Source organism: Fibrobacter sp., assembly GCF_017545445.1.
Classification (GTDB): domain Bacteria; phylum Fibrobacterota; class Fibrobacteria; order Fibrobacterales; family Fibrobacteraceae; genus Fibrobacter.
Window position 1 is genome coordinate 1 of sequence record NZ_JAFWOM010000118.1, and the last position, 84,304, is coordinate 84,304.

Annotated in this window: 64 protein-coding genes, 1 tRNA gene and 1 pseudogene; 31 read left to right on the forward strand and 35 right to left on the reverse strand. The window is 47.0% G+C overall.

What is annotated here, in order from left to right:
- Window positions 1-285 precede the first annotated feature (285 nt).
- Window positions 286-459, reverse strand: a complete 174-nt coding sequence (locus tag IKG78_RS12915) for a hypothetical protein (RefSeq protein ID WP_290944125.1) — start codon at window positions 457-459, stop codon at window positions 286-288.
- 9 nt (window positions 460-468) lie between these two features.
- A complete protein-coding gene (locus tag IKG78_RS12920) occupies window positions 469-2,109 on the reverse strand; it encodes an acetolactate synthase large subunit (protein WP_290944127.1) in 1,641 nt (546 codons plus the stop codon).
- A 246-nt stretch (window positions 2,110-2,355) separates the two neighbouring features.
- On the opposite strand from IKG78_RS12920, the gene IKG78_RS12925 reads away from it, so the two are divergent.
- The 6 genes from IKG78_RS12925 to IKG78_RS12950 all read left to right on the forward strand — a co-directional run bounded on the left by IKG78_RS12925 (window position 2,356) and on the right by IKG78_RS12950 (window position 11,570).
- On the forward strand, window positions 2,356-4,758 hold the full coding sequence (locus IKG78_RS12925; RefSeq protein WP_290944129.1) for a circularly permuted type 2 ATP-grasp protein: 2,403 nt from the start codon (window positions 2,356-2,358) through the stop codon (window positions 4,756-4,758).
- 1 nt (window position 4,759) lies between these two features.
- Window positions 4,760-5,638: a transglutaminase family protein gene (locus tag IKG78_RS12930; RefSeq protein WP_290944131.1), complete on the forward strand. Its 879-nt coding sequence runs from the start codon at window positions 4,760-4,762 to the stop codon at window positions 5,636-5,638.
- Window positions 5,639-5,750: 112 nt separating this feature from the next.
- Window positions 5,751-7,244, forward strand: a complete 1,494-nt coding sequence (locus IKG78_RS12935) for a circularly permuted type 2 ATP-grasp protein (protein ID WP_290944133.1) — start codon at window positions 5,751-5,753, stop codon at window positions 7,242-7,244.
- Window positions 7,245-7,268: 24 nt separating this feature from the next.
- Window positions 7,269-8,198, forward strand: a complete 930-nt coding sequence (locus IKG78_RS12940) for an alpha-E domain-containing protein (RefSeq protein WP_290944135.1) — start codon at window positions 7,269-7,271, stop codon at window positions 8,196-8,198.
- A gap of 276 nt (window positions 8,199-8,474) precedes the next feature.
- Window positions 8,475-10,940, forward strand: a complete 2,466-nt coding sequence (locus IKG78_RS12945) for a CotH kinase family protein (RefSeq protein ID WP_290944137.1) — start codon at window positions 8,475-8,477, stop codon at window positions 10,938-10,940.
- A 126-nt stretch (window positions 10,941-11,066) separates the two neighbouring features.
- Window positions 11,067-11,570, forward strand: coding sequence for a hypothetical protein (locus IKG78_RS12950; protein WP_290944139.1), 504 nt, complete (start codon window positions 11,067-11,069; stop codon window positions 11,568-11,570).
- Window positions 11,571-11,656: 86 nt separating this feature from the next.
- Here the strand turns inward: IKG78_RS12950 and IKG78_RS12955 are convergent, their stop codons facing one another.
- Together IKG78_RS12955 and IKG78_RS12960 are read right to left on the reverse strand one after the other, a co-directional pair.
- A complete protein-coding gene (locus tag IKG78_RS12955) occupies window positions 11,657-12,049 on the reverse strand; it encodes a hypothetical protein (RefSeq protein WP_290944142.1) in 393 nt (130 codons plus the stop codon).
- Between the two features lie 54 nt (window positions 12,050-12,103).
- A tRNA-Pro gene (locus tag IKG78_RS12960) sits at window positions 12,104-12,177 on the reverse strand.
- 184 nt (window positions 12,178-12,361) lie between these two features.
- Here IKG78_RS12960 and lexA point away from each other — a divergent pair.
- Both lexA and IKG78_RS12970 read left to right on the forward strand, forming a co-directional pair.
- Complete coding sequence (gene lexA, locus IKG78_RS12965; RefSeq protein WP_290944144.1) at window positions 12,362-13,015, forward strand: transcriptional repressor LexA; 654 nt, start codon at window positions 12,362-12,364, stop codon at window positions 13,013-13,015.
- A gap of 150 nt (window positions 13,016-13,165) precedes the next feature.
- Window positions 13,166-16,639, forward strand: coding sequence for a DNA topoisomerase (locus tag IKG78_RS12970; protein ID WP_290944146.1), 3,474 nt, complete (start codon window positions 13,166-13,168; stop codon window positions 16,637-16,639).
- 62 nt (window positions 16,640-16,701) lie between these two features.
- Here IKG78_RS12970 and IKG78_RS12975 read toward each other — a convergent pair whose 3' ends face one another.
- The 3 genes from IKG78_RS12975 to IKG78_RS12985 form a co-directional block, all read right to left on the reverse strand.
- On the reverse strand, window positions 16,702-17,262 hold the full coding sequence (locus IKG78_RS12975; protein WP_290944148.1) for a GNAT family N-acetyltransferase: 561 nt from the start codon (window positions 17,260-17,262) through the stop codon (window positions 16,702-16,704).
- Window positions 17,244-17,462 (reverse strand): hypothetical protein, encoded by a 219-nt coding sequence (locus IKG78_RS12980; protein WP_290944150.1) that lies wholly within the window; start codon window positions 17,460-17,462, stop codon window positions 17,244-17,246. The genes IKG78_RS12975 and IKG78_RS12980 overlap by 19 nt, the downstream gene beginning before the upstream one ends.
- A gap of 229 nt (window positions 17,463-17,691) precedes the next feature.
- Window positions 17,692-18,462, reverse strand: a complete 771-nt coding sequence (locus tag IKG78_RS12985) for a fibrobacter succinogenes major paralogous domain-containing protein (protein WP_290944152.1) — start codon at window positions 18,460-18,462, stop codon at window positions 17,692-17,694.
- A 616-nt stretch (window positions 18,463-19,078) separates the two neighbouring features.
- Here IKG78_RS12985 and sufB point away from each other — a divergent pair.
- Window positions 19,079-20,494: a Fe-S cluster assembly protein SufB gene (gene sufB, locus IKG78_RS12990; RefSeq protein ID WP_290944154.1), complete on the forward strand. Its 1,416-nt coding sequence runs from the start codon at window positions 19,079-19,081 to the stop codon at window positions 20,492-20,494.
- 763 nt (window positions 20,495-21,257) lie between these two features.
- Here sufB and IKG78_RS12995 read toward each other — a convergent pair.
- Window positions 21,258-21,803, reverse strand: coding sequence for a DJ-1 family glyoxalase III (locus IKG78_RS12995; RefSeq protein ID WP_290944157.1), 546 nt, complete (start codon window positions 21,801-21,803; stop codon window positions 21,258-21,260).
- A gap of 107 nt (window positions 21,804-21,910) precedes the next feature.
- On the opposite strand from IKG78_RS12995, the gene IKG78_RS13000 reads away from it, so the two are divergent.
- From IKG78_RS13000 to IKG78_RS13020, 5 genes are all read left to right on the forward strand, one after another.
- On the forward strand, window positions 21,911-22,816 hold the full coding sequence (locus IKG78_RS13000) for an Hsp33 family molecular chaperone HslO (RefSeq protein ID WP_290944159.1): 906 nt from the start codon (window positions 21,911-21,913) through the stop codon (window positions 22,814-22,816).
- A 3-nt stretch (window positions 22,817-22,819) separates the two neighbouring features.
- The gene (locus tag IKG78_RS13005) at window positions 22,820-22,972 is read left to right on the forward strand and encodes a hypothetical protein (protein ID WP_290944161.1); all 153 of its coding nucleotides are present in this window, start codon (window positions 22,820-22,822) and stop codon (window positions 22,970-22,972) included.
- Between the two features lie 50 nt (window positions 22,973-23,022).
- A complete protein-coding gene (gene thrH, locus IKG78_RS13010) occupies window positions 23,023-23,640 on the forward strand; it encodes a bifunctional phosphoserine phosphatase/homoserine phosphotransferase ThrH (protein ID WP_014546980.1) in 618 nt (205 codons plus the stop codon).
- A gap of 306 nt (window positions 23,641-23,946) precedes the next feature.
- On the forward strand, window positions 23,947-26,556 hold the full coding sequence (locus IKG78_RS13015; RefSeq protein WP_290944164.1) for a hypothetical protein: 2,610 nt from the start codon (window positions 23,947-23,949) through the stop codon (window positions 26,554-26,556).
- Between the two features lie 15 nt (window positions 26,557-26,571).
- Window positions 26,572-27,267 carry an acyltransferase family protein gene (locus tag IKG78_RS13020; RefSeq protein ID WP_290944166.1) on the forward strand — a complete coding sequence of 232 codons (696 nt, stop codon included), beginning with the start codon at window positions 26,572-26,574 and terminating at the stop codon, window positions 27,265-27,267.
- Between the two features lie 330 nt (window positions 27,268-27,597).
- On the opposite strand, the gene IKG78_RS13025 is transcribed toward IKG78_RS13020, so the two are convergent.
- The 3 genes from IKG78_RS13025 to IKG78_RS13035 all read right to left on the reverse strand — a co-directional run bounded on the left by IKG78_RS13025 (window position 27,598) and on the right by IKG78_RS13035 (window position 32,039).
- Window positions 27,598-28,911, reverse strand: a complete 1,314-nt coding sequence (locus IKG78_RS13025; RefSeq protein ID WP_290944168.1) for a GDSL-type esterase/lipase family protein — start codon at window positions 28,909-28,911, stop codon at window positions 27,598-27,600.
- Between the two features lie 114 nt (window positions 28,912-29,025).
- Entirely contained in the window at window positions 29,026-29,658 is a 633-nt protein-coding gene (locus IKG78_RS13030) for a hypothetical protein (protein ID WP_290944171.1), read from the reverse strand.
- A gap of 62 nt (window positions 29,659-29,720) precedes the next feature.
- Complete coding sequence (locus tag IKG78_RS13035) at window positions 29,721-32,039, reverse strand: InlB B-repeat-containing protein (RefSeq protein ID WP_290944173.1); 2,319 nt, start codon at window positions 32,037-32,039, stop codon at window positions 29,721-29,723.
- Between the two features lie 268 nt (window positions 32,040-32,307).
- Here IKG78_RS13035 and hflX point away from each other — a divergent pair, with 268 nt between their 5' ends.
- The 3 genes from hflX (at window position 32,308) to IKG78_RS13050 (ending at window position 35,402) form a co-directional block, all read left to right on the forward strand.
- Window positions 32,308-33,312, forward strand: coding sequence for a GTPase HflX (gene hflX, locus IKG78_RS13040; RefSeq protein ID WP_290944175.1), 1,005 nt, complete (start codon window positions 32,308-32,310; stop codon window positions 33,310-33,312).
- Window positions 33,313-33,699: 387 nt separating this feature from the next.
- Window positions 33,700-34,317 carry a phosphatidylglycerophosphatase A gene (locus IKG78_RS13045; protein WP_290944177.1) on the forward strand — a complete coding sequence of 206 codons (618 nt, stop codon included), beginning with the start codon at window positions 33,700-33,702 and terminating at the stop codon, window positions 34,315-34,317.
- Between the two features lie 107 nt (window positions 34,318-34,424).
- A complete protein-coding gene (locus IKG78_RS13050; protein ID WP_290944179.1) occupies window positions 34,425-35,402 on the forward strand; it encodes a hypothetical protein in 978 nt (325 codons plus the stop codon).
- Window positions 35,403-35,463: 61 nt separating this feature from the next.
- Here IKG78_RS13050 and IKG78_RS13055 read toward each other — a convergent pair whose 3' ends face one another.
- From IKG78_RS13055 to fabF, 4 genes are all read right to left on the reverse strand, one after another.
- Window positions 35,464-36,201 carry a hypothetical protein gene (locus IKG78_RS13055; protein ID WP_290944181.1) on the reverse strand — a complete coding sequence of 246 codons (738 nt, stop codon included), beginning with the start codon at window positions 36,199-36,201 and terminating at the stop codon, window positions 35,464-35,466.
- Window positions 36,202-36,557: 356 nt separating this feature from the next.
- Window positions 36,558-37,964, reverse strand: coding sequence for a sodium-dependent transporter (locus tag IKG78_RS13060; protein ID WP_290944183.1), 1,407 nt, complete (start codon window positions 37,962-37,964; stop codon window positions 36,558-36,560).
- A gap of 19 nt (window positions 37,965-37,983) precedes the next feature.
- Window positions 37,984-38,967: a hypothetical protein gene (locus IKG78_RS13065; protein WP_290944185.1), complete on the reverse strand. Its 984-nt coding sequence runs from the start codon at window positions 38,965-38,967 to the stop codon at window positions 37,984-37,986.
- The gene (gene fabF, locus IKG78_RS13070) at window positions 38,967-40,211 is read right to left on the reverse strand and encodes a beta-ketoacyl-ACP synthase II (protein WP_290944188.1); all 1,245 of its coding nucleotides are present in this window, start codon (window positions 40,209-40,211) and stop codon (window positions 38,967-38,969) included. The genes IKG78_RS13065 and fabF overlap by 1 nt, the downstream gene beginning before the upstream one ends.
- A 510-nt stretch (window positions 40,212-40,721) precedes the next feature.
- On the opposite strand from fabF, the gene orn reads away from it, so the two are divergent.
- The 3 genes from orn to lgt are packed head-to-tail and all read left to right on the forward strand — an operon-like array spanning window position 40,722 to window position 43,518.
- Complete coding sequence (gene orn / locus IKG78_RS13075; protein ID WP_290944191.1) at window positions 40,722-41,261, forward strand: oligoribonuclease; 540 nt, start codon at window positions 40,722-40,724, stop codon at window positions 41,259-41,261.
- Window positions 41,262-41,265: 4 nt separating this feature from the next.
- A complete protein-coding gene (locus tag IKG78_RS13080; protein ID WP_290944193.1) occupies window positions 41,266-42,591 on the forward strand; it encodes a penicillin-binding transpeptidase domain-containing protein in 1,326 nt (441 codons plus the stop codon).
- A gap of 33 nt (window positions 42,592-42,624) precedes the next feature.
- Window positions 42,625-43,518 carry a prolipoprotein diacylglyceryl transferase gene (gene lgt / locus IKG78_RS13085; protein ID WP_290944195.1) on the forward strand — a complete coding sequence of 298 codons (894 nt, stop codon included), beginning with the start codon at window positions 42,625-42,627 and terminating at the stop codon, window positions 43,516-43,518.
- Between the two features lie 99 nt (window positions 43,519-43,617).
- Here lgt and IKG78_RS13090 read toward each other — a convergent pair whose 3' ends face one another.
- Window positions 43,618-45,321, reverse strand: a complete 1,704-nt coding sequence (locus IKG78_RS13090) for a hypothetical protein (RefSeq protein ID WP_290944197.1) — start codon at window positions 45,319-45,321, stop codon at window positions 43,618-43,620.
- 133 nt (window positions 45,322-45,454) lie between these two features.
- Between IKG78_RS13090 and IKG78_RS13095 the strand changes: the two genes are divergently transcribed.
- Together IKG78_RS13095 and IKG78_RS13100 are read left to right on the forward strand one after the other, a co-directional pair.
- Window positions 45,455-46,048: a TIGR01440 family protein gene (locus tag IKG78_RS13095; RefSeq protein ID WP_290944199.1), complete on the forward strand. Its 594-nt coding sequence runs from the start codon at window positions 45,455-45,457 to the stop codon at window positions 46,046-46,048.
- Between the two features lie 355 nt (window positions 46,049-46,403).
- Window positions 46,404-47,999, forward strand: coding sequence for a transporter substrate-binding domain-containing protein (locus IKG78_RS13100; RefSeq protein WP_290944201.1), 1,596 nt, complete (start codon window positions 46,404-46,406; stop codon window positions 47,997-47,999).
- A gap of 134 nt (window positions 48,000-48,133) precedes the next feature.
- Here IKG78_RS13100 and IKG78_RS13105 read toward each other — a convergent pair whose 3' ends face one another.
- Together IKG78_RS13105 and IKG78_RS13110 are read right to left on the reverse strand one after the other, a co-directional pair.
- Window positions 48,134-48,958 (reverse strand): hypothetical protein, encoded by an 825-nt coding sequence (locus IKG78_RS13105; protein WP_290944204.1) that lies wholly within the window; start codon window positions 48,956-48,958, stop codon window positions 48,134-48,136.
- A complete protein-coding gene (locus IKG78_RS13110) occupies window positions 48,955-49,710 on the reverse strand; it encodes a YkgJ family cysteine cluster protein (RefSeq protein ID WP_290944206.1) in 756 nt (251 codons plus the stop codon). Before IKG78_RS13110 ends, IKG78_RS13105 begins: the two co-directional genes overlap by 4 nt.
- Window positions 49,711-49,877: 167 nt before the next feature.
- Between IKG78_RS13110 and IKG78_RS13115 the strand changes: the two genes are divergently transcribed.
- The gene (locus IKG78_RS13115; protein WP_290944208.1) at window positions 49,878-51,290 is read left to right on the forward strand and encodes a hypothetical protein; all 1,413 of its coding nucleotides are present in this window, start codon (window positions 49,878-49,880) and stop codon (window positions 51,288-51,290) included.
- Complete coding sequence (locus tag IKG78_RS13120; protein WP_290944211.1) at window positions 51,287-52,540, forward strand: hypothetical protein; 1,254 nt, start codon at window positions 51,287-51,289, stop codon at window positions 52,538-52,540. The genes IKG78_RS13115 and IKG78_RS13120 overlap by 4 nt, the downstream gene beginning before the upstream one ends.
- 418 nt (window positions 52,541-52,958) lie before the next feature.
- Here the strand turns inward: IKG78_RS13120 and IKG78_RS13125 are convergent, their stop codons facing one another.
- The 9 genes from IKG78_RS13125 to IKG78_RS13165 form a co-directional block, all read right to left on the reverse strand.
- On the reverse strand, window positions 52,959-54,383 hold the full coding sequence (locus tag IKG78_RS13125) for a glycoside hydrolase family 5 protein (RefSeq protein WP_290944214.1): 1,425 nt from the start codon (window positions 54,381-54,383) through the stop codon (window positions 52,959-52,961).
- Window positions 54,384-54,566: 183 nt separating this feature from the next.
- A complete protein-coding gene (locus IKG78_RS13130) occupies window positions 54,567-55,850 on the reverse strand; it encodes a hypothetical protein (RefSeq protein ID WP_290944217.1) in 1,284 nt (427 codons plus the stop codon).
- The gene (locus IKG78_RS13135; RefSeq protein WP_290944267.1) at window positions 55,813-58,035 is read right to left on the reverse strand and encodes a DUF4419 domain-containing protein; all 2,223 of its coding nucleotides are present in this window, start codon (window positions 58,033-58,035) and stop codon (window positions 55,813-55,815) included. The genes IKG78_RS13130 and IKG78_RS13135 overlap by 38 nt, the downstream gene beginning before the upstream one ends.
- A gap of 133 nt (window positions 58,036-58,168) precedes the next feature.
- Window positions 58,169-60,598, reverse strand: a complete 2,430-nt coding sequence (locus IKG78_RS13140) for a DUF4419 domain-containing protein (protein WP_290944219.1) — start codon at window positions 60,596-60,598, stop codon at window positions 58,169-58,171.
- Between the two features lie 6 nt (window positions 60,599-60,604).
- Entirely contained in the window at window positions 60,605-63,022 is a 2,418-nt protein-coding gene (locus tag IKG78_RS13145; RefSeq protein ID WP_290944222.1) for a DUF4419 domain-containing protein, read from the reverse strand.
- A gap of 115 nt (window positions 63,023-63,137) precedes the next feature.
- Window positions 63,138-63,629 carry a hypothetical protein gene (locus tag IKG78_RS13150; protein ID WP_290944225.1) on the reverse strand — a complete coding sequence of 164 codons (492 nt, stop codon included), beginning with the start codon at window positions 63,627-63,629 and terminating at the stop codon, window positions 63,138-63,140.
- Complete coding sequence (locus IKG78_RS13155) at window positions 63,611-64,219, reverse strand: alpha/beta hydrolase (RefSeq protein WP_290944228.1); 609 nt, start codon at window positions 64,217-64,219, stop codon at window positions 63,611-63,613. The genes IKG78_RS13150 and IKG78_RS13155 overlap by 19 nt, the downstream gene beginning before the upstream one ends.
- A gap of 177 nt (window positions 64,220-64,396) precedes the next feature.
- Window positions 64,397-68,272, reverse strand: coding sequence for a phosphoribosylformylglycinamidine synthase (gene purL, locus IKG78_RS13160; RefSeq protein ID WP_290944231.1), 3,876 nt, complete (start codon window positions 68,270-68,272; stop codon window positions 64,397-64,399).
- 442 nt (window positions 68,273-68,714) lie between these two features.
- The gene (locus IKG78_RS13165; protein WP_290944233.1) at window positions 68,715-69,824 is read right to left on the reverse strand and encodes an RICIN domain-containing protein; all 1,110 of its coding nucleotides are present in this window, start codon (window positions 69,822-69,824) and stop codon (window positions 68,715-68,717) included.
- Between the two features lie 157 nt (window positions 69,825-69,981).
- Here IKG78_RS13165 and IKG78_RS13170 point away from each other — a divergent pair, with 157 nt between their 5' ends.
- Window positions 69,982-70,983 carry a class II fructose-bisphosphate aldolase gene (locus tag IKG78_RS13170; RefSeq protein ID WP_290944236.1) on the forward strand — a complete coding sequence of 334 codons (1,002 nt, stop codon included), beginning with the start codon at window positions 69,982-69,984 and terminating at the stop codon, window positions 70,981-70,983.
- 156 nt (window positions 70,984-71,139) lie between these two features.
- Entirely contained in the window at window positions 71,140-71,955 is an 816-nt protein-coding gene (locus tag IKG78_RS13175) for a hypothetical protein (protein WP_290944238.1), read from the forward strand.
- A gap of 4 nt (window positions 71,956-71,959) precedes the next feature.
- Here the strand turns inward: IKG78_RS13175 and IKG78_RS13180 are convergent, their stop codons facing one another.
- Together IKG78_RS13180 and IKG78_RS13185 are read right to left on the reverse strand one after the other, a co-directional pair.
- Window positions 71,960-72,517: a hypothetical protein gene (locus tag IKG78_RS13180; protein WP_290944241.1), complete on the reverse strand. Its 558-nt coding sequence runs from the start codon at window positions 72,515-72,517 to the stop codon at window positions 71,960-71,962.
- Entirely contained in the window at window positions 72,514-72,978 is a 465-nt protein-coding gene (locus tag IKG78_RS13185) for a hypothetical protein (protein WP_290944243.1), read from the reverse strand. The genes IKG78_RS13180 and IKG78_RS13185 overlap by 4 nt, the downstream gene beginning before the upstream one ends.
- Window positions 72,979-73,073: 95 nt before the next feature.
- On the opposite strand from IKG78_RS13185, the gene IKG78_RS13190 reads away from it, so the two are divergent.
- Window positions 73,074-73,967 carry a hypothetical protein gene (locus IKG78_RS13190; protein ID WP_290944246.1) on the forward strand — a complete coding sequence of 298 codons (894 nt, stop codon included), beginning with the start codon at window positions 73,074-73,076 and terminating at the stop codon, window positions 73,965-73,967.
- Window positions 73,968-74,000: 33 nt separating this feature from the next.
- Here the strand turns inward: IKG78_RS13190 and IKG78_RS20415 are convergent, their stop codons facing one another.
- Entirely contained in the window at window positions 74,001-74,636 is a 636-nt protein-coding gene (locus IKG78_RS20415; protein WP_366075441.1) for a carbohydrate-binding protein, read from the reverse strand.
- A 165-nt stretch (window positions 74,637-74,801) separates the two neighbouring features.
- A pseudogene (locus IKG78_RS20420) lies at window positions 74,802-76,100 on the reverse strand (family 43 glycosylhydrolase); the annotation flags it as partial.
- A gap of 266 nt (window positions 76,101-76,366) precedes the next feature.
- Here IKG78_RS20420 and IKG78_RS13200 point away from each other — a divergent pair.
- From IKG78_RS13200 to IKG78_RS13210, 3 genes are read left to right on the forward strand one after another with little or no spacing between them, the layout of a single operon-like run.
- Window positions 76,367-76,498, forward strand: coding sequence for a hypothetical protein (locus IKG78_RS13200; RefSeq protein ID WP_290944250.1), 132 nt, complete (start codon window positions 76,367-76,369; stop codon window positions 76,496-76,498).
- A 3-nt stretch (window positions 76,499-76,501) separates the two neighbouring features.
- Window positions 76,502-77,272 (forward strand): polysaccharide deacetylase family protein, encoded by a 771-nt coding sequence (locus tag IKG78_RS13205; protein ID WP_290944252.1) that lies wholly within the window; start codon window positions 76,502-76,504, stop codon window positions 77,270-77,272.
- Between the two features lie 37 nt (window positions 77,273-77,309).
- The gene (locus IKG78_RS13210; protein WP_290944254.1) at window positions 77,310-79,100 is read left to right on the forward strand and encodes an AMP-binding protein; all 1,791 of its coding nucleotides are present in this window, start codon (window positions 77,310-77,312) and stop codon (window positions 79,098-79,100) included.
- Window positions 79,101-79,194: 94 nt separating this feature from the next.
- On the opposite strand, the gene IKG78_RS13215 is transcribed toward IKG78_RS13210, so the two are convergent.
- The 4 genes from IKG78_RS13215 to IKG78_RS13230 form a co-directional block, all read right to left on the reverse strand.
- Window positions 79,195-79,494: a lipoprotein gene (locus IKG78_RS13215; RefSeq protein WP_290944256.1), complete on the reverse strand. Its 300-nt coding sequence runs from the start codon at window positions 79,492-79,494 to the stop codon at window positions 79,195-79,197.
- A 162-nt stretch (window positions 79,495-79,656) separates the two neighbouring features.
- Window positions 79,657-79,977 (reverse strand): hypothetical protein, encoded by a 321-nt coding sequence (locus IKG78_RS13220; RefSeq protein WP_290944258.1) that lies wholly within the window; start codon window positions 79,975-79,977, stop codon window positions 79,657-79,659.
- A gap of 157 nt (window positions 79,978-80,134) precedes the next feature.
- On the reverse strand, window positions 80,135-81,421 hold the full coding sequence (gene hemL, locus IKG78_RS13225; protein WP_290944260.1) for a glutamate-1-semialdehyde 2,1-aminomutase: 1,287 nt from the start codon (window positions 81,419-81,421) through the stop codon (window positions 80,135-80,137).
- A 234-nt stretch (window positions 81,422-81,655) separates the two neighbouring features.
- Window positions 81,656-82,465, reverse strand: coding sequence for a mechanosensitive ion channel family protein (locus IKG78_RS13230; RefSeq protein WP_290944262.1), 810 nt, complete (start codon window positions 82,463-82,465; stop codon window positions 81,656-81,658).
- Window positions 82,466-82,589: 124 nt separating this feature from the next.
- Between IKG78_RS13230 and IKG78_RS13235 the strand changes: the two genes are divergently transcribed.
- A complete protein-coding gene (locus tag IKG78_RS13235) occupies window positions 82,590-84,155 on the forward strand; it encodes an FISUMP domain-containing protein (protein ID WP_290944264.1) in 1,566 nt (521 codons plus the stop codon).
- Window positions 84,156-84,304: the final 149 nt, after the last annotated feature.

The window sequence follows — 84,304 nt, forward strand, 5'->3', positions numbered from 1 at the left end:
AATGCGAATGTCGGCCTCGGAACAAACGCAAGTGCGAGAAATAATGGACCCTATCGGCCTACGGCCTCCAGGGTGACATGTCATCTGGAGACTTGAAGAGGCGATAGAATCAAAAAGAAGAAATGCCCCGCGGAAAACAGCGGGGTTTCTTTTATCGATGCGAGGAGCAAGGCACTGGAAGATAAATGCAGGCCCCGGCACAAAGGCCGGGGTGACAGCATGAGTGATTCAAAAAGAAACCGTCGGTATTGCTACCGGCGGTTCTTTGGTTATGGAGTGGAGTGGTCAATAGTTTTGTTTCTGTAGTTTTTCGTTCTCGACCTTTCCATAGGTTTTCAAGTAGCGGTAAACCGCAGGATGGCCTGAAATGCTGTCGATGGAAAGGAATCGGGAGGATTCAGATACGGCATCGCCAGAAGCCTCTGACTGTCCCGTAAAAAGGGTGTTGATGTATCCCATATTTCTCTCCTATATATTGAGGTTTTTCAAGTAATTCGTGATTTCCATGTTCGCGGAATAATCCACCGGGCATTCGATAATGCTTGGAACTTTCTGACGGAACGCCTCCCTCAATGTGCTCGGCAAATCTTCGGTGCGTTCAATGCGGTAGCCTTTCAAGTGCATGGACTCTGCATACTTCACGAAATCCGGATTGGTGAACCGGACTGCGAAATCATCACCGTAGCGTTCTTCCTGTTTCCACTTGATGAGGCCGTAGCAGCCATCAGTAAAAATCAACGTCACAAACGGGATTCCTTCGCGGTAAGCCGTTTCGAGTTCCTGACTATTCATCATAAAGCCACCGTCGCCTGTGACCGCCAAGACTTTTTTCTTGGGGTTCAAAAGCTTTGCAGCAATCGCGCCGGGCACAGCAATTCCCATGGTCGCAAAGCCGTTAGAAATAATGCAAGTGTTCGGATGGTCGCAATTGTATTGCCGCGCAATCCACATTTTGTGAGCGCCCACGTCCGATATCAAGATGTCATCGTCATCCAAGACAAGCCGGATGTCGTGCAGCACTTTCTGCGGCGTTGGCGGAAATGTCGTATCGTGATCGTAGCGAGAATGGTCAGCAACCATCAATTCACGAATTTGCAAAGCCCATTCAGGTTCCCAAGTGTTGGGACAAACGCTGCCCAACGCATCCAGGGACGCAGAAATATCGCCAATGATTTCTTCTTCGGGCTGGTAAAATTTATTCACATGGTTCGGAGTTTCGTCGATGTGGATAATCATCTTATCGCCATTCGGGTTCCACTTGGCAGGCGCATATTCCACGACGTCATAGCCCACAGCAATTACAAGATCCGCCTGCTCCATGACGATGTTCGGATAATCCCTTTGCGGCATGCCGATACACCCCATGAAATATTTTTCACAAGAAGGAATCACGCCTTTCGCCATCATGGTGCAGACCACGGGTATTTTAGACGAAGATACGAACAACCTCAACGCCTCGGACGCATGATTTCGCACGGCAGAATGCCCCACGAGAACGACAGGACGCTTGGCCTTCGCAAAGACACTACCCGCCGCAAGAATCGCATCTGTACTTGCATACACAGTGTTTTCACGATGGTGCTTTAGCGGAGTCTGCGCCACCTCGCCCACCACTTCCATGGCGGCAATGTTGCACGGCAAGTCGATATGGCATGCACCGGGCTTTTCCATTTCGGCATACTTGAACGCGATACGCACAATCTCGTTCACCGTATCCGGACGGACAACCTGCTTACTGCGCTTGGTAATCGGCGTAAACATGTTCACCAAGTCCAAATATTGATGGCTCGTCAAATGCATACGTTCTGTGCCCACCTGTCCTGTAAGGGCTATGAGCGGAGCGCCGTCGGAGTTTGCATCAGCAACACCCGTGACAAGATTTGTAGCGCCAGGCCCAAGCGTCGAAAGGCACACACCCGCCTTCCCCGTCAAACGTCCATAGACATCGGCCATGAAAGCTGCCCCCTGTTCGTGACGCACAGTAATGAACTTGATGGACGACTTTTTAATCGCTTCCATCAGTTCCAAGGTTTCTTCACCGGGGATTCCAAAAATGTACTTGACCCCCTCACTTTCGAGGGATTTGATTAAAACTTCAGCAGTATTCATAATTTTAAAAGTCTCCGCGATGTTTTTTGCAAAAATCGTGCCAAAATATCTGAACGAAGAAAAACCACTCTTTTTTATGCATTTTACAGCATAGCAAGGCTGAAAAACCATATAAAACAATAAATAACAGCTCCTTATTACAATCAAAATTTGTAAAAAGAACAAAAATTGTAACAAAAGTGTTCTAAAAACACGTATAAACGCCAACACTCATTATTGGCACACTTATTGCTTTTTCAAAAATGTATGGAACATGTAGAGACAAAAGATTTTTTTATCAAGTCCATTTCGTCTATGTCGAATGTGGAATTTGAACACCGCTGTAGGCGTTTGCACAACGTCCTCGACGAGAATGACCTTTCGTCGAGCATGAGCTTTAGCCACAAAGGAACCGACCCGCTCCCGTTGGTGATTTCGACTGATGATTGGAAGATTATTGAAGCAGGGGTTGCCCAAAGGGCTAAACTTTTCAATGCGTTGGCAAGCGATATTTATGGCGAACAACGTCTTTGGAAAGAAGGCAAATTGCCCGCTGCACTCTTGTTTGCAAATCCAGATTTTTTGCAAGTGGTGTGGAAGGCTCGACCGGTCGGCGGCATTTTCGTAAACTTGGCTTCAACCGACGTGGCTAGGCTCGAAGACGGATCGTTCGTGGCGATTGCAGACCACTTTCAAGTTCCCGAAGGTTTAGGCCGTGCGCTCGAAAACCGCATTGGCGTAAGCCGTGCGTTCCCGGAACTTTTCCGCAGCATGCGCACGGAACGGCTGGCTGGATTTTTCAAAAAAATGCGAGACGGCCTTGACGCAATGCACAAAAAAATAGGAGGTGAAGGCGAGACTGGCAAAGTGGTACTTTTGGCATCGAGTCCAGACAACCCACGACGTGCCGAAGATGCCGTGATTGCGCGCTACTTGGGAATACCGCTTGTCGAAAACGACGACCTCGCAATCCGCAATATGCAAGTTTATATGAAAGCGCTCATGGGTCTCAAAAAAATCGGAACCATTTTCCGCAGAGTAGAAGACGGCATGTGCGATCCGTTGGAATTGCGTATCGACAGCGGCGAAGGGGCCGTGGGCTTGATCAGTGCAGTTCGTGCAGGCAACATCGCCATCGCAAACTTCTTGGGGACTGGAGTTTTGGAAACGCCGATGTTCAAGCCGTTCTTGCCGGAGATTTGCCGTGAGCTTTTGGGCGAAGAGCTGCTGTTGCGTGATATGGAAACGCTTTGGCTCGGGAATGCAACCGATGCAGAGCGCGTGTTTGCCGAACCTGAAAAATGGATTTTCAGAAAGGCATTTCGCGATGCAGAATGCTTTAAAGAAACTGAACCCAAAGCTTATGCGTCCATGACCACGACTGCACAACTCGCGCTGTTGCAAGCTGTAGAAGAATCGCCAGAACAATGGGTGGCCGAAAAAGCAATGAATCTCGCCACGGTTTATGCCTACCGCGGGGAATTCACTCCAGCGATTGCGCTGATGCGGTTCTTTGCGGTCAACACAGCAAAGGAAACATCGGTGATGCCGGGCGGACTTGGAATTTTGGACAATGGACTTGGAGAAAAAGATATTTGGGTACTTTCTGAAAAAACTGTAGCAAACTTTTCGCTTCTCGCACCAGCGGGGCAGTCTATCACGCCGTCGAGAGCTGGGGGCGACTTGCCGAGCCGTGCGGCTGAGAATCTGTTCCGTCTGGGGCGAGACTTGTCCGCGTCGAACATGATGGCACGTATTGCAAGAGGCATTGCAGTAAGGCTTTCGGACGAGTCTTGGATGGACATGCCGGAACTGCCGTGGATACTGAAAGCAGGACTTACAGACGAATCGCAGCCAAGACTTATGCAAGACCCCGAAAACGCACTCCGTTACTTTATCTTGCGCAAAGACAACAAGAACGGCATGCAATGTGTGCTGACAGAGATTCGTGAACTTGGCATGCAGTTGCGGGACCGAATTTCGGAGGATTTATGGCTTTACCTGAACGGCTTTGGAATTGCAGAAATACCGGCAGGTACTGGAGCTGCAGCGCTATTGCCTTACTTAAAGGAGGTGCTTTCGGATAACGCAGCAGTGGCCGGGCTTGCGGCAGACTCCATGACGCGAGGCCACGAATGGCGTTTTTTGGAACTCGGTCGCGAAATCGAGTGTGCGATTCGCACTTTGCAGCTGATCAAGGATTTGCTCTCGATTGCACCCGAAGACGAAATGACTCATTTGCGTTTGCTGCAAGCAGTGCTTGAAATCGGCGACGGACTCATGACGTACCACCGCCGCTACGGAGGCCGTCTGCAAATCGTGCCGATTATCGACTTGCTTTTGTCGGATGAATCCAACCCGCGCAGCGTCGCCTACCAAGTGGCAAAACTACGGAAAGCGACAAAGCACTTGCCCGGAAACGACTTGAGCGAAGCCACGTTTTCGCCATTGGACCGCGAACTGATGCGAACCCTCGCCGAGCTTCGCCTTGCAAATATTGAACAACTTGCAGAAACTACGAACAACAAAAGGGAGAACCTCATTAAACTGCTAGAAACACAGATAAATTCTATTGAACGGATTTCCGAGATCATAAGCAGACTCTACTTAAGCCACGCTCCACGTGCAGGCGTTTTTCACGCCACTACTACAGATGTGTCGGAGGTTTAAAATGCCTATTTACCAAATTAATCACGAGACCACCTATGATTACCGCCAACCCGTTCTTTACAGCCACCACCTCGCCCACATGCTTCCGCGAACGGTCTGCCGACAGAATTGGATTAGCCACAACATCGAAGTGGAACCGAATCCGACGATACAGCAAGAACGGCTCGACATTTACGGAAACAAAGTTTTGGCGTTCAGCATTGAGCAGGAGCACTCTCACTTTAGATTCAAAACGACAGGGATTGTAGAAGTACAGGCCGAAGAACCGCCCAACCCCAGCGATACCATGCCTTGGGAACAAGTAGCAGAGCTTTTGAAACGCCCAACAAGCGACGAAACGCTAGATGCAGCAATGTACGCCTACGCCTCTCCTTTCGCAAAGTTCGAAGAATCCATCCGCAACTACGCACTGGAAAGTTTCGAGCCGAACCGCCCGATTTTCGACGCCGCATACGAACTAATGACGAGAATTTATACGGACTGCAAATACACGCCGGGAGCAACGAGAATCGGAGCTCAGCCGCAAGAAATTTTGCGAGGCCGAAAAGGAGTTTGTCAGGATTTTGCACACTTGATGATTGGTTGTTTGCGATCGCTGCACCTCCCCTGCCGTTACGTGAGCGGATATCTGCGAACGCACCCACCTGAAGGTCAACCGAAACTCGTTGGAGCCGACGCGACACACGCTTGGGTCAGCACCTACGTGCCCGGCCATGGCTGGGTGGAACTAGACCCTACGAACAACGTACTAGGAGGGGGCGAGCATATCATACTTGCGTGGGGTCGAGATTTTGGAGATGTAAGTCCGTTAAAGGGTGTCATCACCGGAGGTGGCGAACATACCTTGAAAGTGTTCGTAAACGTGGATGTGAAGGAATAGGCGACCCCAGCAGGGAAAGGCGATCCCGGCATACTTCGACTGCGCTCAGCACAGGCTCCGGCCGGGATGACAGTAAGAGAACGTTTAACTTAAAAGCATAAGGAAACATAACATGAAATTTGGAAACTACGATACCGAAGGCTTTTACGATGAGCTTTGCTTACCGGATGGGACTCCCCGCCCGGCTGCAGAGCCGTTGTTTACAAAAATCAACGAACTCCCCGAAGGAGAACTGCAACGCCGCCAGAAAATTGCCGAAACCGCATTTTACGATAACGGCATCACATTTGCGGTCTATGGCAACAAGGACGGCAAGGACAAAATAATCCCCTTTGATGTAATTCCTCGCATTGTAAGCGCCGCCGACTGGAAGCACCTCGAAGCAGGCCTCAAACAGCGTACAGAAGCGCTGAACTGCTTTTTGACTGACATCTACAACGATCGCAAGATTTTGCGTGACAAGGTCGTTCCCGAAAGCCTCATCAACACCTGCACCGCTTACCGAGCGCAGATGGAAGGCTTTGTGCCACCCAAGGGAATCTGGGCGCACATCACCGGCACTGACCTTGTGCGCGATACCGATGGCACATTCTATGTGCTTGAAGACAACATGCGTTGCCCGAGTGGAGTCTCGTACGTGTTGCAGAACCGCCAGATTCTCAAGAGGACATTCCCGCAGGTTTTCTCCAACTGCTCCATTCGCCCTGTTGACGAATACTGCACACGCTTACGCCACGCATTGGAATACTTGGCTGATTCAACAGCATCGCCTAAGGTCGTGGTGTTGACTCCCGGCATCTACAATTCGGCGTACTACGAACATTCCTATTTGGCACAGCAGATGGGCGTGGACCTCGTGACCGGCGACGACCTCGTCGTGCAAGACAAGAAGGTCTATGCCCGCACGACGCGCGGCCTCAAGCAGGTTCACGTGATTTACCGTCGTGTCGATGACGAATTCCTGGATCCGAAGGTTTTCCGCCCGGATTCTTGCCTCGGCGTGCCTGGACTGATTGAAGCCTACAAGGCGGGGAACGTAGCGCTTGCGAAAGCGCCCGGTTGCGGCGTCGCTGACGACAAGGCAATTTACACCTATGTGCCGCAGATTATCAAGTACTATCTCGGCGAAGAGGCAATCATCCCGAATGTGCCGACATTCGTTTGCGAGAACCCAAAGCACATGCAGCATGTTTTGGACCACATTGAAAATATGGTCGTTAAAGCCGCCAGCGAATCCGGTGGCTACGGCATGCTCGTCGGTCCAAAATCGACAAAGGAGGAATGCGAAGCATTCAAGAGCAAGATTATCGCGAACCCACGTAACTACATTGCGCAGCCCATGATTTCGCTCAGCCGCGTGCCTTGCATTGTCGATGGCGGTTTTGAAGGTCGCCATGTGGACTTGCGCCCCTACATCGTGCAAGGGCGAGAGACCTACATTCTCCCCGGCGGTCTTACCCGCGTAGCGCTCCGCAAGGGTTCTATCGTGGTGAACAGTTCGCAGGGCGGCGGATGCAAGGACACTTGGGTCATCGCCGAAAACGAAAAGGCTCCGGAACTCGGACAAGCCAAACTCTGGATGGAACAACAACAGCAACAACAATAGGAATTTAAAAGTAGGAAGTAGATTATGTTAAGTAGAGTCGCAAATTCCATTTATTGGCTCGCCCGCTATATTGAACGCGCCGAAAACGTTGCGCGAAGCATCGATGTGAACCTTCAGCTGCAACTGGATTTGCCCGGCGAAGAACGCCCTTGGGAACCGGTAATTCAGATTGCAGGCAACGCCGATGACTTCTTCAAAAAATATGCGCACGTTTCCATCGAAAACGCGCTCATGTTCTTGACATTCGATAAAGATAATCCGAACAGCATCATTTCGTGCGTCGGGGCCGCCCGTGAAAACGCCCGCTGCGTCCGCGAAAGAATTTCTTCGGAACTGTGGATTGCCATCAACCAGTTTTACTTGAAACTAAACGATCCTGAAATGCCTAAAGAAGCATTGGCTGGTCCACACGCTTTTTACAATAGCGTCAAGGAATTCAGCCAGCTCACCGCAGGCATCATCCAGGGCACGATGAACCACGATGTCGCCTGGAACTTCACGCATCTCGGCACATTGCTCGAACGCGCCGACCAGACTTCGCGTATTCTGGATGTCAAGTACTACATCTTGCTTCCGGATGTGAGCATGGTGGGCATGGCGCTCGATACCGTGCAGTGGAACGCCGTTCTCAAGAGCGTCGGTGCATACGAAATGTTCCACCGTCGCAATTCGAATGTGACACCGCATAACGTCGCGGAATTTCTTCTGCTCTCCGAAGATTTTCCGCGTTCCTTGCGCTATTGCCTCGAAAAAGCGGAACAATGCCTAAAAAACATTGCCTACCCCATAAAAAGCAAGGCAGAATCCATCCGCCTCTTGGGAAAGTTGCGTTCTGACATTGCGTTTACCACCATCGAAGAAATCATCGACCAGGGGCTTCACGAGCAAATTGAAAAAGTCCAGCTCCGCCTAAGCGAACTCGGCAACCAGATCTGGAAAGATTTCTTCTGCTAAAAATTTCCATTACACTCAAATAACAATGGCGGGTTTCGGCCCGCCATTTTTCTTCTGCTAAAAGAATTGGTCTTTTTTTCGTATTTTGGGGTAAAAAGTTACAACGTTCTCAATAATATTCTCATTTTTCACAACAAAAAACTGTAAAAAAATCAAAAAATAATCTCTTATATTCGAAAAACCAGCATATATTATGAATGGTGTGAGGATGTACCTTAAATATAAGGGAGTTTTATGCAGAGAAAAACTCTACATTTAGCTTTGGCATTATTTGGAATGATTTTTTACGGTTGCACCGATGACAACGGGACCGATATTGATTTTTTTGCAGAAAACGAAGAAATATCCAGCGACAGCGCTATAACTCCTGATTCCGACAGTTCCGGAGATACTAATAGTCCGTCCCAACTCGGCACACAATCTTCTAATTCAAAATCTTCTACATCCCGCAAAAAATCCAGTTCGTCGAGCGTTTCAAGCTCAGCCGACACGACAAGCGAAAAGGTATTGAGCAGTTCAAGCAAAGTCGCGCCAAAAGATTCGACGGATGTCGAAGCAAACAGTTCAAGTGCAACGGTTCCAAGCGATTCGACAGTCAGTGCAAGCTGTTCCAGCGCCATTAGCACCGCAAGTTCAGGTGCAGTAGCAGGTTCATCCGCGGCCCTTCCCCTCTCTAGCTCTACAATTCCGGCCAGCAGTTCCGCCAAAGCCCCTTCAAGTTCTGTCGCAGCCCCTTCGAGTTCCGCCACGGTACTTTCGAGTTCCGCGAAGGTCAATTCTAGTGCGGCAACACCGGCTAGCAGTGCAGCAGCACCTGTTAGCAGCGCAACAGTTCTCCCTTCATCCAACGCGTCCGTTCCTTCAAGCTCCTCTTTGCAAGAATCTTCATCGAGCGGCCTCAAGGAATACAACGACAACCACAAGCCCAAGGCAAGTGCACTCCCTGCCGCAGGGTTCTATTCTAGCCTCACCATTGAACCACTAGCCCCGCAAAAAGGCGGCGAAATCCGCTGCACCTTCGACGGTTCCTTCCCCACTGTCAAATCAGAACAAATTGCAGAGGATTTGCACATTACCGAAAACACGGTTGTACGCTGTTCGGAATTCGTGAACGGAGAGGCGATGGATACCACGACGCAGACGTACTTCATCAACGAAAGCGTTTCGATGCCGGTCGTCGCCATTACGGTAAATCACCACGACATGTTCGATTCCACTGACGGACTTTACGCCACAGGAAACATCAGCAAAGCAGGCGGCGGATTCGGAGGCGGATTTGGAGGCGGCATGTGGGGCGGCATGGGTGGAGGCAATAACGTGTCCGACGACAACAACCCCAAATGCACCGAACCCTGCAAAGAGGCGAACTTCTGGAGCGACAAGGAACTCCCGGCCCACGTTGAATTTTTCGAAAACGGCAGCTCGTCCAAGACCAAGAACTGGGAAATCGATGCGGGCATTTCCATCATCGGAAACTGGAGCCGCTACAAGCCCAAAAAGAGCGTCGCCATCAAGATGGACAATGACCTCTACGGCGACAAGATTCTGAAATATTCTTTGTTCAAAACGCGTCCCGAAGCGAAGAAAATCAAGGCATTCAACTTGCGCAACAACGGAAACCGCTTTTGGACGGACTACATCGGCGACGCCATGATGACATCCCTTTTGGAAGGCACAGACGTGGATTACCAGCGCAGCCGCCAAGTGGTGGTGTTCTACAACGGCGAATACTTCGGCATTCACGACATGCGCGAACGCTTGAACAGGCACTTTGTCGAAACGAATTACGGCATAGACGCCAAGTCCATCAACATGATCAACATCAAGGGCACGGAACTCGAAGCCAGCGGCACGAATGGTTCCTCGGTCACAGAATACCAGCAGCTTTACAGCGAAATCACCAGCACAAAATACGCAGGCGAGAACAACGAAAACTACGAAAAGTTAAAATCAAAACTCAATGTCAACAGCTTCGCCCAGTACATGTTCGCTGAAATGTATTTCCACAACGGCGACTGGCCTACAAACAACGTACGCGCCTGGGGCGGCGGTGGATACCCGTTCAAGTTCGTTGCATTCGATACGGACCACGGTTTCGGTTTCTCGCCGGGCATTAGCGGCTTTGACGTCGATAATCAAAACATGTTCACTTGGGTGCTCGGAAGCAGCGGCTCTGGCGGCATGTGGGGCGGCATGGGCGGCGGAGCAACGGCAGGTCCTGGCACAATGCTCAAAAAACTCCTCGACAATCCTGATTTCAAACGGATGTTCATCAACAACGCATGCATTTTGCTCAACAGCTACTTGACTTACGAAAAGGTGCAAAAGACGGTGCAATCCATGATGGCGACCATCCCCTCTTCGGAACAATCACGCGACGAGCAGAGATGGCCGAGAACGCAGGCAAACTTCAAGTGGAATCCGAGCGGAAACGACTTAATCGCCTATGCTAAGGACCGCAGCGAAACCATCAAGAAAGAAATGGCGGACTATTTCGATCTCGAAGATGAAGTCTCCGTGACCATCGCGGCAAGCGGGAGCGGTTCAGTACAAGTTGACGGAATGAAGCTTCCGAGCAAGAATTATCAAAGCAAGTTCTTCAGCAATAACAAAATACTCTTGACTGCAATTACTGAAAGCGGTGCCGTCTTTACGGGCTGGTCCGATGGCAACACAGAAAATCCACGAATAGTGGATCTAGCATCTGAATCGGAGAACAAATTTACAGCCGTATTCAAGTAAAGCGATTCCAATATAAAATCACTTTAAGTTTATCCACAATATTTTTTGTCCGCCTCCGAGCGGACTTTTTTTGGCAACACTAGTAACGTAGGCTTTCAACTTTGCGTTATTTGTTATATTGTCTGCATGCCGTTCACTCAAGAATATCTCAAAGATTACGAAGAAAAGATTCGTAAACTCCCATTGGAGGAATTGTACGATATTCTTAGCCTCATCCGAGATGATCCATTCAAAGCGGACGACTCGCCAGAACGGGTGAAAATTGTTGAAAATAGAATTCGAGAACTCGACTTGATTCCAACCGAAGAATTAAACAATAAATTAGAAGAAGAATTTCAAAAGAAGCCACACCCAAAATCATCGGCCCTTGCTGCAATTGGATTAATCCTAGCCTTGTTTGGATTTATTTTATTAGCTTCAAGAACGGAAAAGGGACTACAGTGCGCCATGCTTTTTTGGAGTCTAGCTTTTTTCTGTTATGCAGGCTCCAGTTTAATGGATAAGCGTGTTACGCTGCAATATGGTAGTTTCGCCCACAAAAGGGCTCATCCCGTATTATTTTGGGTTGTTGTAATATCGGAAATCGCAATCGGAATTTGGGGAATTATAGACACAATCGTCAAATTATGAAAACTATTGTGGAATAGAAGAAAATACAATCAATACAGTTATATCATTTAGTGAAGAAAAAGTTCATTTTCAAAAATAATGAATAACTATATTAGAAGCATATCCCCCAAACAACAAAAATCTACGTAGCTGTTGGCTGCGTAGATTTTTTTATATGCATTGGAAATGCTTGGGGTAGCCAGATTGGCTGCGCCGGCTTCGGTTTCGCTTCGCTCACTTCCCGGCTTGCCCTTCGGGCAGCACGCAAGCGTGCAGCTCAAAATCCACCATTCATTTTCTCTCCGTTCAAACATTGGTGAATTTTTGAGCCCTGCGCTGGCTTCGGTTGAATATCGGGGTAGCCAGATTGCCAAAACACTCATTTCATTTCGTGTTTTGCCCTTCGGGCTTGCTTGAGCTTCGCTCAAGTCAAGGCTTAAAACCGGCTTGTTCGCTTCGCTCTCGCCGGTTTTAATCGAACTGACTTCGTCAGTTCTCACTTGGCTACATACATATACACAAAGAGCCTCCCCTACGGGGCGGCTCTTTGTGTATCGGGGTAGCCAGATTCGAACTGACGACATTCTGCTCCCAAAGCAGACGCTCTACCAGGCTGAGCTACACCCCGAAGTGCATGCAAATATAGCAAAGATTATCCAAAAATTGAGCTTTTGAATAAAAAAATTCACTACCTTAAATAAATTTTTCAAAAAAAACTCACTTTTGTGCAGTGAAAATATTGACATTTGCCCAATTGTGCATTATATTTTATACAGCATAATTCCGGAATCCTTTATGACGAGAGGCTCAAAATGGAAAAATTCAATGAAACCCGCAAAGACATGACGGCCAGACAAGAAGAAATTTACGAATACATCAAGAAGTATTCCAAAGAAAACCATATGCCACCAACAGTCCGCGAAATCGGCAACCACTTCGAAATATCTTCAACAAACGGAGTCCGTTCCATTCTCGCCGCTCTTATCAAAAAAGGCTATATCAATCGCTCTCCTCGACTCAGCCGTGGTATCGAAATCGTTGACCATTCCAAAAATTCTAGCAAAGATACACCAAGCAACACCATCGAGATTCCTATCGTCGGTCGCGTTGCCGCCGGTACGCCGATTCTCGCCGTCCAGAACCTCGAAGGTACAGTCACCATCGACAGAGACTTCCTCGCCTGCCGTAGCGACGTCTTTGCACTGCGCGTCAAGGGAGATTCCATGATCAATGCCGGCATTTTTGACGGAGACTTGATTTTTGCACGTCAGCAAAAAACTGCCGACCGTGGAGAAATCGTCGTTGCACAAATCGATAACGAAGCAACCGTCAAGTACTATCATCCAACGTCCGACCATGTTGAACTTCGTCCGGCAAACCCAAAGTACAAGCCGATTATCGTGAATGACAAAAAAGATTTTTCGATTGCAGGCCGCGTCATCGGTGTGATGAGAAGAGTTAATTAGCCATTCATAAAGTCAGTCTCCAACAGAGCAAAATCCCCAAAAATTCTGCATATGGGCTTTTTGGGGGTATGATTCCTTAGAACTGCATGTTTTCTCACACATCCAGTTTTTATTTATTGTTTCGAAAAATTTTTTATCTTTTCGGCAATTATGATTTTACTCGTCGCCGAAAAACCTTCCGTTGCCAATCAGCATTACAAACCTATGCTGGAACGCATTGAAGGTGAAAAGTTTACACAAGGCGACGGGTGCCTAATCGGCAAGAACCATTGCATTACATGGTGCGTGGGTCACTTGATTACCCTTGCGCCACTGGACGCCTACCCTGGTTTCGAGGGCGGTTGGCGACTTTCGAACTTGCCGCTTTTGCCCGAAAAATTCAAGTTGATGGAAATCGAGAGCACGCGAAAGCAGCTCGCGGTTGTGCGCGATATGATGGCAAGGGCGGATGTTCTTGTGAACGGCGCGGATGCTGGCCGTGAAGGTAATTTGATTTTCGACTTGATTCTCGACTACACGCCAGACTTTCGCAAAAAGCAAATCAAGCGTTTGTGGGTGAACAGCTATGTGGCGAAGGATTTGGACAAGGCGTGGAAAAATCTGGAAGATGCGACCGAGCGTTTGAATTTGAGCTATGCGGCAAGGCTCCGCCAGCGTGCCGACTGGATGGTCGGGCTGAATGCGACTCGTGCTTACACGCTCACTGCCGGGCGCGGAAAGATGATTTCCGTGGGTCGCGTACAGACGCCGACACTGAACCTAGTCGTGGAACGCGATGCGATCGTCGAGCAGTTCAAGGAACTGTTTTATTACAGCGTTGTGGGAACGTGGAAAGGATTCCAGGCGCAATTATTAGACGAAAGACGTGGTTCGGCAGGCTCACCAACCTTGACGAAAGACGAAAGAAGTGATAAAGGAAAAGGTAAAGAAGAAAAGCAATCCTCCCAAGACGTCATTCTGAGCGAAGCGAAGAATCCAGAAAATTCATCGAATAATGCAAACGATAAAGCCGATGCAGGAACAGAGTCCGGCATAACAGCAACGGCGAAGGTCGCGACAGAACAATTACGTTCTAGCATGACAGAGCAAGAGATAGCTTCGGAGGACTCGCCCCTTCGCAATGACAAATCTGCTCCATTGGACAAAGCAAAACAAAATGTCATTGCGAGTGAGCAAAGCGAGCGAAGCAATCTCAAAGTTGCGATTTTCGAGAAAGAAGAACCGGCTCAGGCTGTTATAGACAAATGTTCGCCGCCGGAAGAAGCGACGATTGCAAAAATCGACATCCAGCAGAAAAAGCAGTTCCCGCAAAAACCGTTTGACTTGACGGAACTGCAAAAAGAGGGCAACAAGCGTTTTAAATACAGCGCCCAACAAGTTCTCGACTGCGCACAAAACTTGTACGAAAAGAAGTTGCTTACCTACCCGCGCACAGACTCGCAATACTTGCCGGACACGATGCAGCAAGAGGCATACGCACTTGCACAAAGGCTAGCCACACCGCAAGAAAAATCCGTCATGCGTGGCGGCAACGAAAACTTTGTCTTCATCAACTCCAGCAAAGTCACAGACCACTTTGCCATCATCCCCACGGGAGAAGAACCGCAGAATCTCCCTGAGATGGAAGAAAACATCTACAAGCTCGCGAAAGAACGCTTTGTGCAGGCTTGGCTCAAGCCGTATGTCTGGAGCGAAATGGAAGTTCTGCTAGAGGTTGGCAAAAATAGCGATGCCGGCCCTTCGGCAAGCTCAGGGACCTGGACGGGCGCAGGGACCTCGGAGCTGTTCCGGTTGAAGCTCAAGCGGAATGAAGATTTAGGTTTCCGTGCACTTGTCAAGGAAGAGAAGAAGAAATCGTCGAAGAAGAAAAAGGGCGATACCGGAACAGAGTCCGGCATGACAAGCGATGCGAAAGGCGCAGATGCCGAAGGCAAGGGCGATGGCGACGATATTACGAACATCGTCGAGACATTCCCGAAATGGAATGTCGGCGACCATGCGCCTTTCGACAGCCTGGAACTGCAAAAGAAAAAGAAAAGCAAACCTAAGTACTTCACCGAAGCGACGCTCCTTGCCGCGATGAAAACGGCAGGCAAGCAAATCGAAAACGAAGAACTTGCCGAAGCCATGAAAGAACGCGGTCTCGGCACGCCAGCCACGCAGGCAGGCATCATCGAAACGCTCAAAAAACGCGGATTCATCGAAGCGCAAAAAAATTATCTTGTCAGCACCCAGCGCGGACGCGAAGTCATCGCGCTCATGGACGAGAAAGTCAAATCGCCCGAAATGACCGGCGAATGGGAATTCAAGCTTTCTCAAGTCGAGAAAGGCAAACTCACGCCAATAGAATTCCGCGATGGCATCGTGAATTACGTCAAGGAACTCTTCGAACACCTGCGTCAAAAATACGGCAGCCAGTTCGAACGCGAAACCGTCACCGACGCCATCCCTTGCCCGAAATGTTCCAGCCCGCTCGAAATTGCGCCGTGGGGTTACGTCTGCAAGAATGCGGAATGCGGATTCAAAGCGGGTCACACCATTGCTGGCCGCACACTGAGCCACGCCGAAATGGCGACACTCCTCAAAACAGGCAAATCCGATTTGCTCAGCGGATTCAAGAGCAAAAAAGGAACGACATTCAGCGCCACGCTCACATTAGGCGATGACGGCAACATCGGCTTTGAATTCTCCGACGACGCACGCGCCAAAACGCCGACCAATTACAAGTGCCCGAAATGCGGCAAAACGCTGCTCGATTCCGGCAACCGCCTGATTTGCGAAGGGAGCGACGTCACGACTTCGAATAACGAAAACGGCGACCCGACGCTCACGCCAGATACCGCCCCGACTTGCGATTTCGTCTTTTACAAGACCATCGCAGGGCATGTCATGAGCGACGAAGAAATCGCGGAACTTTTCAACAACGGCACGACAGAAATCATCAGCGGATTCTTGACCAAGAAAGGCACGACCTTCAACGCCAAAGTCGTCTGGGACAAGGATTTCAAGACGACATTCGCATTCGAGAACGACGGTCATTTCCACGGCACCGAAACCAAGTTCAACTGCCCGCTCTGCAAAAAGAAACTCGAAGAAAACAAGAACGCCATTTTCTGCCCCGCCTGCAACTTTACCTTGTTCAAATCTGTTGCAGGCAAAAAGCTCCGCGTGGCAGACATCAAGGCGCTCCTTACCGACGGTAAGACCGAACTTTTGACCGGCTTCAAGAGCAAGAAGGGAACTGAATTCGATGCCTATGTGAAACTCGGCACAGACGGTCGCACAAGCTTTGAATTCGTACACCGCGACCTCCCCTGCCCTTGTTGCGGCGACCAGCTCCGCTTTAGAAGCGGCATCACCACGCAAGGCGCCAATGGCGAAACCACCAAGACGCTCGCCGCCTATGTTTGCATGAACCCCGCCTGCAATTACGGCATTCCCAAGACATTCTTCCAGCGCGACTTTACCGACGAAGAGGTCGAAACGCTCCTCAAGAACAAATCCACGCCGATCCTTGAACCGTTCAAGAAAAACGACACGACGTTCAGGGCAGCGTTAGAACTGCGCGAAGGCGGCAAAATTGCGTTCAACAAGCTCACCGTAGAAGTGATTAAGAAGGGGTAACCGCAGCAGCTTTTGGGCAATCCATGTCTGAGATCCTATGGTGACTGTTTTGTACGACAGAACTACGCACTCAAATCCATCAGGTCATAATACATGAGTCGTGTATGCGGATCATTATCCTCTGCGTTCATAAATTGAAATTCATTTTTCACGTAAAAGGGAACCGCCTCCAAATACGCATCAACCGTCAAAAAGCGACAACCCGCTTTATTATCTAAAGCAAACATCGACTTGACATAATCGATAATTGCAGTCCCGATTTGCTTTTTTCTGAAGGAAATATCAACCCCCAGCCTACACAGCTTTACCGCCGGGTAGCTTTTCAGACGTTTTGCATTCGGGAATCCACGTTCTCGACGAAAACGGTTAAACTCCGTTTTATCCTTGAAATCACCCATGGCTACTTTATCGTAAGCAAGACTGCAATAGGCGTAAACCTTGCTTGCGTCTTCAACATCAACACAAGCGTAATTTACAGCAATTTTATGCTTTTGAAATGCAGCAGATTGATTAAGAATAAAATCATTCAAATCCTTATCACCACAATCAAAGTTTTTGACGGAATCTATTGGATTTAAGCGTATAAATTTAATATATGGTTTTTCTATACTTTTTTGAAGCACGGATCGATACCTCCATTAGCAGCTTCTCGGGCACGTTTTTCACGCATACCCTCTTCGTAAGCCCTTTTCATAAGTTCGTAGTTTCGCAAGCGGCGGGCACGAACTTCTAGAGATTCCGGATGACGTTCTTGCATTCTAGCTAAAAAACGACGAGCATCTTCGCCAAAGAGTATCGGGGTTTCTCTGATGGGTCTGGCCATAACACGTCCTTTGTTTATTTTATATATGATGATTTAGCAAACGATATATTAAAACTTGGGGCAGGCAAAGCCATTTTTTGAACCCGGCAACACACCATCGAGGGTGGTAATTCTTAATATAGTATGTCCGAAAAAGAAAAACAAGGGGGCGCTTTGCTGGCCGTTCATTTAGCAAACAAAAGGCGACAAATAGGAAAAAGTTAAGCTTATTTCCGCGACTTCCGGTTTGCTAGTCTTTTACGCAACGAACAGAAAACCCGTAGTCCTTGTTGATGTTGTCCCGGTACGCACCGTCGTCGTTGTAGTCCAAGTACATGATGTACGCGAGGTAGCTATTGTTCTTTTTCAAGATTCCCCAATTTTCGAAGTTACACATGATGTACTCGAGGTAGCTATCGTACTCTGTAGAACTCCAGAAGTACGCGTAGTCGCCCTCGCCGTGGTAATCCCCATTGCCGTACCCGCCGCCGGCAGGCAACGCCGAGAACGAGTAATTATCAGTGCCGCTTACGCTGTTGTCGCTACTGTTCCAGCCACTTGTCGATTTGAGTTTTGTCCCCGCTGTACTGGAACCACCAACTGCGGTAAACAACGTCCACCATTCCGTTTGCGTAGGCAGGTGCCAACCTGTTGGGCAAACACCACGCACCGGGTACGTCGGAGAGCATGTCTTATTGTAGCCGCAGCCCTTGCCATTTGAGCTCCATGTGCCAGCACCGTCCATCGCGGCAGCCCATGTGTAAAGACGACCATATTGGGTGCATTTGCCCACATTGTCGCTGTAACAGTAGCTATTCGCCGTTTCGTAGTTCAGGTTCTGTGCCATCCACGTTTGCGTACCGATTGTTACTGTCTTGTAGGTCCGGCCATCGCGAGAATCTGTTAAAGAACCAGCAATCACCGTTGACGGGTCAACTGCATTTTGTTCTATTAATCCGTCACCGCAAGCGATAATAAAACATAACGCACATAAAAATCCACAAAAAGTAAATTTATTCATATTACAAAATATAATAAACGATATGCAAATAAAAAACTCCTGCAAAAACGCAAGAGTTTTCCAAAAAATAGGGAGATTCCCGGTCGGAGCCGGGAATGACAAACAAGACGAATGCCGCATCAGACAGCTCGCTGACTGACATAGCTGAGTCGCCGAGTCATGCACGAAGTGCAATGACAAGAAGGCGACCCCGGAACAGTGTCCGGGGTGACAAGCACTCAAAAAACAAAGCACTGGATTCTTCTTCGTGGCTATTCGCCACTCAGAATGACGTGCAAGGAAATCAAGCGAGAGGCCACTCGTGGACTCGCATTTGAGTTCCGCAGTAGTCATGCTCGAAGAGCAATGACAAGAAGGTGATCCCAGAACAGTGTCCGGGATGACAAAGGCAATAAGTTCTGTCACTGGATCCTTCACGCTTCGCGTTCAGGATGACGCGCAAGGATGGCGACCCCGGAACAAGTCCGGGGTGAGAAGTGGCGGGCATGACAGACCAAGGTAACAAGGACAAATCTCAAACCTACCACATCTATAGGTTAAACCAGAATTGGGGACATTTCCTTTGGAATCGCTCCCACATTTTACTATCTTTACACCCGATTTTAACGGGTATAAGATGAGCGAAAATTACAAATACGGATTTGTCACTGATATTGAAAACGAAGCCTTCGAAAAAGGTCTTAACGAGGATATCATCCGCAGGGCGTCAGCGCTCCGTGGCGAACCGCAGTTCATGCTCGATTTTCGCTTGAGAGCTTACGAAAAGCTCAAGACGATGGAACAGCCCAACTGGGGCGAGCTCCATTTCAATCCTGTCGATTTGCAGGACATCGTCTATTATTCCGCATCGAAGACCAAGAAGAGCCACGAAAAAATCGAAGATGTCGATCCGGAACTCTTGGCGACATTTGAAAAGCTCGGCATCCCGCTCGACGAACAGAAGCGACTCGCGAACGTCGCCGTCGATGCCATATTCGACTCCGTCAGCATTTACACGAGCCACAAGAAGAAACTCATGGAAATGGGCATCATCTTCTGCTCCATCAGCGACGCCATCAAGGAATACCCGGAACTCATTGAAGAGTATCTCGGGAGCGTGGTCCCCGCTGGCGACAACTACTTTGCGGCCCTCAACAGCGCCGTCTTTGGCGACGGAAGCTTCGTCTATATTCCCCCTGGAGTCAAGTGCCCCATGGACCTTTCCACCTATTTCCGCATCAACAACAAGGAAGCAGGCCAGTTCGAACGCACGCTGATTATCGCCGATGACGACGCGAGCGTGAGCTACCTCGAAGGCTGCACCGCGCCTGAGTTTAGCAGCAAGCAGCTCCACAGCGCCATCGTGGAACTCGTGGCCAAAGAAAACGCCAAAATCAAATATTCTACCGTGCAGAACTGGTACGCGGGCGACCGCGAGACGGGAGCCGGCGGTGTCTATAACTTTGTTACAAAGCGCGGCAAGTGTGCCGGCAAAAACAGCCGCATCAGCTGGACCCAAGTCGAAACGGGGTCTGCCATCACGTGGAAGTACCCGAGCTGCATCTTGCAGGGCGACAATTCTGTGGGCGAATTTTACAGCGTAGCCCTCACGAACGGCCACATGCAGGCCGACACCGGCACGAAGATGATCCACATTGGCAAGAACACCAAGAGCACAATCATTTCGAAGGGCATCAGCGCTGACTGCTCCAGCAACGCCTACCGTGGCGAGGTGAGCATCCGCAAATCCGCTACAGGCGCCCGCAACTACACCCAGTGCGATAGCATGCTCGTCGGCACCAAGAGTGCTGCTCACACATTCCCCTACATCACCGTCGCAAACGCAAGCGCCCAGACCGAGCACGAAGCAACCACCAGTCGCATTAGCGAAGACCAGCTGTTCTACTTCGAAAGTCGTGGCATCAAACGCGAAGATGCCATACAAGCGATGGTCGGCGGTTTCTGCAAAGACGTGTTCAAAGAACTGCCCGGCGAGTTCGCCACCGAAGCCCGCCAACTGTTGACTTTAAAACTCGAACACAGCGTAGGATAGCGCAGGACTCAGTAGGAATTAGGCGGTAGGAAGTAGGAAGTAAAAAAGCAGTTAGAACTGTATGGATCCCCTCCCAATTGCATTACAAGAAATAATGGTTCCCCTACGCTTCACTTCGAGGATGACAAGGCCGAGGATGACAGCTTCAAGAATAATCTAGTTGGTGAGCCTGTCGAACCATGGGCTATGGGCAAAAGCAACAAAAAACGTATCTGCAAAGAGATCCGCATAAGAAGATCCCGGAACACTTCGACAGGCTCACTTCGATTGAACTCAGTGCAGGCAGTGCATCGCTAGTCCGGGACAACAACGCCCACGCCCCTTAAATTTCTAACCTCTTAGCAATTGCTTACCGGATCTATGACTGAATCCTTCGAAGACACCCTAAGGATGACGTTCCTCCCCCCCCCTAAAACCTATACCCCCCTAACTAACTGTGGACATTTAATTCTAAAACGGAAAGGGCCGGAAATTTTAGTTTCCGACCCTTATTGGTGTATATGGAGTACCTTATATATAGCATTTTTCAGCCTTCAAAGCGTAATAAAAATGCTTTTTTTCAAAAAAAATGTTCCTCACAAACTTACATTGTTCTCACATACAAGTATTCCCAAAATTAATAAACAAATTAAGAACAATCTATAAAAAAAGGAGTATTGAAAAGTAATGAAAAAACGCCCAGTAATGTAAAAAAATATTTTCTCTAATTAAAAAATAACCCCGGCAAAACCGAGGTAATAAAAACAATTTAAAAAACAATCGTTTAGCGAGCGACAATTTGATTTTTTATTTTATTTGCAAGTTCCACACCGCCAATAGTAGCAATGCACTTCAATGCAAATTCTTCAGCAGTACCCGGTCCACGGCTAGTGATGACATTTCCATCGACAACGACTCGATCTTCGGAAAATTCGCGGCATACAAGTTCGACTTCACATCCTGGGTAGCAAGTAGCCTTTCTATCGACGAGAACATGAGCTTTGCTGAGTACCGTCGGGGCGGCACAAATGGCAAGCACCCACTTGTTATCGTCATTGAGGCAACAAACCGTATTTTCGACTGCAGCGCTCGCCTTGAGGTTCTGCACGCCAACACCGCCACCCGGCAAGAATACGCCATCGAAATCGGTGGGTTCGAGTTTGTTCAAGGCGACATCGGCTTGCACTTTAAGCCCATGAAGGCCCTCCACAATATCTTCCCCCGAAACAGAAGCGATAGTCACCTTAAATCCGGCTCGGCGCCACAAATCTACAGGAACGACGAATTCAGTTTCTTCAAAACCATCAGCAAGCAAAACAAGAATCTGCATAAAGCCTCCAAATCTAGACCTAACTGTTTGCATAGTTATTATAGCTTTTTTCACATCAAAATACCATTTTTTTATTGAAAATATTCCTTAAATTCTATATTTACACTATGAACTTCAAAGACAGGATAATCCGTGCGACAGGCCAAAAAACGCCTTTCCGCCTTATCGTGGTCGATTTGACCGCAACCATGAACGAAATTGGACGGCACCACAACGCCAAGGGCTTTGCTCTCAAGTTGCTGGCCGAAAATTCCATCGCAAGCATTTTTTTGAGCGCAGGCCTCAAATTTGCAGGAACCGTTTCTTACACCACGACGTATGGTGGCGAAATCACAAAAATCCAGACCGACTCCACGCCGATGGGCCTCGTCCGCGCGATGATTCCGCAAGACGAACTCCAGGCCATTGGAGCAAACGAACCCGCTCTTGTCCCTCAACATGTGCGAGTCGTCAAGCTGAACGAACTCGGCAAGCGCGTTCACGAAAGCATCATTGAATCGCCATCCGTTTCGATGGGCCAGAACCTTGCCACATACCTCTTGCAGTCCGAACAAATCCGTTCTGCCGTGGGTATCGAAGCAAGCTTCAACGCACAAGACCCGAGCGTACTCGACTACGCCGCCGGATTCTACATCGAAGCGTTTCCAGACCTTGAAGACAAAGATATTAACCTCATCGAAGTGATTGTACAGAACCTTCCGAAGTTCTGCGACATGTACAAAGCAGGCAAGGGATTCGACCTCGACGAGCTTTTAGACCAGCTCCGCGGCCCCTACGATATCGAAATTGTGCGCGAAATCGACCCGAAGCCGTTCTGTCCATGCAGCAAAGACCGCATGCTAGCCACGCTTGCCACGCTCCCGCTCAAAGACTTGCAGGAGCTGAGTAGCGAGAACAAGGACTTAAATGTTGTCTGTGACTTCTGCCGTACAAATTATACGATTACACCGGCGGATTTGCAGGAGATTATAAACGAAAGACGAAAGACGAAAGACGAGAGAAATGGGCATTGAGCTATGGGGACGCTTGCTACGCAAGCTTTGAGCTATGGGCAAAAGCAAAAAGAAACGTATCTGCAAAGAGATCCGCGTAAGAAGATCCCGGAACAAGTCCGGGATGACAACGTAAGCACCCATTCCCCAAAGCGAAGCGTGCTCACAGCGCTTTAGCGCGACCCCAAACCTCATACCTTATCACTAACCACAAACCACTAATCACTATGTTTACTAAGCAATGTGTTGTCACTCTTGACCTGGAAGGCGTTCTTGCGCCAGAAATCTGGATTGCCGTCGCCGAAAAGACAGGCATCAAAGACCTCCGCCTCACCACCCGCGACATTCCCGACTACGACGTCCTCATGAAGGGACGCATCAAGATTCTCGAACGCGAAAACATCAAACTCTCGGATATCCAGAACGTCATTGCGAACCTCGGACTCCTCGATGGCGCTCGCGACTTTATGGACACGCTCCGCGACGAAGCCCAAGTAATTATTCTCTCGGACACGTTCCAAGAATTTGCCTACCCCATTATGAAGAACCTCGGCTTCCCGACGATTTTCTGTCACAACCTCGTAGTCGAAAACGACATGATCAAGGGCTATCACTTGCGCATGAGCGACCAAAAGACGAAAGTCGTAAAGCACCTGCAGGAACTAAACTTCAAGGTATTCGCTTCGGGCGATTCTTTCAACGATACAGGTATGCTCAAGCAGGCAGACAAGGGCTGCTTCTTCTGCGCCCCGGATTCTATTGTTGCCCAGTTCCCGCAACTCGAAGCGACAAAAACTTACGCAGAGCTTTTAGACAAGTTCCACAAGTTCCAAGATAGCTTGTAAGGTCAAACGGGGGGAATACGACTATCAGCCTCCAACCGATATTTTTCTATTTCCCTATTGACCTTTTTCAAAAAAACAAATATCTTTACAGAAAAGAATCAAGGAGAACCTTATGAAAACGATTAAATACATTGTATTCGCCGCCATCTGCATCATCTCTGCATTCGGCATTTACAGTCTCATCAAGACCGCAAAGACCGACGAAAACACGCTCGAATAAATCTATTCGACAACAAATTCGTTTAAGGGCGAACAATTTAACAAACCGCAGTGGGTACCTGTTGCGGTATTTTTATATTTCCTTATATGAACTTTTTAAATAAGAAGCCTGCTTTTTTTGTGGCCATGTCCGCAATTTTCTTCGCGATTTTGCTGATTGTCTTCCGCAATTTCGCATTCGATTCCAGCCAACTCATGCTCAACAGCGACCAGCTGAACGGCATCGGCAGCCGCATTTTGCGCACCTTTAACGTGATTCTCACGGAATGGGACGACAGCCGCCTGGGAGGAATCCCGACCATCGACGCGCTATTCGCCGACGCTTACCATCCGCTCGTGTGGACACAGTTCATCATGGATCCGGCACGTGCCGTCGGTTTCAAGTTCATCTTGACCGTGTGGGTCGCCTTCATGAGCGCGATGCTCCTCGCTTGGAACTTGACCGGCAACAAGTGGTGGGGTTCACTTCTTGGATTCCTCTACGCGTTCTCGCCGGAATACTTCACCTACATTTACGGCGGCCACGACGGAAAGATGATGGTTTTCGCCATCGCACCTTTGGCACTTCTCGCCATCCGTAAGATTGTCCGCGACGGGAGCCTCCCCTACTTCATCGTCTTCGCATTAAGCATCGTTTGGATGATTCTCGGAAGCCACTTGCAACTCACGTACCTGTTCTTGTGGGGCGCAGGTTTTTACACTCTTTACGAAGCCGCGTTCCATTGCGATACGCTTGTCACACGCGGTAAGCGCATCGGGCTTGCAGCCGCCGCACTCGCCTTCGGGCTTGCCATCAGTTGCTTCCAGATTATTCCGCCGTACCTCTACACTACGACGCAGTCCGTCCGTGGCGAAGGCGACCACACCAACTACGGTCACGCGGTCAGCTGGTCGTTCCATCAAGAAGAAATGGCCCAGATGCTCATTCCGGGATTCATCGGTGTCGATGTCTATGAACAGGACGAAAAGACGAACTCCTTCAAGGGCAGTTCCTTTGTCGATGTGACAATGGACGAATACCGCAAGATGGCCGAAGCCGGCAGCCAAGGCAGCCCGTTCTACTGGGGCCACAACAGCTTCAAGCTCGACCACAACAACGCAGGTGCACTCCTCACGTTCCTCGGATTCCTCTGTTTGTTCCTCCCCGGCAAACGTCGCTGGGCATGCTTCTGGGGACTAGGGGCCGTGGTTGCACTCAGCTACGGCATGGGCGACCATTCTCCGCTGTTCAAGCTTTGGTACAACATTCTCCCCGGCGTCAAGAATTTCCGCGCCCCGGGCATGGCTCTCTTCTGGCTTCCACTCTTGCTCGTGATGATGGCCGGCCCCGTGCTTCGTGCTGTCAGCGACCCGAACGAAGATTCCGTCAAGAACCGCCGCGCGTTGTTACACGGAACTGTTATGTTTGTGGTTTTACTTTTGCTCGTCGTCATCGCACGCTTCAACTGGACGCTCTTTATCAGCCCGTTCGGCTTTATCGTCTGCCTCGCTTACGCAGCTGCATGCCTCGGCGTGATGAGCCTCGACGACCAGGGCAAAGAAATCAACGTCAAGAATTTTGTCGATGCGTTCAAAGCAAAGCTTCCGGGAACATCGAGAGGCGTGCAAGCCGCAGTCGTGATCGGTTTTGCCATCATCGGCATGTTCCTCATGAGTGGTCAAAAACTCTTGAACGATCCTATCACCGCCCCGTACTTCAAGCCGCTGAACGAAGTCGTGATGAGCATGACGGCCTCCAAAATCATCCCGAGTTTCATTTTGATTCTCGTTGTTATCGCCGCCACCCTCGCCGTGTTCAAGTGGAAAGGGAGCACGCCCGCTAAAGTCGGTATCCTCGCACTTGTCGCAGGCATCGAACTCATGACCATCAATGGTGCGTTTATCCAGAACGTCGCCGCCAACGAATATTTGCAACCGAAAAATGGAGTAGTCGCAGCCATCAAGGCACCATTCCAAGCAGATTCCATCAACACGCCACGCGTGCTTTCGCTCTCTCGTAGCAAAGCACTCAGCGGAAACATTTTCCCGCAATACCATTTGCGTAACGCCGACGGTTTCCACGACAACGAACTTGCAAGCTACCGCGAATTCCGCGGCGGACAAGGCAACGCGAACTACCTCTTGAACATCAACAACCCAGAAGCCGCACACCCGTTCCTCGACTTGATGAACATCGGCGCAATCATATTCGACACGCAACGCGGCACCACCTACATGCCTATTTCGACCGCCATGGGCGAAGCCTACATCTACGGCGAATCGACCACGATGGATGACGCAAAAGCCATTGACGCCCTCAAGAACGGCTTTGCCTACCGCGAAAAAGTCATCCTCTCCGAAGAACCGCAGAACAAGGGAGAAGGCGGCGTGGCTCAAGGCAAGGCAAAGCTTGTCGCAAGCCCCAAGATGGATACGCAGGTATTCCAAGTCGAAAGCGACCGCGCAGGCTTCATGGTCGTCGCAGGCAACTACCATCCCTACTGGAAAGCGACCGTCAACGGCAACGAAGCCAAAGTCTATAAGGCATTCGGAGACCTCCGTGCTGTCGAAATTCCAAAGGGCAAATCCGAAGTCCGCATGGAATACCGCTCTAAGCCGTTCCACGCCTGCATCAAGGTGAGCATTCTCGCTTTCTTGCTGCTAATCGCTTTCGGTGCGTTTTTATTCGTGCGAACAAAGAAAGCTCAAGTAAAATAACGACACAAGGGTAACATGCAAAATGACGTAGCCACACCCGATAGATTTTTGTCCATCAACGACTCTATCGCGATGAAAGCTATCGCCATTTTGTTCATGCTCATACATCACCTTTGGACGTTTCCCGACCGCATTGCAGGCGGTCCGCTCGAAAGCATTCTCCATTTTTCGAACCTTCCCCTGTCAGTTCATATCGGTGTTTTTGGGAAGATTTGCGTTTCCATATTTTTCTTTTTAGGCGGTTACGGCTTATACAAGAAATATTTCGGAAAGCGATACAACCTTTTTGAACGGCTGAAAAAACTGTATTTCGCATATTGGAAAGTTTTTCTCATTTTCGTACCCATCGGATTCATCTTTTTCTCGAACCAAGCCGCATACTGCCAAGATGCCGAAGTCTATTCCGCATTTTCGCAATTTTCGATAAAAGAATTCCTTTTAAACTTTACGGGAATTGAATCGACGTACAACAGGGAATGGTGGTTCTTGATAAACTATGCAGCACTTCTAGTTTTATTCCCGCTTATTAGATTTTTCGTTCATCGACTTTCTGCACTCGACAATATTTTCATCATCATCGTTTTAAACATCGCATTAACAAAATTCCACTACGCAATTCCCCACGCCACATGTTTCTGGATGGGAGCAGTCGTTGCCAGGAACGGTCTATTTGACAAATTAAACGATTTTTTGAATCGAAAAAAATTTTGAATCCTATTTTCGACGCATTCATTTGGGTTGCGGTTATCTTTCTCCGGCGATACAGCAACGGAATTTATTTTGACATTTTCTTCGTTCCGTTTTTAACGCTCGTAAGCATCGACATCGTAGGCAGATTGAGCTTTTTCAAAAGATGCTTGTCCGCCCTCGGAAAGCAAAGCACGAACATGTGGCTCACCCATACCTTTTTCTGCTATTATTTCGGCGTGACCGCAAAAATCGTCGCCGCCCCAAGATACGCAATCCCGGCGTTTTTTATACTCCTTGCAATGAGCTACGCCGCATCCGTTCTTGTCGATAAAATTTGGAAAAAAGCAAGTTTTACTTCTTAACGTAAACTTTGTTCACAAAACGGCCCTGTAGTTTTTGGCGAACAATATAACGACCACGTGCGAGAACTTTTGCGTTCATCCCCATATAGACACCGTTCATGTCAAAAAATCTCATTGAAGCAGCATCCGCACGCAGACGCATCGAACGCACGAGACGCTTGGAAACACGAGCCGTAACATTCCCCGAAGAATCCTTCTTAGCCGTATCACCTACAGCATACAACGGAGCCAAAGCCTCAGCCCACAAGTGATGCATTGCTTGTCCACCGCCCTCTGCATTTGGATGGATGCCATCGCTCCCTAGCAATTCGGGATGTTCTAAAAAGTAATTATAGAAGTCAGGCCCCTTAGGCAATTTGTTATCTTCAACAAGTTTATCTACAGCATCCAAAAACGCCTGATTGATTTGCCACCCTGATTTTTCGGGATTCGTCGCGATGATGCGAGCGATAATCGGCGTTATGTTATGCGCTTTTGCAGAATCAATAATTGTCTGCATGTTCTTGACATAAGCATCGAGATCCCAGTCGCCGCCGCCCCAAGCATCGTTCGTGCCCATTTCAATCGCCCAATACTTGACATTACCAGCGTATTTCAAATATTCATCCAAATGGGCGACAACTTCGGTACTGTTGATGCAACCGATTCCGCCACGAAGCATCGCTGGCGTGTAATCAGGGAATCGAGCATGAATCAATTGCGCCGTCGTAGAATCGGTATCTTGCTGTTTCAGCCCCATCTGACTGATGCTCGTGCCCATAAAAAACCACGTATCGGTTCCGTTTTCAGTCATGTCGAAAGCTTCGATTTCAAGAAGCTTGCCCACATCGCCTTCGCTCACGAACTTGAACCACGATTTTCCATCAAAGTCGATTTCCACGCCGCGTGCCATCACCGGATTATTCGCAACGCTTGCGGCCTCAGTCCATTCGCCGTCCGTACCGTCAGTTGAATTCGCTGACGTGAGAATCTTGAAGTTCGAAAGCGCGACACCGCTATGTCCGCAATTCGATGTAAAATTGGTAGCCCAGGCACAATCGCCGTAAGATTCCCAAGTGATTAAAAGTTTCTTGGGGCCTGCACCAACATTCAAAGCAATTTCTTTTTCGCTGCTACTTTTCCAGTTCGTCAAATAACCATCCGTCAAATAGTCGGTCGTCGTCGAACCTGTATAAGCCTTGAGCCCACCCGTAATCAACTTATTGGGGGTTATCGCAAACGCAGGGATTCCTGCAAACATCACCATGCTAAACGCTACAGATAATAAAGCCGCAGCACGCTTCACCCTTTTGGGGGTTTCCATAAATTCTCCACACACACTTTCTGACAATCGCGTTTAAATATACATTCTAAACAATACCACCAAACATATTTTTTTCGCATTTTTGGCAATTTAGAATTACAGTCTTTGATTACGTTACCAAGCGTCTTTCATTTCAACTTTTAAATCATATAAGGTCTTTAAGAGACGATTCACCATGTAATTATCATATTTACCGACTTCAATACCAATAAAATTTATACAGAACATATCTGCATATTCCACGATAAAAGCATCACCGTCAAATCGAAAATCAAAAAAATTTTCAAAAAATATTTTCGCATGATTCACTTTTCGAACACTGGGAATCGCACAAATTTCAGAAGAACGCTCTTTTAAATAGCTGTCTAGAATTTTATTAGGGCCTTTCCGCGTAACGCAATGAGGAACATAGCCATCCAACGGATCTCTTGCACATAAAGTCATTTCGCTATTTAATGAATCCTGCAAATCTTGACGGTACGAATAAAGATTTACCCGTTCTACAGTCCCGTCTATAAAACGAATGAATCGTTCTTTTTGTACTTGCTCGTTCTCCCATTCTTCATCGGTCGCTGTTGAATCGAGCCATTTGAAATTCCGTACGCGATGTAAAGAAGGCAATCCATACGAAGTGCCAAGTTCTACGGAATGCGGAGATTTGACATAATAAAAATCAAATTCATTAAAATGGTACAGCAACAATGCTATACTCAAAATAAAGCCGCAAAGAAAAATCTTGTTATGCACAAAATCAATATAAAAAAAGACCCCGCTTGTGCAGGGTCTTCCCTATAAAGTTAATGCAAAATTTATCGTATATTCACAACTTTCTGCTGCGTACCGATGCGGAGCACAAATGTTCCGCTTCGAACCAAGTTCATCGTAAAGTTTGCGGCATCGGCTTTACCGCTATACACCACACGGCCTTGCAAATCCAGCAAATTCACTTGAGAACCGACCTTTGCGCCAGAAACCTGAAGTTGACGGCCATTCACAACAGCAGAGAACTTCGCTGCGCGAGCAATCATCGGCAAACCATTCGGGTCAAATTTTGTCCACTTTTTATCCTTGCAGATGAAAAGTTTCTTGAGATCCGAAACGTAATATGTTACGCCTTCACGCTTTTCGGTGCAGTTTGGCAAATCTTCTTCAGTTTTGACAGATTCAACAACCGATTCGACAGAACTAGAAGACTTAGCCTTAGAGCTAGACGAAGCTTCGCTCTTACCGCTCGAAGACTTGGCCTTTGCACTGCTAGAAGCTGGCTTAGCGGCAGAACTCGATTCAGCCTTCACGCTACTAGAAGCAGGCTTGGCAGCGGAACTAGACTCGACCTTCGTGCTGCTGGAAGCAGGCTTTGCAGAAGAGCTGGATTCCACCTTCGCACTGCTAGAAGTGGGTTTGGAAGCAGAACTGGATTCCACAGTCGAGCTGCTGGAGGCAACATCAAGTTCATACGTGACTTTTACATAGACTTGATGGTCCGGCATCAAGAAGCGCATTCCAAGTTTTCCGGTCGTACGTTCTTTTTGCTCTTCGGGCGTATCGCCATATTCATCATAAAGTGTAAAGCTCTTGTATTTTTTACCTTCAGGAACAATCGGAGATATTTCCGGCCAATCCCCCTGCTTTGCTTCCGTTACAGCAGAACCATTCAAAACCAGAGTGAATGACTGGTTTTCTTCGCTACCGACTTTAGTTATCTTGTAGTATTTAGTTTGCGTGGCAGAAGAAGAACTAGATTCAGTCTTCGAGCTGCTGGAGACAGGCTTTTCGGAAGAGCTGGAAGTCGTTTCGCTGCTTGAAGCAGGAATCTCACTGGAGCTAGATTTTTCCTTTGCACTGCTAGAGGCAGGTGTTTCGCTAGAACTGGAGGCCACATCAGAACTGCTAGAAGCCTGCTTTTCAGAGGAACTGGACTGCGTTGCACTGGACGATTCAACAACAACTTCGCTAGAGCTAGACTCTACGACAGAGCTGCTTGAAGAAGCTTTTTCGCTTGAGCTCGACGCGATACTAGAACTCGATGTTACACTTGAACTCGATGCTACGCTGCTAGAGCTTGGCAAAATGCTCGTATCCGAAATCCACACAACCCCGTTGCAGACGGAATCCTGATTTGCCTTGTTGCTGTGAATCAAGGCGCACCTTATATTCGACGAGCAAACCGGCGATTTCGCGTCGCCTTCGATGGCAATTGCAGTCTGTTCCATGCAAGTACCCGCTGCGGTCCAGATAGCATAAAGCGTCGTATCGGAGCAAAGCGTTCCATCGAGACGATCCAAAGCATAATAAGTATTGGAAAGTTTGTTTTCAAACGACCATCCAACAAAATCAAAGCCCTCTTTCGTCGGAGTCGGGAGCTTTGCGATTTCGGAACAAGCAAAAGATTTTGCCGCATCTTTCGGAAGCTTACCACCGTCCAATTTATACGTTAACTTAAATTTAGAGTCCTTCAAATCCACTATAGGCAAATCAACGCTATCCGCAACAAATTTCGCCGTGATATCGACATCGAAATAGGGCATTTCAAAGACACAGCTGCCATCACTTGCGCCAGGAGTCGCCCCCGGCCCAGCCGGCGCAGCTTCAGTTTTTGCGCAAGTCACCGTCGTCGCAGCATCAAGGTATCTGCTGACCTTGATAGATGCCAGCTTATAGCCTTCATCGGCCCTCGGAGTCACCGTCACCTTGAAAGTAGGCTTGGTGCGATCCCTAATGTCCATTCGGTCGCTAAATGAATACGAAACACTCCCGTGCTCAGTCTTGATGGCGTTAATATAATAGCGCAAGGATTCGTACGATGCCTTTACATAAACCTCATGGTCTGGCATAAGGAATTGCAATTCTTTCTTTTCTGTCGTTGATACAACTTGATCTTCGGATTTGTCACCATATTTGTCATAGAGCGTATAGCCCTTGAACATTTTTCCGTCGGGAACGATTGGGGAAACATACAGCCAATCCCCTTTTTTCGCTTCAGTTACAGTCTCGTTATTCAGAAGAATGTTGAAAGACTGATGTTCTTCACTACCGACCTTGGTTACCTTGTAGTATGTATCTTGAGCATGAGCCACTGCCGCAAAAGCGAGTGCCATTCCTAAACCACAACAGATATTTTTTTTCATACTCATCCTTTAGAGGCGTTGCAAATTATAATCCGACACAAATATATCCAACATTAAATTTGCGCCCAAAACCTTTTCGAAAAAGGCCATAGCATCCACATTTTAAATGTAAATCAATTCATTACAAAATGCAAGTCGCACCGGAGTAAATAACCCTAAAATAAGCAACTTAGAACATTAATTTTTTGATATATTTTTAACGCTCCGTTACATAAGGAACGTCCATTCAAAGTAATGGAACATTTAATGCCGTTTATTTTTTAGGAATATGGAAGAACGAAAAAAAGGTATCAAGCCAGTCGAAAACAAGAAAGATCGGGAACGTTGCATTCTAGTAGGCATTGCGACTCCTAAAGTCCGTCCATGGCTTGCTGGCGAACAACTCGCCGAACTGGGGCGACTCGCCGAGACCGCAGGGGCGCTTGTCACGCGTAGTTTTTTGCAGCGGGTGCAAAATTTTAGCCCGGCAACGCTCATTGGCGAAGGCAAGGTGAACGAAGTCAAGCGCGCCCTAGAAGAAGACAACGCGAAGATGGTCGTCTTTGACGATGACCTTTCCGGTTCGCAGGTGCGCAACCTCGAAGAACGCATGCCCGGAATCAAGGTTCTCGACCGCACAGGGCTTATCCTCGACATTTTCGCAAAGCATGCGGTTACCGCCGAAAGCCGCCTAATGGTCGAAGTCGCACAGTTGCAGTACATGATGCCGCGCCTCACCGGTGCGTGGACGCACCTTTGCCGCCAGCACAATGGCGGCATCGGCACCAAGGGGCCGGGCGAGACGCAGCTCGAAACGGACCGCCGCATGATCCGCAAGCGCATCCAGGAACTCAAGAAAAAGCTGGAGAAAATCGAAGACGCCCGCGAGCAACAGGCCGACAAGCGAAACGACATTTTCCAAGTCGGCATCGTCGGCTACACGAACGCCGGAAAATCGACACTCACGAATCGCTTGACAGGCGCTGACGTTTACGTTGAAGACAAACTCTTTGCAACGCTCGATAGCACCACGCGAAAGCTTTACCTCGACGGCGAGAACATCATCTTGAGCGATACCGTCGGATTCATCCGCAAGCTCCCCCACAACTTGATTGAAACGTTCAAGAGCACGCTCGGCGTGGCAGCCCACGCGGACTGCATCCTAGAAGTCGTTGACGGATCTGCTCCCGACTACCGCGACCATCTGGAAGTCACGCACAAGACGCTCGAAAGCATCATCGACAAAGACACGCCGCGCCTCCGCGTGTTCAACAAGGTCGAAGTTGCCGATTAAGCACGCCGCACGGAACTTTTACAGAACTATCCCGACGCCATCCAGATTAGCGCCAAGGAGAACATCGGCATGGAACGATTACGCGCGGCCTTCAAGGAACAGCTCGAACGCTGGCACGAGAAACGCACAGCCGCCGAAGAAAAAGAAAAGGAACTCGCCGAAGCACCGTGGCCGGAGGTAGGGGTATGAGGTGTGAGGTCGGCACGTTGTGCCTCTGGGGTATGGGCAATTGTAATAAGAAGAGCTCAATGCCTTGCAAAGCAAGGCAGCCTCAAAGCGAAGCGACCTCATAGGAGCTTTAGCTCCGTGCCCATAGCCCACGAGCCCATAGCCCATACCCCATAGTCTAACTCCTAATCCCTAAAACCTAACACCTAATACCTAACAATGAATCGAGAAGAACTTAAAGAAAAATATGGCAAGAAGCGCGTTCCGCACGAATGGCGTGGCACGGACAAGCTGACAGCACTCATCGTAACATTTTTCGGTTCGGGAATGAGCCCGAAAGCACCCGGCACCATGGGAAGCCTTGCCGCAGCAATTGTCGCCTACCCCATGGCAGTTCTAGCAGACCATATATTCAACGGAAAGGAAAGTCTATCTCTACCTCTGCATATAGGCCAAACGCAAGGTGAACTACCAATTAATTTATTCTTTATTGCAGCCGCCCTATTCGTATTTTTTGCAGCCATTCCCTTCGTGAAAAAAGCGATGAAAGATACCGGCACCGAAGATCCCGGCTGGATTGTCATTGACGAAGTGTGCGGGATTTTCATGGCACTCGCATTCTTTCCGACAAATTTAATAGTCCTTCATCCATGGTTCCTAGCAATTGCATTCGGGCTGTTTCGCTTCTTCGACATCCTGAAACCACTCGGCATTCATCGATTTGAAAAATTTCCGGGAGCCTGGGGCGTGATGGCGGACGACTTGCTCGGTGGAATCTACGCCGGAATCCTGCTCTGGCTCAGTGCTGTCGGAATCTACGCTTTTATATTTTCGTGATACATAATTAAAACGGATTAAACGTCACGCCAACCTTGACCGATTTTCTTATATCCATTTTTGTATTTTGTGGCTGAGGATCAACACTTTATTCGCTGAGTATTGGAATGAAAATAAAATTGTTGTTTTCCGGGCTAGTTTGCATTGCATTCTTGTTTTCGTGCGCAAGCAACAAAGTCAATGCACCGGACATTGAAAAAAACAACATCATCAGCCAAACTAACGTTACTGACACAACGAATGAGAATTCGACTATTCAAACCGACAGTTCGGCAAGTGCACTCGAACTCATAAACAGTTCTCTAAATAATACATTCCTCGAGCAAACAATACACAAACCTTTAACACTATATCGAGCTCTTAATTATAACAAAGATACGACAGTTTGGGATACGTCAGACTGTAAGATTGGTAAATCGACTTTTTCCTGCAATCATGTTGACCGGTATGACTACTCATATGGTGTATGGGATGGTTTTTATGATGATGATGAAATGGTTTGGGATTCCAGTCGCAAAAAAATCATTTACGATACAACTTATATAGATATAAATTTTGGAAAAAATGCGCTAGTCCACTACACTCCTGTTACTGAAATCCCTAAACTCGATAGAGAAGCCGTTGCAAAAGCACTTTCCAAGCTCTCTGGTGAAGCTTGTGCTCAAATATTTAAATTTAGATCCAATTACAATCTTGAGGTTATTGGTCTTCCAGGTTTTTCATGGGAAGATCAAGATGCAATGATGTTTGGGTATGATGCATACATTGATAGGGATGATTCCGGTCAAAAGAAGTGCTCTGTTCAAGGAGCTCGTGTTGAGTACACCGAGAATTCCCATTATTCTATTGTCTATAGTAGATCTCTTCCCGAACAACTTGACGACAAGAGACTCCAATTTTTCAATGGCACTCTTAAATCATTCCAAGATACGACTATTTCTTGGAAGTTAGTGTACACAGACCAATACCACCGTGCGGATACTTTGAACATAACCACTAAATTTGAATACGATGACTCCGATTCTTTATCTAGTTTTCGCAATAGAGCCTGCTATGATGCCATCGATCCATCTAATTGTAAATAACATTTACACACAAGACATACTCAAACCGCTCCGCCACTGATTTAAAAATCTTGTGATATAATTAAAACGGATTAAACGTCACGCCAGCCTTGATAGCAGCCGAAGACCAATGGGCCAAACCATCTGCAAAGCGTTCGTTATACTTGTGATAGAACTTTGCGTCCCAAAGCAGGTCTAAATAGATTCGTTCATTGACGCGGAAGCCCACGCCCAAAAGCATACTAAATTCCATGGACGAGTCCAGTTCCTTATCGCGTGCACCATCTAACTCCAGCTTATCAAAAAGCGGTATGGAAATCTGAGGGCCAAACTCGAACGATACAAAACTAGAGCGAGGCTTCACAGCAAAAAGAATCGGGAACGCAATCCGCCCCTGCGACAAGCCTCCATCAGTAACACGCTTGTATCCCCCATCACCGTCTTCAATGTATAACGGCTTCGATAAAAATAGCGGTGCGTATTCAAACAGTACGCCAAGCCTTACCGCCAAATGATATTGCAGCAGAGGCCATTGAACAGACGCTCCCACCTGAAAAAAAGCTCCTTCAAAAAAGACGACCCGTTCCACCTTTTCGTAACGGCTCAGCTGCTTTTCGTTATTTATAACTTTAAAGCCCACATTCAACGTCATCCCGACCAAGAAATCGAAAGGGACCGAATTTTTCTGAATCATTTCCGCATTCCTGACGCTATCGCGGTGCGCCTTCGCTTGCATCCAGCGGTCATAATCACTAACGCTTTCGTCTTGAGCGAAAACAAAAACAGCAAGCAACAGAACAAATCCAAAAACGCGAAACATTTTACAGTCCTAGAAAAAAGCAATTCAACAACGAATCGTCTTTAATCTATACAAAACTTTGTATAAAACACGAAATAATTATAAACATCCCGACAAAAAGCAATAAGACCGGATAGGCGGTAAAAGCGATGCAAGAGGAGTCGTGTATGCAAATTCGGTCACTACCAAATGCCGTTAGGCATTTTAAATCCGTGTGGCAAAAAAAATAAAAGATTATATCTAAGGTTAGAAGAAAGCGAAGAGGAAACGTAGCCGCGAAGAGTTCCGTGTAAGCAGGCCCCGGAACACTTCGACGTTGCCCAGTGCATCGCGAAGTCCGGGGTGACAAATGAGTACAGTATGAATCCTTGCAATCTTTATTCAAAAATCTTGTTGTACAAACTCGGAGCGAACTTTTGCAAGTAACCCAACACGAAAATCACGGAAATGATAATCGGCAGGACCCATTTGAAATAGAGGCGAAGCACCGCGTATTTCGGAAACTTCAAGCCCTTGCCTGCATCCGCTTCGGCAAAGAAATTATCCTGCCCCCAACCGTAACGGGAATTGCAGAACAGCACGAACACAAGCGAACCGAGCGGCAAAAGCGTATTCGAAACGAGAAAGTCCTCAAGGTCAAGTACGCAGCTGCCAGGACCAAACGGTTCAAAGCCGGAGAGCACGTTAAAGCCGAGTGCACACGGGAGCGACAGCAACGCAATCGCAACAAAGTTCCACTTCACCGCCTTCTTGCGTTCCACATTGCGAGCATCCATCCAATAAGCGACAATGTTTTCGAACACGGCCACAAGCGTCGAAAGAGCCGCAAAAGACATGAAGAGGAAGAACGCGGCACCGCAAATCCGGCCTGCCGGCATCTGCGCAAAAACGTTCGGCAGCGTTGCAAAAATAAGGCCTGGACCAGCATTCGGTTCAAGTCCAAACGCAAAGCAAGCAGGAATGATGATCAGCCCTGCAATCAAGGCAACGCCTGTGTCGAGCACGCAAATGTGGGCAGCTTCCGTCAAAAGCGAATGTTTCTTGTCGATATAGCTACCGAAAATGCTCATGGAGCCAATGCCGATGCTCAGCGTAAAGAACGACTGGCCAAGCGCCGCAAACACGACTTCGCCGATTCCCGCTTCCTTAAGTTTTGCGAAATCCGGTAACAAATAGAACTTGAGGCCTTCGCCCGCCCCCGGGAGCGTGAGCACGCGAATCATCAAAATGAACATGATAATCAAGAGCGCAGACATCATCATTTTCGTCACACGTTCCACGCCGCGTTGCAGCCCGAGCGCCACAATAGAAAGCCCCGCAAAAGTCGCCACCACCATCCAGAACAAAAGAAGCGGACCGTTTCCGAGCATCTTGCCGAACTCCTCCCCGACTTCTGCAGGCGACAAATTCATAAGGTCGCCCATTGTCACCATGCGGTAGAAGTAATAGAGCATCCACCCCGTCACCGTCGTGTAGAACATCATGAGGAGGTAATTGCCAGCAATCATCGGGATGCCCGCCACATGCCACTTGTACCCCGGCTTTTCGAGAGCATTGAACGAACAACCGACACCACGTCTAGATGCTCGCCCCACAGCAAATTCCATCACGAGAATTGGGAAACCAAAAATCAAGAGGAAAAAGAGGTAAATCAGCACAAATGCCGCACCGCCATACTGTCCCGTGATAAACGGGAAACGCCACACGTTGCCAAGCCCGATAGCGCAGCCAGCCGCAATCAGGATAAAGCCTAAACGGGATTTAAAGTTTTCTCTTTCTGCCATAACTTACCTCAAGTTCAAATTAGAATTTGATAGGATAGAGCAAATACCAATGGAATTCCGGATACACTTGAATCGTCGGAGCCGGGAGCTTGAAATAATTCAAAGCTTTGACAATCGTACGAGCCAAGCGGCTCTGCGGACGGAACGCTTCCAAGTCGTAATCGAGAGCCAAATAAACTTCGCGATGCGGATTTTTAGCCCCCGTAAACACCCCGTCGTCAATGCTGAGTCCCACTGCGATGGCAAGCCAGCTCGGATAATACTTGCGAGCCGCTTCCGGCAACAATCTGTAGGGCTTCACCGAAAGCCAATACGTGTGGTTCACGTAATCATCCGTAAATATGCCGTCTGACGCTTGATGATTTTGGTTGTAATAGGCGTTGGAATTAATCCAGTAACTCCATTTGAGGTCGATGTACTTGAACAAAGGCACGTAGCGTTCCGCCATCGGCAAAAATCCGCCGAGACCGCCCGACAGCACGTCAAAAATGCTAAAACCCCATGACGGGGCAAAGCCATCCTTGATATCTATCGCGATATGCGTTGAAAGCGCGGTGAGTCCAGCAAACAAGTACGATTGGAATTCACTTGCGCCAGCCCAGCGGTAACCTTCGTAAAAAATTTCGCCAATGGCGACACCGGCGGCAAAATGCCCAAGTTTGTCAAGGTTCAAAGCGTAATCAAAATCGGTTTCGAAATGGAAATCACTCCCCTTGTCTCCCCACCAGCCCTTTTTCAAGACAAACCCGTAAGCAGCACCGTAGGCGACCAGCGTAAACGAGGCCACACCGGCAAGCCGCCAAGGCTTGATTTCAGGCTGAATATCGACAGAATCTTCACTGCGGTAATCCCAGGTGGAATCGCGCCACGTGAGCGGATCCCCCGGAGACGACAAAGCTGCCGCCGGGAATACCAGCGACAGCATAAGCAAAAACGCACAAATTTTAGCGTCTAATTTACGAGAAGCGAAAAAGCCAATAGCAGAACTGTTGGCCTTACGCATTAATTCCTCGCAAAAATGATAACTCCATTTTGGCCTCCAAAGCCAAAGCCGTTGCTCATAGCGTAGTCAATCTTCTGGTTCACTGCACCATTTGCGCAAACGTCAAGGTGAATAGCCGGATCCTGCTCGAACACGTTGAGAGTCCCATGAACCTTCTGTTCCATCACAGACATGATCGTCACAACGGATTCAAGCGCACCTGCGGCACCCAAGCAGTGTCCAATCATCGACTTGGACGAATTGACCTTAAGGTTTTCGAGAGCCGATGCAGAGTTCTGCTTGAAGAGCGTTTCGATGGCAGAGCATTCAGCAATGTCACCGAGCGGTGTCGAAGTTCCGTGCGTATTAATATAGCTAATATCCTTGGGTTCAATACCGGCTTCCTTCATGGCGTTGGTCATCGCAAGCATCACGCCCTTGCCGTCCGGACGCGGAGCGGAAATGTGGTAAGCGTCGGAGCTTGCACCGACACCGGCGATACGGGCGAGAATCTTTGCACCGCGGGCCTTGGCATGAGATTCGCTTTCGAGAACGAGAACAGCGGCACCTTCACCGATTACGAAACCGTCGCGGTCCTTGTCGAACGGACGGGAAGCGGTTTCCGGGGAATCGTTGCGCTTGCTCACAGCCTTCATGCTGGTAAAGCCAGCGAGGCTGAGCGGGTTCACCGTTTCGTCGGCACCACCGGCGAGCATCACGTCGCAGCGGCCAAGACGGATCAAGTCGTAAGCGTTCGCGATGGAATGGTTCGAAGTTGCACAAGCGGAAGTCACCGTGTAAGACGGACCCATCCACCCGATGCGGTTGCAAACTTCGCCCGCCGGCATATTCACGATAGCCATCGGAATATAGAACGGAGAAACGCGGGACGGGCCACGAGTGCTGAGAGCCACAGCAGCTTCATAGCAGTGCAGAAGACCACCGATACTGCTACCGATGATAGCGCCACAACGTTCGGGATTTTCGTTTTCCGGAGCAATGCCTGCCTGACGCAATGCCTGCAAAGACGAATAGACTGCATACTGGATGCAGCGCGAGAACCTGGACTGGTCTCTCGGGCTGTAAATACCCGTAGCGTCGAACTCGCGAATTTCACTTGCAATGCGAGATGTGTAGGCCGAAGCGTCGAAACGCTGGATGGTAGCGATGCCAGACTTGCCCTGGAGCAAGTTCTGCCACAATAATTCGGGGGAGTTTCCTAAAGAGGAAACGCAGCCCATACCTGTAATAACAACATTTTCCATAGTGCGGCAAATATAGCAAAAAAAGTTGTAACATTTTCGTAAGAGACGAAAGAAAAAGACAATTTGTAATAAAAATATGTTATTTAAGAAATATTTATGTAATAAAACAGATTCGGAAGCATATATATAGACGAAAGACGAGAGGTTAGTGGTTAGTGGTTAGTGGTTAGTGGTTAGTAGACAGTAGGCGGTAAGAAGTGACGCGAACGCGTCATCCTCGACCGTCAGGGAGGGGATCCAGTGACTGTTTATGGTTTGTAGGAAGTAGGAGGTAGAAAGTAGGAAGTGGAACGTCAGTAGCGTCATCCTGACGACCGAAGGGAGGAAGGATCCAGTCAATTTTTCAATTTTGCATTACAAGAATTCACAGGTTCCTTCACAGTCGTTCAGAATGACGTTCCTACCCCCTAACCCCTATAACCTAAAACCTAATCCCTACCACCAAAAATCAACCAACAACAGACATCTAATGACCATAGACTCCCTACTAAAAAACTATCTTTCGCCCGTATGCCAAAAAGTTCACGAAATTTAGTCTGGATGGACCTGGAAATGTCCGGTCTCGATCCCGAAAAAGATGTCATTCTCGAAATAGCGACCATTGTTACCGACCTCAACTTGAATATTCTCGCCGAAGGTCCAGTCATCGCCATCCACCAGCCCGAAAACGTTTTCGAAAGCATGGACGAATGGAACACAAAACACCACAACCAAAGCGGTCTCGTGGATAGGTGCCGCCGTTCGCAGTATTCCCTCAAGGACGCCGAACTTGAAACGCTCCGGTTCATCAAGCCTTTTACAGAAAAAGGCAAGAACGTCCTTTGCGGAAACTCCATCACGCAAGACCGTCGTTTTTTATACAAGTACATGCCCGTTATTTCCGAATGGCTTTGTTACCGAAACGTTGACGTGAGTTCCATCAAGGAATTGACATTCCGCTGGTATCCACAATTCGAAGAGTTCCAGAAAGAAAAAAGACACGAGGCCTTGAACGATATTCGCGAAAGCATCGCCGAACTCGCCTATTACAGAAAGACATTCTTCAAGTAATTCTATGCAAAGACTCCCCTACGCTCAAAGAATGCGTAACCGCTGCATCGCGATTACCGTTCTTGTCACTCTAATCGTTGCTATCGTCCACTGTTCCACAACAGAAGATATCCAAGATTCCGCCGAAGCGCTTATCCAAACGCAAATTCAGGATTCCACGACAATAGAGGATTCAACATCGATTGCAAGCAGCGATACATCCATTTTCGATGACACCACCGTCATTGCAAATCCAAACGGGCTTGCCCGACTTACAGGAATCGAAGACGAAAATTTCGCATCAGACAGCTCGTACAAAGATACCGATGTGAAAGGACGCGACACCACGCATATCAAGTCGCAAAAAAATGCCTATCTCGCCGACAAAATCGACATACTCCTCCGCCGCTACCATCCTGACTTAGGCATCATCCTCGTCGTCGATACCAAGACAAACGAAATTATAGCTTGGGGAGAACGCCGCGATGGAAAAGTTCAAAACAAGCCTGACTGGATTGGGCGCGCCACCTTCCCCGCAGCATCGCTCGCAAAGTTCGTGACGATTTCAGCCGCCATGGAAAGCAACCGCTATTCGCTCAACACACCCATACCGATGATTGGCCGCCACCACACGCTTTATTTGCGACAGCTGAAAGTCCCTGAAAAGTACAACGGCCCCACGATGGAACTTTCCGAAGCGTTCGCCCGCTCCGCAAATCCGCCCATGGCCATTGTCGGAAAAAGTCTCGGTGCTAAACGCCTCTCCACGGCAGCCGCAAAACTGGGCTACAACAGACGATTCCCGGGGAACGTTCCCAACACCTCCAACTACACGGCCCCCGACACAGGATACGGCCTTGCCGAAGTTTCTTGCGGATTCACGACTTCGACAACGCTTACGCCGCTCCTCGCCGCAGCACAGGTTCGAGCCATCCTCGCCAAAAAGCCGCTCGAAATTCCCTGGGCACGCGACATGGTTCCATTTGCACCGCAAAAACGAGTCGCTCTAGACATCGGAAAATTCAGCGAAAATACGTACTACGGACTGCGAGAAGCGATGCTCCGCTCCGTGACGCAAGGCACCGCCAGCAAGCACATGTCCATGAAGAATATGGCCCGCAAGAACTTCGAAGCACTCCGCCTTGGCGGCAAGACAGGTTCGCTCGACGGCAACGACCCCGCCGGACGCTACGACTGGTTCATGGGATTTGCAGAAGCAAAGAACGATCCAAGCAAGTCCATTGTCGTCATCGTGATGCAGATGCACAAAGAATTTCGTTCGCAACCGGCAACGCAGGTCGCAGCAATGGTCATCAATTATTGGGCGCACCAGAACCTCGAAAAAAAATAATTTAGATTTGAACACAAAAGAAGAAGGCATTTTATGGAATTATCTTGGTGGAACTTAATACCGACTTATTTTGACGGAACAGCATTCAATTTGGGCAGTTTTCCTGTACGCTGGTACGGCATCATGTACATTTTTGCATTCGTGACCGCATACCTCACCATGTGGAAAATCAGCCAAAAAGAAAAGTTAGGCTACACCAAGGAACAGCTAGACAACCTCTTTACTTGGATTATCGCAGGAATCTTGATCGGGGCACGTCTCGGCTACGTATTCTTCTACAAAGCCAGTTACTACCTCTCGAATCCGATGGAAATCATCTTCCCGATGGCACACGACGATTTGGGCTACCACTTTGTCGGTATTTCGGGAATGTCTTACCACGGCGGTCTCATTCTTTCCATTGTTTTCTGCTACATCGGCGCTAAAAGAAACAAGCTCGATGTATGGAAAACGTTCAACCTCGCCATGCTTGCAGCCCCGCTTGCCTATACCTGGGGGCGCTGGGGCAACTTCATCAACGGTGAACTCTTTGGCGAAGTGACGACAAGTTCTATCGGCATGTTCTTCCCGCTCGCTCACGACAGTACGCTTGCCAATCCAGTGCTCCACCACCCGAGCCAGTTGTACGAAATGTTATTCGAAGGAATTATCTTGTTCATCGTTCTTTACAACCTCCGTAAAATTCCAAAGCTCCACGACAAGATGCCTTGTCTCTACTTGATGGGCTACGGTCTGTTCCGCTTTTTCATCGAATTTTTCCGCAAGCCGGATGCACACCTCGGACGAGTCGATCTTTTCGGCATGAGCCGCGGACAAACGCTCTGCACGCTGATGTTCGTTGCAGGCCTTGCCTGGATGGTGTATTTATTTTATAAAGAAAAAAAAAGAAATAAAGCAAGAGATTTAAGGTTAGAACCGTCATCCTGAACGATAGTGAAGGATCCAGTAAAAATTAAACAGAGATTAGGTTTTATAAGGCGGTTACGCCGCAACTATCCCCCTAACCTACAACCTAACACCTATTTCCTAATACCCTTTGAACAAGTTTTCCCAAAGATTCTTTTCTTCTTCGAATTTTTGAGCAAACTGCTTGCTCACGTGCTTATAAACGGTCTTGATATTTTCTGCAAGTTCGTCTGTCACATATTTTTCGACATGATGCGTCTCGGTGTCCGTGCCTTCGTTCATGAGCTTGGACCATTGGCTTTCCTGGTTTTTGCTACCAAGCGTCGATGAAAGCGTTGAATCTTCGTAGCATTTGTTGTTCACGTAAATTCGCCAAACCGATTGCGGAACTTTTTCGAGAATGTTTTTCAAGAACGGCTCTGCGTTTGTCGAATATCCGTAAGAGTTTCCGATCAAGCAAATAAGCGGCACGTTGATAATGCGCTCCACATTCACGCGGCTCCACGATTCTTCGGTCATGTCAAATGTGGCGTTGTACAAATCTTCCGCAGGCTTCGGCTCGTTGTAGAAGTTGTCAATGCCGAGATGGGCATCCCACAGACGGTCAAGAGCATCCGCCAAAATGGAGGTCGCATCACTGAGAACAACATTTTCTGTAGCCGCAGTTTCTGGAATTGCGGCAAACGAAGACGTTTTTCTACTAGACGGTTCGTTATTAGAATTATCCGCCTTGCCAATAGAATCCCCAACATCATCGTCCTTGTCCATAACCGTTGAATCAAACGACGAAGAAACACGGAACTTGTAGTAAAAACGGATATTCCCTTCCTGAGACTGGAAGTAAAGAGCCTTATAGAGTTCGTTGTCTTTGAACAAATTCGCAAGAGCTCTATACGCACGATGTCTAGCACCGCCAGACGTAAACTTACCACGGTGAATGGCGACAAAACAATGGAACGCACGCACACATCCGTTGGTATCAATCACGGTAATGCCATCGTAATTGAGCATCGACATAAACATCTTGCGGATAAAGTTTTGTTCGTACAAATCGCGGTACGACTGCACATCGAGCATGGAATCAGGCTTTATCTGCATTTCCTTGAAATCGTCAAAGACAATCTTTCCGCCGTCAAAGTTTTCATCCGCATTGCCATCCCATGCAGGATCGACAAAAAGGCAAATCGTGCCATGAACTTCCCTCTTGATTTGCGAGAAAAGCCCCGCCCAAAATCCCTTCGGGTACGACTCCAAATTGTTATCCGTCAGGTCATCTGCAAATTCGTTTTCGTCAAGGTCAAAACGAATAAGCAAATGGTCGCTCACTCCGGCAGGCGTATGCGAGTTGATACAAATTTTGGAACGGTTCACGCATTCAATCAGCAAAAAACCTTTTTCCAAAAGAGCACGTTCAGTCTCCCCCGCATTGCCAATATCCGACTGGAACACCCCCACCAGAATGCAAGGTTCCGATTTTTCACGGGCAGGCATCTGCTGGATAATCAAATCACAACCGCTTTTGCAGAAATGAATAACGTCTTTTAAGCACGCCTTGACGCGTTCCTTGAACAAGTTTTCCAGAGCATCCCCCGAGAACTTGTAGATGCGGCGGTTCCAGCCCATCGGTGTGTTCCCGGAACCCATAATAATTCTAAACGTAAAGTGATCATTTTCTTCTTGATAGTGCGGAACGCTAGGCAGCATTTCTATAATGGCATCAATGACAGCCTCCTTCATTTCAGGAAGCTTCCGTAAAAAGAAATCCTTAATTTTCTTTCTATCAAGCCCAATCACATTGGGTTCATTTTGCAAATTATCACTCATGAAATATCCACTCACTTAATAATCAATAACTTATCAACCATCAATATACATATTTTTTTCTTAATTTCTACAGCACGTTTTCTAAGAGACAAAAAAATTTATCTTTTACGCAAACTTTAACAGGAGCATACCTATGGCAGGCATTACTTACGAAGTTGACGACAAGAACGTTGTCGAAAAAATCAAGTCAGACGCCGCCAACGCTGCAGCAGAACTCGTCGATGCGGCTCACCTCAAGAAAGGCGACATTGTCGTCATCGGTTGCAGCACCAGCGAAACATTGGGCAACCAAGTCGGCAGCCACTCCGTTCCCGAAGTCGGGAAAGCGATTTACGAAGGCCTCCAAAGCATTTTCGGAGCAAAAGGCATCTACATCGCAGCACAATGCTGTGAACATTTGAACAGGGCTATCATCATCGAGCACGAAGCCGTCCCGAATGCAGAAATCGTGAACGTCGTGCCGCAGCCCAAAGCAGGCGGATCTTTTGCGACGGCCTGTTACGCCGCCTTTAAAGCCCCCGTCGCCCTCGAGCACATCAAGGCAAACGCAGGCATTGATATCGGAGGCACGCTCATCGGCATGCACCTCCGCGAAGTCGCCGTCCCCGTTCGCCTGAAGCAAAACCGCATTGGCATGGCCATCGTCATTGCGGCACGTACCCGTCCCAAGTTCATCGGAGGCGAACGCGCCCACTACGACGAATCGCTGAAAGAAGGGTATGTCTGAGACAAAAGAACGGCCCTGCGGGCCTACAGACGAAAGACGAGAGATGGGGTGTGGGGTCGGAGCTTACGCCCCTTTGGAGGATGAGGCTTGGGCGTAATGCAATAAGAAATGCTAGTGGTTGGTGGTTAGTGATTGGAAGTGGGAAAGAAGCGTCATCCTGGAGGGAGCTTCGCGACCGATAGGATCCAGTTACAATTCATCTTTGACCTTAGATTTCTAACCTCTACATTTAATTGTAAAACTCTAAATGTGGACATTTTTTCAATTGAAAAAAAATCTATTGCATAATTTTTCGATTTATTTTTCTTACATTTGTAAAAGTATGTCAAAATGTTCCTTTTTATCGCTTGTTTTTATGGGTATCCTGGTCGCCTGTTTTTGCGGCTGCAAAGAACAATCCAAGGAACCATTGACTTCCGTTTTTCAGGCAAACTCGCCCCGATACACTATTGGCGTTGAAGATTTTTCCACTGTAGGGAAATCCGTAGCTAGGGTTCTTCCCAAAGCACAAATCAAGAAATATCCCGATCTAGTCGCAGCCTATTTTGCACTTCAAATGGGCGATATCGACGCCATTGCCTACAACGAAAACATCCTTTCGCATACGTTTGACAGTACAAGCGGGCTTCAAGTTATACATGAAGATGCAGGAATCTCCGAAGAACTAGTCATCGGCATGAACCGTCATAGCCCGATTCCCAACCTCAAGGGCATTATCAATGCTATTATCGACAGTTTGAATGCTGCAGGAACATTACTAGAACTCCATCAGCATTGGAGCGAAAAAAAGAACCCGCTCATCGAAGATAATGAGATTGAATCGGCGAACATATTGAGAATAGCCACATCTGCCGACGTACCTCCATTTTCGTTTATAGAAAACAATAAAATTATCGGACTTGACATTGACTTGGTCAGACTTCTGAAAAAACGGCTGAACATTAAAACGGAAATCGTTCGGACAGAACGAGACAAGCTAATCGAGGCCCTCAAGAGCAACAAAGCCGATCTCATTATTTCGGCGTTTGGCAAAACAGACTGCATCGAAAACGATATAGATTTTTCAAAACCTTACCACATCGGGAAAATAGCATTCGCCGTACGCCAGAACAACTCTAGTGCAAACCATAAAAAAAACATTTCCCAAACAAACAAATTTGAACAACAAAAACAGCAAGACATATATTCATTGAACGATTTGTCCGGGAAATACATTGGCGTTCAAACAGGAACCACGCTTGACGAACAAGTGCATCAAATCATTAAACTTCCACGAGTTCAGTATTTTTCGAACATCGTCGAAATGACCAAATCTTTGGAACAAAGAAAAATTGACGCCGCAGCCATGGACTTGACCGTAGCAGAAACAATTCTTATGCACCACTCCGATTTCAGCATTTTGGAAGAACGACTGAACAAGGACGAATTCGGCATCGCCATGAGAAAGAGAAGTCCGCTCAAACCCATCATTGATTCTTGTATCACTATTTTACAGATAAACGGCGAAATTCAAAAAATTAAGGAAAAATGGTTAAAAAGCAAAGTCGTCGTCAAAGCGATACCGCAGGATTGGGAAGCGACCGACACACTCATCGTTGGCACTGAAGCACTTTACGCACCCTACGAATTTTATCAAGGCGGTGAATTGGCGGGCATTGACGTCGATATCATGCTTTCTATAGCCAAGATGCTGAACAAGCACATCAAATTCGCTGACATGAACTTCGATGTTCTGATTCCGTCCCTCGTGAACGAAAAGACCGACCTCTGCATTGCGGCAATGAGCATTACTGAAGAACGCAACAACTTGATTGATTTTTCCACGCCCTACGATAGAAACGAATCGGTCGTCGTTGTTCGAACTCCGAAAAGTCCAACACCTGGGAAAATCAAGGACACCATCAATTTTTTCTCTAAACTTTTCCAGAACATCCGCAATTGGTTTAATTGAGATTAGTGGTTGGTGGTTAGTGGTTAGTGGTTAGTAATTAGGGTTGTCATCCTGAGGCAAAGCCGAAGGATCTAGTTACAGTTCTAGTAAACAGAAGTCAGAGATTAATGGCTAGAGGTTAGTTTTCCTAACACCTAAATGTCCTTATGATGCCGCATGGCGCGGATATTTCGCGGCAACACTTCTTTATGCCACTTGATCCATTCATCGTAGTAGATGTAGCGTCTTTCACGCTGGCGGAACTCTCGACCATGAACGACTCGACGTCCGTCGTGAACTTCAACCGGAATCACGATATGCAGGCATTCATGATAAACAACCCCGGCAACAGCATACAAAGGACAATTTGCTGCATCGTAGCCGCGACTAATGCTAATCAAGTGAAAATTTTCGCCCGTTACCGGATCTTTGCGGATTGAATGGAAACTGAGGCCTCCTACGCGATTGCTCCACGTAATTCGGCAAGTGAGAGTCCCGCCAAAATACGTATCATTGATAGCCGCGAGCACATCCGTTAAGTTATGATGCACACCTCGAGGCCGGATCGGAGGCAAGCGCCCCTTGCTTGCGAGCGGAGTTTCACCTTTGTCTGTAAAAATTTGGTCAACGGTCTGCCAAAAACGGTTCACCAAGTCCTTTACTATAGCCTTGTTCTTTTGAGTTTTGCGACGGATCGCATGTTCAGCCCATTCCGCAGCAAGCTCTCGGGCGTTAGCAAATTCAGGAGCTTTCATGTACGCAGGCAACAGCACTTCCGGATGCCCGAACAAGACGCCCCCTTTGCAGCGGATGCTCTTTTTCATCAATGGGCTGTACTTGAAATGAACAAGACCGTTGGCAGAACAATCCGGCGAGGGCATTTTAACTTCAGGAACATTCTCTTTCTGTATAAAACCGAACAAGTCCATCTGCCCATCGGGTGGTATCGGTTGAACCTCGTTTACATCAAACAGATTCATTCCCCAAGCACTCCTTCATAGCCGTTCAAGGCCAACAGACCGCCAAAAAAGCTTTCAGGCAAATCAAGTGCGGAATAATGCTCCGAAATTCCATAAACCGCATCTTCAACAACATCTGGCATATAAACGATATAGCTATCGTTCATTTCAGTCTGTAGCATCTCCGGAGTGCAGAATTTCGGATCAGTCTCGCTAAAGTACATGCGGCACGATACCGTCCGCAACGGATAGATTGTACAATCGCCTACGGCATTCGAGAACGGGCACGAATGCCACCACGAGAAGTAATCGTGAAGAGCCCCGTCTTCGGCTTCATCCTCGGATAGTCCAACAGCTTTACGTGCTTCAAAAAATGATTCAAACTTGTCCGAACGCATCTGGCATGCTTCCATCAAGGACAAGAGGTCGTCCCTTTTGCGAAGTTCGCTATACATGGAAATCAGTTCGAACGGCTCGACAGACATCGGGTAATGGTGACAGCAATTTCCGCAGGCAGGTCTGCACTGGATGGGGTGCGGTTGTTGCACAAGCACCGCTTTTAAGTACTGATCGTACGCCGCATGATAAGACTTCGTAAACGCGAGTATTTGGGGCAATTGTTCCCGCAGATTGTCCGATGCAATGGCAAAATCTCGACCTAAATCAGCTGCAATTCGGTCAAGACGATCCCTTTCGTTCCTGAGCAAAGAAGAAAGGCGCATCTCTGCTATGCGGTAAGATTTAGTCGGAAAATACTCTTTATACGCTTCCATTGAGCGCAAATATATTTTTTTAACAGAAAAACGTAAAAAAAGACACCAAAAAAAGATAAAATATGCATTTTAAAGGTAAAATATGCAATTTTAAAGGATAAAAGTGCACTATTTGTAATAATGATATTATTTTTTTATACTGAGTATTCGTTTTCAGGACTAGTAAAATGAGTAAAAAAACATATCGCAAATGGATGTGGTCTCTCGCAATGGCATTGTCCTTAAGCATTGCCGGTTGCAACCTGTTCCACCCGACAGACAGCCGCGACGCCGAAAGCGATGACCCAGACGCTCTCACGCTCGATGGTTATCTTGAAATTCAAAATTCGAATTTCGATTCTGCACGCCGCTTTTTCAACAGGGCTCTTGAAGCTGACTCGGGACATTCCGAAGCATGGATCGGGCTTGCCAAATGCGTTCTGAGTACACGTGAAGGGCTGAATGCGTTTGAGCTCGTTTCCTACACCCAGACCAAAGAAGACGAAAACGGCAAAAACACGAACGAACTCCTCAGTATGTCAGACGAGAAAGCGGCAATCATTTCTGATGGAATCGATTCGGTCATGCATTACTTGGATATGTTCATTGTCCGAGATACAACGGACAGAACAGACAAAAAAATCCGCTTTAACGACATCGCCGACAGCTACACCATTTTACAGCTTACCAAAGCCGCCCTCCGCATCCGATCCGTACAGACCCAACTGGCTTCTGTTGTTTCTACGGACAATTCCGGCATGATGATGAACCTCACTACGTTGACCGATCTCGGTGATAGCCTCAAACCATTCCTAAAGGAATTGGCATCTGCAGCCGAAGCAATCAAGGCATCGCCGGAAGCCACATCAGAAATCATCAAGGCAGTACTGCCAGACTCCACACGTCAGTATATCAATGAAGATGACTACGCTAATGTCACAGTCGGACTGGCAAACACGGTCATCCAGCTGAACGATAGAGCTCAAACAACTTCTAATGACCGCTATGACGTATTCTTCAAATTCGCAAACATCATGGACGATGATGGAGACGGATGTGTCGATGAAGAAATTCTCGATAACTACGATAATGACGGCGATGGAGAAATAGATGAAGACGTGCGTGACAACCGCGTTATCGTTCTTGTAAAGAATACCCCAGTGATTAAGGATGACGAAAACAAGAGCGTCAAATTCAACGAAAGCGATAACAAAATATACGATCTTTCTAAATCGCAAGTGGATTCGCTCAATATCATCGAAAAATACGAAAACATCGATATAGACTTGAACGGCAAGTCCGGGAGCGAAGATCCCGATGAATGGCAATATGTCATTCGTGACCCTGATGATCGTGACAGCGAGGACAACCACCGGCTCAAGTTCGCTCAAGAAATCAAATTCAAATACGCCGTTGATTTTAAATACAACGGAAATGACCTCAATAAATTAATTGAAGCCAAGGAAAAAATCCGCAAAGATACCGATATCAACAACATCAAGTACAATCTGAAAAAACGCCAAGAAATGGTTGGCGGCTGCTGGAACAATTACACCGAAGAAGATTTCAAGCAATGGTTTCAATGGAGGAATGCAGAATGAATAAATTAACTCTACTCACAGTTCTTGCATTATCCGTAGGCTTTGTTTTTGCAAAATCCCCACGCCACGTTTCGCTCCGTGCGGAATCCATGGGTGGTGCACATGTCGCCGTCGTCGATGACAAAGAAGCTTTACATTTCAACTACGCCGGTTTAAGCCAAATCAACAGGCTCGGTAATTACGATTACCGCCCAGAACAGGGCTACTATCCTCGAAACTGGATAGGCGATATGCGCCTTACGATTGGTGGAGCCGGAGAATTCAGCAAATTTCTTTCGGCATACAGCGACGTGAACGACGTGCAGGACATGTTCAAGAAAGCGCAAGAAGATGCAGATATCGCACAAACTAGCAGAACAAGCGCTATACTTGATTCACTTGTCAAGAATCCTAAATACATCAAGATTCTCAATTCGCATGACCACAAGACTTTGGAGATGAGATTGAAAATCGATGCAGAAATGGCGTTCCACAATTTTGGAGCAGCGTTCTGGATGAACGGAAGTGTAGCCCCTTATATAGATGGAGGCTTGATCCTCCCCTATTTCGTTGTCGATACGTTCTACATTGATGCAATGGCTCAAATCGGTGGCGCATACGAAATCATGCAAAACAAGCTCTCCGTAGGCCTTGGTGCAAAAATCGTAAAGCGTCACAAAACCGAAATGATTACGCTTGGTATTGCAAATTACAAGACGATTGTCGATTCTTTGGAACAGCAAGTCGATAACGCAACGGACGATTTCTTTGATTCCAAGACATTCTCATTCGGCTTGGATTTGGGCGTTCTTTACCAGTACAACCGCGAAATTCGTTTCGGCGCATCGCTTCGGGATATTTACTTCAAATCACTTGCAGGCGAAACACTTATTCCGAACTTTACAATTGGTGCAAACTATAGTCCGAAATTCATGAACAGCAACACGGGATTTGGGCGCAAATTCAACGTAGCTGTAGATTTTGCGGACATGTTCAATGCGGATAGGAACTACAAGTTCATGAGCCATCTCAACTTTGGTTTCGAAATTGAACAGACGCTTTTTGCTATTCCTGGACTCAACAACGAAATCCGCTTTATTTCACTACGACTTGCAGGTGGTTTCAGAGGCGGCTACCCCTCCGCAGGTATCGGCGTTGAAGTGCTTCGTTTCTTCTCGTTCGAAGCTGCTACGTGGGGTGAAGAACGCGGCTACTACACCGGCCAAGACGAGAACAGAATCTACATGGTGCAAGCCAGCATAGGATTCTAGTGGTCGCGGCAAAGCCGCAGTAGGCAGTAGGACAAATGCGTAAGCCGAGCGTCGCGGCCAAGCTTGCTTGGACATGACCGAGGCTAGCATTTAACGCCTTTGGCGTTCGTGGCTGCGGTTATGCCATATCTGAATACAAATATTCAGCTGCGTCATAACCTTGCACACTTTTGGCACATGAACGAAGTGAAAGTGCAAGTAGGAAGGAAGTCCGTCATCCTGAGGGGTTTCCCCGAAGGATCCAATTACGGTTCTAAAGATTAGAGGCTAGAGGATAATAATAGAAGCTGTTTCAGCGAGGTGTAATGCCCTCAAGACACTCATCCTGGAGGGAGCGAAAGCGACTGACGGGATCCAGTAATTTTTTAAAAGTCCCGACTTCTGTCGGGACATTTTACTTTTTCTTATAACATAAAACCTATTTTTTCACTTTCACAACATGCGCTTGCGGGTTCTGCTTGCCAAGCAAATCGTACGTGCGAGAGGTACGCAAGTTGCGGGACTGCGCCGGGCGATCGTGCTTGAAAATGGAAATCGTACCATCGTCGGTCTTGAAATTGTCAACATGCGTAATGCCGTTGTTCACGTAATCGTCAAGGCCGTACGCATGACGCATGATGTTCAGGACGTCCTTGTCAAACACGGAACCGTCAGGTTCTGTCTGGCGACGGATAATAGTCATGTTGTTTTCGCCTTCGTGACCCGTATCCCAAGCGATAGGCACCACCTTGTTTTGTTTTGCAAGTTTCATCACGGCATCGTAATAAGCGAGGCGGCCCTTGCGGTGTTTCGCATAATTGTCGCCGGTCAACACCCCCACGCGGTCATTCGCACCGAACTCGCCGATAATCACAGGCACACCCTTATCGACAAAGTTCGTTTTCATCTTGCCGAACTGGTCCTGAATCTGGGAACTCGTGCACTTGTCGCCCATGGCACCTGCCCAAGCGTTGTAGCCGCAGTTATGCACGATATCCGCACCTGTCGCAAGGTCGTCGCCCCAGTAGTACTGCGGGTAAACCTGCGCTCCCCAATCGACCACATCGTTCAAGAGTGTGTATGTATAAGGGTCATAGAAATGTACTTCGACCATCAAGCGATTCGCAATTACGTCCTTCGGGAGCTTGCTTACCGGCATCACTTCGGAGCTGCGGTCAATGCTTGTCGATGGCCCCTGAATCACGAGCGTACGGCTTGCGTTATTGCCACCCGTCGCACGCACGGCATCCACGAACGTCTGGTGATACGTCATCAGGATTTCAGTTTCGTGCTTGTAATTTGCGTCAGTTGTGGCAGGCTCGTTAGCGCTTGCGAAAAGCAAATTTTCATTATAGTCCTTAAAATGCGTCGCGATTTGCGTCCAGAAATCCTTCTGGCGGGCGTTCACCTTGTCCTTTTCCTGGTCGTTCAGGTTGCCTTCGAGCCAACCGTTATCCCAATGGATGTTCAGAATCGTTACAAGCCCTGCACGCATGCAGTAATCCACGACCGTCTGCACCGAATCCATCCAGCTTGAAGCAATCTCGTTCGGGCCACCGCCCGGAACAATATCCGCCCTGCTAGAATCACGCGACAAAGCGTTTGAATGGCTGTACCACGCGCACGGAATGCGGATCGTGCTAAAGCCCGCCGCCTTGACCGAATCAATGTACGCTTCGGTCGGGAACTTGTTGCCCCACCACGTCGGATTCTGGGGAACTTCCATCGTGTTCCCGATATTTATGCCAAAGCCCATCTTGGCAAACATTTCGTTCGCCGTCGGCAAATCTGCCGCGAAGGAATTTGACGCCAATGCAAAAGAGAACGCGCTGCAAAGAGCAGCAACGCGAATGTGCTGTTTCATAGTTAATCCTTTGGTTCTAAGCCATTCGCGTTTATTCCCCAAACAACGAAAGCCCATAACACCGAATTTAAATATATATCAATACACGGCAATCGCAAAAATCACGCCAATAAAAACGTTGACGAATTGTCAAACGAAGTATGGGCTATGGGGTCGCAACCTTCGGTTGCTTTGGGGCTTGAGCTATGGGGCAAAGCAAGGCGGGACTTTGAGGGTTACGACTTGACTTAAAGAAAGGTCTTCTTTGACGTACATGGCATGATATCTGTCAAACAGTACAACAGATTTTGCAGGTTTTACCGGCTTTTTAGGGAACTGAGGATCACTTTTTGTCACCCCTTTTACGCATCGCAAATAATTAATTCCACCCGTAGCCAAGTCTTTCGTAAAATGAATCTTATCGCAATGTTCTTTGATGACGTCAGAATAGCCGACAATCTCAATGGAATCTTTTTCACTTTCCTCGCCATTACATTCTTGGAAATATTCTCTAGAAAACGAAAGATGGACCTTTTCTGACTTGACAATTTCTTGTGCTGCGATCTTGCCAAAAATACGCCGAGAACGCAATTCAGGAGGAAGGTATTCGGTAAATATAGGATGCGTTTGACGAACAACAAGCTGCGTTCGCACTTCTGGCGGCATCCATGCATAATATAGAATGGATTTGACTTCTTCCAAGAAATCTTTATACTCAGGATGATCAGTATCCATTGAAACATTCGTAACACGGCCACTATCGCCAAATGTAATCGTAGCATCAACAGAAAGATTAAAGCCCTCTTTATAATATCGTTTGAAAGTTCTGTCAAGAAGCCAACGACAAGGCCTTTTCACACTATTAACAAGTCCCGTTTCAAATTCGCGTGGTGGCATCGTATCACTAAGAAATTTTCCTTCTTTTAATTCAAATGTATCAACATATATATTCACTTTCAATGCTGGTAGATTCGGACGTGTTTTGAATTCCGCAGTTTTACCCTCTGTAGAAATTTTTCGTTCCTTGAAAAACGCATAAATAGGATCCATTTTTTTCATTCTGCCGTAGCCTTGCAACGAATATACAATTCCTTCAAATAAAGTATCCCAAGAAGAACGATTTTCATAGAAGAACAAATAATCAATCAGCGTTCCTTTTTGGAATAAGCTAACAGACAAATTCACTTTATCTAAGAAATCATCTTTAAGAATTCTTTCAAATTCAACAGTTTCTTCATCAAGCACCGCGGCCTTGGCAAATTTTTTGATTTCCTTCAAGCTATTCGTTGTGTAGGCCAAGCCCTGTGCATTATATACGACCATAGAATCTGCAAGCGCTAAAGATTCTTGCATAGGTCGCGGTTTTCCAAGAATAAAATCTACAGAAACATTATCACGTTCCTGTTCGCAAGAGAGCAAAACGCATGCGGCGAGGAGGAGGAGAAGGAATTTAGAAACGGAAATCTTCATTGTAATTTTCTTCTTCATTGATTTTTTCTTCTACAAAGCACGGCGGAATTTTGAGAGTCACGACATCCGAAATCGAGATACGGCCATCATGCACTTCGTCAGATCGAACGAAAATATCATTTCTGAAAACAGGAATGATTTCATTTCGCCCAAGTTCATTAAGAATGATTTCGATTTCATTTTGCTCAAGTTTCTTGTTGAACTCATTACATTCATAATGATTTACACTTCCTGTAACAAGGTCTTTCGTAAAGATTATTTCACTGCAAAGAGACTTTTTTGCATCTAGATCGACCACAATTTCAACCGTATCTTTCGCGGGTTGCCCATTCTGCTTACAGACCATACGGTACTTTCTCGAAAAAGATAAATGCAACTTCGCTGACTTTATAATAAAATCATTGACTTCATCATCTATTTTTGGAGCATCCCAGGCATAATAAAGAGCATCTTTAACATCTTCTAAAAACGCTTTGTACTTAGGGTGTTCTGTATTCATAATAACATTTGCAACTTGCCCATCTTCGCCATACTCAAGTTTAGCGTCAACAGATAATTTAAAATCATTTTTATAATGTTTATAGAAAGCCTTTTTTAATCGCCAAGCGAAAAACTCTTTAAAATTTTCCTTTTTATAATTGTAGAAAAAAACGTCTTCAAAATCTTTGCCTTCTTTAGGTTCAAGAGAATCAACAAAAACATCTACGTCTAATTCTGGGATACTTTTATCATTTGTAAATCCATTAAACTCACCATCAAAAGAAATATGGCGTTCCTTGAAAAAAGCCTCTAATGAAAGAGGATCGTTAAGAGTCCCAATCTCTTGCGTAAGAACAACATATTTTTTCCAGATCTGTTTATAAAGGCTTAAATGTTCTATAACTTTTCCACCTTTATATAAGTTAACTACACAGAACGGTTCAACATTAGAAATTTTTTCATCAATTTCATAAGGATAAGATTCATGATGATATTCATCGGTTTCATTTTTGAGCGATGATGCTGCGGCAAAGTTTTCAATTTCCTTCGGATCACTTGTTGCATAAGCAATACCCTGTGCATTATAGATTTCAATCGAATCCGAAATGGCCAAAGATTCCTGCAAGCGGAGAGGCTTTCCTGGAATATACTTAAGCTTATTTGCAATAGAATCCATATCGCACCAGCCGCAATAAGACATGAGCGCATATCCGCGAGATGCTTTCAGCATATTTCTAGTCGTATCGGCCTGAAATCCGACAAAGCCCGTATAAATTTTCAGAGGAATTTTCTTGCCGTCATAAATCCAATTGACGTCAACGTCCGTCAATCCCTTCGGAATATCATTTACATCACCAATTGCAACATTCCAATTCTTTCGACGTTCTGGTTTATCACGGCCTATATAAGGATAAAATTTGGTTATCCATCCATCAACCGGATGCTTCCCACATTCACTTCCAGGATCTTTAAAGATGCTTCTCCAATGATTTAAATCGATTTTTCCATCAAAAATATTGACAAATTCATCAAGAATGGGATTTAACTCTTTCGCCCACCATTCCAAATCCAATCGTGACGCAAGCTTGTTAAAAGAATCCTTAAGCAAGCTCCAGTCCAATTTCGTTCCGTTCACCTTGATTTTGGGGATTCCACAAGCTGCAATCAATGTATAAGTATAATATTCTGAGGCGACCGCCATCACCATGGAACGAGATATGTTGTAATCAATCGGGCTTGTCGTCGAGAATTTAACATTCAACGGTTCTCCAGTTTCTACAGGCATTTTCTCTTGCAGAGAATCGAATAAATCCGCGAGAACACTATGCCATTTTTCATACGTTGTATTCCACGAAAGCGAATCATTCCGAATTTCGATGGTTGTATTAGCCCCCTGAGACACAAAGCGGTCTTTCAGTGAATCACGATTGTTTTTCACATGGAGCCGAATGCCGTCCAAAATTGTAAGCCATATATCGTCTGGATTTATTTCTATGGAATTATGACAAGCATACGCGTGCTCCACCAGATTTATAAAGGACATTCTCGGAGAAGACGATTCTCTAATAAAAGGACTTATGGAATCAGAATACGCATAAAATATCTTTTTCGCATTCGTTCCTTCTTGCGATTTGCCTTTAAAATATTCCGTAAAGCCACCTTGATTTACAGGAATCAATTCGCCATTGATGGCACTGTCGTGAACGGCTGTATCTACAACCATCACGTACGCACTCGTATCACGGACAAAGCCGTAAATCTTGTGCGAAGAATCCGGTGAAACGTCAATGGGATTATTCACTTGCTTGCGCTCGCAAGAGAGCAGAACGCATGCGGCAAGGAGGAAGAAAAGGTATTTAGAAACGGAAATCTTCATTGTATTTTTCATCCTCTTCTTTATTGAGTTTTTCTTCGACAAAGCAAGGTGGAATTTTGAGTTTTACGACTTGCGAAATCGTGAGGCCGCCATCATACACAGCGTCATGTTTGTTAAAGCGGACATTCGTATATCTTGGTTCAATTTCTTCAGGACGTTCCCCGAACTTCACTTTTTTATTGTATTCTACACATTTATAACGGACAACGCCGCCAGTCGCAAGGTCTTTCGAGAACGTAATCTCGTTACAAAGATCTTTCTTTGCATCCGGTGCTCCGAAGATATCGACAGAATCTTTCGCATCTCGCCCATTCTCCTTGCAAACCATGCGATAATCTCTTGTAAAAGCGAGATGCATCTTCACGAAATCGACAACTTCCTGAGCTATTTCATCATTACCAATATCCGTATGAACATTCAGCGGCATATAGCCGTAATACAAAATATCTTTCAATTCCATTTTGAATTTTCTGTTGGTGTCTGGATACAAGGACAAAGAAAGATAATCATCTACACGGCCATTTTCTTTATAGCCCATCGCCGTAACTGCGGATAAATTAAAATCTTCTTTATAATAGCGATACAACAATCTCTTAAGTCGCCACCCTATAGAATTATTCATCGCCCGGGTTATCCCGGTCTTAAAAGACCCCATTCCTAGACCATCTCGAAGAGATTTTCCTTCTTTAAGGACAACCGTATCCACAAAAATTTCTACATTCAATTTCGGAAGAAAATTTTCAATTACAAATTCATTGACAGACCCGTTTATAGGAATATTGCGTTCCTTGAAAAATTTCTTGATTGCAGCGGGCTTTTTCCATCGTCCAACGCCCTGCAACGAGAGCATTGTTCCATCGTAATCCGAAGTTAAAAAATCGAGCACACGTTCCGTGAATGTTTCCATTCGAGGTTTCGCATAATAAAGCAAATGATCCACCAGTTTGCCTTTTCGGTACAAATTGATTGACAGGTTAGGTTTACCAACCCCGACCATTTCTCTACGCCACGATTCCGCTTCAGGATATTCTTCATCAAAGGCAGACACATCCGCAAATTTTTCTATTTCGTCTGCATTATTGGTCGCATAGACCAAGCCGTTTTTCCCATAAACATTCATGGAATCGGAAAAGGCCAAAGATTCTACCAAGTGATACGCTTTTCCAGGAATATACGTTGTATTCCGAGCAACATTTTTTAACTTTTGCATACCATAAGAGACAAGAGCGTAACCTCTAGATGCTTTCAACATATTATTCGTGGCATCTACCTGCATACCGATAAAACCGGTGTAGAGTTTCAGCGGAATCACCTCTTCTATGAATTTCCATTGTATATCTATAAAAGTAATTCCTCTGGGAACTTGTTCAAAATCCAGTTTTTCATTCCAATCTGTGCGTTTGATAAATTTTTCAGTTTCTGAACTTGGCACTTTTGTATAGGGAAGAAATCTTGAAATCCAGCCATTAAAATAATCGTTACCGCACATTTCTGGACTGTAATACTTGTAAATATTTTTCCAGTGTTTTAAATTTATTTTGCCATCAAAAATATTGATAAACTCGTCAAGAATAGGATTAAGACCTATAGCCCACCATTTCATATCCAACTGTGAAGCCAGTCTGTTAAAGGAATCTTTGAGTAAAATCCAGTCCTCTTTTGTACCATTCACTTTGATTTTCGGAATTCCGCAAAGCGAATAAACTTCATACGAATAATATTCCGAAGCTACAGCCATGGTCATCGTGCGAGAAACATTTTGATCCACGGGGCTTGTCGTCGAGAACTTGATTCTCAAGGGTTCGCCTGTTTCTGGAGGCAACTTCGCCTGCAAAGAATCAAACAATTCCGAGAGCGTCCAGAACCATTCCTTGTGCGTAGATTCTAGAGTCAACGAATTATCCATAACGGAAACAACAGTATCAGCACCCGGTGCAACAAACCGGTCCTTGAGGGCTTCGCGATTGCTCTTGACGTGTAGCCGGACGCCGTCCAAAATCAAAAGCCAGATATCGTCTGGATTAATTTCCATAGCATAATGCTTGGCGTATGCAAGTGCAACAAAATCAATGAATGTAGGCCTTTCGGAAGAACCTTTAACAAACGGACTCACGGAATCGGAATACGCATAGAAAATTTTTTGTCCGTTCGTCCCCTCATCCTCAGCTTGTTTTGCAAAATATTCTACGAAGCCGCCTCTTTTTACATGAACGATTTTTTCATTGAACGCACTATCGTGAACAGTCGTATCGACAACCAGCGCATAAGCACTTGTATCGCGAGCAAAGCCTTCAAAACTCTCGGTCGGTTTCGAAGAAATTTCAATCACCGGCTCATCACGTTTCTGTTCGCAAGAAGAGAGAACACATGCGGCAAGGAAGAGGAAAAGGAATTTGTAAAGGCTATGCATAATCTATCATTCTTCCACGAAACAAGCTGGAATTTTAAGCTTTACGACTTGCGATATCGGGAGGTTATAACGAGTATCATATACGTCGTTACGCTTGTTAAAATACGCATTTGTATAAGTGGAACGAATTCTTTCACGAGGTTCCCCATACAAAGCGTTGAACCTAGCCATAAGAGAGTCTGCAAGTGTAGAATCTTTAGAGTTCAACATCTTTTCTCGTTTCTTAGGCACTATTATTTTATTGTGTTCTATACATTCATAGCGGACAACGCCGCCTGTTGCAAGGTCTTTAGAGAACTTAATTTCACTGCAAAGGCTCTTTTTTGTAGCCGGTGCTCCAATGATATCGACAGAATCTTTGGCATCTTGCCCATTCTGCTTGCAAACCATATGGTATTCCCTTGTAAAAGCAAGATGAATTTTAACGAAATCAACAATTTCTTGTGCGATTTCATCATTGCCAACATCCGTATGAACTTCTGGAGGCATATAACCGTAATGTAACACCTCCCTCAATTCCTCTTTGAATTCTTTATTGGAATCAGGCTCCAAGGATAAGGATACATGCTCATCTACACGGCCTTTTTCTTTATAGCCCATCGCTGCTACTGCGGATAAATTAAAATCATCATTATAATAGCGATACAACAATCTCTTGAGGCGCCAGCCCATTGAGTTTTTAAAGGCTTGGATTATCCCTGTTTTAAATTCACCCATTTCAAGATTTTCTCTAAGAGATTTTCCCTCTTTTAAGACAACCGTATCCACAAGAATATCGATATTCAATTTCGGGAGGGTTTTCTCATTTTCAAATTCCTTAACCACGCCATCAATAGCGACATTTCGTTCCTTAAAGAAGGATTCAATACGTTCCTTGTCATTTATTGCAACCACGCCCTGAAGGGTAAGAATCCCGCCAGCACTCTCTTCAGGCACAACGAAATATTGCAAGTGATCTAAGAGTTTTCCATCTTTGAACAGGTTGACCGACAAAATCGATTTATACTTTTTTTCTATTCTAGAGCGTATAGATGGTTCCATATATTCGTCTTTGTAGTTCGAAGCCTTTATAAAATTCTCAATTTCTTTGCGGTCGTGTGTCGCAAAAGAGAGGCCGTTTTTGTCATAGATATTCATTGAATCCGAGATGGCTAACATCTCTAGCATACGATGCGGTTTCCCAGGAATATAAGTCAATGTATCCGCAACATTCTTTATATCGCACCAGCCACATTGCGAACGCAAAGCGTACCCTCTTGCCGCTTTCAACATTTTCGAAGTCGCATCCACCTGAACTCCGATAAATCCTGTATAAAGTTTCAAAGGAATTTCTTGACCCAAATAGTTCCATTTAACATCAACAGACGTAAGAGCATTCGGCAGGGTTTCGAAATCGACATCATGTTCCCAATCTGTACGTTTTACAAACTCCATTTTATCAGAATATCCCATCAAGTACGGATAGAACTTGGAGAACCAGCCATTGAATTTAGGATTTCCACATCCTTTGGGGTTGTATAGCTTATATATATTTTTCCAAAAAGCGATAGAACTATTTCCATCGAAAGCTTTAACAAATTCATCAAGAATCGGATTTAACTGTTGTGACCACCATTCCATATCAAGGCGAGTTGCAAGCTTATTAAAAGAATCCTTCAACAAGCTCCAATCCTCTTTTGTGCCATTAATCCTTATTTGGGGAATACCGCATAAAGTATAGGTAAAATATGTATAATATTCAGACGCTATGGCCATAACCATGGAACGTGAAATATTGTAATCGACCGGGCTTGTGGTCGAAAATTTCGTCCGCAACGGAGCACCCGTTTCTGGCGGCAACTTTTCTTGAAGATTATCGAAAAAATCTGCAATGACGCCAAACCATTCTTCGTGCGTAGATTCCATAGTCAGGTGATTCGCAAAGACCTTAATGTCCGTATCGACATCCGGGCCAACAAAACGGTCTTTCAAAGAATCACTATTGCTCTTTACATGTAATCGAAATCCATCTAAAATCAACAGCCAAATATCGTCTGGACTTATTTCCATGGCATAGTGTCTAGCATAAGCCAAAGCGACCAAATCTATAAAAGCCGATTTTTGGGAACGCCCCTTTACAAACGGACTTATAGAATCCGAATAGGCATAGAAGATTTTGGTTTCAGGGGAACCCTTTTGGTGAGAACTTGAAAAATACTCCGCAAAGCCCCCTTTCTCTACAGGGACAGTTTCTTCGCGGAAAGCGCTATCGTGAACGGACGTATCGACGACCATCGCGTAAGCACTCGTATCACGGACAAAGCCGTAAATCTTGTGTGAAGAATCCGGCGAAACATCAATAGGCTTATTCACTTGCTTGCGTTCGCAAGAGAGCAGAACGCTTGTAGCAAGGAGGAGGTAAAAGAATTTGTAAAAGCTATGCATACTAACAATATAAAAACATAGCTTTGCAGAAATTTTATAATAAAAAGTAAAATAATGTATATACGAGAAATTATGGATCCTTCGCGTTGCTCAGGATGACGGGACTGCAACGGGATTACTTACCGCTCATAATGGTGGCGAGGTCGGCACCACTCAAATTCGTTTTTTCGCTTAAGGCGGCGACGATTGCGGTGAGCGACTTTTGGCAAGCCATCATGAGGTTATAAACTTGTTCGACAACGTTTGTTTCGGCAAGTTGGTAATAATAGCAGGCCGCCTGGAAGCTCTGGTAATCCGGATCGCTCCTGTAAAGTTCCATCGGGAGTTCTTTCATGACAGTGTCGAGGTCGCAAGCGAAATTTTTGCGGATTAAAAAGTCCGACATGTGGCCCGCAATAGCGATGTGAGCGGCACCATCGAGCGAGCTTCCAGGCATACGCGTAGCACTTGGCTTTTCCTTGGAATTGTTGATTCTGACGTAATCAATCTGGCGCTTGAACAGGAATGCGATTAAAGCGTGGCCCGCCTCGTGGCGGCAGAGTTTTTCATATTCTTGTTCGCCGAAGAATTCAATTAAGGTTTCGCGAGTTAATGTTTGTTCTGACATTTTTCAATCCACCTGTCTAAAAAATCCATCTGTTCGTCAGTATGGAACCAATGTTCACCGCCTTGCATAATCGAGAGCGATGCACCCACTTTTTGAGCAAAGTCTTGCATCGTTTCGAGGTCGGTCAAATTGTCATTGGAGCCGTACAAAATATGCGTCGGGATATTCCATTTGATGGGATTTTCTCGCACGTAGCAAAGGTATTTCCAAGAAAGCGTCTCGCCAAAGTTCGTCGCAATTTCACCTTTTTCGCGGAGTTCATCTTCGGAGACGTTCGCCCACAGCATCATATTGCAAATGAGCTTTTCCAAGTTCACCATCGGCGAAATGAAGAGCGCCTGCTTGATGCGTTTTTCGCCCAAAGCGTTCATCGAGAAGAACGCGCCAATGCTATTTGCGATAAGCACGACTTCGTTGTAGTTTGCGGCAACCGAGTCAAAATAAGCTGAGAATTCCTGTTTGGCCTCCCACGGAGTTTCTGCCTTGTAATCAAAACCGATGACATCAAAATCCGGGAAAAGGGACTTGTAATGATTGGCCTCGTCGGCGTTACCACCTTTCCCGTGAATGTAAATAACGAGCTTTTTCATTTTTTTCGCTTTTTTCGCATAGAAAATACAAAAATCTACACCAATCGGCTAGAGATAGGGACTTACAAAAAATCCGCCCCTGCGGTGAAGCTGGAAGCGGATTTTTCAAGCGTATATGGCGATCCCGGCACAAGGCCGGGATGACACTCAGCAGGCCCTTCGGCAGGCTCAGGGACCTTACCCTACGAAGATACGGCCGTTGCGGAACAGCTGCATCCACGGGCCATCTTCACCCCATTCTGCCGGGTGCCAAGAGTATTGGCAGGTGCGGAACACGCGTTCCGGGTGCGGCATCATCACGAGTGCACGACCATCTTCAGAGCAGAGGCCGTTGATGCCAAACGGAGAACCGTTCGGGTTGAGCGGGTAGCGTTCGGTGTATTCGTGCTTGCCATCCACGTAGCGGAGAGCCACGAGACCTGTCTTGAGGCAGGCTTCGGCAGCTTCGCGGCTAGCGAATTCGGCACGACCTTCACCGTGAGCAACAGCGATCGGGAGCACAGAACCAGCCATTCCCTTGAGGAGCACAGCCGGAGTATCCTCGACCTTCAAAGAGCAGAAGCGGGCTTCGAAGCGTTCGGAGATGTTCTGCACAAAGCGCGGCCAGTGCTTGGCACCTGGGATCAAATCCTTGAGGTTAGAGACCATCTGGCAGCCATTGCAGACGCCGAGCGTGAAGGTATCCTTGCGGTTGAAGTAAGCTTCGAATTCGGCGCGGGCCTTCGGGTTGAAGAGAATGCTCTTGGCCCAACCTTCACCGGCACCGAGAACGTCACCGTAGCTGAAGCCACCGCAAGCGACGAGACCGTTGAAGTCCTTGAGGCTTACGCGACCGGAGAGGATGTCCGTCATGTGAACGTCGATAGATTCGAAGCCAGCCTTTGCAAATGCAGCAGCCATTTCGAGTTCGCCGTTGACGCCCTGTTCACGGAGGATTGCCATCTTCGGGCGGCTTGCGTAATCCTTGATGACCTTGGCGCTAGCAGCGAGATCGAACGTGACCTTCGGCGTGATACCCGGATCGTCCTGTTCGAGCTTGAGCTTGTATTCGCTTTCGGCACATTCCGGATTGTCACGGAGAGCGGCAATGCGGCGAGTCGTATCACTCCAGATGGCGCGGAGGTCAGAGAGGCCTTCGGCATAGTCGCCAATCACAATGTTGTACGTATCGTTGAGCTTACCGATTTCAGAAACGGTATCGCCGAGACCGACAGCTTCAAATGCGGCCTTCACAGCAGCGAGGTCTGCGTTTGCGACCTGGAGAACGGCACCGAGTTCTTCGTTGAAAAGGGCGTCGATGAGGTTACCCTTGAGGGCGGCAGCATCGAGCGTCACGCCCACGTGGCCAGCAAATGCCATTTCGACAACCGTCGTGAAGAGGCCGCCATCGCTCTTGTCGTGGTAAGCGAGAATCTTTCCGTCGGCGTTGAGCTTCTGAATGGTTTCGAAGAAGGCGCGGAGTTCCTTTGCAGAATCGACATCCGGAGCCTTGTCGCCGAGGAGGTTGTAAACCTGGGCAGCAATAGAGGCGCCCATGCGGTTCTTGCCACGAGCGAGGTCCACGAGCACGAGCGTCGTGTCCTTCTTCTGCAAAAGCTGCGGAGTGAGCGTCTTGCGAACGTCAGCGCACGGAGCAAAGGCACTAATCACAAGAGAAATCGGAGCGGTCACGCGGTGGCTACCCTTTTCGTCCTGCCACACGGTGCTCATGCTCATGGAGTCCTTACCGACCGGAATCGTAATGCCAAGTTCCGGGCAGAGTTCCATACCGATAGACTTCACGGCTTCGTACAAGTCAGCGCCATCGCCTTCGTAGTTCGGCGTCGCCATCCAGTTAGCAGACAAGTTTACGCGGCCCATATCCGGGACGCAAGCGGCAGCCATGTTCGTGAGAGATTCAGCGACCGTCATGCGGGCAGCGGCAGCCGGAGAAATAAGAGCGATTGGAGCGCGTTCGCCCATGCTCATGACTTCACCTTCGTACGTGTCGAGCGTTGCACTCGTCACGGCGCAGTCAGCCACCGGAACCTGCCACGGGCCAACCATTTGGTCACGGCAAATCATACCCGTCACGGAACGGTCACCGATAGAAATGAGGAACGTCTTATCTGCAACGGTCGGGTTTGCGAGCACGCGGTGTGCCACATCCTTGATCGTCACACCAGCCGGCACCACCTGAGAAGAGAGCGGGCGCTTCTGAGACTTTTCATTGCGGATCATGCGCGGCGGCTTACCGAGGAGCACGCCGAGCGGCATGTCAATCGGAGTCGTACCGAAGTGCTTGTCCGTAAGGGTCAAGTGCTTTTCAGGGATAGCCTCGCCCACAACGGCGTACGGGCAGCGTTCACGCTTACAGATAGCGTCGAACACATCGAGCTTGTCACCAGCAATGGCGATAACATAACGTTCCTGGGATTCGTTACTCCAGATTTCGAACGGGCTCATGCCCGGTTCGTCGTTCGGCACATTGCGGAGTTCAAACTTACCGCCGAGACCGCCATCGTTCACGAGTTCCGGGAAGGCGTTAGAAAGTCCACCTGCACCCACGTCATGAATAAACGTAATCGGGTTTTCTTCGTTCATCGCCCAGCAGCGGTCGATGACTTCCTGGCAGCGGCGTTCCATTTCGGGGTTCTCGCGCTGCACAGACGCAAAGTCCAAAGACTCATTACCGGCACCGTTAGCCACAGAGCTTGCGGCACCGCCACCGAGACCGATGAGCATCGCCGGACCACCGAGAACGATCAAGTGGTCACCCGGATCGATGTGGCCCTTTTCGATGTGCTGGTGCTTGATGTTGCCGAGACCGCCAGCCAGCATAATCGGCTTGTGGTAACCGCGGACTTCCTTGCCGTTCTGGGCATCGACTTCCTGTTCGAAAGTACGGAAGTAACCCAGGATGTTCGGACGGCCATATTCGTTGTTGAACGCGGCACCGCCGAGTGGGCCTTCAATCATAATGTCAAGAGCAGATGCAATGCGGGACGGGCTACCAAAGTCCTTTTCCCACGGCTGAACTGCACCCGGAAGCTTGAGGTTCGAAACGCTGAAGCCCGTAAGGCCAGCCTTCGGCTTGGAACCCTTACCCGTTGCACCTTCGTCACGGATTTCACCACCACTACCCGTAGCGGCACCCGGGAACGGAGAAATTGCCGTCGGATGGTTGTGGGTTTCAACCTTCATCAAGATGTCGACTTCTTCGTTGTGGAAGTCGTACTTGTTCGTGCGCGGGTCGGCATAGAAGCGGCCAGCAACGGCACCCTTCATCACGGCAGCGTTATCCTTGTAAGCGCTGAAAATGTTGGAGTTGTGGAGCTGGTAGGTGTTCTTGATCATCTGGAAAAGCGACTTGTCCTGCTTTTCGCCATCGATGGTCCATTCAGCACCGAACACCTTGTGACGGCAATGTTCCGAGTTGGCCTGAGCGAACATGTAAAGTTCAACGTCGGTCGGGTTGCGCTTGAGTTCAGTGAAGTTCTTGACGAGATAATCGATTTCGTCGGCGGAGAGGGCAAGACCCATTTCCTTGTCTGCCTTCACGAGAGCGTCGCGACCTTCGGTAAGCACCGGAATCACGTTGAGCGGACGCGGTTCTTCCTTGCTGAAGAGCACTTCGAGAGATGCAGTATCGGCAAACACGGCCTGAGTCATGCGGTCGTGGATCTTGGCAGAAATCTTTTCGCGAGCGCCAGCAGGAGCAGCACCTTCAAACTTCACGTAGTAAGCAATGGCGCGTTCGATACGCTTGATTGCCGGGAGGCCGCAAATGTGAGCGATATCGGTTGCCTTCGAGCTCCACGGGCTAATCGTACCCGGACGCGGGCAGACCACAAAGAGTTCACCTTCGAGAGCCTTGACTTCGCGCATCGGGCCGTAATGAAGGACCTTTTCGAGCGTTTCCTTTTCGGAAGCGGTCAGGTCGGCGGACAGATCCACCACATGGAGGAATTCGGCATACACAGATTCAACCGGAATCCCAGCGGCCTTAAAATCAGATGAAAGCTTTTGCAGACGGAAATCCGACAGAGCCGGAGTACCACGAAGAATGAGCATTTTGACCTCTTTTAGCCTAAATATTTTACGCCGCAAATATAGCAATTTAGAGGAGAGATTAAAGAGCGGTTCGTTGGCAGTAGAAAGAAGGATGACGAGAAAACGCAGCAAAGAGCTACGAGCCATAGAACATGTTTTGAACCGTCGAAAAGTCGTTTTTCGCGATTTTTTGATACCAAATCAATCATTTTCGGCATTTTGGTATCACTTTTTTTACTTTATTCAACAAAAAACGAGCCAATCGTGCAAAACGAATGTTACCAAACATGGCATTTTTTGTATTTTGGTATCATTTTTCAGAAAAAAAAGCCCAAACTCGTGCAAAAACGCTTAATTTATATAAAGAAAATGATACCAAACTGGAGATTTAGTCTCATTTGGTATCATTTTTTCGCATTTTCGGCCCATTCAGCGAGCGAAAATGCAGCGAAAACGGTGTCGTTTACTGTTTCGGAAACAGCCCTCGGCGAATAGTCTCGACTTTACGCCCCAGCAAATCGAAGAAACGGTCCGAGACAGACGTGTTCGCCTTGTTCACCACTTTGCGTGAAGGCTTCAACAGCGTCTTATCCGACTTGCCTGTGTCGGCAACAGCTTCCTCTCGCAACTGCCAAATGAAATCGTCTGAATTTTTTTTCGGATTCTGCACCACCGTAGTGCCTACCGCTTGCAAGTAATGGCCACTCTTGAAATTCTTGAGGTATAACGCATTCGGCGTATTCACCGGAGCCCCTTCGAACACGTACCGCTGATGAGCTCCACCGTTGTAGCCGTAAGTCGCTGCACGCACACCCGCCGCCGTCGATTCGTTCGGAATATCGATGACTCGCGTTCCAAGCTCAATGCGGTAAGTAACCGGATTGTCGCCCACCGAGAAAATCCTCACAAAAGTTGCAGAATCGGCGCAATCCATCAGTTCCAGAGCATTGTCCGCAGTTATCCCCATGCACTTGGAATTGCCAAGAGACTTGATTCGCCCCTGCTTGTAAAATGCTTCCTTGAAAATGTCCTGGTACATGGCCTCGACAATCCGTGCATGGTTAATGAGGTCCTGCTCGGACTTGACTTCGCTTGCGTAATTTAGACCGTACGGCCAAAAATGCTGGCTGTCGCCGTGGAGTTCGGCGTTCGGGCCGTCAATTTCCTTGAGGAGAGCCTGAGCCTTTTTCCCCTTGAACACGCCCCCATCTATCATCGCCTTGTATTCAGAAGTCGTGCCCATGCCCATCGTATGCGCCATTTCGTGCATGGCAGTCCCTACGAACATGTAGCTGCGTTCTTTGCCAAAACGCAAATCGCCGTTGCTGCTCGCCTCAGCGGTTGGAACACCTGGAGAATAATAAACATTGATGTACTTGGAGAGATTCGTGTATTTATTATAAATATAGACAGCGGAATCCATGACCGTCGTGATTCGCTTGTAAGCATCCAGTTCGTCATCGGTCGGGTTCGCGGACTTGTGGAGCGTATAAGAAACACGGCCCTCGGCAAAGCTATAGGCCAATGGCATCAAGACCAGAATCGACATCAAAAACAGGCTGTGAAAATTCATAAGACCCCCATAAATCCAACACCCGCTCCTAAAAATATTCTCTAAGAGCCAAATATGCAAGTAAAAATTTTGCCGTAGCACTCAACTTTTACTAAATTTAGGCCCGTAACTTTTAACCGGCGGCGCAAGTCGCCAATCAAATCAAGAGGTAAAACAAATGGCAGTTTCTTACAAGGAACTCGGCCTGGTGAACACCAGGGAAATGTTTGCAAAGGCTGTTAAGGGTGGCTACGCTATCCCGGCTTTCAACTTCAACACCATGGAACAGATGCAGGCTATCGTGCAGGCTGCTGTCAAGCAGAAGTCTCCGGTGATCATGCAGGTCTCTAAGGGTGCCCGTAACTACGCCAACGGCACCATCCTCCGCTACATGGCTCAGGGTGCTGTTGAATACGCCAAGGAACTCGGCTGCGCCAATCCGCAGATCGTGCTCCACCTCGATCACGGTGACTCTTTCGAACTCTGCAAGGACTGCATCGACAACGGTTTCTCTTCCGTGATGATCGACGGTTCTGCTCTTCCGTACGAAGACAACATTGCCCTCACCAAGAAGGTTGTTGAATATGCCCACGCTCACGACGTGACCGTCGAAGCAGAACTCGGCGTGCTCGCCGGTGTGGAAGACGAAGTCCAGGCTGAAGAATCCCACTACACCAAGCCGGAAGAAGTGATCGACTTCGCTACCCGTACGGGCTGCGACTCCCTCGCTATCTCCATCGGTACCAGCCACGGTGCTTACAAGTTCAAGCCGGAACAGTGCACTCGCGACCCGAAGACTGGCAAGCTCGTTCCGCCTCCCCTGGCATTCGACGTGCTCCACGCCATCGAAAAGAAGCTCCCGGGCTTCCCGATCGTGCTCCACGGTTCTTCTTCTGTTCCGCAGGACGAAGTCGATACCATCAACGCCCACGGTGGCAAGCTCCCGGATGCCGTCGGTATTCCGGAAGAACAGCTCCGCGAAGCTTCCAAGTCTGCTGTTTGCAAGATCAACATCGACTCTGACAGCCGTCTCGCCATGACTGCCGCTATCCGTAAGTATTTCGACGAACATCCGGAACACTTCGACCCGCGCCAGTACCTCAAGCCGGCTCGCGAAAACATGCAGAAGATGTACGAACACAAGATCGTTGACGTTCTTGGTTCTAACAACAAGCTGTAATTTTTACGGCCCTTCGGCAAGCTCACTTCGGCCACGCTCAGTGCAGGCAGGGACCTTCAAGGTCGGTGAGCCTGTCGAACCGAAAAGCTTTGAAAGACACCTCGGAACATTCCGGGGTGTTTTTATATATTTAAAGTAACTTAATGGAAAAAAATTATGGAATTACTTGGAAAAAGCAAAACGTTTTTCTTGACCATCATAACAATTCTTGCCTTGAGTGCTTTTGCTATTGCAAATACATGCACAGAAGCATATTTCAATACTCAAGCACACGCAATTTTTGATCAAGAAAGCAATTTACGCTTAGACTCCATTTTTTACAGCCAATCACCAGCCGGATGGAAAGGGAAAAAATATTTTTATAACGAATCGCTAATTGAAAAGGTGATGGTTGACTTTAAGCAAAACCCGACGCATCGCGCTTATTGGTTCTTTTATAGAGATACAAATGAAACCGTTATAAACCAAAAAGACTTTTACGAATATATTGACTCCACCTACAAAAAACAGGATACATTGTTTCACCATCTAAAAGAATACTATAGAACAAAATACACATGTACGTTGATTATTAAGATAACTACAGATTATTACAGCCACAAATATACTTTAGATGAAGAAACAGATTTATCAGAATTAATTTTTAAGCAGGACACGATTATAGAAACAAATCATTCCAACTATAATACAGATTCTTCTTCAGTAGAAAAAACATTTTACGTCGCAGACATCAATGATGACAATAAATGCTATGGATACGACGAGCAACAAAATCTCTTACACACATTTACATACAGCCCCACTGAGAACGGATTTTCCTTAAAACAAGATGATGGCGAGAATTACATCGAAATATTCGTCATCAACGAACACAAAAATACATCCTCCCTCCGCAAAACAGTAAAGCCCGCCAAAATCGCACCCAAAGCCCGATATTTCGACTTGCTCGGTCGCTACAAGTTCACAAAATAATCCCTCATTCCGTCTCATAACATTTGGGATTATCTTTAAACACAGTAAACCATTCTTCTTCTGGCATGCGGGTATCAGGCATGTGTATATGAATACGTCTGGCAATACCACCATAGAAACTATTCAAGCACAATTCCTGCTCACCATTCCAAAACGCTCTAATTGAAACGATATCCATATCCTTTTCGGTATATTCGATACTCAAAGTTTGATAAGGAACGCCTTTATTGTACCATACAATCTCATTCGCAGGAAATTTTTCATCAATATAAACAGAATAAGATAAAATGGGATTATCCAAATCAAGCTCAATTCCCCTTTTTTTCCACTTATATTTTTCAAAAAAATTGGATTCATAAGGAACGACTTTTCTGACTGGAGTTGTTTGATATGCAACAACTTGGAAATCCTCGAAAGACAGTCCTTCCGGAAGACTCCCATGAATAGAAAAAAAAGGTTCAATGTCTATTCTTGGAGGAACATTGTCTGAATATTTTTCAACAACAAACAAGCCACCACAAGAGGTAACGAACAACAACAATAACAAAAGAAGGTATTTCATTTTACTTCAACCACCCATCCATCCTGTGTTTTAAGAACAGGAATTTCTTTATCTTTATTTATTCCATCATAAAGAAGAACGACTTTAAAATCCTGCGACTTGTCATCACAATAACCCTTTATGGCTCGGTATGGTTCGCCAGCATTATACCAAAGCACATAGTAAACGTTATGGGGTGATTTCCAAAATATTCCTTCAGGATTACAAGTAGCCCTTGGCCCCAACCGATGAAATTCTATTTGACGAATGTCCTCATTAACAGTTACGCCCCAATCATTCATTTTGACGTTCTTATCATTTAAAGAGCAATCTCCTTGAGGACAATGTTGATAATAAACTACGACAGATTCTTTTTCAATGGACGCATTCTTGGGCAGAGATTCATTAATACGAATCACATGAGTGGGAGGCACACAGGCTGACAAAAGCAAAACAACAAAAAGAAAATACGCGAACTTCATGTTTAACAATATAAGTAAATTAGTTGTTGGTTGTTAGTTATTAGTGAAAATTATTTTACGGATGTGGAGCATTTACTTTTTGTAGATTCATTCACATGACTAAACTTCAAAAATACAACCGAATCGCTTTCGCCGTCATTTCCGTCCCGGTATTCCTCTTAGCATGCCTCGCCGTATTCTTCATGATATGCGAGCTGCGCCCCAGAAGTTATCCGGAATACGACCAAAACAAGGGTGTCATATCAAAAGCCGAAGCATCAAAGAATGCAGAGAAACAAGAGTACTCCCAGTACATTTCGTACAACAGCATGTTCGTGCTCAACCCCGAACAGCAAGAATTCGTTGTACCCGTCATCGCAAGGACTATGGAAAAGCCAGAGCACTGGACGGAACGATTTAGATTTTCGGAACAAACTGTTAATGAAGTCGTTTTTGACGAAGCCGAATCGGCAACATTATCCACATCAATAAGCAGCGATGGCTCTAGCCAAAACAAACCCGTCAAGCCGATTAGACCAAAAAAAATGCCGGATACGACAACGCTCAAACGTCTTTTCACCGAACAATTCGTGAACCTCGTTTACGAAAACGGAGCCAACAAAATTCACAGGAGCGTTATAGACGAACGCTTTACGGGATGGGACTTGAACTACATCCGCAACGGGAAAAAACGTTATTTGGCATTTTTGGGAACCAAGGTCGATAGCAACAACGACGGCTACTTGAACAACGACGACCAAGGCGATTTCTACCTGTACGACATCGATTCGAAAACAACTCAAATCGTCAAGATTCCCGATATGGAAATTGAAGATTACTTCTTGATGAAAAACAATCCCATATTAATTTTCGAAGTCAAGAATAAAAACCGTCCCAAGTCGCACAGAAACGAATCCTTCATATACCGCTACAACATCAACACCGGCAAGCTAGAAGACATCATCCCCGAAGAAGAAAAGCAACAGCACTTAAAACTTATAATACAATAGAAAAGCCTCCCAAAGCAAGTCTATTTCATTTTATTATCTACCAAGGCTGATTCTAAAGGCATGCCCATCTGCGTTTCGGGTCACATAGGCTCCAGCGCGGAAACCGGCGTTTTTGAGTCCATTTTTAAGGTCCTTGACTGTCGCACCGCCGTTCAGAGGGAACGTTCCGAGCATATTTCCCATCAAGTCAAACACTTTGATTTCTCCAGCGGTTTTCGTAACCACACCAGCCATTGCAAATTTTGACTTTATGCCCATATTCGGGCAACGCGCTTCTGTTGCGCCTTTTTCGCTTGCGCCAAAAGCAATCCAATCAAGGTTGACGTAATCGCTTGTAATTAAGACTTTGAACACGTGCTCGCCTTTGGAAAGTTCCTTTGTTTTTCCCTTGAAGGTCGTGTAAGAGTCAAAATCTCCGGTGCCGTCCAAAGTCAATGTGTCGGTGATGGGTTCGTTGTCCATGAAGAATCGCACGCCTGAACTTTCTGAGCCCGTAGCGTAAGAGAGCGTAAAAGGAAGAGCTCCGCTTGCCAGCACGTTCACAGTGTATTCTAGCCATTCGCCTTTTTGGGTGTAGCCTACGGCATAGCCATCACCGCATTTGTCTTTCAAGGCGACGATGTCCACGCGGTCTTCACGGTATTCTTTGCCTTGGTTTTCTGTGTCCATGTCATAGTAGGCCTTGCCAGCACCGCCCACATCGTAATTTTCAAAGTCGATGAAGTTTGCAGGACCTTCGATGGTTGCGCCCACGACAGGCGTTTCGCATTTCGCATCAGCGTCGGTGAGTTTAGCCTTGCAGAAGGGGCTTTGCGGAATGGCGGTCTTGCTATCTTCAAATTCCCAGTAGTCGGCTTCAAAGTCGCCCGTGAACACGAAGAACACGTCGTGCTTGCCGACAGCACCTGTGAGCGGCACGGTCACGAGACCTTCTGCGGTGAATTCAGCCTTGCCGATGACTTCACCATTGACTTTATCGAGACGGAGCGTGATGCTGGAGGCTTTTTTGACGCTTAGCACAGCTGCAGAGAAGGATTCCGCGCCTGCATCACCGAATTCTACGCCGCTAATTTTAGTGTAGTCGCCATCATTGATTTTGGTGAGAATCATGTTGCCGGTCTCTTTGCCCTTGCGGGTCTTGAGGCCCTCGCTCCACGACATGGTTTCGGCTTCGACACGCTTGTACGGGTCGAAATCCTCGACCTGTGCTACGCCATTTTCGGGCCAGAAGTCAATTTTCTGGATAGTTCCGTCGGCGTTGTAGTGCATTTCAGCAACAGAAACGGAGCGGCGTTCCGCGTGCTTGTAAGCTTGCCCGATTTTAGCTTGGTATTCCGCCCAAAGCAGGTAATTGAGGCCAAAAACGTATGATTTTCCCTTGTAATCGATGATTCCCGGATGGTTGCCGCGGCTTTTCGGGGAGTGCGGCATGATGTCGCCCTTGTAAGTCCAGGGGCCTGTCGGCGAATCGCTCATGGCATATCCAATACCTTCGGAGCAACAAGTGGAGGCAAACGCCATATAATAATACTTGCCATGTTTGTAGAACCAAGGGCCTTCCTGATAATCCTTGATTTTGGGATAAGTCACAATCGAGCCTTCCGTATGGATCATGTCTTTTTTCAGCTTGATCATGTAGAGTTCCGGGTTGCCCCAGTACATGTAAGCTTGACCGTCGTCGTCAATCCAAACGGTCGGATCGATATCGTTCCAATGTTGACGCTGCCAGACGAGCTGGCCGTTGAGCGGATCCGTGAAAGGTCCGTAGGGATTGTCCGCGACAAGAACGGAAATTCCGTGTCCGTGAATCGGGCAGTACATGAACCACTTGCCATCGCGCTCGATGACCTGTTCCGCCCAAGCGCCGTTGTCGGAATTGTACCACTTGAAATCGCCAAGCGAAGCCACCGCACCATGGTCCGTCCAATTCACCATGTCGGTAGAAGTATAAAGGAGCCAGTCGTACATCATGAACCCATCGGCATTGTCGTTGTCGTGGGTGGTGTAGAGATACACTGTGTCTCCGTGCACGTAGGGAGCCGGGTCGGCTGTGTAGTTTGTGGTGATTATGGGGTGCTGCGCAAAGGCGGCACATGCCAAAACAGTAGAAATTGATAAGATTTTTCTGAACATATTAGTTCTCCAAACATCGTTTAACCCAAAATAAAGATATACCTAGCGAGAACTAAAAAAAGCCTTAGAAAAAATTTTCCATTGAAGAAATTGCAAAAGGATTTCGCAAATACAAAAGAATCGTTTAACGGAAAAAACGGTACCGGAACGATAGAAAAACACCTGACGCACGCATTTGCGTATAAAAATTTATATCTTTAAGTCGTGCGTGTTCCCGCTTGTCGGCAATTGTGCTGGAGCGGGGCAAAACCGCGAAGGAGCGCCGTATGTCTGAATGGTTTTTCAAATCATGTATAAAGTTTTCGATTTGCAGCATCGTGCTGTTTTTCTTCTACCATCTTTTCATCACGCAGAAGCTCGATGAAGAAGTTTCCACTCACTCCAAGGAACAGGAGTAGTTTATGGAACAGAATAAAGATATCGCCGACATCCAGGCAGCCGAAGCCACGTTCCAAAAGAAAAAGAAGTTTATTCTTTGCTACCACAGCTTTAGCGTGAACAACTTCAAAAAAGCATCCGTCCAGATTAGGAAACTTGCAGAAGCCGCAGGGGCTCCCATCAGCATCGCAGTGATTCCTGCATTTGGAGCCGCACCTGAATCCGAAGCCGAACAGTTCCGCGAAGAGCTTGAAAAGTTCGTGCAAGAAGGCTATGAAATTATGCTTCACGGCGCTCGCCACCGTGCAGACCTTTCGCTGAAACGCAGTATTTCGGGCAAGCTCGCACTTTTGGTTTCAAACAACGAAGCGGAGTTCGCGGGCATCGACGAACGATTCACGCAAGCACTCCTCAAACGCAGCCTCGCCTTGTGGAAGGCCCACGGCACAGGCAAGCCCTCCGGATTCATCCCGCCGATTTGGTTCGGCAACAAGTACCTCAAAGAACAGGCCCTTTCGATTTTCGACTATTATGAAGATTTCCACGGCATCTACCAGAAAGTGAAAGGGAACATCAAGAAGACGCGTTCGAGCACGTTAAGTTTTTCGATTTTACCGACCGCATTCCTTGGAATCGCACAGACTTACGCTTGTCTCAAGATGTTCTTGCCAGGCGGAGTCCATCGACTGGTGTTCCATGACAAGGATTTCAGGACAATTGGCGAAAAACGCATTTTGAACATGGTGCGTTACATTTCGACCATGCGTGAAAAAATCATGTACAAAGACCTGTAATATTTTCGGGAACTAATATTTCGGGAACTTGACTCAAATGCTTTTAAACAAATTCATATCAAGAATCGATTACGACTCTTACGAAGACTTATACAAAAATTTCAAAATTTCGATTCCAGAGGACTTTAATTTTGCATACGACGTTGTCGATGAATATGCAAAAACAGAACCCAAGCGCGAAGCCCTCGTTTGGTGCGACGACAACGACGAAGCTCATATTTTCACATTCAAGGACTTGTCGCTAGCCTCCCAGCGCACTGCGAATTTCCTCGTAGAACAGGGAATCAAAAAAGGCGACCGCGTGATGCTCATTCTCCGCCGCCGCTACGAATTCTGGTTCTTTTTGCTCGCGCTGCACCGCATTGGCGCAATCGCCATCCCCGCAACGAACATGCTCGCCGCCGAAGATTTGGAATACCGCTTCAACGCCGCCGAAATCAAGATGGTCGTAACGTACGAAGACCCGGCACTGCAAAAGGAAGTCGATAAGGCAAAATCCAAATGCGAATCGGTCGAAAAACTCGTGACCGTCGGCCAGACCGCTCGCCAGAACTGGATCAGCTTCTACGACGACTATGAACTTTTCCCATCGACATTCGAACGCCCCACAGGCGATGATGCAACGCACAACGACGACATCATGATTGTCTATTTCACGAGTGGCACGAGTTCAAACCCAAAGATGGTGGCACACACTTATACGTACCCACTCGGACACATTGTAACCGCCAAGTACTGGCAACATGTCGTTGATGGAGGCCGCCATTTAACCGTAGCCGAAACCGGCTGGGCCAAGGCTCTCTGGGGCAAGATTTACGGGCAGTGGATTGCAGGAAGTGCCGTATTCACTTACGACATGACCACGTTCATCCCGGGCAAGCTCCTCGAAAAGATGGCCGAATACAAGGTAACGACGTTCTGTGCGCCGCCAACTGTATATCGCTATATTTTACAGCATGGTCTCAGCAAGTACGACCTTTCGAGTTTGCAGTACTGCACCACCGCCGGCGAATCTTTGAACTTGGACATTTACAACAAGTTCTTCGAGCAGACGGGAATCCGCATGCAAGAAGGCTACGGACAAACCGAACTCACGCTGACCACAGGCAACTTTGGCTTTAGCGAACCGCACCCAGGTTCTATCGGCAAACCCTCTCCGGGCTATCAGATGGAAATCATCAATGCCGAAGGCAAGCCGTGCGAGGCTGAAGAGGTCGGTGAACTTATCATCAAGATTGACCAAGGTAAGCCTTTTGGCATGTTCGGCGGTTACTATCGCGATGCAGAACGCACCGAGAAAGTCTTTGAAGGCGGAGTGTATCACACTGGCGATACGGCATACCGCGACAAGGACGGATTCTTCTGGTTTGTGGGACGCACCGACGACTTGATCAAGAGTTCCGGTTACCGCATCAGCCCCTTCGAAGTGGAAGAAGTGCTGCACAAGCACCCCGCCGTTTTGGAAGTCGCAGTCACCGGCGTCGAAGACAAGTCTCGCGGCCAAGCAGTCAAGGCGACAGTCGTTTTGCAGAAGGGCTACGAAGCCTCCAAAGATCTTGCGAAGGAAATCCAGCTTTTTGCAAAAAACATTGCCGCAAGCTACAAAAGCCCACGCATCATTGACTTTGTGACGGAACTGCCAAAGACGATTAGCGGAAAGATTCGCCGTGCGACCATCCGCGACAAAGATGCCGCCGACGCTTCGACCAGTCCAGCTGCTTCGACTAGCACAGCAACCGATGCTCAGCCAGCCGAGGCGAATCCCGCAACCGCTGCGGAAAGCACTAATAGCACAACAGCCACAGCAAACATCGCAGAAGAAAAATAAATGAAAATTGATGTTCCCGTCAAAAGGACATTTTAAGATTCAAAAAATCCGGCTTCGAATGAAGTCGGATTTTTAGCATTCATTTTTATAAACCTTACTCGTTTTCAGCACAATATTTTTTGGCCATGTCAAGCAGTTCGTCCTTCCCCACCTTGACATCAACATTTCTTGATTCAAGAAAACTTAAAGCACCACCATAAGTTATCGAGTAACCATTTTCAGTCTGCGTAAAGGTGACTGAACCGCCCTTCGTCGATGCGGTTGCGGAATTTTCCGTACTAGACACATCGCAATCGCTGGCTCCAGCAACAATATCTTTTGCCGATGATGCAGCAGAACATGCAGAAAGAACAGCCACAACTCCAATTGCAACAAGAACCATAATTTTTTTCATTGCATACTCCTTTTAGAATTTATAATAATAAATATACATCATAATTCAAACGAAAGAAAACTACAAAACATCATCACACAAAAGCCTGAATGACACTAATCAAAAAAAAGCACCATTTCCATCGGGAAACGGTGCTTTTTAAAGAAATAATCCTATAAAAAATTATTCCGCAGAATTCATTGCTTTGCAGACCGATTCAGCCATTTCCTTCAAATCAGCCACAGTAAAGTTACCATCATAATCCGTAGCCGGCATCTGATCAGCACCATAACCACCATAGGTCAGTCTAAAACCTGTATCGGTAAGAGTATAAGTGCTGGTACTTGTATAGCCACTAAAGGTTGTCGATGCAGTTGCAGAGTTGTCAGTTGTAGTAACGACGCAACCATCTGCAGCAGCAGATGTAGAGGAAGAATCGTCATCACCGCAAGCCGTAAGAATTGCAGCAAAACCAAGAGCAACGATAAGTGCGAATTTTTTCATTCCATTCTCCTTGTGAAAATAACAAAATGATAATTTAATATACATTATTACAGCTTAATTATCCAATAACAAATTATAATTTTTTTTTACATTATAAAAATCAAAACAAAAAAGAACCTCCATAGAGGTTCTTTTACATTTACCAACAGACTTGCTTTTACATTTTTTTGAACACACGTCTTGCGGCTTCAATGGTGCGGCCGATTTCGTCTTCGGTGTGAGCGGCACTCACGAAAATCGCTTCGAACTGGCTCGGCGCAAAGTAAAATCCTTCGTCGAGCATTCCAAGGAAGTAACGGCGGAACAGTTCCAAATCGGACTTCTGCACATCGGCAAAGCACGTGACCGGCCCTTCAGTAAAGAAGATACAGCCCATGGAACCCACTTGGTTTGTCGCAAGCGGAATCCCAGCCTCAGTTGCAGCATCCTTGAGTCCCGCAATCAAGCGTTTCGTCATGGCTTCGGCGTGCACATAATGTTCTGGATGCGTTGAAAGTTCACGCATCGTTGCAAGGCCAGCCGCCATCGCGACCGGATTACCCGATAGCGTACCTGCTTGGTAAATTCCGCCGAGTGGAGCAATCTGCTGCATGACATCCAAACGACCGCCGTATGCGCCCACCGGCATGCCACCGCCGATAATCTTGCCAAACGTCGTGAGGTCCGGCTTGATGCCATAAAGACCTTGTGCACAATGGATGCCCACGCGGAAACCGGTCATGACTTCATCGACAATGAGCAAAGCACCATGCTTTTTAGTTTCATCAGAAAGCGTCTGCAAGAACTCGGGCTTCGCCGGCACCACGCCCATGTTGCCCGCCACCGGTTCTACAATCACGCCAGCGATTTCGTCACCAATCTTGTCGAAAAGTTCCTTAACCCCAGCCACATCGTTATACTGGAGCGTAATCGTGTATTTCGCCAAATCCGCAGGCACGCCCTTGCTGCTCGGCTTGCCTGTCGTAAGCATACCCGAGCCAGCCTTGATGAGCAAGCTATCGCTATGGCCATGGTAGCAACCTTCGAATTTCACGATTTTATCGCGGCCCGTGAAACCTCGAGCCGCACGAATCGCACTCATCGTCGCTTCGGTTCCGCTGTTCACCATGCGGATCATCTCGACACTCGGCACAAGCGACATCACAAGCTTCGCGAGTTCCGATTCCAAGCCGCACGGAGCGCCAAAGCTAAGACCGTTCTGAGCCGTATCGGCAACAGCCTTGATTACAGAATCGTGCGCATGGCCCAAGAGCATCGGCCCCCAGCTGCCCACGTAATCAATGTAATCGTTTCCATCTACATCGTAAATATGGCTGCCCTTCGCGCGCTTGATAAACGGAGGCGTCGCCCCCACATTGCTAAACGCACGAACAGGGCTATTCACGCCGCCCGGCATAAGCGTCTTTGCTTCTGCAAACAACTTTTCGCTTAACTGATGATTCATAAAATTACCTTAAATAACGATCCCATTCTAATAGCCAAAATATTCTTACTTGTCATTCTGGAGGCCAAAGGCCGATAGAATCCATCATTTCTTGCACAAGATCCTTCCCTGAGCTAGCCGAAGGGCCTGGATGACACGTTCCCACTAATCACTGTTTACTAACCACAAACCACTTCCTACTTCCTACTGTCTACTTCCTACTGTCTACTTCCTACTAACCTTTCGTCTAAACCACTATTCTTTTACGATATGTACCACGCGCTGCGGGAACGGGATGGAAATACCGACTTCGTCAAAACGTTCCTTGACTTGCTTCATATACTTGCAACGCATATCCCAATAATCACACGTCTTGACCCAAATTCTCATATTCACGCAAACAGCGCTATCATCCAACGAAGAAACGTAAAACGACGGAGCCGGGTCCTTCAATACCGCCGAGTCATTTTCAACAAGCTGCTTCATCTCGGCCATGGCCTTTTCCGCCGAATCCGCATAATCAATGCCGAACGACAAATCCAAACGACGCTTCGGATTGCGGCTGTAATTTATAATGGGAGCGCCCCACAACATGCTGTTCGGAGCAAAAACATAAAGACCATCCAGCGAAATCAGAATCGTATTGAAAAGCCCCACGCCCACAATTTTTCCCTTCAAGGAACCGCATTCGATGTAGTCCGATGCACGGAACGGCTTGAGGAACAGCAATAAAATTCCCGACGCGATATTCCCCAACGTGTCCTTCAACGCAAGGCCAATCGCAAGAGAAGCGGCACCAATCACAGTCACAATTCCCGCCGTATTCACGCCAAGAATGTGCAGAATCATGAGCAAACCGACAATGTAAATCGCATACGAGAACAGCGAATAAAGCAACGGTTTCACAGATTCATCGGCACCTTTCTTAATGGCAAAATTTAGAATAAACCTAATAATTGCCAAAATGATAACAATTGCAATTAGAACAACTGCAATTTCAACAACATTCTGTAAAATCGGATTCACAATTCCGATATCTTTTAAAAATTTGGTCACTTCTTTCATTTTTTAAACCCCTTAATTGTCATTCCCGCCTCCGAGCGGAATTTTTCTAGAAAAATAGAAAAAAACAAAAAAAAGCCAAACTTTGAATATCCGTACCCCCTCTTTTTTTTTATAATTTTATACCATGACTCACAAGCAAATTAAATCGTTTCTTTTTACTGGAACTGTAATTTTTTTTCTAAGCAGCTGCGGTACAGATCGCATTTACGATATCACGCCACTGCCCGAAGAAGTTTCCAGCGTAAAAACACTCCCCAACTGCAATTATTCATACGATGGGGACTCAATCTATGTAAAAGAAATCGACAAAGTTCTTGTTTGCAACGCGGGTTCATGGAAAGATTCATCTCCCGTAAAATCAAGTTCTTCCAGAAAAAATTCCAGTAAATCTTCATCAAGTTCTTATTCGTCCAGTTCTCGTATATCAAGAGAATACGTTCTCGACAAAAGCTGGCCATACAAGGACCAATACGTCGATGGAGGAACATTAACAGACAAACGCGACAATCAAAAATACCCGACAGTCATCATTAACAACAGACGCTGGATGGCAGCAAACCTGCGTTTTACGTCCGAATACTTGGAAACGAAAACAGCATGCTACAAGAACAAGAGTGAAAATTGTAAAACAATGGGTCCCATGTACCATTATAGCGTCAAGGGCATCCCAACAATCACTAAAGAATGGTATTGGGAAGACTACTATATTTTTAGAGAGCCCATATTCCCGCCTAGAGAAAACATTTGCCCCGAAGGGTGGAGATTACCTAATTCAGATGATTGGAAAAGCCTTGAAAAAGCAGCAATATCATTGAAATTGGAAGAATTCGAAAATTACGAGATGTCTGCACTGCTTGACAGTTCATGGAATCTTTATAAAGACACTCTTATCGTTGCAGGAACAAACCGTCTCGGTTTTAACATTATCGGCAATCCTGTAGTTTTCAGAGATACAATTAAATATGCCATCAAAGTGGATTCTATTCCCTATTGGTACACCATTCATGCACCATACACAACAGACGTATCTAAGACAACACCTGTATCACACATATTCATTCTTCCTTGGGCCATGTATTTTAAATATAGTGGCGACGATGCACCCGATTACGCATTTATCCGTTGCATAGAAAAAGACGAAAGCGATATATATGAAATAAAACAAGACACCATGATAGATAACCGTTATGGAGATGTTTATAAAATAATAAAGGCCGGTCCGCAATGGTGGTTTGCCGAAGATTTGCATTTCAAGGAAAATCCTGATGCATGCCACCCATACGAGGCATGGGAAGAGAGCAGGAACAAATGCCAATACACTTATTACGATGCAATGGAGTACCCCAAACCCAATTACAATTGCCCCGAAGGATGGACGTTACCCACCAAGTATGATTGGTTTAATTTATTCTATTACATTGATATGAGCAACGGCAACGAAGATTTAATATCAAGCGTTCTTGTCAAAGAAGATTCTACAGGCACAAAACCTTCTCCCTCCGGATTAGATTTAGTTGATGGAGGATCATACTTTACCATAAGTACTGGTAGTGAATCCATCGCATTGAGCAACATTCCACTGCAATATCTTGTGGACACTCAAAAAAGTGGTTTTTTTTACGGTCAATCATTTCTTCACAACAAATACGCGTCAAGAATCCGTTGTATAAAAATTCAAGTCGAGGAATAACGTGAAAAGGCTTAAGTGTCAAAATGAGACCTGAACAAGGCCTCATTTTCATTTAAGTGTCATTTGGAGACCCGATTTCATGTTTACCCCTTGTTCTATAAGGCCTGTGGGCGATTAATAGTCCTGAAATCAGTACTTTTCGACGTTCT

Coding starts and splice junctions, on each gene's coding strand:
- IKG78_RS13025 (WP_290944168.1), bottom strand. CDS start 28,911: ATGGAAACCCCCAAAAGGGTGAAGCGTGCTGCGGCTTTATTATCTGTA.
- IKG78_RS13130 (WP_290944217.1), bottom strand. CDS start 55,850: ATGAAGAAGAAAATTACAATGAAGATTTCCGTTTCTAAATTCCTTCTC.
- IKG78_RS13165 (WP_290944233.1), bottom strand. CDS start 69,824: ATGAATTTTCACAGCCTGTTTTTGATGTCGATTCTGGTCTTGATGCCA.
- IKG78_RS13150 (WP_290944225.1), bottom strand. CDS start 63,629: ATGTCAGAACAAACATTAACTCGCGAAACCTTAATTGAATTCTTCGGC.
- IKG78_RS13015 (WP_290944164.1), top strand. CDS start 23,947: ATGAACTTTTTAAATAAGAAGCCTGCTTTTTTTGTGGCCATGTCCGCA.
- IKG78_RS13020 (WP_290944166.1), top strand. CDS start 26,572: ATGCAAAATGACGTAGCCACACCCGATAGATTTTTGTCCATCAACGAC.
- sufB (WP_290944154.1), top strand. CDS start 19,079: ATGAGCGAAAATTACAAATACGGATTTGTCACTGATATTGAAAACGAA.
- fabF (WP_290944188.1), bottom strand. CDS start 40,211: ATGGAAAATGTTGTTATTACAGGTATGGGCTGCGTTTCCTCTTTAGGA.
- IKG78_RS13100 (WP_290944201.1), top strand. CDS start 46,404: ATGGGTATCCTGGTCGCCTGTTTTTGCGGCTGCAAAGAACAATCCAAG.
- IKG78_RS13220 (WP_290944258.1), bottom strand. CDS start 79,977: ATGAAAAAATTCGCACTTATCGTTGCTCTTGGTTTTGCTGCAATTCTT.
- IKG78_RS13140 (WP_290944219.1), bottom strand. CDS start 60,598: ATGCATAGCCTTTACAAATTCCTTTTCCTCTTCCTTGCCGCATGTGTT.
- IKG78_RS13060 (WP_290944183.1), bottom strand. CDS start 37,964: ATGGCAGAAAGAGAAAACTTTAAATCCCGTTTAGGCTTTATCCTGATT.
- IKG78_RS12940 (WP_290944135.1), top strand. CDS start 7,269: ATGTTAAGTAGAGTCGCAAATTCCATTTATTGGCTCGCCCGCTATATT.
- purL (WP_290944231.1), bottom strand. CDS start 68,272: ATGCTCATTCTTCGTGGTACTCCGGCTCTGTCGGATTTCCGTCTGCAA.
- IKG78_RS13110 (WP_290944206.1), bottom strand. CDS start 49,710: ATGGAAGCGTATAAAGAGTATTTTCCGACTAAATCTTACCGCATAGCA.
- IKG78_RS13065 (WP_290944185.1), bottom strand. CDS start 38,967: ATGCGTAAGGCCAACAGTTCTGCTATTGGCTTTTTCGCTTCTCGTAAA.
- IKG78_RS13120 (WP_290944211.1), top strand. CDS start 51,287: ATGAATAAATTAACTCTACTCACAGTTCTTGCATTATCCGTAGGCTTT.
- hemL (WP_290944260.1), bottom strand. CDS start 81,421: ATGAATCATCAGTTAAGCGAAAAGTTGTTTGCAGAAGCAAAGACGCTT.
- IKG78_RS13215 (WP_290944256.1), bottom strand. CDS start 79,494: ATGAAAAAAATTATGGTTCTTGTTGCAATTGGAGTTGTGGCTGTTCTT.
- IKG78_RS13000 (WP_290944159.1), top strand. CDS start 21,911: ATGAACTTCAAAGACAGGATAATCCGTGCGACAGGCCAAAAAACGCCT.
- orn (WP_290944191.1), top strand. CDS start 40,722: ATGCCAAAAAGTTCACGAAATTTAGTCTGGATGGACCTGGAAATGTCC.
- IKG78_RS12995 (WP_290944157.1), bottom strand. CDS start 21,803: ATGCAGATTCTTGTTTTGCTTGCTGATGGTTTTGAAGAAACTGAATTC.
- IKG78_RS13005 (WP_290944161.1), top strand. CDS start 22,820: ATGGGGACGCTTGCTACGCAAGCTTTGAGCTATGGGCAAAAGCAAAAA.
- IKG78_RS13185 (WP_290944243.1), bottom strand. CDS start 72,978: ATGAAGTTCGCGTATTTTCTTTTTGTTGTTTTGCTTTTGTCAGCCTGT.
- IKG78_RS13155 (WP_290944228.1), bottom strand. CDS start 64,219: ATGAAAAAGCTCGTTATTTACATTCACGGGAAAGGTGGTAACGCCGAC.
- IKG78_RS13055 (WP_290944181.1), bottom strand. CDS start 36,201: ATGTTTCGCGTTTTTGGATTTGTTCTGTTGCTTGCTGTTTTTGTTTTC.
- IKG78_RS20415 (WP_366075441.1), bottom strand. CDS start 74,636: ATGGACACAGAAAACCAAGGCAAAGAATACCGTGAAGACCGCGTGGAC.
- IKG78_RS13095 (WP_290944199.1), top strand. CDS start 45,455: ATGGCAGGCATTACTTACGAAGTTGACGACAAGAACGTTGTCGAAAAA.
- lexA (WP_290944144.1), top strand. CDS start 12,362: ATGGAAAAATTCAATGAAACCCGCAAAGACATGACGGCCAGACAAGAA.
- hflX (WP_290944175.1), top strand. CDS start 32,308: ATGGAAGAACGAAAAAAAGGTATCAAGCCAGTCGAAAACAAGAAAGAT.
- IKG78_RS13115 (WP_290944208.1), top strand. CDS start 49,878: ATGAGTAAAAAAACATATCGCAAATGGATGTGGTCTCTCGCAATGGCA.
- IKG78_RS13125 (WP_290944214.1), bottom strand. CDS start 54,383: ATGAAACAGCACATTCGCGTTGCTGCTCTTTGCAGCGCGTTCTCTTTT.
- IKG78_RS12935 (WP_290944133.1), top strand. CDS start 5,751: ATGAAATTTGGAAACTACGATACCGAAGGCTTTTACGATGAGCTTTGC.
- IKG78_RS12920 (WP_290944127.1), bottom strand. CDS start 2,109: ATGAATACTGCTGAAGTTTTAATCAAATCCCTCGAAAGTGAGGGGGTC.
- IKG78_RS12925 (WP_290944129.1), top strand. CDS start 2,356: ATGGAACATGTAGAGACAAAAGATTTTTTTATCAAGTCCATTTCGTCT.
- IKG78_RS13180 (WP_290944241.1), bottom strand. CDS start 72,517: ATGAAATACCTTCTTTTGTTATTGTTGTTGTTCGTTACCTCTTGTGGT.
- IKG78_RS12915 (WP_290944125.1), bottom strand. CDS start 459: ATGGGATACATCAACACCCTTTTTACGGGACAGTCAGAGGCTTCTGGC.
- IKG78_RS13235 (WP_290944264.1), top strand. CDS start 82,590: ATGACTCACAAGCAAATTAAATCGTTTCTTTTTACTGGAACTGTAATT.
- IKG78_RS13080 (WP_290944193.1), top strand. CDS start 41,266: ATGCAAAGACTCCCCTACGCTCAAAGAATGCGTAACCGCTGCATCGCG.
- IKG78_RS13175 (WP_290944238.1), top strand. CDS start 71,140: ATGGAATTACTTGGAAAAAGCAAAACGTTTTTCTTGACCATCATAACA.
- IKG78_RS13105 (WP_290944204.1), bottom strand. CDS start 48,958: ATGAATCTGTTTGATGTAAACGAGGTTCAACCGATACCACCCGATGGG.
- IKG78_RS13200 (WP_290944250.1), top strand. CDS start 76,367: ATGTCTGAATGGTTTTTCAAATCATGTATAAAGTTTTCGATTTGCAGC.
- IKG78_RS12985 (WP_290944152.1), bottom strand. CDS start 18,462: ATGAATAAATTTACTTTTTGTGGATTTTTATGTGCGTTATGTTTTATT.
- IKG78_RS13135 (WP_290944267.1), bottom strand. CDS start 58,035: ATGGTTGTAGATACAGCCGTTCACGACAGTGCCATCAATGGCGAATTG.
- IKG78_RS12950 (WP_290944139.1), top strand. CDS start 11,067: ATGCCGTTCACTCAAGAATATCTCAAAGATTACGAAGAAAAGATTCGT.
- IKG78_RS13210 (WP_290944254.1), top strand. CDS start 77,310: ATGCTTTTAAACAAATTCATATCAAGAATCGATTACGACTCTTACGAA.
- IKG78_RS13230 (WP_290944262.1), bottom strand. CDS start 82,465: ATGAAAGAAGTGACCAAATTTTTAAAAGATATCGGAATTGTGAATCCG.
- IKG78_RS13035 (WP_290944173.1), bottom strand. CDS start 32,039: ATGAAAAAAAATATCTGTTGTGGTTTAGGAATGGCACTCGCTTTTGCG.
- IKG78_RS13045 (WP_290944177.1), top strand. CDS start 33,700: ATGAATCGAGAAGAACTTAAAGAAAAATATGGCAAGAAGCGCGTTCCG.
- IKG78_RS13190 (WP_290944246.1), top strand. CDS start 73,074: ATGACTAAACTTCAAAAATACAACCGAATCGCTTTCGCCGTCATTTCC.
- IKG78_RS13205 (WP_290944252.1), top strand. CDS start 76,502: ATGGAACAGAATAAAGATATCGCCGACATCCAGGCAGCCGAAGCCACG.
- IKG78_RS13050 (WP_290944179.1), top strand. CDS start 34,425: ATGAAAATAAAATTGTTGTTTTCCGGGCTAGTTTGCATTGCATTCTTG.
- IKG78_RS12980 (WP_290944150.1), bottom strand. CDS start 17,462: ATGGCCAGACCCATCAGAGAAACCCCGATACTCTTTGGCGAAGATGCT.
- IKG78_RS12970 (WP_290944146.1), top strand. CDS start 13,166: ATGATTTTACTCGTCGCCGAAAAACCTTCCGTTGCCAATCAGCATTAC.
- IKG78_RS13170 (WP_290944236.1), top strand. CDS start 69,982: ATGGCAGTTTCTTACAAGGAACTCGGCCTGGTGAACACCAGGGAAATG.
- IKG78_RS13145 (WP_290944222.1), bottom strand. CDS start 63,022: ATGCATAGCTTTTACAAATTCTTTTACCTCCTCCTTGCTACAAGCGTT.
- IKG78_RS12945 (WP_290944137.1), top strand. CDS start 8,475: ATGATTTTTTACGGTTGCACCGATGACAACGGGACCGATATTGATTTT.
- IKG78_RS13090 (WP_290944197.1), bottom strand. CDS start 45,321: ATGAGTGATAATTTGCAAAATGAACCCAATGTGATTGGGCTTGATAGA.
- thrH (WP_014546980.1), top strand. CDS start 23,023: ATGTTTACTAAGCAATGTGTTGTCACTCTTGACCTGGAAGGCGTTCTT.
- IKG78_RS12930 (WP_290944131.1), top strand. CDS start 4,760: ATGCCTATTTACCAAATTAATCACGAGACCACCTATGATTACCGCCAA.
- lgt (WP_290944195.1), top strand. CDS start 42,625: ATGGAATTATCTTGGTGGAACTTAATACCGACTTATTTTGACGGAACA.